Source organism: Saprospiraceae bacterium, from assembly GCA_016713025.1.
In the GTDB taxonomy this organism is placed as follows: domain Bacteria; phylum Bacteroidota; class Bacteroidia; order Chitinophagales; family Saprospiraceae; genus OLB9.
Map to the genome: position 1 here is coordinate 749,731 of JADJPZ010000003.1, position 115,343 is coordinate 865,073.

The 115,343-nt window shown below is 37.5% G+C and carries 90 protein-coding genes and 2 pseudogenes (2 of these 92 only partly in view); 38 read left to right on the forward strand and 54 right to left on the reverse strand.

Translation table 11 applies throughout. The annotated features are described in order from the left end of the window. From IPK35_05985 to IPK35_06005, 5 genes are all read left to right on the forward strand, one after another. A protein-coding gene (locus tag IPK35_05985) for a DUF3421 domain-containing protein (protein MBK8052823.1) crosses the window boundary here: on the forward strand, positions 1-122 show its final stretch. It extends 1,207 nt beyond the left edge of the window; only the last 122 of its 1,329 coding nucleotides appear in the window; the start codon falls outside the window, past its left edge; it ends in the stop codon at positions 120-122. A gap of 40 nt (positions 123-162) precedes the next feature. Continuing rightward, positions 163-1,146 carry an RICIN domain-containing protein gene (locus IPK35_05990; protein MBK8052824.1) on the forward strand — a complete coding sequence of 328 codons (984 nt, stop codon included), beginning with the start codon at positions 163-165 and terminating at the stop codon, positions 1,144-1,146. Between the two features lie 209 nt (positions 1,147-1,355). Continuing rightward, positions 1,356-3,011, forward strand: a complete 1,656-nt coding sequence (locus IPK35_05995) for a M48 family metallopeptidase (protein MBK8052825.1) — start codon at positions 1,356-1,358, stop codon at positions 3,009-3,011. 476 nt (positions 3,012-3,487) lie between these two features. Continuing rightward, positions 3,488-3,733: a hypothetical protein gene (locus IPK35_06000; GenBank protein ID MBK8052826.1), complete on the forward strand. Its 246-nt coding sequence runs from the start codon at positions 3,488-3,490 to the stop codon at positions 3,731-3,733. Between the two features lie 14 nt (positions 3,734-3,747). After that, a complete protein-coding gene (locus IPK35_06005; protein ID MBK8052827.1) occupies positions 3,748-4,266 on the forward strand; it encodes a hypothetical protein in 519 nt (172 codons plus the stop codon). A gap of 1,143 nt (positions 4,267-5,409) precedes the next feature. Here IPK35_06005 and IPK35_06010 read toward each other — a convergent pair. Continuing rightward, a complete protein-coding gene (locus tag IPK35_06010) occupies positions 5,410-7,776 on the reverse strand; it encodes a hypothetical protein (GenBank protein MBK8052828.1) in 2,367 nt (788 codons plus the stop codon). Positions 7,777-7,974: 198 nt separating this feature from the next. Continuing rightward, on the reverse strand, positions 7,975-10,779 hold the full coding sequence (locus tag IPK35_06015) for a hypothetical protein (GenBank protein MBK8052829.1): 2,805 nt from the start codon (positions 10,777-10,779) through the stop codon (positions 7,975-7,977). 175 nt (positions 10,780-10,954) lie between these two features. Here IPK35_06015 and IPK35_06020 point away from each other — a divergent pair, with 175 nt between their 5' ends. Further along, entirely contained in the window at positions 10,955-11,293 is a 339-nt protein-coding gene (locus tag IPK35_06020; GenBank protein MBK8052830.1) for a LytTR family transcriptional regulator, read from the forward strand. Here IPK35_06020 and IPK35_06025 read toward each other — a convergent pair. Both IPK35_06025 and IPK35_06030 read right to left on the reverse strand, forming a co-directional pair. Beyond that, positions 11,273-11,953: a tetratricopeptide repeat protein gene (locus IPK35_06025; protein MBK8052831.1), complete on the reverse strand. Its 681-nt coding sequence runs from the start codon at positions 11,951-11,953 to the stop codon at positions 11,273-11,275. The genes IPK35_06020 and IPK35_06025 overlap by 21 nt on opposite strands. Positions 11,954-12,274: 321 nt before the next feature. Then, the gene (locus IPK35_06030) at positions 12,275-13,240 is read right to left on the reverse strand and encodes a hypothetical protein (GenBank protein ID MBK8052832.1); all 966 of its coding nucleotides are present in this window, start codon (positions 13,238-13,240) and stop codon (positions 12,275-12,277) included. A 475-nt stretch (positions 13,241-13,715) separates the two neighbouring features. Between IPK35_06030 and IPK35_06035 the strand changes: the two genes are divergently transcribed. From IPK35_06035 to IPK35_06050, 4 genes are all read left to right on the forward strand, one after another. Next, complete coding sequence (locus IPK35_06035) at positions 13,716-15,956, forward strand: bifunctional (p)ppGpp synthetase/guanosine-3',5'-bis(diphosphate) 3'-pyrophosphohydrolase (protein ID MBK8052833.1); 2,241 nt, start codon at positions 13,716-13,718, stop codon at positions 15,954-15,956. A 20-nt stretch (positions 15,957-15,976) separates the two neighbouring features. Next, the gene (locus IPK35_06040; protein ID MBK8052834.1) at positions 15,977-16,453 is read left to right on the forward strand and encodes a transcriptional repressor; all 477 of its coding nucleotides are present in this window, start codon (positions 15,977-15,979) and stop codon (positions 16,451-16,453) included. Between the two features lie 414 nt (positions 16,454-16,867). After that, on the forward strand, positions 16,868-18,310 hold the full coding sequence (locus IPK35_06045; protein MBK8052835.1) for a hypothetical protein: 1,443 nt from the start codon (positions 16,868-16,870) through the stop codon (positions 18,308-18,310). 102 nt (positions 18,311-18,412) lie between these two features. After that, complete coding sequence (locus IPK35_06050) at positions 18,413-18,769, forward strand: DUF1232 domain-containing protein (GenBank protein MBK8052836.1); 357 nt, start codon at positions 18,413-18,415, stop codon at positions 18,767-18,769. Between the two features lie 32 nt (positions 18,770-18,801). On the opposite strand, the gene IPK35_06055 is transcribed toward IPK35_06050, so the two are convergent. Then, positions 18,802-19,221: a thioredoxin family protein gene (locus tag IPK35_06055; GenBank protein MBK8052837.1), complete on the reverse strand. Its 420-nt coding sequence runs from the start codon at positions 19,219-19,221 to the stop codon at positions 18,802-18,804. A 135-nt stretch (positions 19,222-19,356) separates the two neighbouring features. On the opposite strand from IPK35_06055, the gene IPK35_06060 reads away from it, so the two are divergent. Beyond that, complete coding sequence (locus IPK35_06060) at positions 19,357-19,968, forward strand: outer membrane beta-barrel protein (GenBank protein ID MBK8052838.1); 612 nt, start codon at positions 19,357-19,359, stop codon at positions 19,966-19,968. Between the two features lie 39 nt (positions 19,969-20,007). Here the strand turns inward: IPK35_06060 and panC are convergent, their stop codons facing one another. The 3 genes from panC to IPK35_06075 all read right to left on the reverse strand — a co-directional run bounded on the left by panC (position 20,008) and on the right by IPK35_06075 (position 24,509). Further along, the gene (gene panC / locus IPK35_06065) at positions 20,008-20,838 is read right to left on the reverse strand and encodes a pantoate--beta-alanine ligase (protein ID MBK8052839.1); all 831 of its coding nucleotides are present in this window, start codon (positions 20,836-20,838) and stop codon (positions 20,008-20,010) included. A 4-nt stretch (positions 20,839-20,842) separates the two neighbouring features. Beyond that, positions 20,843-21,943: a hypothetical protein gene (locus IPK35_06070; protein ID MBK8052840.1), complete on the reverse strand. Its 1,101-nt coding sequence runs from the start codon at positions 21,941-21,943 to the stop codon at positions 20,843-20,845. 370 nt (positions 21,944-22,313) lie between these two features. Next, a complete protein-coding gene (locus IPK35_06075; protein ID MBK8052841.1) occupies positions 22,314-24,509 on the reverse strand; it encodes a S46 family peptidase in 2,196 nt (731 codons plus the stop codon). Positions 24,510-24,795: 286 nt separating this feature from the next. On the opposite strand from IPK35_06075, the gene IPK35_06080 reads away from it, so the two are divergent. Continuing rightward, entirely contained in the window at positions 24,796-26,397 is a 1,602-nt protein-coding gene (locus tag IPK35_06080) for a CTP synthase (GenBank protein ID MBK8052842.1), read from the forward strand. Positions 26,398-26,417: 20 nt separating this feature from the next. Continuing rightward, positions 26,418-26,966, forward strand: a complete 549-nt coding sequence (locus IPK35_06085; protein MBK8052843.1) for an RNA methyltransferase — start codon at positions 26,418-26,420, stop codon at positions 26,964-26,966. 580 nt (positions 26,967-27,546) lie between these two features. Here the strand turns inward: IPK35_06085 and IPK35_06090 are convergent. From IPK35_06090 to IPK35_06100, 3 genes are all read right to left on the reverse strand, one after another. Further along, positions 27,547-28,617: a Fic family protein gene (locus tag IPK35_06090; GenBank protein ID MBK8052844.1), complete on the reverse strand. Its 1,071-nt coding sequence runs from the start codon at positions 28,615-28,617 to the stop codon at positions 27,547-27,549. Between the two features lie 209 nt (positions 28,618-28,826). Continuing rightward, the gene (locus tag IPK35_06095) at positions 28,827-29,276 is read right to left on the reverse strand and encodes a transposase (protein ID MBK8052845.1); all 450 of its coding nucleotides are present in this window, start codon (positions 29,274-29,276) and stop codon (positions 28,827-28,829) included. A gap of 375 nt (positions 29,277-29,651) precedes the next feature. Beyond that, entirely contained in the window at positions 29,652-29,861 is a 210-nt protein-coding gene (locus IPK35_06100) for a DUF2007 domain-containing protein (protein ID MBK8052846.1), read from the reverse strand. A gap of 524 nt (positions 29,862-30,385) precedes the next feature. On the opposite strand from IPK35_06100, the gene IPK35_06105 reads away from it, so the two are divergent. Continuing rightward, positions 30,386-31,945, forward strand: coding sequence for a DUF4153 domain-containing protein (locus IPK35_06105; GenBank protein ID MBK8052847.1), 1,560 nt, complete (start codon positions 30,386-30,388; stop codon positions 31,943-31,945). A gap of 88 nt (positions 31,946-32,033) precedes the next feature. Further along, the gene (locus IPK35_06110; GenBank protein ID MBK8052848.1) at positions 32,034-33,074 is read left to right on the forward strand and encodes a response regulator; all 1,041 of its coding nucleotides are present in this window, start codon (positions 32,034-32,036) and stop codon (positions 33,072-33,074) included. Between the two features lie 2 nt (positions 33,075-33,076). Here the strand turns inward: IPK35_06110 and IPK35_06115 are convergent, their stop codons facing one another. The 12 genes from IPK35_06115 to hemW all read right to left on the reverse strand — a co-directional run bounded on the left by IPK35_06115 (position 33,077) and on the right by hemW (position 49,421). After that, the gene (locus IPK35_06115; protein ID MBK8052849.1) at positions 33,077-33,961 is read right to left on the reverse strand and encodes a YitT family protein; all 885 of its coding nucleotides are present in this window, start codon (positions 33,959-33,961) and stop codon (positions 33,077-33,079) included. 58 nt (positions 33,962-34,019) lie between these two features. After that, positions 34,020-34,622, reverse strand: coding sequence for an HD domain-containing protein (locus IPK35_06120; protein ID MBK8052850.1), 603 nt, complete (start codon positions 34,620-34,622; stop codon positions 34,020-34,022). A 25-nt stretch (positions 34,623-34,647) separates the two neighbouring features. Next, positions 34,648-35,025, reverse strand: coding sequence for a hypothetical protein (locus IPK35_06125; GenBank protein ID MBK8052851.1), 378 nt, complete (start codon positions 35,023-35,025; stop codon positions 34,648-34,650). Beyond that, entirely contained in the window at positions 35,026-35,766 is a 741-nt protein-coding gene (locus tag IPK35_06130) for a hypothetical protein (protein MBK8052852.1), read from the reverse strand. A gap of 74 nt (positions 35,767-35,840) precedes the next feature. After that, positions 35,841-37,106 carry a kynureninase gene (kynU, locus tag IPK35_06135; protein MBK8052853.1) on the reverse strand — a complete coding sequence of 422 codons (1,266 nt, stop codon included), beginning with the start codon at positions 37,104-37,106 and terminating at the stop codon, positions 35,841-35,843. A gap of 134 nt (positions 37,107-37,240) precedes the next feature. Further along, on the reverse strand, positions 37,241-37,846 hold the full coding sequence (locus IPK35_06140; GenBank protein MBK8052854.1) for a type IX secretion system membrane protein PorP/SprF: 606 nt from the start codon (positions 37,844-37,846) through the stop codon (positions 37,241-37,243). Next, complete coding sequence (locus IPK35_06145) at positions 37,822-38,151, reverse strand: type IX secretion system membrane protein PorP/SprF (GenBank protein ID MBK8052855.1); 330 nt, start codon at positions 38,149-38,151, stop codon at positions 37,822-37,824. The genes IPK35_06140 and IPK35_06145 overlap by 25 nt, the downstream gene beginning before the upstream one ends. Before the next feature lie 37 nt (positions 38,152-38,188). Continuing rightward, positions 38,189-41,290, reverse strand: coding sequence for a gliding motility-associated C-terminal domain-containing protein (locus IPK35_06150; GenBank protein ID MBK8052856.1), 3,102 nt, complete (start codon positions 41,288-41,290; stop codon positions 38,189-38,191). Positions 41,291-42,472: 1,182 nt separating this feature from the next. Continuing rightward, the gene (locus IPK35_06155; GenBank protein ID MBK8052857.1) at positions 42,473-43,807 is read right to left on the reverse strand and encodes a T9SS type A sorting domain-containing protein; all 1,335 of its coding nucleotides are present in this window, start codon (positions 43,805-43,807) and stop codon (positions 42,473-42,475) included. Next, entirely contained in the window at positions 43,791-46,850 is a 3,060-nt protein-coding gene (locus IPK35_06160; GenBank protein ID MBK8052858.1) for a hypothetical protein, read from the reverse strand. Before IPK35_06160 ends, IPK35_06155 begins: the two co-directional genes overlap by 17 nt. Positions 46,851-46,983: 133 nt before the next feature. Then, entirely contained in the window at positions 46,984-47,652 is a 669-nt protein-coding gene (locus tag IPK35_06165) for a response regulator transcription factor (protein MBK8052859.1), read from the reverse strand. Between the two features lie 641 nt (positions 47,653-48,293). Next, entirely contained in the window at positions 48,294-49,421 is a 1,128-nt protein-coding gene (gene hemW, locus IPK35_06170) for a radical SAM family heme chaperone HemW (protein ID MBK8052860.1), read from the reverse strand. On the opposite strand from hemW, the gene IPK35_06175 reads away from it, so the two are divergent. From IPK35_06175 to IPK35_06185, 3 genes are all read left to right on the forward strand, one after another. Then, the gene (locus IPK35_06175) at positions 49,401-51,254 is read left to right on the forward strand and encodes a hypothetical protein (GenBank protein ID MBK8052861.1); all 1,854 of its coding nucleotides are present in this window, start codon (positions 49,401-49,403) and stop codon (positions 51,252-51,254) included. The two genes, hemW and IPK35_06175, sit on opposite strands and share 21 nt — an antisense overlap. Before the next feature lie 132 nt (positions 51,255-51,386). After that, entirely contained in the window at positions 51,387-51,863 is a 477-nt protein-coding gene (locus IPK35_06180; GenBank protein MBK8052862.1) for an Rpn family recombination-promoting nuclease/putative transposase, read from the forward strand. 29 nt (positions 51,864-51,892) lie between these two features. Further along, positions 51,893-52,336 (forward strand): hypothetical protein, encoded by a 444-nt coding sequence (locus IPK35_06185; protein MBK8052863.1) that lies wholly within the window; start codon positions 51,893-51,895, stop codon positions 52,334-52,336. A gap of 112 nt (positions 52,337-52,448) precedes the next feature. On the opposite strand, the gene IPK35_06190 is transcribed toward IPK35_06185, so the two are convergent. Next, complete coding sequence (locus tag IPK35_06190) at positions 52,449-53,021, reverse strand: biopolymer transporter ExbD (GenBank protein ID MBK8052864.1); 573 nt, start codon at positions 53,019-53,021, stop codon at positions 52,449-52,451. 360 nt (positions 53,022-53,381) lie between these two features. On the opposite strand from IPK35_06190, the gene IPK35_06195 reads away from it, so the two are divergent. Genes IPK35_06195 through IPK35_06210 form a run of 4 tightly spaced genes read left to right on the forward strand, consistent with a single transcriptional unit; the run spans position 53,382 to position 57,393 of the window. Further along, positions 53,382-54,260 carry a prephenate dehydratase gene (locus IPK35_06195; protein ID MBK8052865.1) on the forward strand — a complete coding sequence of 293 codons (879 nt, stop codon included), beginning with the start codon at positions 53,382-53,384 and terminating at the stop codon, positions 54,258-54,260. Then, entirely contained in the window at positions 54,257-55,453 is a 1,197-nt protein-coding gene (locus IPK35_06200) for an aminotransferase class I/II-fold pyridoxal phosphate-dependent enzyme (GenBank protein MBK8052866.1), read from the forward strand. The genes IPK35_06195 and IPK35_06200 overlap by 4 nt, the downstream gene beginning before the upstream one ends. Beyond that, positions 55,453-56,292 carry a prephenate dehydrogenase gene (locus tag IPK35_06205; protein ID MBK8052867.1) on the forward strand — a complete coding sequence of 280 codons (840 nt, stop codon included), beginning with the start codon at positions 55,453-55,455 and terminating at the stop codon, positions 56,290-56,292. Before IPK35_06200 ends, IPK35_06205 begins: the two co-directional genes overlap by 1 nt. Before the next feature lie 39 nt (positions 56,293-56,331). Continuing rightward, positions 56,332-57,393 (forward strand): bifunctional 3-deoxy-7-phosphoheptulonate synthase/chorismate mutase type II, encoded by a 1,062-nt coding sequence (locus IPK35_06210; GenBank protein ID MBK8052868.1) that lies wholly within the window; start codon positions 56,332-56,334, stop codon positions 57,391-57,393. A 111-nt stretch (positions 57,394-57,504) separates the two neighbouring features. Here the strand turns inward: IPK35_06210 and IPK35_06215 are convergent, their stop codons facing one another. Continuing rightward, positions 57,505-58,422, reverse strand: coding sequence for a bifunctional hydroxymethylpyrimidine kinase/phosphomethylpyrimidine kinase (locus IPK35_06215; GenBank protein ID MBK8052869.1), 918 nt, complete (start codon positions 58,420-58,422; stop codon positions 57,505-57,507). Between the two features lie 133 nt (positions 58,423-58,555). Between IPK35_06215 and IPK35_06220 the strand changes: the two genes are divergently transcribed. Further along, on the forward strand, positions 58,556-59,131 hold the full coding sequence (locus IPK35_06220; GenBank protein MBK8052870.1) for a peptidylprolyl isomerase: 576 nt from the start codon (positions 58,556-58,558) through the stop codon (positions 59,129-59,131). A gap of 25 nt (positions 59,132-59,156) precedes the next feature. Here the strand turns inward: IPK35_06220 and ccsA are convergent, their stop codons facing one another. The 3 genes from ccsA to IPK35_06235 all read right to left on the reverse strand — a co-directional run bounded on the left by ccsA (position 59,157) and on the right by IPK35_06235 (position 63,253). Next, positions 59,157-59,816, reverse strand: a complete 660-nt coding sequence (ccsA, locus tag IPK35_06225; protein ID MBK8052871.1) for a cytochrome c biogenesis protein CcsA — start codon at positions 59,814-59,816, stop codon at positions 59,157-59,159. A gap of 457 nt (positions 59,817-60,273) precedes the next feature. Next, positions 60,274-60,930, reverse strand: coding sequence for a heme exporter protein CcmB (locus IPK35_06230; protein ID MBK8052872.1), 657 nt, complete (start codon positions 60,928-60,930; stop codon positions 60,274-60,276). Between the two features lie 520 nt (positions 60,931-61,450). Then, a complete protein-coding gene (locus IPK35_06235; GenBank protein MBK8052873.1) occupies positions 61,451-63,253 on the reverse strand; it encodes an acyl-CoA dehydrogenase family protein in 1,803 nt (600 codons plus the stop codon). A gap of 217 nt (positions 63,254-63,470) precedes the next feature. Between IPK35_06235 and IPK35_06240 the strand changes: the two genes are divergently transcribed. Both IPK35_06240 and IPK35_06245 read left to right on the forward strand, forming a co-directional pair. Continuing rightward, on the forward strand, positions 63,471-64,622 hold the full coding sequence (locus tag IPK35_06240) for a CotH kinase family protein (GenBank protein ID MBK8052874.1): 1,152 nt from the start codon (positions 63,471-63,473) through the stop codon (positions 64,620-64,622). After that, the gene (locus tag IPK35_06245; protein ID MBK8052875.1) at positions 64,610-65,083 is read left to right on the forward strand and encodes a T9SS type A sorting domain-containing protein; all 474 of its coding nucleotides are present in this window, start codon (positions 64,610-64,612) and stop codon (positions 65,081-65,083) included. Before IPK35_06240 ends, IPK35_06245 begins: the two co-directional genes overlap by 13 nt. On the opposite strand, the gene IPK35_06250 is transcribed toward IPK35_06245, so the two are convergent. From IPK35_06250 to IPK35_06275, 6 genes are read right to left on the reverse strand one after another with little or no spacing between them, the layout of a single operon-like run. Next, the gene (locus IPK35_06250) at positions 65,084-66,853 is read right to left on the reverse strand and encodes an ATPase (protein MBK8052876.1); all 1,770 of its coding nucleotides are present in this window, start codon (positions 66,851-66,853) and stop codon (positions 65,084-65,086) included. Positions 66,854-66,861: 8 nt separating this feature from the next. Beyond that, a complete protein-coding gene (locus IPK35_06255) occupies positions 66,862-67,461 on the reverse strand; it encodes a V-type ATP synthase subunit D (GenBank protein ID MBK8052877.1) in 600 nt (199 codons plus the stop codon). A gap of 53 nt (positions 67,462-67,514) precedes the next feature. Then, entirely contained in the window at positions 67,515-68,837 is a 1,323-nt protein-coding gene (locus IPK35_06260; protein ID MBK8052878.1) for a V-type ATP synthase subunit B, read from the reverse strand. Positions 68,838-68,849: 12 nt separating this feature from the next. Further along, on the reverse strand, positions 68,850-70,628 hold the full coding sequence (locus tag IPK35_06265; protein MBK8052879.1) for a V-type ATP synthase subunit A: 1,779 nt from the start codon (positions 70,626-70,628) through the stop codon (positions 68,850-68,852). Beyond that, positions 70,625-71,461, reverse strand: coding sequence for a DUF2764 family protein (locus tag IPK35_06270; protein MBK8052880.1), 837 nt, complete (start codon positions 71,459-71,461; stop codon positions 70,625-70,627). The genes IPK35_06265 and IPK35_06270 overlap by 4 nt, the downstream gene beginning before the upstream one ends. After that, entirely contained in the window at positions 71,451-72,068 is a 618-nt protein-coding gene (locus IPK35_06275) for a hypothetical protein (protein ID MBK8052881.1), read from the reverse strand. The genes IPK35_06270 and IPK35_06275 overlap by 11 nt, the downstream gene beginning before the upstream one ends. A gap of 305 nt (positions 72,069-72,373) precedes the next feature. On the opposite strand from IPK35_06275, the gene IPK35_06280 reads away from it, so the two are divergent. Next, entirely contained in the window at positions 72,374-72,829 is a 456-nt protein-coding gene (locus IPK35_06280) for a V-type ATP synthase subunit K (GenBank protein ID MBK8052882.1), read from the forward strand. Between the two features lie 488 nt (positions 72,830-73,317). Next, entirely contained in the window at positions 73,318-73,812 is a 495-nt protein-coding gene (locus IPK35_06285) for a DUF1905 domain-containing protein (protein ID MBK8052883.1), read from the forward strand. Positions 73,813-73,997: 185 nt separating this feature from the next. On the opposite strand, the gene katG is transcribed toward IPK35_06285, so the two are convergent. Further along, positions 73,998-76,211, reverse strand: coding sequence for a catalase/peroxidase HPI (gene katG / locus IPK35_06290; protein MBK8052884.1), 2,214 nt, complete (start codon positions 76,209-76,211; stop codon positions 73,998-74,000). 317 nt (positions 76,212-76,528) lie between these two features. Here katG and IPK35_06295 point away from each other — a divergent pair, with 317 nt between their 5' ends. Beyond that, entirely contained in the window at positions 76,529-77,956 is a 1,428-nt protein-coding gene (locus IPK35_06295) for a sialate O-acetylesterase (protein ID MBK8052885.1), read from the forward strand. A gap of 687 nt (positions 77,957-78,643) precedes the next feature. Further along, positions 78,644-79,933: a threonine synthase gene (gene thrC, locus IPK35_06300; protein MBK8052886.1), complete on the forward strand. Its 1,290-nt coding sequence runs from the start codon at positions 78,644-78,646 to the stop codon at positions 79,931-79,933. 208 nt (positions 79,934-80,141) lie between these two features. Here the strand turns inward: thrC and IPK35_06305 are convergent, their stop codons facing one another. The 15 genes from IPK35_06305 to IPK35_06375 form a co-directional block, all read right to left on the reverse strand. Continuing rightward, entirely contained in the window at positions 80,142-80,444 is a 303-nt protein-coding gene (locus tag IPK35_06305; GenBank protein MBK8052887.1) for a hypothetical protein, read from the reverse strand. Between the two features lie 64 nt (positions 80,445-80,508). Then, positions 80,509-81,006, reverse strand: coding sequence for a HAMP domain-containing histidine kinase (locus IPK35_06310; protein ID MBK8052888.1), 498 nt, complete (start codon positions 81,004-81,006; stop codon positions 80,509-80,511). Beyond that, the gene (locus IPK35_06315; protein MBK8052889.1) at positions 81,000-83,225 is read right to left on the reverse strand and encodes a hypothetical protein; all 2,226 of its coding nucleotides are present in this window, start codon (positions 83,223-83,225) and stop codon (positions 81,000-81,002) included. The genes IPK35_06310 and IPK35_06315 overlap by 7 nt, the downstream gene beginning before the upstream one ends. A 133-nt stretch (positions 83,226-83,358) precedes the next feature. After that, the gene (locus IPK35_06320) at positions 83,359-84,648 is read right to left on the reverse strand and encodes a nuclear transport factor 2 family protein (GenBank protein ID MBK8052890.1); all 1,290 of its coding nucleotides are present in this window, start codon (positions 84,646-84,648) and stop codon (positions 83,359-83,361) included. A 102-nt stretch (positions 84,649-84,750) separates the two neighbouring features. Further along, entirely contained in the window at positions 84,751-85,128 is a 378-nt protein-coding gene (locus IPK35_06325; protein ID MBK8052891.1) for a response regulator, read from the reverse strand. Between the two features lie 20 nt (positions 85,129-85,148). Then, positions 85,149-86,906 carry a hypothetical protein gene (locus IPK35_06330; protein MBK8052892.1) on the reverse strand — a complete coding sequence of 586 codons (1,758 nt, stop codon included), beginning with the start codon at positions 86,904-86,906 and terminating at the stop codon, positions 85,149-85,151. 489 nt (positions 86,907-87,395) lie between these two features. Continuing rightward, on the reverse strand, positions 87,396-88,958 hold the full coding sequence (locus IPK35_06335; protein ID MBK8052893.1) for a hypothetical protein: 1,563 nt from the start codon (positions 88,956-88,958) through the stop codon (positions 87,396-87,398). Between the two features lie 633 nt (positions 88,959-89,591). Continuing rightward, a complete protein-coding gene (locus IPK35_06340) occupies positions 89,592-91,415 on the reverse strand; it encodes a patatin-like phospholipase family protein (GenBank protein ID MBK8052894.1) in 1,824 nt (607 codons plus the stop codon). 61 nt (positions 91,416-91,476) lie between these two features. Further along, positions 91,477-91,854, reverse strand: coding sequence for a response regulator (locus IPK35_06345; protein ID MBK8052895.1), 378 nt, complete (start codon positions 91,852-91,854; stop codon positions 91,477-91,479). A gap of 24 nt (positions 91,855-91,878) precedes the next feature. Beyond that, a complete protein-coding gene (locus IPK35_06350; protein MBK8052896.1) occupies positions 91,879-93,729 on the reverse strand; it encodes a GHKL domain-containing protein in 1,851 nt (616 codons plus the stop codon). 170 nt (positions 93,730-93,899) lie between these two features. After that, a complete protein-coding gene (locus IPK35_06355; protein ID MBK8052897.1) occupies positions 93,900-94,922 on the reverse strand; it encodes a DUF1016 family protein in 1,023 nt (340 codons plus the stop codon). A gap of 7 nt (positions 94,923-94,929) precedes the next feature. Continuing rightward, entirely contained in the window at positions 94,930-96,312 is a 1,383-nt protein-coding gene (locus tag IPK35_06360) for a histidine kinase (protein ID MBK8052898.1), read from the reverse strand. An 873-nt stretch (positions 96,313-97,185) separates the two neighbouring features. Next, complete coding sequence (locus IPK35_06365) at positions 97,186-98,220, reverse strand: two-component sensor histidine kinase (protein MBK8052899.1); 1,035 nt, start codon at positions 98,218-98,220, stop codon at positions 97,186-97,188. A 1,338-nt stretch (positions 98,221-99,558) separates the two neighbouring features. Then, on the reverse strand, positions 99,559-100,899 hold the full coding sequence (locus IPK35_06370) for a hypothetical protein (protein MBK8052900.1): 1,341 nt from the start codon (positions 100,897-100,899) through the stop codon (positions 99,559-99,561). A 752-nt stretch (positions 100,900-101,651) separates the two neighbouring features. Further along, a complete protein-coding gene (locus IPK35_06375; GenBank protein ID MBK8052901.1) occupies positions 101,652-101,864 on the reverse strand; it encodes a hypothetical protein in 213 nt (70 codons plus the stop codon). A gap of 371 nt (positions 101,865-102,235) precedes the next feature. On the opposite strand from IPK35_06375, the gene IPK35_06380 reads away from it, so the two are divergent. Then, positions 102,236-102,430 (forward strand): hypothetical protein, encoded by a 195-nt coding sequence (locus IPK35_06380; GenBank protein ID MBK8052902.1) that lies wholly within the window; start codon positions 102,236-102,238, stop codon positions 102,428-102,430. Then, the gene (locus IPK35_06385; protein ID MBK8052903.1) at positions 102,414-103,502 is read left to right on the forward strand and encodes a transposase; all 1,089 of its coding nucleotides are present in this window, start codon (positions 102,414-102,416) and stop codon (positions 103,500-103,502) included. The genes IPK35_06380 and IPK35_06385 overlap by 17 nt, the downstream gene beginning before the upstream one ends. On the opposite strand, the gene IPK35_06390 is transcribed toward IPK35_06385, so the two are convergent. The 3 genes and pseudogenes from IPK35_06390 to IPK35_06400 all read right to left on the reverse strand — a co-directional run bounded on the left by IPK35_06390 (position 103,482) and on the right by IPK35_06400 (position 105,930). Beyond that, positions 103,482-105,314: a two-component sensor histidine kinase gene (locus IPK35_06390; GenBank protein MBK8052904.1), complete on the reverse strand. Its 1,833-nt coding sequence runs from the start codon at positions 105,312-105,314 to the stop codon at positions 103,482-103,484. The genes IPK35_06385 and IPK35_06390 overlap by 21 nt on opposite strands. A gap of 53 nt (positions 105,315-105,367) precedes the next feature. Then, complete coding sequence (locus IPK35_06395; protein MBK8052905.1) at positions 105,368-105,748, reverse strand: response regulator; 381 nt, start codon at positions 105,746-105,748, stop codon at positions 105,368-105,370. A 20-nt stretch (positions 105,749-105,768) separates the two neighbouring features. After that, positions 105,769-105,930: pseudogene (locus tag IPK35_06400) on the reverse strand (histidine kinase). Positions 105,931-106,310: 380 nt separating this feature from the next. Between IPK35_06400 and IPK35_06405 the strand changes: the two are divergent. The 6 genes and pseudogenes from IPK35_06405 to IPK35_06430 all read left to right on the forward strand — a co-directional run bounded on the left by IPK35_06405 (position 106,311) and on the right by IPK35_06430 (position 112,106). Continuing rightward, a complete protein-coding gene (locus IPK35_06405) occupies positions 106,311-107,279 on the forward strand; it encodes a hypothetical protein (GenBank protein ID MBK8052906.1) in 969 nt (322 codons plus the stop codon). A 39-nt stretch (positions 107,280-107,318) separates the two neighbouring features. Beyond that, complete coding sequence (locus IPK35_06410) at positions 107,319-108,143, forward strand: GMP synthase (GenBank protein ID MBK8052907.1); 825 nt, start codon at positions 107,319-107,321, stop codon at positions 108,141-108,143. Next, a pseudogene (locus IPK35_06415) lies at positions 108,140-109,337 on the forward strand (hypothetical protein). The gene IPK35_06410 and the pseudogene IPK35_06415 overlap by 4 nt, the downstream one beginning before the upstream one ends. Positions 109,338-110,346: 1,009 nt before the next feature. Beyond that, positions 110,347-111,522 carry a lytic transglycosylase domain-containing protein gene (locus IPK35_06420; GenBank protein MBK8052908.1) on the forward strand — a complete coding sequence of 392 codons (1,176 nt, stop codon included), beginning with the start codon at positions 110,347-110,349 and terminating at the stop codon, positions 111,520-111,522. After that, positions 111,477-111,590 (forward strand): hypothetical protein, encoded by a 114-nt coding sequence (locus IPK35_06425; protein MBK8052909.1) that lies wholly within the window; start codon positions 111,477-111,479, stop codon positions 111,588-111,590. The genes IPK35_06420 and IPK35_06425 overlap by 46 nt, the downstream gene beginning before the upstream one ends. A gap of 150 nt (positions 111,591-111,740) precedes the next feature. Then, the gene (locus tag IPK35_06430) at positions 111,741-112,106 is read left to right on the forward strand and encodes a hypothetical protein (protein MBK8052910.1); all 366 of its coding nucleotides are present in this window, start codon (positions 111,741-111,743) and stop codon (positions 112,104-112,106) included. Between the two features lie 586 nt (positions 112,107-112,692). Here IPK35_06430 and IPK35_06435 read toward each other — a convergent pair. Next, on the reverse strand, positions 112,693-113,397 hold the full coding sequence (locus IPK35_06435) for a hypothetical protein (protein ID MBK8052911.1): 705 nt from the start codon (positions 113,395-113,397) through the stop codon (positions 112,693-112,695). A 259-nt stretch (positions 113,398-113,656) separates the two neighbouring features. Between IPK35_06435 and IPK35_06440 the strand changes: the two genes are divergently transcribed. Beyond that, positions 113,657-115,343 carry the 5' portion of a hypothetical protein gene (locus IPK35_06440; GenBank protein MBK8052912.1) on the forward strand. Its footprint extends 233 nt past the window's final position, so 1,687 of the gene's 1,920 nt are visible here — the first part of the coding sequence; it begins with the start codon at positions 113,657-113,659; the stop codon falls past the right edge of the window.

Sequence of the window (115,343 nt, forward strand, 5' to 3'; positions counted from 1 at the left end):
ACTCAAAATCTGGGCAAGCCAAAGTGTTGTATGAATCCAGTGAAAAAACTCGATTTACCGGTGACAAAAGATCACGGGGTTTAGGTATACCTTTCTTGTGTACTACGGTCATTCCTGGCTAACAAAAATACTTTATCACAAAAAATTTTAAATTTATTAGAAATGAAAAATCAAAAATTAATTCTCAGTATTCTTCTTTTAGGTATGTTTTGGAAAGGTTATACTCAGATCACTCCAGGTACATACACCATCACTACTAAACTTATCGATAGAAGATTAGATATAAAATGGGCTGATAAAAACAATGGCGCTGGCCTACATATTTGGGATCCTAATGGCGGGGAGGCTCAAAAATTTAAAGTAGAAAACAGCAATGAAGCTGACTATTATTATATAAAAAGTGAATGGGGTAAATGTCTCACTGTTAATGGGAGTGATCCAAACATATTAGACATGTGGGATTGCGTAAATGGGAATAATCAAAAATGGAAGTTTATAAATACAAGAGATGATCACCACAATATCCAATCCAAATTAGGAACTTACATAGATGTACGATATGGTAAAAAAGACAATGGCTCGGAAGTAGGTATGTCTGCCTATAGTAATTGGGAAGGTAATATTGCTCAGAGGTGGAAATTGAATAATTTTCCCTTTATTCAGTTTGAACTTCCACCTAGGTTTCAAACCTTTATTATACCAGATAGTGTGTTGTCATTCAATTATTTTGATGAATTAATCAATTGGTTAAATGCGAATGATTTCAATAATTACACTGACAATACAAAATCTCTGTTTATTTCCTCATGTACTTTGAATGATAATAATTCATTTAAATATTCAGGTTACTCTAAAGAAAAGTCATGGAGACTTGGGGGAAACTCTAATACAATTTTCAAAGATATTTACATCCAAAATTTCAGAAAACAACAAATAAGTCAAGCAGGGCTGGGTGTTGCTGGAGAGATAAATAGTTTTTCAATATTAAAAGAAAACAATAATACTTGGGTCAAACTAAATAACGACAAGAAAGTAAGAATAAAATTGTATAAAAATATGAATAAAATTTGTTTTGTATTTAAGGACGAATCAGGCTTCTATCATATAGGATTAATAGAAAAGAAAATTTACAATACAAACAGATAAAACTAAATCAGATGAATTTTACAAATTTAATCCAAAGTAAATACGTGTACTTAATATGTTTTGTCCATATAATAATTTTTACTATGAACGCACAAGAATCCCAAAACTCCTCCGAAGTCCTAAGTCTCCTCAGCTCTTAATATGCTATTGAAGGAGCTGTCAAATGACTTCCAACTTTTATTTTTATAATTTATAATGAAATACTCATCATGTGTAATAAAAAATTTCTATTTTCTTTATCCGCAATTTTCTTATTAACCAGCTCTCCTATTTTTGGTCAACTACAAACCGAACTTGAATCCGAAATTAGGTACTCACAAGTATATGACCAAGACCACAAACTTTTTGATAAAGCACATTTCGAATCAGTGGAGGTGACCAAGTACAATGAAGCTTTGGGTGAAATAACTATTGAAGACATAGATGGAAGAGAAAAGACGCTTTACTTTAATGATAAAACTGTTTTTAAGAATTTACAAAGCAAAACAAGCGAATCTCCCAAGTCTTTAATCACAGAGGGAACAGTGATGTCTATAGCCTATGAAATTGCAGACAATAAAAGAATAGCTTTAGACATCACGTTGCCCAAAATCTTAAGATCAAAAAATAGATCAGATAAGGATATTACTCTAACCGGGGTTTTGGAGGGGAGAGATGGTGGGCTTGCAATTGTAGGTGGCAGACGAGTACAATTGCAAGAAGGTGTAGTCATTACTTGCAACTCCAAATCAAATTGTGATTGTAAATGTCCAGGAATGAAAAAAGAGGCAAAAGGGAAGATGGACTACCTTCTGGATGAAGAATTGATATCGATAGCTCCTCTTGTAGAAATTAAAGGTCTGCTTCAATCCGATGGAGTCGTTATTGCTGAAAAATTTGAAATACGGGAAAATATAGAAACCAAATCAGAGATCAGCTACTTAGCGAAGCTTGGAGAAACAGTGGACATAGAGAACATGGTTATCACACCAAAAAACAACTTTTCAAGACTTTCTTTTAAAGGCAAAATGCGAATAGCAGAAAGTACTTACAATTTGTTTGAAAATAGTGAGGCTCAAATCTATATAAATACGGTTGGGGAAAAGTTAATCCCTGATTGGTATAAATCTATGAGCGCTAAACGCGATAATGCAATTGGTTTTTATGTTATTAACAGTACAGAACCAGATGCCTTTAGTCAAGGCGATGGTAAAATATTTGTTACAACAGCACTTTTAAGGATGATTAAAAATGAGCATCAACTGGCATTCATATTAGCTCATGAAATCGCTCATGTAACTCATAAACATTCTGTTCAATTGTTTGAAAAATCAGAAATGATGCGTATCACGATGAATGTAATTAATACTACCGCTAAAATAGCAAGTGCTCTAACAAATAATCAAAAGACAAAAGATATTATCCAATCGACCTTAGAAGTTATTGAAGCTTTAAAACCAATATATTTTAGTTCTATTTTTCCGTATAAAAAGGAGTTGCAAGCAGATAGAGTGGGATTATACTATTTAAAAAATGCCGGATATAATATAAACGAAGTACCCAAGCTTTGGGAAGGAATAAAAACTAAATTGTCAGAAAAATCATTTGTAGAATCTTTTGCAAATGCAGCATTGCACACAGTTTCAAATTGTGAAAGCTTTATTAGAATGAAAGAACAAAAAAAGTTGAATAGCCAGGATTTAATTAATTCCGTCAAGTCTTTTGCTGTCAATTTGTATATGGATTCCCAATATCTATCGGTATCTAAAGTAAATAAAAGGGCATCCGTGACCAATGCAATAATTAATCTGGAATATGCAAGTTATAAGCCTAAAAGTTCATTTGAGCCAAAGAATTTTAATCAATTTATACGAGTGATTAAATGAGGTAATACAGAATTTATTATTCAATTTATTCATATAAAATCTTGCTCAGTCTATTAAATTAATTATATTAGCTATATATTATTCAAATGGAAGACAAGGAATTTAGATCCACAATATCTAAAATTTTCCCACCTTTCCTTTTAAAGATCCTGATGACTGCCGTTGGTGCTATACAGTCATTAATACGAGAAAATTCTGCGCTAAACCAAAAATTAAAAACTGTGGAGGCTTCTGTAGAATCTGTATAGCAAAGATTAAGTAATGTAGAAGACAAAATTAATGATGTCAAGGTAGAAAGACAACTTGGCAGAGGTATTGTAGATCATAAATAATTTCTTTTTCACATTCTTTAAAAGTTTAATGGTATGAGACTTGGATGGCCAATGGTATGTCTTATAGTACATAGACTGGTTTTGATCATAGGGATTTGATTAAACACTAATTATAGTTTTGGGCAGCAGAGAATAGAAATACAGTTGCAAAAGCCGGCTATTATAACTTTAAAAACGGCAAGCCTCTGGAATTGTATTATTTCAAATAATTCAAATGCTGTGCAAACTGTATATCTCCAAGGTCAAATAATTGAACGTAAAAATGGTAAAATGTATGAAGTTAGGTCTGGTGTTTTTAATTTAAAAACCGGAATAACTATTTATAATACAAATAATTACAATGACTTGAAAGGAGAAAAAGTTTTGGTATCCTCCAAAGGTTTTGAATGAAAAAAAATTTTAAAATGAAAAACAAGATTCAAATAAATACAATTTTTACTCTTTTGTCTATTATTGTATTGGCACAATCATGCTCAAAGTCAGAAAATACAGAACCTGTCAATAAAATAGAAGGCTCTTACACCTTAAGTGAGTATCAATTAGTTTCAGGGCCGAATAAAATTTTTGGACCTGATGGTAATGGGAGTTTCAAAGTTATCGGTTTTAATTATGATACAACCACATTAAAAAATGAAAACATTACGATTTCTAAACATTCTGTAAAAGACTCTTTTCGCATTTATGGTTTGAAGTATCCTGAATGGATTTGGCCCGAGATAAAAGTAAAAAGTATGAATGACAGCTTAAATTTTGATAAAAAATATTTATCAGGGCCACTTTCTTACAGTCTAATTGGATTTATTGCAATAAAAGGAGATAGCCTAAATTTAAAATATACGTTTTCAACTTCTAATTTAGACTATAATCTTCAATTTGATTCCAGACAGGTCAAAATTTACTCAGGTAAGGGAATAAGAAAATAATAAATAAAACTTTAAAATGGGAACAAATGTAAGGGTGTAGAAAAAATCCTTTTTAATGGATTTGTCTGATTTCCACATGCAATAGCTCGTATAGATGGTGACAATGAAGTGGCAAATATTCCTTTTCAAAATCCTGATGACTGCCGTTGGTGCTATACAAGCTTTATCAGAAAAATACACAAGACTTGAGAAAATAGAAAATAGTCAACGATATTTCTACTGATATTCAAATGTTGAAAGCCCATGTTGTGGAAAATAAGAACAATATTGTTGATAAATGATTTTTTTGTTCTCAGATAATAGAATTTATGGATTTAGGCGGATATTTAAACCCGGATTATGCATTGGAACTTCGTTATGAGAAGTTAAAATGCAATAAATCAGATATTTATATTCGAAAAGCGTAGCACAGCTACGGTTACAGAAGATAAATAGGGTCTGCTTGATTTAAACTAAACAATTGACTATTAGTTATATGTATTAAAATTTATTGGTTTCGATGCATGGCATTGTACTCATTTTGACTAAAACATTTGCACTTCACTCAGTCTTTTGCCCTGTGCGGGCGGCAGTTACTTTTTTGCATCTTTTGCTCTCACATATTCCTTTGGAATGCTTACCCAGAAAAAAAGTAACCAAAAAACGCTAGTTCAAAAAAAGGTAACTGAATGGTGCAGCTTTGCTGCATTTGAGTGATACGAAATCACTCAAAAATGAAGGCACTGATTTAAACTTAAATCAGCTAGGTGTATTGTTGTTCATTCCCGACCTACCCATCCCTTTCGGGTTCCTTCACTTCTCGCACTGTCATGCTCGACCTTACAGGATCGTTCAGTCCTGCATTTTTCTATCGCCTTGATTATGAATCGTTTAATTTGTATCATTGTAGACCGGCGATAGACGCACTTTTGACTCATCATTCTCTATCACTTGTTTTTGAACGATTTACCAGACCAATAGCTGTCTTTAAATTGAATATTTTGACTTTTTCAGCATGCCCTAAATAGTCCGCCGCGGCGGATTCTGATTTGCAGCAGTTTAGCTTCGGAATAGATTTTCTAATGTATAATCCGGGTTAAAATAATACTGATTCATGTTAAAAATTATGGGCATTGTCCACATGACAATGCCCATAATTTTTCTTCACCCTATCACCACTACCAATTCGGTAACATTCATCCCACCCCTACGCGCTGAATGCACAAATTGTGCATCCAATGATGTTACTCGTTGACTTACATTGATCAGTCCGTTTCCGTCGCTGTTATTGTTACCATGCGGGTCGAAGGCACGGCCATCGTCTTTAAGTATAAATTGCAGGTTGTTTTGGTCTGATTCGCAACGGAAAGATACTTCTTTAGCATCGCTGTGTTTAGCGACGTTATTGAGTAGTTCCTTCAAAACGAGAAAGATATTTTTACGCTGATCCATACTAAGTGATAGGTCACTATGACTGCAATTGTTCTCAATTTTAAGAAGTACATTTTTTGCTTTGAAAGTTTCTGAAGCGTATTTAGTGATACGGGTGAGGAGACTTTCTAATTTTTCATTAGATGGATTTACGACCCAGACTATGTCCTGGATACTTTCCATGGCTTCCTGTGCTCTGTCACCTATCTGTTGCACCCTTTCTTTTTCATAATGGTTTTCCAGATTTTTTAAGGCAGAATGACTCATAATGCTGATACTGGACAATGCACTACCGACCTCATCGTGCAGATCCTGGCTGATGCGTTTTTTCTCCAGTAAAAGTTTGAGTTCAGAAGCAGCAAATTTCTGGATTTCCTGATCGAGCATTAGCTTGCTTTTTGATTTTGCCTTTTTTTGGAAATAATAAAAAAACCATGCACTCAATAGAAGTAAACCAGACAATAAGATTACCCAAAGCAATTTGTCCTTTTTTTCTTCCGCCACTGTATTTTTGGACACTAATAATTCTTGTTTGGTTTGATTAAGTTCGGTACCAGTTGTTGTTGCTATTTCTTCTTTAGCAATTTCCTGGTAGTCCTGAGATCTGATGATTGAGTCATGGAGAGCCGTTTTTAATTTAAGGTGATAGTTGGCCATTTTATGATTGGCCATTTTCTCATATATGGTTGACAGGCTTTGATGCACAGCTTCTTGTTCCTGGAGTGAACCAGATGAAAGACTTAGTTGCAACGCTTTTTTGGCAGTGGATAAAGCTTCAAGATGATCTTTTTCACTTTTGATAAGGGCGATTTGATTGAGCAAGTAGCTTTTACTGATGGTTGACCCTGCTTTATCTAAAGCTGATACACATTCATTCAGCAGTTTTTGAGCCAACACATCATTTCCTTCTTTACTATAAGCGACGCCCATTTGTCCTACACTTAGTATAGATGTTATTTTATCCGCTTCATTGCGCATTTCATAGGCTTTCTTTGCAAATTCAAATAGTTTTTTTGAATTCCCGATTTTTGCATAGTATTTGGCATTGTTTAGATATAAATTAGCAAGATTTCTGTTATTCGGATTAGAAAGTAAGTATTTTTGGTACCATTCTTCCGCTTCTTTTCTACCCAATGCTGCATTGGTAATAAATTGATTAAAGTAGCATTGATTTAGTAATTCAATATTTACCGGAGTCTTATTACTTTCTAAATATTTTATAGCTGACAGATTGTAGTCAGATGCTTCCTTGTATTTGCCGTAATAGTAGGCATTGGCCCCTTTATTAAAGTTTACTACAGCCATAAGATTTCCATCTTTCAGTTCTTCAGCGTTTATTTTTGCAGATGCAAGATGAGTCTCTGCTTCTTTGTATTTGCCAAGTTCCATTTTTGTTGTTGACAAAGAATTGAGTGTGTTTACAAAGTTTCGTTTGTCATCTTCAGGTTTGATCAAAGTGAGCAATTCTTCGAAAGAGCTCTCAGCCTTAATAAAATCGCCTTGTTTGATATGAAAATTTCCCATTCTGTTGAGTGACAAAGCCAACTCTCTGGGATCTCCTAATTTTTTTCTTATGTGATAAGATGCTCCAAGATAAAAGCCGGCCAAGTCAATATTTCCCATCGCTTCCATTAATACGACCATATTATTATATATCGAAGCCAATCCTTTTTCATCATTTATACTCTTACGGTAATCGATTACTTTCTGATAATGATACAAGGCTTTGGTATAATCTTTTCCACGGTTAAAATGATTGCCTAATTTTTGATTTGCATTTGTGAAACCGACGCCATCTTTCAGAGCCTCAAAAAGAGTAAGACCTTCTTTGTAGCAAAAAAATGAAGAGTCGATTTTGTTTTCTTTGTAATAACAGTCTCCCAGGGTAAGAAAAGCCTTTGCAATTTCCTTACTTTTTTGATTTGATTCTCCCCTTTCCAAAATTTCGAGACATAAATGCTTGGATCTGCCTAAATCACTTCTATATAGTTGCTCAGCCTGATCATTCAGTTTTTTTAGATAGACTTCTAGGGTGTCTGTTTGACCATAAACTAATGAAAAGGTACATAGGATAAGACCAGAAAGTAATTTTTTGAGCATTTTTTATCATTATTTTGCAGTTATTAAAAAGTGTACAAAGAAATATGAATTATTATTTCATGATTTCAAGAATTATTGGTACAAATATAACTTTAATATTAATTTATTCACTCTTTTATTCTGAAAAATGCTTAAAAACACTAATCGTTCTCATAGCGTATTATTCCGTAAAAGAAATTAATCATTACCGCATGCTAATTATTCAGGATTAATTACAGGACGTATTGTGAGAATATTCGGTTGGTTAATGATCAGATTGCCATTTTGCTGAACGGTAAGTTTGCTTACAATAGAATTTGATAAATCAAAAGTCACCTCATGATTGGGACAAATGATAACTTCATAATCATCATCAGGGAGTGTGCTGTTATACCAGGTATTAAGATTACTCCATAATCCTGTACTTTTTGAAACTTTCTGATTTTGTGGTAATATATTGATATATAATGCAGTACCGGTTTTTTCAAGCCAAACATAGTCTGGATTAAATATTTGATCATCATCATTATTGATAAAGATGAATTGCAGCGAATTATCATAAGTGAGGTTAGGAAGGGTAGTAGAAAGATTGATTAGTACATATCTGCCTGGAACTAAATTTTGTGGAGACCCTAAATTTATCTTTATTTTACCATTAAGATGAGCACCATTCGTAAGAGTCATAGAATCTCTATTATCAAAATCGTATAATTCAAAATAAATCAAGGATGAGGTATCAAATACATTATTGCCTGAAGGGAAAAATAAATTGCCATAATCATAGCCAGGGCCAATTGTTTTACAATAAATTTGAGGACTATTCCAAACTTGGACCAGGCCTTCACCTTTAACACTTTTTACATTAATAGGCAAATTCGATTTAAACCTTACTATGTTAGGAGCACTTCCATACAAAAATACTTCTGTCGAATCTAAATCTGCAAGATCCCTTAATTCTAAATAAGTTCCATATAGGATAACTTTACCATTAAATTTCCATCCTGTTCCTTTAATAGTATCTGAGAAGTAAGCATAGGTCTCACTTTCTTGACCTGTGATAAATGATTTACCTGTTGTAAGCTGAACGCTTGTCAAATCTAAAACAATTTGGGCATAATCTTCTGTGTTAATATTTATGCCTATAGTGCAATCATTTTTAAAACTTGCTTCAAGGCTAATGTGTGCAGTTCTATTCAAGTCGGAAGTGATACTTCCTGATGTCATGATAAGAGATCGAATAAAATTACTGAAACCATTAAGTTTTGCGCTACCATGAGTGATATCATGCCTTAACACATTAAAATTATTATTTGCAATAATTTGGCCATAAAAGTTCTGTAATCTACTTACCTTAAATGTATCAGTTAACGTCAATGTAGCAAAGTCTACTGACACAATAGGGTAAGAACCATTAGTGCTAAAGTAAGAATCTGTGATATTATTAATTGTTCCATTGGCGAGGATGTTGAGGTTTTCTCCAACAGCCATAACGACAGCTCCATTACTAATAAAATTTACTTGACTCACTTTCACTGGACGGGCAACGTATATTATTGAATTTGCAGTGGTAGAAAACTTTTTAAGGTCAAATTGCCCATTGATAGTAAAATAAGTATTTGTAGGGAAAGGGTAATCAAATTTTATATTGGCTGTATTCGCTGTAGATCTAGATAAGTAAATATTATTACTAAGAAATATTACTGAACCTCCATTATCTATTAGATTTGCAGTAGATGCTTTAACATTAATATTGATTGGATTTAAGATTAAGGTACCACCTATTTTGACACTGACACTGTCGTTCGATCCTTCCCAAGTTAAATTGCCATTTATCTTTACTTCTTCAGTTATCTCCAGATTTCCTTTGCCATGAGAGAAAGGAGGAAGGTGAGATTTAAAAGTAGTATTACATGTCGTAGAAGTATTTATTTTTGCTGATATAATTGAATTGCCTAGATTTGCACTTTGTCTTATAAATAACTTACCACTTCCCGAAATTAAAGCTTTACTGCTATTTGATTCATCATAGTTTGTCACAAGACCTTTAATAATAATGCTATCAGCGGATGTAATATTTAATGTTCCACCCTGTACATAATAAGTATGATTGTGGGTCACATTTGTAAGCTTATTTGCGATGTTGATTTGACCTCCAGAAATGGCTTCAAAATTGCCACTATAATTTTCATAATTTCCAACTAATAGATTTAGACTTGCTCCATTCTTTACTCTTACATAATTGGAGACACTTGTGCCATATAGACCTTTAAAAGAATTAGCACCACTTTTAAATTCTAATGTTGAAGGGCTGGTGGTATTAGATAAAAAAATTGGTCCATTAATATTGATTGGGGCATTAAAATATATCCAACCTAAAGCAGTTAAATTAGTCATTAAGGTTGGACTCAAAATATTAGCATATCCTGTAGCACAATTTTTTAATACATTTCCAAGATTAATTGGTAGGTTGTTTAGATGTTGTAGTATGAAAGTTGGATTACCTAAGCCATAAAAGTTGAAATTTATGGTGGTATTTGTGATGCTAACACCTGCAGAATTTCCAACAATAAGATCCCCTTGATACCATGTAAGGGTTTGAGCTCTGGTGTGGGTTTTGAATACTGCTTGGGTATGTGCGAGTGGATCTCCCGTCATATATGATCTTATTATAATAGTTTGTGGAAGAAGTGAGTCTATGCCGCTAACAGTTCCTGCCTGAAAATATAAAACAGAAGGTGAAAATGTTTTCTCACAAAATATTTTAGAATTATTGGTTAGCGTACATTGGTTAATACTTACATTGGTATCTATTATTAGGGAGTCATTTGCAAGATCAACTGTTATATTGTCTACACTCTGTGGCACTCCTACAGGGCTCCAATTATTTGCGTTTGACCATAGCCTGTTTCCTCCTGAATTGGTAAAAACATAATTTGCTGCAAAGCCCTGATAAGTAATAATACAATAGAATAATGATAAAGAGACTTTAATGGATATGTGGTTTAATTTAATTTTTAAATTCATCTTAACTTGGTTTTAAACATAAATTTACAGAGCAAAAATATCTATTATGCGAGTAACAGTCTGTCATCCTTTTAGGTGACAAACTTAATAAGATTTAGAAAAATTTGTCACCCTTTCTTATGACAAACATAGATATAAAATCCCATTATTTTTGCGTCAAATAAAGATGATTGCCATGAAACATGATGTAAATTATTCTCAACCAAAACCAATAATAGTTAAAGATAAAAAACTTAAACGGATTATTACTCCTTCTGACATAGTGTATATTACTGCGAAGAGTAATTACTCATTATTAAAATTGGTTGATGGCGGCCAAATTTTTACTTCAAAAACGCTAAAATACTGGGTCAATACGATTGGTCCGAACCCCGGTTTTTTAAGGGTTCACCGAGGTACTTTAGTCAATAACGATCATGTCAGGGAATTTTTACCTAAAAAAAGAGTATTTATCGTCACCGGAAATCATGAATTATCAATTTCCAGAAGGTCACTAAAGTGTATAAGTTCTTAACCTAAGGATATTACTTTCTAAATATTTTATAGCTGACAGATTGTAGTCAGATGCTTCCTTGTATTTGCCGTAATAGTAGGCATTGGCCCCTTTATTAAAGTTTACTACAGCCATAAGATTTCCATCTTTCAGTTCTTCAGCGTTTATTTTTGCAGATGCAAGATGAGTCTCTGCTTCTTTGTATTTGCCAAGTTCCATTTTTGTTGTTGACAAAGAATTGAGTGTGTTTACAAAGTTTCGTTTGTCATCTTCAGGCTTGATCAAAGTGAGCAATTCTTCGAAAGAGCTCTCAGCCTTAATGAAATCGCCTTGTTTTATATGAAAATTTCCCATTCTGTTGAGTGACAAAGCCAACTCTCTGGGATCTCCTAATTTTTTTCTTATGTGATAAGATGCTCCAAGATAAAAGCCGGCCAAGTCAATATTTCCCATCGCTTCCATTAATACGACCATATTATTATATATCGAAGCCAATCCTTTTTCATCATTTATACTCTTACGGTAATCGATTACTTTCTGATAATGATACAAGGCTTTGGTATAATCTTTTCCACGGTTAAAATGATTGCCTAATTTTTGATTTGCATTTGTGAAACCGACGCCATCTTTCAGAGCCTCAAAAAGAGTAAGACCTTCTTTATAGCGTATCCGTCCGAGCAAGCACATTAAGGATTTTGTTTAAGTGGGAGCAGCACTTTCAGATCCTTTAACTAATCTATCCGGCTACATCTTTGTAATTAAAGCGCAATCTATCGTTGTAAAATTCTTTTTGTCCCACTTCAGGCCTGCCTGCATTTATATTTGACAAAGTACAAATAAATACAGAAAATTTTTATTAAAGTGCAATTTTGGGATTCCGCCGATAATATTGAGGCCCTGTAATCCATTATAGACTATGAAGCCACCCCCTTATAAGTGAATGACTTCATAGTACAATCTTAGCTAAGCTACATTCGACATTCTCCTATTCATTCCTAAGGGCTATAACTTATTACGTTTAAAAAAGCTGAAAAGATGGTCATTTATCAACTCTTTGTATCCGGGTATCATGGAAATTGAGTCGTATATAGTATGGGGAATACCATTGAGTTTATAATGCAGTACTTCTTTTTTACACTTTTTGCATGCAGGACCATCTACGGGAGTGATTTTTTTTGAACACCATGATGATCTCTGAATATCATAGCTACCTATCTCATATAGCGTTGATTCTGGTGAGGATAGACAATTATTATGTAGTGCCCAATCACCACAAGCTGCATATGCATTGTCAAAGTTAAGACAAAATAGAGTGCCTCCGGTATAAGGTATCGTACCGTCTTCTGTACCGTGTAATTGCATCAGAGGTATTTTCGGAACTGAATCAAAAGAATAGCCTTCCCACTTGTAAGCTGCAAAGGTGGCAATGGCCGCAAAATCGTCCATTTCTCTTACTAGAGAGTAGCAGAGACCAGCACCATTGCTTGTACCCATGGCATAAATTTTTTCTTCAATGATATTGTGAGATGCCTTCATTTCGTTTAGAATAGTCTCAACATAACAAATTTCATCTACTTCAGAAAGGCATGCATCATCAACATACCAATGGTAATCATTGTAAGATCGACCATAGACAGCAATAAATTTATGTGTGTCTACCCAATCACCAATTCTCTCTTTCCAAACACAAGCTTTGTTTTTAAGGCCACTACCCCTACCATGAAAAACCAATAGTAAAGGATATGAAACAGCAGGATTGTATGGTTCAGGGAGCTGTACGTAGTAATATCTGGGAGCGTCACATGATGTAATTTTTTTTTGAATTAAACCGGCATAACCACAACTATCATCGGCCATGGTGCGTATTTCAGTCATTTTGTCAGATGATCCTTCTGTAAATAGAGCTTCATTGGTGCATGAATAGCATAAGAATAAAAGGCCCGCAAAGGGCAGAATAAAGTGTTTCATTGTATTAGATTTTTAAAAGGTGGTGAAAAAATTAATAGGAAAAAGAAAAAGATTTACCAAAATAGCAATCGACATTGTTTAAACATGCTTCATGTCTAACAGAAAATTTCTTGCGAAAATTTGTGATCATAATTATTTAAATTACAATACATTATGATTTAAATTTTTCTAAGAAGATTTTCTATTCACTATAAATACCTTGTGATAAATATTTTTAAAATAAATCTCTGTTCTTTAAATATTATACCCTAGTCAGACCGGCCGGTAAACTACCATATCAATTATTAAAGACAGTAAATAAAAACATGTACTCAAAAAAAAATCAAAAAGTTTGTTGAAGCGGATTTTTGAGAGTTTATTTTTGACCAGTAGGGCAGATTATTGGGCCAAAATAGATTTTTTTAACCTTGATTAAATTAAAATCAAAATTTTATTGTATATTTGTAAGTTTAGGAAATGAGAAAAAGAATATATCATGCCAGTCGGTACAGCGATCAATGAAAATGAGTTAAAGCAGGTAAGGGCAAAATTTGATACTTTACTTGAGGTCATGGAACCAAGTCTTCAGGATGGTGATAAGTCATATCTTGAAAAGGCCTACAACCTCGCTGTGGATGCACATAAGTATCAACGTCGCAAATCAGGGGAACCTTACATATTTCATCCCATTGAAGTTGCCAGAATTTGCTTTGAAGAAATAGGGCTTGGACCTACGGCCATTGTTTGTGCATTGTTGCATGATGTAGTGGAAGACACACCAGTCACTCTGGAAGATATCAAAGAACAGTTCGGGCCTAAAGTGACAGTCATCGTGGACGGTCTCACAAAACTCGATGGAACTTACGATATCGATGTATCGGAGTCTCCTCAGGCTGAAAATTTCAAAAAAGTATTGAGCACACTTATCGTTGATGTCAGAGTTGTCCTGATCAAAATGGCTGACCGATTGCATAATCTGCGCACGATAGACGCACAGGCGAAACACAAGCAACTCAAGATAGCAGCAGAGACCGAGTATATTTATACCCCGTTGGCTCACAGGTTGGGATTGTACAACATCAAAACAGAATTTCAGGATATTTGTCTCCGTATTACCGACCCCCAAACCTACGAAGAGATCAGCCACAAACTCAGCGATACTGACCAGGCAAGAAATAAATACATTGAGGAGTTTATCAAACCACTGGAGGATGAACTCCAGCATCTCGGAGTGCCATTCAGGGTTTTGGGCAGGTGTAAAGCGATATCTTCTATATACAATAAGATCAAGGAGAATAAGGTCACGTTTGAGGAGATCTTTGATATTTTTGCTGTGAGGATCATTATAGATGTACCGACGGACAAAGAAAAAAGTTTTTGCTGGCAAATATATTCTATCATTACAGATGTGTATAAGCCCATACCCGAACGACTCAAGGATTGGGTGACAACACCCAAAGGCAATGGTTATGAATCGCTACACACGACCGTCATAGGTCCCAAGGGAAGATATGTAGAGGTACAAATCCGTAGCGATCGTATGGATGAAATTGCTGAAAGAGGTTTTGCTGCTCACTGGAAATATAAGGGCATCAAAAAACAGGAAAACGTATATGATCACTGGCTTGATAACATCAGAGAAATTCTGGATGCCAAACACTCCAATGCTATGGAGTTTATCAATGACTTTAAGACCAACTTATTCAGCGAAGAAGTCTATGTATTTACTCCGAAAGGTGAAATGCGTATCGTGCCAAAAGGAGCTACAGCATTGGATTTTGCATTTGAAATACACACTGATGTGGGATATCATGCTTCGGCAATCAAGGTAAACAATAAACTGGTACCCATGGGCTACAAGCTCAATAATGGGGATCAGGTACACATAGTCACCAATAAAAATCAGAAACCCAATGAAGATTGGCTCAAAATGGTGATCACAGGCAAGGCGAGATCAAAAATCCGCTCTGCTATGAAAGAAGAGCGACGTAAGATAGGAGAGTTTGGTAAAGAAGCACTCGAACGAAAACTCAAGAACCTTAAGATTGACTTTGAAGACAACGTGGACACAATAACCAAAAATCTTGGATTTAAGACGCGCATTGATTTATACTATGCATTGTCTCAGGATGAAGCACGGATCACAGATATCAAAAATTACACTATTGAAAATGGTAAGATAGTGTTTAAAAAAGAGGAAGAGGATGAGACCAAATCAGCACCTGTCGCCGAAGAACTAAAAAAACTGCAAAGACCGTCCAAAACCAACAAGTCCAATATTCTGGTCAACGGCGAGCCCGCAGATATGTATCAGTATTCGCTGGCTAGTTGCTGCAATCCCGTACAAGGTGATGAAATATTTGCCTATCTTACAGCTAATCAAGGACTTAAAATCCATAGAACTTCATGTTCTAATGCAACACATATTTTAGCAAATTTTGGATACAGAGTCCTCAAAGCAGATTGGGAAGACTCTGTCAACTCCAATTTTATAGTAGAATTGGTAGTCACAGGTGTGGATTCAGGGCCAGGCGTGATCCAAATGCTGACCAATGAACTTTCCAACAAACTAGGCATCAACATCAAGACCTTCAGTATGGAGGGCAAAGAAGGTTTTTATGAAGGGAAAATCGGCATTGTTGTATTGAACAAAGACCAGCTCAATATCGTTGTACAAGCATTAGAAAAATTGCCTGGAGTATCATCAGTGGTCAGAACAGACCGTGCTTACAAATAATATTATTACATGATTATTACATGATAATTACATCAGATAAATTAGAACAAATAGTTTCAGAGGTTAAAACAATTTTTACTTCTCACCTTGAAAAATTTTCACTGCGTAAGACCCCTGAAAGGTATGCTATTCTGGAAGAAATCTACAGAAGAACTGATCATTTTGATGCAGAGGCACTGTATATCCATATGAAAAACCAAAACTACAGAGTAAGCCGTGCCACTGTATACAATACCCTGGAATTGCTTGTCAGTTGTGATCTGATCACCAAACATCAGTTTGGAAAAAACCTGGCCCAATACGAAAAATCATATGGATTTAAACAACACGACCACCTGATATGTATGGATTGCGGGGAAGTGCTGGAATTTTGCGACCCGAGAATCCAGCAGATCAAATCCATGATGGGAGAAATCCTGGAGTCTGATATCAAGCACCATTCACTAAATCTGTATGGAAGATGTAAGAAGGTGGTTTGTGACAATAGGAAGGATTGATTTCAGTGTTATGCCAACCTTAATTTAAAAATATCGGCATCATAAGTAATCCTTTTTTACCGTATCTTGACATCTGAAACTAAAAGGTTTGTATTAGTCAATTTTCAAAAACCGGTAAACTCAAGGTGAAAGTAGTCCCCTCTCCCTTTTTTATTGCGTGTGGTGCCGGTGTGGCAACCAGGGTCTCCACCTTTGTTGCCTCCCTTTCTAAGCTCACCCCCGGCCCCTATTGGGCCTTTAGGGCAGAGGGTAAATTGATGAAATATTCCATATAGACACATTCTCAAATGTGCCGTTTGCTCGTTTTCATTCTTACCCTAAAAGAAGTGCAATATGTTATTCACACATATAGCCCTGCTTTAATCATATAATGCAAAAATATCATATCTTTGCACTTTAAAATAATTAAAGATAATGTCTAAAAATATATTGGTCGCTTCATTATTCTTAACCATTATTGCTGGTTCTCTTCACGCACAACAACAGGAAAAGCTGATCGCTCTCAACAATTATGTCAATTTTTCAAATGAAGGTACTCATGGTTTACTGATTGTACATAGGTTGCTTGAAAATTTTAATAAAAATATCAACAAGTATGTAGATCTACCGGATCAGCAGATCAATTTTTACTCCAATAAAGACCTTCCGCAGGATATTTTTCAGGATGATGAAAACTGGTTTTACGACACATCGCCTAATGAATACTTTTCCCTAATCAGTAAATCATCAGGTGTATTGTCCGAGCCAGCAGAAAAAAAGCTGAAAGCCATCTCAGGGGATATGAAGACCATCATGCAAAATATCAACAAAATAAGATTTGATCTGGAAAAAATGATCACAACACTAGATCTAACCAAACGCGAAAACCTTAGTATCGTCTATGACAAACTGGAAGAAGGTGTAAAGTTGTTTAAATCGTATTATGATAAACAGATGATTCTGGAAAGAGAGGTTTCTGCTGTCTATTTGTCACTGAATATCAAACCAGAAAATCAGGTTTATGTTTCTCTGCAGACCGCTCTGAAAGATGTTTATACAACAACTTATACGGCACTCAAAGCAATGTACAATAAAGAAGATGAACAATATCCTGAATTGATCCTGGCACAGGAAGCGGCTTTGTCAAGACTGAACAACATCAATTTGTCCAACCTTAAGGATACTAAATTACTGAGTCCAAAAATACAACTATACTGGGCAAATGTCAAAAAACAGTCTGGAGAATCGATCAAAGGCCAGAAATCATTCGCTGAATCAGAAAATCTTCCTGAAGAATATAAACTATATGGCAAACATTATTACTACTACAATATATCGGTGATCAATAAATTCAACCGATATGGCAATGGAGTAGTTTTTGAAATCAACAGATTCAATGAATTCCTAAACCTTCCCGTCTTAAAACATTTTGAATTGCCTCACTATTTCAAAGTAATATATCCTAAGTTACTAGTTAAAACAGACTATCTTGCTTCTGCCGATCCGGTCATCAAATCAATACCTAAGGTAGTCAAAGGCAGGAATGTTGTTACGGCAAACAGGACAATTTTTGCCGATAAAGATGTGGTGGAATTTCAATTGTACGATCATAAAATCATTGACAAGGATATAGTGTCTCTCAGTTTTAATGGTGAGTGGATCATCGAGAAGTTTGAAATCAGCGAAAAACCAAAACCCTTTACCCTAAAATTGAATGTAGAAGGCAAAAACTTTTTATTGCTTCATGCTGACGATATGGGTAGGCAACCTCCTGCGACTATCGCACTTTCATATACCTATAAAGGTAAAAAAGAACTCATTGTCCTAAATTCTGACACTGTAAAAAGTGAAGTCATTGAAATAGTTTTGCAGAAATAATATCACTTTTGTCTTGGTGGAAAACCTGTTGGTCTGAAAATTTGAAATTCTGAAATTTTTATTGCCGAAAATTTGTTGAGATAAAAACATCAGGAATTCATAATGATAAAGATTTTCAAAACTGTTCAATTTCTCCAGCAGAAATTTAAAATATTGGGTACAAGATTAGTGTATTCAGTATTGCTTATGATATACGCATATCAGTCAAAAAATACACCGTCCTGGGCAAAAAAAATCATCATAGGCGCCATTGCGTATCTTTTATCACCATTTGATGGAATGCCGGACCTGACTCCTGTCATTGGCTTTACCGATGATCTGGGAGTTATCAGTTTTGGCTTAGTAGCTATAGCCTGCTACATCGATGAAGACGTAAGAACAAAAGCCAGAGAAAAGATTCATAAGCTCTTCAAGCAAATAGATGAAAATGATCTTGCAGCTGTTGATGCAAAACTTTAAAGAAATACTGCTATAAAATGCAATTCAATTCATCAAAGCAAGGCCTTGATCATATCAGCCAACTTGGACTTGCTGTGTCCTTTTCCTGAAAGCCTGTGTTTTTCAACATTATCCTTGTAGATGATGATGACCGGCTGACCAGCAACACTGTATTTGGCAGTGATATCTTTATTTTTGTCAACATCCACTTGTCCGAGTTTTGCTGCTTTGATAGATGTGTCAGAGATAAGACCTTCTACATCAGGTTTTTGTGCAGCGCATATAGAACACCAGGTAGCATGAAAAAACATAAGGCTTACACCTGTCTTAATGGTAGCATCATAATTGGATAAAGTGGTGATGTCTGTCAGTTTGGCAGAGGTTGTATTACCCGGATCAGGAGTTGTCACTTCTTCTTTACTGCAAGAGTTCAGCACAGTCGCAATAGTCAAAATAAATAATAATCTTAGCATGATTGTTACAATTTAATTACAAAAATATAATATTTATAGTTATGCAAAAGAATTTGTATCAATTATTTTTTGAGTGTTGCATTGTTTTGGTTGTTACAATAAATAAAACAGAAGCCCGTTATTAAAAATAAAAACATGGCACGACTACTTGTATTGATCATTGTTCTGACTTTTTCTTTTTGTGGAAATGCTCAGCTTAGAATTCACGCCGGTGGTGGAGTAAATTTCTCAAATATTGATTTTAAAAATTTACAAACCCCAAAAGTAAACTCAGCTACTAATTATTTCATTTCAGTAAGACCGGAATTAGGTATCACTGAAAGTATATCTGTGGGTATGGATATTCAGTATTCGAGAAAAGGATACAACTTTGTCGATGCAAATGCTGACCCTATTTCAGGGTATCGATTTCAATATTTAGATATGATACCTCAGGCTCAGTTTAAAATTTTAAAACCATTATCTTTATTTGGCGGAATAGGCTTAGGGATCAGGACCAGTGAAAGTTTCAAAATAGAAGAAATCTGGGATGAAGCAAAGACAAAGCTTTCAAAACCAGCTGAGTTTACTTATGTAGCAGGTCTCAGGTTTTATCCGGTCAAAAAAATCTCCATTCACACTCAGTTTGCGGGCACTCTTGGACAGTTTTTCGATGTGGAATGGACCGATGCACAAGGCCACGTCATACCCAACGTCTCTACAAAACTCAATAATATCCAGATAGGCATTGGATATCAACTATACTGATTAGTGTTATGATGTTTTTTTGGAAGACTTAATACGGTCTTATTCTTCTTTTAAGATAATATTGTCTATCAACCTTACACCATCGGCCCACACAGCCACACAAGCGACAACGTAAGGAGATTTGGCAATATCATTTACCGGTTTTAATGTATATCCGTTGCATATGGTTAGATATTCCGGTTTAAAAGGATCAACTTTCAATCGTTTCATTCCGTAATTTTCAAGCTCTGAAACAGACTTTGTACTTTGGTATTTTTTTACAGATTGCAGTGTTTTGTATATGATTCCTGCTTTTTCTCTTGTTTCTTTACTGAGTCTTTCATTTCTGGAACTCATAGCCAGTCCATTTGGTTCTCTAAGAATTTTACAAACTACAAGGTCGGTTTTTATCTTTTGCGTCCTGATCATATGGGCTATGATGGTAAACTGCTGAAAGTCCTTTTGACCCATATACAGCCTGTCCGAGACAACCTGTGCCACGCCTATAAAATGTCCTGGCCTGAAAGCACCCTCCATGTAGGAATCAAGTCCACCCAAATCTATATCCTTCCCTTTTTGATCACCATCAGGATATATTTCTGACGCTGCCGGAGTGAAAACGACATCTGCCCTGGCAGTCAACAGTAGTGAAATATCTGATTCCAGCGTTCTGGGATATTTTTCAAGGTCTTTTTTGTCATTAAATTGGGTGGGATTGACAAAAATGGACACTATGACAAGATCATTTTCCCTTTTTGCTTTCCTCACAAGGGAAAGATGCCCTTTGTGGAGTGCACCCATAGTTGGCACAAAACCTATGGAAACTCCATTTTTTTTATTTCTTTGAACCAGATCAACAAGATTTGGAACATTTTCTACTACAAGGATCATTAAACTACACCTTTTTTATTTGAGCAAACCATTTTTTTATAATATTTTCCGCAGGTTTATCCTGAGGTGTGTAGTCTTTTTCAGGGTATCCTTCGTGCCCCAAATTATCTGGAAACCATTTCCACAAGAACCCTCCTGCCCAGAAGTTTTCAGCTGAAAGGGCCGTCCACAAAGCATCATATGCGTTACTTTGTGCATTATGATTGATATTCAACTGATGTTTTGATTTCTCGACTTCCCAGGCTTTGCCCGCACAACCATCCACTGACATGTACCCGTACTCAGTAAAAAGTATTTTTTTCTTATTTTTGTCTGAAAATGCTTTCAATTTTCTTACCACTGGCTTCCATTCCTTTACTAAAAGACCTACCGGAGGGTTTTTGGCATCGCTAAGCGGAAAGTAACTACTAATTCCTATAAAATCCAGTTGGTCCCAGATTTTAGTTGTTTCATAACTATCCCAATTGGCAGAATATGTAATTTGTCCTTTGTAGGTTTTTCTGATTTCTTTAATAAGTTCCCTCCAGAATTTTTCTCTCTTTACTACTGCAATATTATATTCTGTACCCACACAAAACAACTCAACGTTGTGTTTAGCTGCAACTCCTGCAAAATCCATAATATAAGCTTTGTAATTTTTTTCCCAGTCTTTCCATTTTTCTTCTGTATCAAAATCCATGTCACCTATCCATCCACCGCCTGTGTATACCTGTGGTTTGAGCATGATTTTCAATCCTTGTTTTCTTGCTTCCTCAATACACGATTCTATTCCGGTGATTTTTTCTCCCCACCACTGTCTTTCCACATTATAGGTAACATTGGTCTGTCCTTTTCTGGTAAATCCATATGGCACAAAACAAACCCACTCCGTGTGTATATCTCTAAGCCTTTTGAAGGCAGGAGACCCTATGGGTTTTTGGGGAGCAACTACTGTGATACCTTTTATTATAATGCCTTCTTTAAGACTAATGGGATTTACATCAATCGGGAGTATTTTTTTGTCTGAATTCTCGATATAACCGCGTCCCTCCAACGATGCAAATATCAGATTGAGCAAAATCAGAATTGCGATAAGTATAAATATCTTTGATTTTAATATCTTCATTATCCTATATAGACGATAAAAAGGCGCAAAGTTACTTTTTGTATTTGCACTTCAAGCAAAATGTCATTTTTTTATTTTTGCTTTTAACAATTATTACTTTTTTCAATGGAAGTTTGTTTAAAATCTCATTTGAATATAGTTGGATAAAATATTGAATTCGATTTCGTTTAGATAAGGAATTTTTCTTAGTTTTTACCCTATCTAAATCTTTCACTTAAAATGGAAAGACTTCATAAAGATGTCTTAACTAAACGACATTGATATTGAATTGGGAAATTTTGAGGTAATTTGAAAAACCCTTTGACATTACACATTAAGTTAAAAAGTCTCCGAATTTTTTTTAATCCCTCTTACTACCGTGAATATCTATTTAATTCCTTTTACCTTTTTGTATAGTCATCTTTTTTTTCGGATGCACCAACTTCATTTCTTTTATGAGGTGGCCTGCATTACTGTATTTGTCTACTACCCAGAGAATATAGCGTGCATCTACCATGATATTGCGGCAGATAGAAGGGTCATAGTTGAGATCACTCATAGTGCCTTCCCAGACTCTGTCAAAATTCAATCCGATGAGATTTCCATGTGCATCTATAGCCGGACTTCCTGAGTTGCCTCCTGTGGTATGGTTTGAAGCTATAAAACAGACAGGCAACTTTCCGTTTTTATCTGCATAGATGCCATAGTCTTTGTTTTTGTATAGTTCGAGCATACGTGGCGCGAGATCAAACTCATAGTCCCCAGGTACATATTTTGCTATAACTCCATCGAGGTAGGTTACCGGAGTGTAATATACTGCATCTTTTGGTTCATAACCATGTACATTGCCGTAAGTGACGCGCATGGTACTATTGGCGTCAGGGTAAAATCTCTTTTCTTTAAATACTTCTGTTTGCGCTTTGGTGTATTTTTCCTGGTTGAGGTCAAGACTTCTTTTGATTGTGTTGTATGGCGTTGAAATTTCACTTTCATAAAAATCAGCCCAAGCTGTTGCCAAGGCATAAATAGGATCACTTTTTATAGCAGCCACGCCTTTTTCAGGACTCAAGGCCATTATTTCCATGACTTCCTTTTCGGTCGTCAGGCTACTGAGTGTAAATTGATCTGCAACCATCATATCATAACTTTCGTCTGATGACATTCCAAGATTTTCTCTTTTCAGAAATTCAGGTACAAATTTTTCATCGAGGTTGTCCACATACAATGTAAGCAAAGCACCGAATTTTTCCTGATCAATTTTATTGTCAAAATCCTTAAAGAAGGCAGTTAGACTCGGTTTGAGTTTATTGACCTGAGCGATATATGCATTGTTTCCACCAGACTCGTACTGTGTGACCAGTTTCCTGAAATCACTCATCCTGGCCAGGATCTCCACATTGCGCAGTGCAATTTCCTGATGATAATCTCTGGCCAGAGCTAGTTTTTCGATGTCATTGTATTGTTTTTCGAGATCAGAAAGGAGATTTTTATAAGGACTGTCAGGCGAGAGTCTTTTTTGAAACGCTGCTTCATATTCCTTTTTCTTTTGTACGGCATTACTTTGTCTGAGCCCCTGAGATTCTCCTATCCATTTTTTCCATGCATTGGCTATAGAAGCGTATTTGGAAGCATATTTGATTTTAGTTGCTTCATCCTCTCTCATGTATTTATCCATGATCTTCAGTGACGTCTCTCTGATCGATATTCTTGCCGGATTGAGAGTATTGAGTGTCTGTGATATAGCAGATGAAGGAAGATATTGTGTTGTTCTGCCCGGAAATCCAAAAACCATAGTAAAATCGCCTTCACTGATACCATCGAGTGAAATGGGAAGAAAATGTTTAGGTTTATATGGTACATTTTCAGGGGAGTATTCAGCAGGTTTATTGTCTTTTCCGGCATAAATTCTGAAGAGTGAAAAGTCACCGGTATGTCGAGGCCAAACCCAATTGTCTGTATCTGCTCCAAATTTTCCTATAGATTCAGGTGGTGTACCAACCAATCTTACATCCCGATATATAGTCGTAACAAATGCAAAATACTGATTTCCATCGAAAAATGGCTTGATGACCACGTCCTGATACGACTCTATAGCATAGGATTTTCGGACATCGGCGATGTTTTTATCTATGGCACTTTGTCTTTCTGTCGGCGACATACTTTCTGTGACACCATGTAGGACTTTTGCACTCACATCGTCTATCCTGTCTATGAAGGTAGCTGTAAGTCCTTTGTTGGGTAGTTCTTCCTGATGGTTTTTTGCCCAAAAGCCATTTTTGATAAGATTGTTGGTCACTGTAGAGTGAGACTGAATCTGCCCATAACCACAATGATGATTGGTGAGCAGTAAGCCATTGGGTGATATCAGTTCAGAAGTACAAAAACCGCCAAAATGCACAATCGCATCCTTAAGAGAACCTTTATTGACACTATAAATGTCTTCAGCTGAAATTTTCATGCCCATGCTCTTCATCTCTTTTTCATTGAGCAGTTTGAGCAATTGTGGCAACCACATGCCCTCGCCGGCAAAGCTGGAAAAAGGAAGAATGAAAAATATCCAAAAAGTAATTTTAAAAATGAACTTCATTGTATTGCGTTTGAGTTATCAAAAAATGAAAAGGTAAAGTTACAAATCATTTGGTTCAGGCAGTGCTATGGCAAGGCAAAGTTTTAAATTAACTTGTTATATTTTTATGGTAACTATTTATGAATAGATCAGGAAGTAGAGTTTTATGAAATCGTCATAAAGGATTTTACTTCTCTATATTTTAATCAGGGTTAAAAATATTACCTCTATCCTGAAAATTCCGAATAAATCGCCTTACCTTTGCATCCCGTAGCAAGGAAAACAAACTTTCTTTCTTCATAAGCGCATGGCTAAATATATTTTTGTTACGGGAGGAGTAACTTCATCACTTGGAAAGGGTATCATAGCAGCATCACTGGCTAAATTGCTTCAGTCCAGAGGTATCAGAGTAACTATACAGAAGTTTGATCCTTATATCAATGTTGATCCGGGCACACTAAATCCTTACGAACACGGCGAATGCTACGTAACTGAAGATGGTGCAGAAACGGACCTTGATTTGGGTCATTATGAGCGGTTTCTGAACATACCGACATCACAGGCCAACAACGTCACTACTGGCAGAATCTACCAGACAGTCATAGAAAAAGAAAGAGCAGGTGCCTTTCTGGGCAAAACTGTGCAAGTGATTCCCCATATTACTGATGAGATAAAGAGGCGCATCACCTTAGTAGCACAAGATGATATGTACGATATTGTTATCACTGAGATCGGTGGTACAGTAGGTGATATCGAATCACTACCCTATCTCGAAGCCCTGCGACAACTGCGGCGAGAAGTAGGTAAAGATAATTGTGTGGTAATACATCTTACACTTATCCCTTACCTCAAGGCTGCAAAAGAACTCAAAACCAAACCAACGCAACACTCTGTAAAAGAGCTCCTTCAAGCTGGTATTCAGCCTGATATACTGGTGTGCAGGACAGAACATCATCTCCCAAAAGAACTTAGAGAAAAACTGGCCTTATTTTGTAACGTCGATGAAAAGTCTGTGATAGAAGCTATAGATGCAGAAACTATTTATGATGTGCCACTGCTCATGCTGAAAGAAAAACTCGACAAAACTGTCCTGAAAAAATTATACATCAAAAATAATAACGAACCTGATTTACACCATTGGAAGGAATTTTTAGGCAAACTGAAAAATCCCACCAGGGAAATAAATATCGGATTGGTAGGAAAATACAATGAACTTCAGGATGCGTATAAATCTATCTACGAAGCATTCATTCATGCCGGAGCTGTCAATGAGTGCAAGGTCAACGTCATTCCGATCCATTCCGAAATTCTTGAAAATGGTGATGTGGGCTCTAAGTTGAAAGATCTTCAAGGTGTTCTGGTTGCACCGGGATTTGGAGAACGAGGTATCAATGGAAAACTTGAGGCCATCAGATATATCAGAGAGCATAAAGTTCCATTTTTTGGTATTTGCCTGGGTATGCAATGCGCTGTAGTTGAATTTTGTAAAAATGTGCTGGGTATAAAAAACGCAAATTCAACAGAAGTAGATCCAAAAACCAAAGAACCCGTTATAGACCTCATGCCCGAACAAAAGAAGATCACCCTGAAAGGTGGTACCATGAGACTTGGATCTTATTCTTGTAAGATTTCTAAAAATTCATTGAGTCAAAAAGCGTACGGCAAATCAGACATAACCGAAAGACACAGGCATCGCTATGAGTTTAATAATGCCTATCTGGAAAGGATAGAAAGTGCCGGCCTTCTGGCCACCGGCAAAAATCCTGATTCTGGTCTCGTAGAGATAGTAGAGCTCAAAGATCATCCGTTTTTTGTAGGTGTACAGTATCATCCCGAATTAAAGAGCACTGTAGAAAATCCGCATCCGCTTTTTGTTGCTTTTATCAAAGCAGCTCTCGTCAATTCTTAATGGATATTTTTTATAGAAAAATGAGAAAACTCAAACTGGACGAACTGCGAAGGCCTGATATCGATACGTACAAGAATTCTGAAAAAATTCCAGTGGTAGTCGTTGCTGACAATATTCGATCCGCGATGAACATCGGCTCAATATTCAGAACTGCAGATGCATTTGCTGTAGAAAGGGTCATCCTGTGTGGCATCAGTGCCGTACCACCCAACAGAGAAATCACAAAAACAGCTATCGGTGCTACAGAATCTGTACAATGGCATTATGAAAGTGATATCGTCACTGCAGTCATGAATCTGGAAAATGAAGGATATTATATTGCAGGCGTTGAACAGACAGATGGCTCAGTTTCATTGGAAGATACCGTTTTTCCCATTGGAAAAATAGCTGTAGTTTTCGGAAATGAAGTAGAAGGAATCAGCGATGCTATCCTGCCTTTAATGAATGTGTGTATCGAAATCCCACAATTCGGCACCAAACACTCACTCAATGTCTCTGTCTGTGCAGGCATAGTCATGTGGGAATTGATGAAAAAATATAAACCAGCGCTACAAGAACAAAATAAATAGCCTGAATTCTGGTTATGGAATTTTATATTACTTCTTTAAACAATAGGGGCGTAGCCTTATAATCTTTGTAATCAGAGTCCCAAAACATATAATCAGGGGCGTAGCCCTGTAACCCTAAAACAATTTCAGCATCATTGAAGATGTCAGGGCTACGCCCCTTATTATCAATTAATTAAGTCATTTTACAAAGATATCAGAGCTAACGCTCCATCTTTTATGTGAATATTTATGTATGTAAATAAATCCTTTTTCTTTCGCTTTTCCTTTAAACTGATGGCTTGATAAAAGGGAAGTTTACTACAACATTATTTTTATAAGGCTTTACAAACCCATTTTCGAGCATAATTTCATTTATAGTCTTGCCATCAGTTAAAATAATGTAAGCCAGGCTTCGCCCCTATTTAACTGTCGTATCGCCATTGTGCACGCGGTCTTAATGTTTTAAACCGTTGCGCAGATAAGCAGTAAGAGCCTTTTTGAGTTTGTTTAATGATTTTTGATTTTTGTTATAAAAAATTATTTAATTGTAGCGTAGCAACTGCTGCCACCCTACAAGTCGATCTAGCGATTTCAATTTAAATCAAATAGGGTAGATAAGTAATTCTATTAATGCCTTATTTATAAAGAAATTATCTCTGCCAATTTTCTTTTTTTGGACTAGGTCTAAATCTTCAAGTTGGTCTAAATATCTTATTGCCGTATTTCTACTGACATTCAAGTCATGCATAATATATTCAATCTTAGTATATGGATACCTGAAAAGGTTATTAAGTAAGTCCTGAGAGTAAATTTTAGGTGCTTCATTTCTTATGACTAATTTGTATTGTTGCATTGCTGAACTCATTCGTTTGATAACCTTTATTGTATTTTGAGAAGTCTCTGTAATAGAGTCCAGCATATATATAATCCATGGTTCCCAATCATTTGAATCTCTAGTGTATTGAAGCAATCTGTAATATTCTGATTTATGCTTGATGATGTATCTACTTAAATAAAGAATAGGGAGCGTTAATAGATCATTTTTGATCAGATAGAGTATATTAATGATACGTCCTGTTCTTCCATTTCCGTCATAAAATGGATGGATGTTCTCGAATTGATGATGAATAATAGCCATTTTGACCAAAGGATCAACATCTGAGATTTCATCATCATTAATATATTTCTGTAAATTATCCATTAATAAAAGTATGGTGTCATAATCCTGCGGAGGCATATAGACCATTTGTCCGGTTGCTTCGTTTAATAACTTTGTTCCTGGCAACTTTCTAAAGCCAGCTGAATTACTTTGTATCTGTGCTTGAATTTCAAGAATCACCTTATTGGTCAAGAGTCCGGAATTTTTCACCAATTCAAAACCTTTCTTCAAGGCATTTGAATAAGCATGCACTTCCTTTAAAGTTGATGAAATATAAGATTGTGCTTGATAATTCGATTGGTATAAATCATCAAATGTTGAAATTATATTTTCAATAGCAGAGCTCTCTCTTGCCTCCTGTAAGGCAAGAGTATCTATCAGAATATTTTGATTTGGAATGGATGCTGCTATACCTTTAAGTTCTGCCAAATACCTATGTGCTTCTGCAGTTTTCTTAAGAATCTTTTTAGACTCAACATCTAATAACAGAGGAAGTAATGCTACATCACCCATATTGTCGAAATTATTGGTTATAAAATACAAATATAACCCATATTATTGTATATTTGGGTTGTTTTGGTGAAATATAACCCAAATAATTTAGATTTTGATTTACTTTTTTTATGTAAAAAGGTACGCTCTAACTATTTTGTCTTAGGGCGGGGGAACGAGATTAGGATATGTTTAATTTATTTTCTTTCCACCTGTTTGTCTTTTGATTATTATAACAGTATTTTGTCATCGAATAAAGTATATTGAATGTGCTCTCCGTACCTCGGTACGCTTCGGAGTGATAGCTTCCACTCTTTTCGGTCATCTGTCCACTCCTTTGGAAGATATAAACGTGCGTTAACCAAACACACTTTCTCACCACTTCCTAACGACGCAAATACGCCTGTTTGTGAATTTTCGATCTTTCCTTCAATGCCATTATATTGTCTGGAGACTCCAACGGAGTGCTTACCTGATTTTTTGTTACTATTTTCATCAATATTGAGCGCTTGTAGCTTTCGATCCCCTAAATCTTTATTGACTTTTTTAGCCACTTCCATCATGAGATCCGAAGTACTCCAGGGTGAATCTGAAATGAAGTGCTGTTGAGATTGATAATCGGCTTTTGACTTTTCTACCATTCGTTCTATATTGCGCTTGGAGCGTTCGGCGCAGAACAAACCTTCGATATATTTAATAGCATTTTCGCAAAGGTCTGATGTCTTTAATTTTAAAACTGATTGATAATCAATGACATGTGAGCAAAGGTCACCATCCTTGACGACCTGAACAATTTCATAAAGGCTTTGTTTTGTGTTCTTAAAAAGTCGTTTTTGTTACTGCTGTTCCTAAAGGTAAGAAGTTTTTGCACTCAAAAAAACGACAGTACAAATACCCGAAATTTTTACAATATGTTGGTTATCTGTACATTAAATTTAACAAAGTAGAATTAGACCTGTGTACCCTTAAAACAAAAAAGTCTGACTACCAGAAATGTAAGTCAATCACTATTTCAACAGGTAAATAATTGAAACTTTCAAAAATGACAAATAGTATTAATTCAGCTCCTTATTCTCAATAATGGCTAATGCGTCATCCACATCATCTTCATGTACTTTGATTTCAAAGATGTCATTTGGAAGAATGGTCCTATGCCCTTCAAACTGAAAAGTCTGAATACCTGCTTCATGCAATGCTGTTACCATGAGTTCGCCAACGATACGATCATGGTATGTTCTTATTGTGATATAATTTTCAGTACGCATAATTGGAACTATTTAAAACTCATTAAAGTGAAATGAAAATATGATACAAAAAATTTAATATCATAATGTATTGTAAATTAAATAATTATGATACTAAATTTTTGCATTCGATTTTCTGTTGTTATAACAAATCAAAGTATTAAAAAGGTTCCTGAAACATGTTTTATTTTGCTTTTTTAATGATTTTCACATTATTTACAACCTGATCTGTCTCATCACATTTATCCTATTACTGGGCAAATCTGGAACCAATTTTGAGTCTAATCCGAAAACAAAGATTTTATGATAGTCAACCATTTTTACCCAATCCCATGCCAAATCACCAGGGATTCCCAAAGGGTAAACGCTTGATTATCTATGTAATAGAAATAGAAATTGTCCCATTTTTTTCATCAAAGGCTTTTCAGAGATGACTTAATATTCTATTCAACCAATATTTGCAGGTTTAGTGTGTATTACAAAATAGATTTCAAGGACCCAATCATGTTAAATAATTTCTTAGATTTACATGTAAAATAAAATATATGAACAATCTGCTCCAGAAAATAAATATTCAAGGGAGATTTGCTGAAATCAGCAAACGTTTTCCACTGGTGATGATCTTTGCGTTGATCACTACCATCACCCTCATCCTGACAGTGGAAGACGATAGTGGCAAAATTTTCAGATGGCCTGTTGCCGGATTCATCGGATTCCTTGCTGCATTATTATGGACATTGTATTGTGAAGCTCAGAGTTTTTCCAGAAAAATCTTTATCACAGGTACTTTAATCTTAATAATTTTACTTGGCATATTCTACATGATGATTCCTACTGATTTTAGTACAGGACATCCGTGTTTTTGGTTATCTACCATAGGTTTGAGTATCGTTTTGCATCTGCTGATATCTCTCATACCTTATACAAAAAACTACAATACATCTCATTTTATCTCGTACAATGTTACTTTATTTAACAGCTGGATGCAATCTGCACTTTTTGCACTTCTGGCATATTTAGCACTTGTTCTGGCTATATTGGCACTGGACGAACTTTTCAATCTTGATGTAAATTCGATTTTTTATTTCAGATTGTTCATTTTTATAACGGGATTGGTTCAGACCACTTTATTCCTTTCTGAAATTCCGGATAAGTTTGACGAAAGTCCTGCTGTTGTACCAAAATCGGTATTCAAAGTGATCGTAGCATACCTCTTTATTCCTGTCACTATCCTGTATGCTGTCATACTCTATGCGTACTTTTTCAGACTGATACTTACTGATCACAGTATGGTGCAATGGACCTATATTATGGTATTATGGTATTTAAGTATTGGTGTTTTAACCTGGTTGCTCTCCGGGTATTTGGATCATGGGGATAAATCGTATATATCTGTATTCAGGAAATGGTTCTTCATTTTGTCTATCGTTCCACTCGTGATGTTATTTTTTTCAGTGAATAATAATATTGAGATGAGTGGTATCAGGGAAGAGTTTTATTTCAGTGCATTGGCAGCTGTGATAATATCTCTTATTTTTATGTACTTTTTCATTTCTAAAAACAAGGATTACAGGATATGGCCTATAGCCGGTATTTTATTTTGTGTCATAGCTTTCTGGTCAGGTCCTTTTTCAGCCTGCAAAGTACCTGTGATAAACCAACAGAAAAAATTGGTACAAGAAATGGAGACAAAAGGTATGATCAAAGATAGAATTATGGTAGTCGATAAATCTAAGAAGTATCAGGACAGTGCCGGGATCATCACCAATAAGCTTTATTATCTTGAATCCCGCAACGCACTCGGCTACATCAAAGACTATGATAAAAATAATCTCATAACATCACCAAAGGATAGTATCACGTCATCTGACATTATAAAATCATATGGGTTAAATACTTTTTTTCCAACTTCTAATATTTACAAAGAATATACACATCCAGCATTCAACACCTACGATATCAAAGGTTATGATCTGATAATTCCGATGTCATCATTTGGCGAAGCACTAAGTAAGGAATTCTTAAAGGTGGACGGTCAAAAATGTATATTGTATATAGATGGTAACAAAAAAGGCGAATTTGATGTATCAGATTTTGTGAGTTGAAATTTCACATACTCTTTATAAAATTTAGTAGTTATTCAGGAATTGATTACATTTACACCCCAATCAAAATCAAAACAATGTTTATAATATGATTAAAATTTTGGTAGTAGACGATGAGCCCGATCTCGAAGTTTTGATAAAACAAAAGTTCAGAAAAGAAATCAGAGACCACAGATATGATTTTAGTTTTGCAACCAATGGAGTGGAAGCCTTATCATACTTAGATTTGAATGCGGATACAGACATCCTGCTCAGCGACATCAACATGCCCCTTATGGATGGTCTTACTTTGCTTTCTAAAATTAACGAACAAAACATTCGTATAAAATCAGTCATTGTTTCAGCCTACGGAGATTTGCAAAACATAAGGATTGCGATGAATCGTGGCGCATTTGATTTTATAACTAAACCCATTAATTTTGAAGATCTTGAGATAACCATTGAAAAAACTATAAAACAGGTAACACAAATGAAGATGACCATGGAGGCCATCAAACAGAATAACTTACTAAAAATGTATGTGGATGAAACAGTTCTGAAATATATGACAAGTCAGGAGTTTGAAACTACGCTTCATGCTAATGAGCAAGTGGAAGCCACTGTTGCATTTATTGACATTTGTTCATTTACAAGCATCTCCGAAAATACATCACCAGATACAGTGGTCAAGTTACTGAATACTTACTTTGATGTCATGGTCAAGGAGATCATAGCGCAGGAGGGTTATGTAGATAAGTTTATCGGAGACGCTATTATGGCTATTTTTAAAGGTGATTACCATCTTGACAGAGCTATTGATGCCTGCCTTGCCGTCCGAAAACATATCAATGAATTACCTGCTGAAAATATTGAAAACAATTTTAGGCCAAAAGTATCTACAGGTATCAATTTTGGTGATATGATTTCCGGAAATATTGGATCGGTAAGCTTGAAAAGATTGGATTATACCGTCATAGGTGATGCTGTCAATGTCGCTCAAAGACTGCAATCCATGGCCGCACCTGATCAAATATTAATTTCAGAATCGGCATATCAAAAAGTCAAAGAGTCATTTCATTGCAAAGAAGCAGGATCATATCAGCTCAAAAACAAACAGCATCCTGTAAATGTCTATGAAGTGCTGGAATAAGGTCAGTTCTTTTTCTTCTTTTTTATCACTCCTCCTGCAACTTCTTTAATACTTTGAACATAAAAAAACGCAGTCGGATCGGCCGTTTCTATTGCCTTTTTGAGACGGTGTATTTCCAGCCTCGTGACAATCGTCGAGATGATATCACAATCATTTTTAATCTCAAAAGAGCCGGGCAGATACCCTCTTTCGCCTTTATATACCGTGATTGCTTTATTAAAATCATTGACCAAAATAGATTTAATCAATTCATGTTCTCTTGAAATGACGGTAAGAGAAGTGTATTCTTCAAAACCATCAACGACATAGTCTGAAGTCCGTACAGCCGTGAAGTAAGTCAGAATAGAATACATGGCAGTTTCCAATCCAAAATATAAGGCCGCAATCAACATGATAGAGACATTGATGAAAAGTATAATTTCACTGGTAGAAAATCCTGACTTTTTGTTGGTATAATCTGCCAGTATCTCAAGGCCATCAATGACCGCGCCGGCTCTGATGACCAATCCTACTCCCAATCCTATAAGAAAGCCTCCAAAAAAAGCGATCAGTATTTTATCTTCGGTAAAAACAGGAAGCGTCACAACATTGGATAGGATGCCAAGCATCAAAATGGCGATGAAACTATGGACAGCAAATGTTTTGCCGATTCTCAGATATCCGAAATAAATAAAAATCAGATTGATGCCAATAAAAAAGTAACTAAAATCTATATCCAGCCACTCATAAAATATGATGGACATGCTCGTTACACCACCATCCATAAATCTGTTGGGTATAAGGAAGCCTTTCAATGCAACCAAAGCTATCAATACACCAGCTACTGTATATACGACAGATGAAAATGAAAAGATGGAGACCCAGTCAATTCTATTTTTTGAAGACATTTGGTAATCATGATTTTGATACCACAAATTAAATCAATTCTGAATTAAAATGCCTATGTTATAATAAAGAATTTGATACTTTATAATGTCTTTTTGCGATCAGACTGTTTAAATGAGACTTTTTGATAGGCTCCCTGTACTTTTTAGCAAATTCAGTATGATATTGGTGTGAAAGCAGAAATTTGATTTGGACCAGATCAAACTCATACTCATTTTTTACCAAACCAATATTTAAAAACTCCTTAAATAATGTCTGTCCGATAGGATAAAAATCTGAAGTGCCCAGATAATCCAGATCAGCATCACAGAGTATCTGGCTCAACAAATCTGTAGGATGCTGAGGTATCTTTGTGGAGGCTACCATTTTGCATATTTGAGTGATAGGGTCATCCTTAAATCCCCAATGAGGCAGGATCTCTCTGGCATAAAGAATACTGGCTTCTTCATGGTCATCATAACTCCATATCAACCCGATATCATGAAGTAAAGCTGCCACGCGAAGTATAATGCTATCTTCATCATTTAGATTCAACATATCAATATATCGTTCACAGGCATCGAGAACGTATTGAGTATGATGTAATCCATGGTAGGCGTAAGCAACCGGCATTTCATTAGCAAACTTAATAAAAATAGCCTCTTTAAATTGATTGTAATCCATTAAATATGAGCCTAAGATATATTTTTTAATGTACTGTGATGATCTCAAATCTCTTCAGGAATGCAGGGTCGAAATCTGCGCCGTGACCAGGTGTACCATCGACCGTCAACTCCCAATCTTTGTGGTACGTAAGCCCTCCTATGACAGGATCCTCAGAATGCATCAAAGGACTGTCCATATCGTGAAACAATATATTGTCCCACGCCATACTAAAGTGGAGGAGGGCACTCATCCCAACTTTGGACTCACTGAACGAGCCAACCTGACAATACACATCAGCTGCCTCTGCCAAGCCTGCTAATTTCATTCCATTGCATATACCTCCCGTTTTACCAAGTTTGATATTGATCATATGTGCAGCCTGCTGACTTAGTACTTTGTAGGCATCTTTGTGATTAAACACTTACTCATCTGCCATGATAGGCATAGGGCTCAATGCTGTGAGCCTTGCCTGATCGACTATGTTTCCGGCTTGTACAGGTTCTTCACAATGTTCGATATTGAGGTCTTTCATACCTTGAAGTGCCCTCAAGGCATCAATGTAATTCCAGCCCTGATTGGCATCAATTCGCAATGGAAGATCGTATCCGACAGCATCTCTGATCGCTTCCATTCTTTCCACATCCTTTTTGTATCCTCTTTCTCCGAGCTTCACTTTCAATACAGGGAAACCCATTTCTTTAAATTTAACGGCTTTTTCGACCATTTTTTCCTTGGTTAGCAGGCTCACGGTATTGTCTGTATATATTTTTTTGCTTCTGTCTCCATTGAGCATCACATATAGAGGCTTTTCATCCATCTTGGCTACAAGGTCATATAGTGCCATATCAAAAGCACATTTGACAGATGCGTTACCTACGATCATTTTGTCCATCAGGGCCACATGCTGATGTATTTGTCTGGGATCTAAACCTATCATAGCAGCAGCGAGATCTTTTGCAAAAGCTACTGTTCCGGTCTGAGTTTCGCCATGAATGGATCTAAATGGACAACACTCTCCTACTCCATAAGTACCATCAGTGTTGTAAATCTTGATTATTGTAATCCTTGCATGAGTCAAAGCACCTTTGGAAATGACAAAGGGCTCTGTCAGTTGTATCTGGGCTGGTATGATTTCAATTTTGTGTATGGATGACTTACGCATAATTTTGTATTTTGAAATGATATGTGCAAATGTATAAAAACTACCAGAATAAATAAAACCCATTGGCCGGATATTTACAGTAAATCCAATCCATCTTTTAATATTCTGTGAAAATGCCACACATCTTCAAAAGTATTATAAAACGGTGCGGGAGCCACTCTCATGACATCAGGTTTTCTCCAATCTAAAATCACACCATGATCCATGAGATACGTAAAAAGGGATTTGTCAGGCTGAACCATTTGCAATGAAAGCTGACAACCTCTCCATTGCCCTTCCGATGGAGTTATGATCCGCAATTGATGGCCTGCAATATTTAAAATCAAATACTCAAGATAGGAAGTCAACATCTCGGATTTCCTGCGTAGAGCAGGTATACCAACTTCATCAAATAAGTCCAATGAAGCTCTTATGGCCGCCATACCGAAGACCGGTTGATTGCTCACTTGCCAGCCGTCAGCTGAAAGCGCAGGATCAAACTTTGGGCCCATCATAAATCTGGTTTTGAGATCATTGCCGTACCAACCGGCAAATCTGGGCAAATCTTTATTGGTATGGTGTCTTTCGTGGATAAATACTCCAGATAGATTGCCTGGTCCGCAATTCAGATATTTATATGTACACCAAGCCGCAAAATCCGGGCCATCGTCATGCAGACTCAAAGTGACATTGCCCGCGGCATGGGCCAGATCAAAACCTACAATACACCCTTTTTTATGCCCGGCTTTGGTTATTCTTTTTAAATCATAAAGCTGTCCGGAGTAGTAGTTAATACCACCAATCAGTATCAGAGCAATCTGGTCTCCGTACATTTCTATTGTCTCATCAATAGTATCCTGAGAGACTAAGTTAGCTCCCGGCTCAGGCATCAATTCTATCATGGCCTCGGCAGGATCTAAGCCATGAAATTTTATTTGACTCTCGATAGCATATCTGTCTGAGGGAAATGGATTGTAATCAAATAAAATTTTGTTTCTCTTATGGTCTGGTTTGTAAAAACTTACCATGAGCAAATGGATATTGACAGTCAGTGTATTCATGATGACTATCTCATTGGGTCTTGCACCTACGATATGAGACATGGACACAGCAAGGCTCTCATGATATGTTATCCATGGATTTGCTCCTGCAAAGTGCCCCTCGACAGCAAGGTTTTGCCAGGCGTCAAGTACCTGAGATATATGAGTGGATGAATTCTTTGGCATGAGCCCAAGGCTGTTACCACACATATATATGACATCTCGTCCCTTACTATCTTTTGGGATGTGGAACCTACCTCTGTACACCGATAAAGTGTCATTATAGTCTCGTTCTTGTGCAAAAGCCAAAGTATTGTTCATATAATAATGCTCCTATTAAGATCCTTAAAAGTATGTTTACATTTTTGTGTTTGAGCGAAAGTTTAAACATACTCTAAACAAAAACGGCCGATATATTCTATCAGCCGTTTTTGTATTTTTATTTTTAATAATATTTATTTACCTGCAAAATTAATAGCAAGGGTCAATTCATGAGAGCCATTGTTATAATCCTGTAAAGGATTGGAAGAAGTGTTGTAAGAATAATAAAAATTCAGTTTTTCCACTTTTGTTCCGATCAAAAATCCAAGTCTTTTATCTGCTCCCAGCGTATAATTGACACCTGCAAGCAGTTTGTCTTGCAAAAAACCAAAATTTAAATTGAGATCTATATGTGTTGGAACATTGGCCAGTTTTTTCACAATAAGATTTGGAGTCATAGTGATATCTTGCTGAATATTCAGTTTGTACCCAAACTGGAGGATAAAACCCAGTTCTCTGTCAGAACTTGTACTATCAATATCACTGATACGTGCACTTACAGCTGATGGTAAGGTAATGCCATATGTCATTCTATCCATGTAGATACCATATACACCAAATGATGCATCAAAATATGTTGCTCCTTCCAAAGCGCGTATTAGTAATGGATCGGAAGGATCTGCATTTCCAAGTCCACTCAGACCATGTTTGATATATTCTCCGGAGATACCAAAACCTACTTGGTTGGTTTCTGACTTTATCATATAGCTCAATCCTACGGCGCCTTTTGTTGTTTCCAAAGCACCAAATCTATGGACAATATATTGACGCCAAGTCCCAAGCCATTGCCTACAGGTCCATTGTATGACAAAGTAAATGTCTGAGGAGCACCATCTATGCCTGACCACTTATTTCTATAATTCCCAAGTATCTGATGTTGATTTGTATGACCAAAAGCTCCGGGGTTGATCAGTTGGGGCATCAGATTTGCCTGGGTATAGATGTACCTTTCATCAAAATATCTTGTCTGCCCGGATGCGTATGCAATTATAAAAAATAATGCAGCTATGGTGTATATTGATTTTAGCATATTTTTTGTTTTCATTATCTTTTCTATTAAATTCGATAATTTATATATTTTTTTAGTTTTTCAGAATGGTAACAGTGCCTTTATGTACTTCTCTCAATCCTTGTCCGAGAGTAACATTCAAAACCCAAATATATGAACCTTCCGGCAATGGTGAATTTGAAGCATTCGTACCTTGCCAGGTGTTTTTGTAATTTGTCTCAAAATACACTTGTTTGCCCCATCGGTCAAAGATGGTAAGATCTCCATTATATCGGTCCATACAATTTATTTCAAACAAATCATTTTTCCTATCACCATTTGGTGTCATGATTGTTGAAGCTATAAAACAATTACCAGGATTGCCACAATCTACTACCTGAATATTTGTAAGGCGCAATTGACACTTATTGGCATCTGTGATCCTGACATTATAAAATCCCTGAGCCAGGTTTTCAGCGACATTGTCAGTGTCATTAAATCCATCCCAAACAAATGCATAATTTCCGGCACCGGTATTGTTCATCACAATTTCTATTTTTCCGGTACTCTTTACTTTGTCCGTACAATCTATTTTTTCTACTGCTGCAAGTTTAGTCGGTTGAGTAATTACTATTGGGCTGGATGTAATTGTTCCTTTACTATTAGATAATTCAATAGTATAAGTACCAGATGCCAAACCTGTAAATTTGAAATCAACACCTGTAACCTGAATATTTCTTTCAATACTAGACCCCAATTTTAATAATGCAGTGATCGGGAATGTGCCTTCAGAAAGCTTTGCTGTAATCTCACCGTTGGCATCGCCAAAACATGCTACTCCAAATCCTGAAAACGATGATGAAACAGATGCAGACCCAATTTTGGGAGCAATAACTTCCGCAGATTTTATTGCTATATTGATTCCGGTACGTGCGGCTGTACAGCCATTGGCATCTGTTACTGTCACATTGTAGGCTCCTACCTTAAGGCTGGAAGCTTCCAGTGTTCCTGTAGAATTTCCATCAGGAATAGTAATTGGCCCTGACCATATTGCTTTATAAGGTGATGTACCACCGCTTATTGCGAGTGTTATTTTTCCATCTGCAGCAGTGGCTGTAGATGCATCTACCGTGCCTGTGAGGGCTACTGCTACTTCACTTGGCTCAGTCACTGTTACTGTATGTGTTTTGCTTTGGGCACCATCTCCCACCGTTACTGTATATGTTCCGGCTTTCAGGTTTTTAGGATTAGCTCCTGTAAGTCCGCCTGTCCAGCTATATGTGATAGTAGGGCAACCTCCTGCAATGTTGATTTGAATTTCACCATCTGACCCACCTTTACATTTTATATTTTTTACTGTTGAAGTCACATTGAGTTCACTGACATTTTTTGATACGGTAAATGTAGCAGTGGCGGTACAGTTTTTAGCGTCAGATACTGTAACACTATAAGTTCCTTCATTGAGATTTGTAGGATTACCGGTATTGGTAAGTACAGGATTCCAGGTATATTTTAAGGTTCCGCTTCCACCTGAAGTAGCTGTAATGTTGATAGATCCTTTAAGGCCACACCCTTCATTGGTGACAACACCTGCATTGGGTATCACTATCTGTGATGGTACATTTACTATATTGAAAGTATTTGAAGCTTTACATCCTTTTGAATCAGTCACCGTCACTAAATAAGTTCCGGGATTAAGATTTACTGGATTTGCAATATTTCCCTGATCAGGGCTCCATGCATATATAAAACCGCCATTGCCTCCTGTAACTCCTTTCAGGTCTATCGCCCCTTTATCGTCGCACTGTGCATTTTTGATCACATTTGCTGTGGGTATGGTGATGACAGCTGGTTGATTTACAGTAGCAGTTCCGGTACAGCACATAGTATTATTGAAAGTTACTTCATACGTATATACTCCTGCGCCTACAGCAGAAAGATTGGTACCTGAAGCAACCGGTGCTGAAGCTTTCACCACTGTGCCTGATGCATTTTTCCAAACTATATTATGACCTGTAGTAGACCCTGTCACAGATAAGGCGACTGCCCCGTCTGTTGCCCCATTACAGCTTACATTGGTGATGGTGCCCAGAGTACATGTAGCGTTACAACCTGCCTGAGTAGTACAAGTTACCGAACCACCTACACCCTGACTGACGAGTTGCACATTTCCCTCCCCGACAACATCTGGTGTGGCAGTAATATTTACTGATGCAGAAGCAACGCACTGCTTTATTTTGAAGCAAATCCTGAATATCTTGTGTCCATCAGCTTTTGTAAAAGCGTTTCCTGACCCCAGCCATTGCATGGTGAGGCTATTGGTTGTATTATTAAAATTTCCTGAAGTCAGCATCTCAAGATCATAATTATCTGTCCTTACAAACTCCAACTGATCAGCATTCCATCCAAATTTTACTGTAGCACCGGTTACTTTTGTAAATTTCTCCACTGCTACATCTACACAAACTGTTTCATTGGTCTGACCATTGACAGTGCCTACCCGGAAGACAGTTGCTCCAGCAGGCGGTACTGATGTAATGTTTACTTTACCAAATGTGTAACACAATGGCACTTTTTCTCCTTTATCATTTGTCCATTCAGGAAAATCAGGGTTGCCCCTCACATCGATACAAGCAGTCTGACCTGAAGAGCCTACTATTTTGTAACACAATTCAAAAATTACTGTATTTTCATTCAGTGTCACAGGAACACCGCTTGACCAGACGACAGTTACCCTCCCCGGTACTGCAGTATTGAAATTTTCAACTGTAAAATTAGGTAATCCACCAGTAGTTGGGACTTTAATTTCTGTAAACTGAAGAAGTGCTGTATTCCATGTGATTCTTCCTTGCCCACCTTCGATTTTTGTGAAGTTCTTAACAGTGATAGGCACACATACGGTCTTATCTTTTTCACCAGAGACCGTACCTCCTATGAAAGTCAAGTTGCTGGCATTGGTACAGGTAGGACTGACACAATTATCCACAGGGCCGCCCCCATCAGATTTTATAGTGACTTTACCTTTCACATTACTTATAGAATTGAATTCGGTAAGATTTTTTAATACATAATTTTCTTTTCTTGGTGTAGAAGACACAAAAACTTCTGATGAAGTACCTTTGGCACCTATTGCTTTAAATTTAATGGAAAATAATCTGGTATTCCCTGGCCAAAGTCTTACCTGCCAAAGTACCATCGTCCCATTGAAATGTAATTTGACCTTTTTTCACAGCAGCTCCATTAGAGTACAAATGTTGGAAATACTAAAACCTGTTAACGAGCTTGTAACATTGGAAAAATTGACAAACTCAAGTTTTGTGGTGTCATAATTGATGGAATATGCCAAGGCAACCAAGTCAGTAAAATTATTGATTGTGACATCAACACGACTGCTTGGCATTTTGATCCTACTCCACTGATGAAATATTGATAGAAAGCTGAGAGTAAACTGAGCTTTTATTCCCAATAAAACTAAAGTAACTGAAACTAACAAAATTTTTCCTCATATTGGAATGATTTGATTTTTAAAAACTTTATGCATATTTTATGCAAACTTGATGCAAAATTAAGCAATAATTTATATTTTTTGATATGGTATTTATTAAACGCCCAAATCTTGCTGATAATCTGGCAAAAAGTAAAATAGATTACAAATAATTGGACACATTTTCAATGTAATAATATCACAAATTTTTGGAAATCTTACTCTCATCGAGAATGTAAATATCACATAGATGTATTACAAAAAGCAAGCCAAAAAATTGAATATCGGCTCAAAAGGTGGGAAACTGTCGGATTTTTAACAAAAAGATGTTTGAAAAGTTTTAAAAAGAAAAAAAATGTGTTTTTTTTGGGCCCATTTTATGGTTTTCCCCCCTTTGGGGGGGGGGGAGGTGGGTGGGAAAGAAAGTGGGGGGGGGTTTTTTCTCTAAAGGGGGGGGGACCCAAAACGGGGGGGGGGGGGGATGTGGGGGGGGGGAAAAAAAAAAAAAAAAATTTATTTAATTGAAATTGATTATAATAAAAAAAATAAAAAAAATTTTTTTTTTTTGTTTTAAATTTTTTTTTTTTTTGGTGGGAAAAATGTTTGGTTGGGTGGGGGGGGGGGGGGGGGGGGTTTTTTTTTTTTTTTTTTGTTTTTTTTTTGTTTTGGTTTTGGTTTGGTTGGGTTTTTTTTGGGGGGTGTGGGTGGTTGGGGGGGGTGTTGTGGGGGGGCGGCGGGGTTGGGTTTGTTTTTGATTTTTTTTTTTGGGGGGGGGGGGGTTTTTTTTTTTTTTTTTTGGTTTTTTTTTTTTTTATTTAGGTATAAATAAAAAAGCCTGACTACCTGGATCGGCAGTCAGACTCTTTTGAATATTTTTGTTCAACAATTTTAAATCTACTTACTCAGATAAATCATTTTTTTGGTTGCTTTCACACCTTTACTTTCCAGCTCGTAGAACATCACTCCCTGGGCATTTATTTCTTCGGAATTGATGATGACTTCATTTCTGCCTTTTGCATACTCTTTGGAGTAGGACTTCAACACTTTACCTGTGATATCGTAGATAGTAAGTGTTGCTGGACCTGCTTCAGGTAGATTGAAGCTGATAGTTGTATTGGTTGTGAATGGATTCGGATTATTTTGTCCCAATGTGAAAACCTTATCTCCGACCTTAGCTGTTCGGATATTCAGATTCATCTTTGCTTCACCAAGTTCAGTTGTGTAAGCTTCGGCTTTAGTGATATCAGATGACATTGAAACAGTTTTATTAATTGTGTTATTCGTAGTTGCTCTGAACTCTATGCTAAAGAGAACCTTATCATCTGATACTGTCATGCCATTGAAATCATTCCAACTGAAAGCAATCTTTCCATCATGTGCTGCAAGTGTATTGATATTGTCATTGCCCATGACCATGGCACCTGAAATCAAATCTGCATACTCAAGTGCTGATGCATCAAAGTTAAGCGTCCACTGGGCTCCGGTGATATTGGTAAAGTTGTCAGAGGTGAAATCAACTCGTACCTTTTGACCTGGCATAAACTCTTTATTATCCACCTGAAGTGTCAGTGCTTTGTTTCTGTTTTCAGTTTTTGTACTATTGGCATTGACAACTACAGAACCATTGATATCACCAGTTTTGATACCCATGAAGTGATTGTCCAATGAGGATGAACTCATACTCGGTAGCGTGATATACTCATTGATATTCCACGGATTGTTAGGATCAGTGATCGGAGATGACTTGTCTATAAATCTCCATGATGTGTTATTCGGCAATGAAGCATATATACCCAGGATCAGTTTTCTCAATTCTACCAAGTCACCTGCAGTGATTTTGTTATCTCTGTTTACATCAGCAGCTATATACTTGTAAGGAGAATTCAACTTTTCGATATCAAGTATATGTCTCTGCATCATGACCAGGTCAAGTGTGGATACTCCATTGAGATGATCGTCATTTTTTGCAGGTATGATGTTATATCCTTTTCCTGTTTTCATATCTCCAAACTCAAACCTGCCTGACTGATCGGTCACTATGGAAGTAGTTTCCTGACTCTCCATGTGGCGCAATGTCACATTGACATCTCTGATCATTTCATTCCTGTCTGTACTGATGTCACCAGCTATTCTGTTACCAGGTGAAGATCCAGCACATGCTGAGTTTTTCTGAATGATCAAGGTCACATCACAGAAATCAAAGTTGTTTGCCTCATCCCACACATACATTTTCAGGGTACGATGGATGGTATCTTTTCCTGCTGGAAAATCGGAACATCTGAATCGTATAGCAGATGAACAGCTTGAATGCCAACCAGGTTTGATTTGATGTAGGTGCCGAACCGGGCACAAACCCATTGAATGTAAACCTGAGACCACAACCTGTCACAGGACAATTGTCAAATGAACCCCTGTCAAAGTCCTTAGCCCAGATTTCTATGTCACCGGATGAAGGCATAACGACAGTAGTCAACTGTGACAAGCAGTATGGTGTTGGTTTCTTGTTGTCAGGAACCAGAAAGGTGTATGTGCTCGTAGTATCGTTACCACATTGATCTTCCACAGTCCATGATATATGGTAATTACCCACAGGGAATAAACCTGATGCATCGTTATTTGTTCCTGTTTTATATACTGTTCCTGTGGAATTTTCTCTTCTGACTGTATATGACCACTTTAAATCTTTACTACAGTCAGTAGCAGAATTGACTATGGTATCATATCGTGTACAGTCATTTCTGGTATAAGGCTCCAGTTTTGGCAATGGATTGGCCATCTTTGGCTTTGCTGTATCCGATACCTTGATGACTTGAGTATAAGTCCATGAATTTACTTGAGGAGTAGGAATTCTTGGATATTCACTTCCATCTGGTTTTTGATTTGATGCAAACTTACACCAGTCGATCACAGTCCATTTTCTCAGTATTTTGTAGCAAACACCATCTACAAACGGAAATACCTGATCTTCGTAAGTATATGCCACCTGACTGCACTGTCTGTTGCCTAAGTCTGGAGTACCTGTTTTTGATGGGTCAGTTTCAGAATTTTTGCAATCTTTAAGTGAAAGAGATCTGTCTTCCAGATTTTTCCACACAGGTCCACCACCGATCAATACAGGTCCATTATAAGGCGTCATATTTCTTACTGTGATAGTCTGAGTGCATGAATGAGTCCTTCCTCCTCCATCTCTTACTGTAAATGTCTTTGTAAGTACACCCTGACCGCAGTTATCCAGTTTGCCGGAGGTGCTGTAAGACCAGGTAGGATTTGGACAATTATCAGTATAATATGGTGTCGATAGTGGTGTAGCTGAAAACACCGGTCTTTCAGAAACTAGCAATGAAGTATCTGCTCCGCAGTCGATGGTTTTATCAGCAGGACACTTGATAAATGGTGGTACTTTGTCTTGAGTGGTTACATTGACCATACAAGTATTGACATTGCCAAACCGGTCTGTGACTCTCAGCTGTACCATGACTTGCCTGCCTACATCGGCACAACAGAATCTTACAAAGTCACCAAAACCATCACTGCCTGGGTCAGTAAAACCTGTAGGTACAGTGTATGGTGGCGTAGTACCAGCGCAAGAGCCATCTCTTTTGACATGATAGATGACATCCGTACAGTTGTCATGTGAGCCGTCATCAAATGTTTCAGCAAAAATGATCGCTTCTCCATTGTTGGTCAATGTAACCACTGTAAATTCATCACATACAGGTACAGGTGGAGTAGTATCAAATACATCAACTTCTGTTCTTGCTTCAGTGCTTGTATTATCACATGCATCAGTTACTATATATTGTATCCATGTTCTTCCTAGAGGCAATCCTACAATGGTGAAATTAGGATAGGTACCTGTCACTTGTATGTTTCCATCTTGTGATACAAAAGGTACATCATCGCCTGGATCATTACCTAAATGGTCTGCCTTTTTAATTTTTACAGTCCAAGTTGTTGCATTACAATCACTGATTGTTTTTGGTGGTCTTACTGTCCATGTACCAGTACAAGAATATGGATCAGCAGATATAATACCCGCTACTAAAATACCAGGAGCTAGTGAAGATGTTAAATCTTCTGGAGCAGTTACTTCTGGAGCCTTATCATCTACAACTTTTATGACTTGATGACCTGTTTTTATCAAACCAGAACACCAGTCTAAAATAGTCCATGCTCTTAAGACTTTGAAACTTTTAGGACAGATGTCTAATTTAGTATCACTATATGCAGTATTTATTTTACATAAATTATTAGAACCTATAAAAGGGTTGTAGAATGTGTCGATTCTGAAATTCTGAACTTCTCCAGTGGTTGCTCCACATGATGTTTGCCAAGAAACAGTCGCAATGTTATTGCCAACTAAATTTCCACTTGTACATTGCGGTAATGCAGCATTAAAGGATGGACCAGTACCAACTCTATAACCTAGAATATAACCAGATATATTATCATTATTTCTTACAAACGGAGCGCCTGTTTCTGCAGGATCTGGATACCCGTTACCGTTTGTGTCCCAACTTGCTTGAGGAGCAACATCTGCACCAGTAGGACTTACTCTATAGTTATTCCAAGCCCAAGCGCCATTACATTCAAGTACTGGTCTATGACCAGGCAAGCCGTCATAATTTTTAGGTATATGGACACTATCAAGAGTTATCCTCCTATAGTACACCGTTCTTCTGCATATTTCAGAAAGGTTGCCTACAGAGTCTCTGGCCTGATATCTGATATGCCTGATAGCACGATAATATGATGCACAGCTCTGGTCAATGGTGCTGTCAGAAAGCACAGAAACCCAATCACCGGGTAATGAACCGCGACAATTGTCAGTAGCAACAGGTTTTGAAATGACCCTCTCATCATAACACCCTAAAGTATCTACAGGAGGACAAGTAATCACAGGTGCTAGTTTATCCTCAATTTTGATTTTGCCCCAGCACGAGTTCGCTCCGTAGCGGATCCTTACTGTAAGTGTCTGGCCAATGTTGGCCCTTGTCACTCTGGGCGAGGTAGACAAAATCTGACCATTGACACCTAGTACTTCTACTACTGCTGTGGAGCAAGTAATAATCTCGCCTTCCAGCATCATTTCATACGTGATCGTAACATCACAGTCTTCATCCATAGATACCTGGACCAGGTTGTTACATGCCAGAGGGCATTGAGCCTGAAGCCCAGAGTACCAGATCGTCAGCAAGGCTGACAGCATACTCATTTTGATAAACCTACCAAAACCGATGCGTTTTGTAAATGTAAATTTCTCCGATTTCATGAGATAATTTGATTTTTAATTATAAACAAAAAATGATTCCAAAATTATCTCAGACTTACTGTCGGGATGACTAATGCAAAAGTGTGGCAAGGGGATGCCTTATGTTACTGTTTCTTTTTATACCTACCAAAAACTATACCAATTGATGATCGATTGAGAATTTTATCAGATTCACCGTATTATTGACACCAAGTTTTTTCATGATGCTCTTTCTGTGCGCTGATACTGTCTGATCACTTATATAAAGCTCTTGTGCTATGACTTTATTATTTTTAAACTGAACTATGTGTGCTAAGATTTCTTTTTCTCTGGACGTCAATTTTTGCTTGAGCAAAAATCTGTCTTCTATCATTCTCCTTTTTTCAGGAAGGACTTGTTTTTTATTTTTATCCAACTGAGGCGCCAACCTGATGCCTTCTGCCATATAAGTCTTGCCGTCCAGTACCTGATCTATGCACTGAGCCAACTCAAGCGAATGATTGGTCTTTAATACATATCCATCTACTCCGTTTATAAATGCCTCCCTGACTAAATGCGGTTCGCCATAATTACTCAGAATGATGATACGTACATTGGGTTGATTCTTTTTAAGTTCTGATATAAAAGAAGATCCATTGTTTTCTATCATTGCCAACTCGAGGATCAAAAGGTCGATAGGCATTTCTATCATCTTATTCAATTCCTCATAACTGTATGCTATTCCTACTATCTTTAAAAAATTTATTTTCAGCTCGTTTAAGATTGCTTTAATGCCTTCTGTAAACATCTTTTGATGGTCTGCAAGTACAGTTCTCGTTGCCATGTGTGTAAAATGATAAACGGTTATAAAAAAATAAAAATTCGTTTAGACTCTTGTCCGTGTATGTAAATACCAATTTGTATGCCATATTTTTAGGATGAACAAAAAACAGAAACAAAGCAAACAAACTTCCAAAAATTGATTTATTTAAATTTTTAGTTACAACACTGATTATAACTATTTTTACAAATTACTGATAATTTTAATATGTTTTTATGATTTTTATTTTTTTTTTCAGTTTATTTTTTACTCAAATAAGTTTGTATCACAAATAGAATAAAGAAGTGTAATTTTGCAAACATATTTCCACAAAACATCTCCAAAATTTTGCAAACATTTATCTGCATGATGAATCAATCATGTTAATCAAGGAGCCTAATAAAATTGAAACTAATCACTGCTTGTTACCTATCAGTTTTACCACTAAATCCCAAAATTTGCATTGATTAACAAATTTTGAAAAGATTCAGGAGAAATAATTTAGGCCTTCCTGGCCGGCTTGCCGAATTCCTAGAACCCACCAGTTTTGGGGTCCTTAAATCGCTCACCAGTCCTCCTACGTCGGCTTAGTGGTCGAATGGCTTCGGAATCGCTCACCAGTCCTCCTACGTCGGCTTAGTGGTCGAATGTTTTATTTTTAACAGTTATTCCATAAAAAACAAATCCATGGCAACCTGATCTGCAAAATGTTTTCCTTTATGGGTAAGTATATAGCTTTTAGCCTCAGGGGAGATCATCTCTTTCTCAGTAAGATTTCTGACTTCAGATAAAAAGTAGCTTTGTATCTCTTCTCCAAAAGTCCGAACAACATCAGAGTCAATGCCCCACATAGTTCTTACAGAAGTCATGATGTATTCATTGTACTTCATGGCGATGCTGAGATCCTCTGTCTCGGACTTATAGGCAGGATCTTGAAGTGCATCAATATACTTCTTATTGTGTGATATATTCCAGCATCGTGATGCGCCATCATATGAATGAGCCGATGGTCCAATACCGATATAATGACTACCTAACCAATAGTTGCTATTGTGCACTGCAAGATAACCTGGCTTTGCAAAGTTTGAAATCTCATAATGGAGAAATCCTTTTTCATCCAGTGTTTTCATCAATATGTCAAACTGATTTACAGCTTTTTGTTGATGCGGAGGTGCTGTTTTATTTTTGGCGATAAAATGATGTAAAGCCGTATTTTCTTCTACAGTAAGGCAATACGCTGAAATATGAGGAACATCCAGCCGTAGAGCCCGATCTATATTGTCACACCACATCTCATCTGTGGTAGTCGGAGCTCCATAGATCAGATCAATGGTGATATTGTCATAGCCGGCATCCTGAGCGATTTTTACCGAGCTTTGAGCTTCAGAAGCCGAGTGAGCCCTGTTCATCCATTGCAAATCTGTATCAAAAAACGACTGAATGCCTATAGAAAGCCTGTTGACACCCGTTTTTCTAAAATCATCAAGGCTCTGCTGGTTTATGTCATCCGGATTGGCTTCAAGAGTGATTTCTGCACCTGCACGGACAGCATAGACTGAATGGATGGCTTCAAAAATTCTTTCAAGATCCATCACTTTTAAGAGACTGGGTGTACCACCGCCAAAGTAAATGGAATCCAATGTCTTATTGGAAAGATAATTTTTACGTAATTCTATCTCTTTACAGATAGCCTCTATCATATCATCTTTTAATCTGAGAGAAGTCGAAAAATGAAAATTGCAATAATGACAAGCCTTTTTACAAAAAGGAATATGAATATATATACCAGACATGTTGTATTTTCGTTATTTCATATTGACTTTGGTAGTGTCATGAAGGAAAGTGAAAGACATATTATAATATTTTCAAATGCAAAGATAGTCATTATCTTTTGTCTGATGATATTATTTACCAATGCGTACGGGCAAAAACAGATATACCTTACTTTCTATGAAACAGATGATCATGGAAACAAAACTACCATGGATCATACAAAAACGGACTCTGTCAAAAACACTTCTATAATAAGAGATTACATCCTTAAACTCCAATCTGCAGGATTTTTCCAAGCTCATATGGATACCTTACTTTGCAAAAATGACAGTTGCATTGCTGATATTTACAAAGGTCGACAGTACGCCATTGGATCTGTGAAGCTGACCGAAGAGCAAAAGTCTATCATTGAAGCCAGCGGCTTAAAGAGAATCAAGCTGGCAGAAAAAAAAGTGGACACTACAATACTTTATCAATACCTGAAATCACTGATCTCCCACGAAGTCAATAATGGACATCCGTTTGCCATTGCAAGATTTGATTCTATCAGGTTTTCTGAAGATAAACTGCATACTACTCTGAAGCTGGACAGAGGCAGGAAAATATATTTTGATTCTATAGTTCTGGAAGGAAGGTTGCGTATCAATAGTAAGTATATGAGAAGGCTTCTGGACATAAATGAAGGAGCACTCTATTCTCAGGATAAAGTAACAAAGGTAAATAAAAGGATTGCCGATCTTCCATTTGTTCAGCAGCGGTCATCACCATTTGTCAGATTTATAAATGATAAGGCTTCCGTGATCATCTCGCCGGACCCAAAACCAGCAAGCAGATTCGATTTTCTGATAGGCGTATTGCCGCAAATAGTCAACGGAGTCCGAAAATGGAACATCACAGGCGACTTTACTGCGGAACTCAATAATATCCTGGATCAGGGTGAGTATACATTTTTCCAGTTCAAGCGACTCAAAACTGAAAACCTCGAGCTATTAGCAAAATCCAATATACCTTATCTGGCAGGCCTACCAGTAGGAAGCCATCTGGATTTCAGGCTATTCAAAAATGGAAATAATAATCTCGATATCTATTTTGATGGCGGCACACAATATCTTTTCGGAGGATTTAACCATCTGAAACTATACGGAAGTTACAGATCTTCTGTTCTGCTTGAAGTAAACACTCAACAAATAGAAAATTCCGGTCGGCTACCTCAAAGCTTAGATGTGACTTATACAGGTGTCGGATCTGGACTCAATTTGCGTGATCTGGACTACCGGTTCAATCCATCTTCGGGATATGATGCGCAGATCAATTTTGTCGCAGGGACAAAAAAGATCTTAAAAAACAGGCAAATCGTAGATTTGGAAGGTTTTGAAAATAGTTATGACACTTTACAATTGAAAACACTGCAACTTGAGTTGGATATTGCAGCTGCATATTATGTACCGATAAAAAAATGGGCAGCTGTTAAGACTGGACTCACCGGAGCATTGAGGTACAATCAACAGTCACTAAGACCCAATGAACTACTCCGAATCGGCGGTAACAAAACCCTTCGTGGATTTGATGAAGAAAGTATATTTGCCGATAAGTATTTTTTTGGCACTATCGAATTCAGAATCTTATTTGATCAGAACTCTTACCTGACGATTCCATTTTTTGACATCGGAATGGTCAATACCATCAATGATGGAAATTCAGTAAGTGATTTTGTTTTTGGAACGGGTATGGGTCTTAATTTTGGAACTACTGCCGGCATATTTAATCTTTCATTTGCAGCTGGAAAAAACTCCGGTAATCCTTTGGACTTCAGTAAGATGAAAATCCACTTCGGTTATGTCAATTTGTTTTGAAAGCTTTTTTAAAGTCTATGTTTGGCTAAAAGTGTTGAAAATTTAATCATAAGCTAAATACGAAAAAAAGTGCAAATAATTGCATTATATTTGCACCGAATCTATCATCTCAACAAATCAATTATTCTTCTGATGTTTGATGACATACAAAATTTTCATGATAAAATCATCAAAGAGACATTCTCCAAACCTGCCTTGGCCAAAGAGTATTTTCGTCAATTACTGCCTGAAAAATTGAAAGAGTTGATCGATATAGAATCCATGACTATAGAAAATGGATCATATCTTACCGATGACATGAGAGAATATTTTGCCGATCTGCTTTTTAAGTTCAAACTAAAGGAGAAAGGAGAAAAATTGGTCATTTCACTTTTGTTTGAACATAAGGCAAACCCTGATAAACATGTATTAATTCAAATCGGACACTATATTTTCTCTCAATGGGTGAAAGAATTGAGAAATAAACAAAAAATAATTCCTATAGTCCCAATGATTTATTATCAAGGGAAAAAAGAATGGGAAGTGCCAAAAATAACAAACCTCTTTAATGCGTACCCTGAAGAAATTCTGAAATATTTACCTACATTTGACTATATCTTTTTGCTATAAACACACTAACAAAACAACAGCTGGATGAAGTGACAGATGTGATGCTAATGATTGCCCTCGCAGGTCATAATCCAAACATGGACCTTGTTTCTCTAATAAATAAACTAAATGATATCAAGTCTCTTAAGCGCATTGATGAATCAGACAGGAACTTTATAAAACATATATTTGTTTACAAACTGTGGACTTCTAAAACAAACAAAAAAGAAGTATTATCATTAGTAAAATCACTTCCAACACCTATAAACCATGATATTATGAGTACATACGATGCTATAAAAAAAGAAGGAAAACTTGAAGGAAAACTTGAAGGAAAGCTTGAAGGAAAACTTGAAGGGAAGCTTGAAGGGAAACTTGAAGCAAAATTGGAAATGATATTTGCTATGTCAAATGATGGTTTTGATACAGTTCGTATTGCTAAAATAGTAAAAATGTCACCAGAGGAAGTAAGTGATATTATAAATAAAAGGTAAGGCAAATAAAAAAATTCACATTTAACAAAGTCCAACCATTCTTTAACTTTGTCTCAGAGATTTATACTTCTGTTAGAATTAAATTCTACTTTCAATAGGAATGATGTGCAAGTCAATACTCCTGTCCAAATGCTCTCTGTTCAGCTTCAGAAATCACCAGGGGGAAATCCTTTTTTATAGCTTCCGATTGGTAAGGCAAAAGATCAGCTAAGGTTTTTCCAAATCTGGCTATTGCAATTTCTTCCCACAGTTCATTGTAGGCGGCTTTAATTTCATTGTACACTTGTATGTACATTTCATACTTTGTTCCCCTGTCATTTTGAAGGGATACTATGGCCATATCAGGCTGCTCCGCAAGACTGGATTTATTACCAGGATTGACTATAAATGTTATTATTTCATCTTTAAGGAATTTTAACTCCAAATTTTTCCCTTCTGCAAGCAGTTGATTTTCTGCATTAATTTTTACAGTAAATACATTTCTTTCTTTAATAGCTAAAGATTTCTGCTGATCCGGCATATAAGGTGGAAGTTTGACGAGAAGACCCTTATCATTCAAAATAGTCGTAGCCACTAAAAAAAATATCAATAAAAGAAAAGCAATATCAGCAGTTGAACCCGCATTGATGTCCTTTGTAAAACTTCTTTCTGATGCTTTTTTTGAAAATCTGAATGTTTTGCTCATTTTAAAATCATTTTAAGAAACGTATAAAATTTTTGTTTGCTATAATCTAAGATGACCTCCATCTCAGATTTGGTGTTTCATTTTATAAATTTTTGCTTATAAGGTGATCAATGTTGGCCATAATTTGATTTTTTCTTAAAAAACATTGCAAAAATTTTGTTGAAACAAATAATACAGATAAGTTTGCGGCATGAATCGTATGCATTCCACATTTGCCGGCTTTTATTTTTGCTACTTTTATTTCTGTGAGATGAAGTAACAGAGCCTTTATTGTAAATGTGTCATTATAAAATCAAGGAGTTCTGTTACAAAAACAGGCTCCTTTTTTAATTTTATCAAAATGGAAAATTTAAAATATAGATGGAATCGGATAAAATACTAAAAGTAGCAATCCAGGGTTATGAAGGATCTTTCCATGATGTGGCGGCAAGAAGATATTGGCCTTATCAAAAATTAGAATTGATACCGGCGGACTCTTTTGATATTCTGGGGCAAATGGTAAAAAACGGTGAGGCAGACATTGCTGTCATGGCCATAGAAAATTCCATTGCCGGATCGATTCTTCAAAATTACCGCATCCTCAGGGAAAATGACTTTTGGGTTTCAGGTGATATTTATTTGAGGATCAAACACAATTTACTTGCTGTAAAAGGTGCATCTTTACATGACATCAGACAAGTAGCCTCTCACCCTATGGCTATCAACCAATGCAGACAATTTTTAGGGCAATACCATGACTGGAAATTGATCGAATCCGAAGATACCGCGCTCAGTGCCAAGCATATAGCAGATAAAAATAAAAAATCCAAAGCTTGTATCGCCAGTACACAAGCTGCAGAAATCTATAATCTGGACATTCTGGCACCCGGTATAGAAACTAATAAGACCAACTATACAAGATTTTTTATCGTCAACAAACTCAAAACTGAAATAGCCCCGGACGCAGACAAAGTCTCAGTTTATATCAGAATTCCGGACAAAAAAGGACAACTGCTGAAAGTGTTGCAAGTCATCGAAGATCACAATCTCAATATGAGCAAACTTCAGTCTTTTCCTGTGATAGGCAGCTTCAGAGAGTATTTTTTTCATATAGATATCGAGTTTGATCATATATCCCAATATCTCGGACTGAAAGATGACCTCATCAACCTCACATTTGAGTATGAAGAAACCGGCATTTACAAAAGAGCTGACATAACTTCCATTCTTGAAAAACAACAAAATCAACTCACTCCATGATAGCACCTGCTCAAAGACTGAATGATGTAACCACTTACTATTTTGCCCGCAAACTGGCTGAAATAGATCAAATGAACAAAGATGGTGGCCCTCTGGTGCTCAATCTTGGCATAGGGAGTCCCGATTTGATGCCTCCTCAGGTTGTTATTGACACACTTAATCAAGCTCTTCTGACACCTGATGCACACAAATACCAGTCGTACAAAGGCATTCCTGCCCTGCGCAAAGCTTTTGCTCAATGGTATAAGATGCACTTTGATATTGATATCAATAGCGAAACACAGATATTGCCTTTGTTGGGATCGAAAGAAGGAGTGATGCATGCCAGTATGGCTTTTATCAATCCCGGAGATCAGGTGTTAGTACCGGATCCCGGATATCCATCATACGCAATGTGTACCAGGCTTGCAGGTGGGACACCTGTTTCGATGCCACTGGAAGAGCATCTCGGATGGAAACCAGATCTCGATAAGCTCGAAAGTCAGGACTTGAGCAAGGTGAAAATGATGTGGGTCAACTACCCGAATATGCCTACCGGAGCAACAGCTGATATCCGGTTTTTTAATCAGCTGGTAGCTTTTGCGAAAAGAAATAACATCTTGATATGTCATGACAATCCATATACTTTTATCCTGAATGATCATCCACTTAGTATTTTTAATGCTGAAGGTGCCGAGGATTGCGCTATCGAATTGGTTTCTCTTAGCAAATGTTACAATATGGCAGGCTGGAGGGTGGGTGCTTTTGTAGGTCCAAAATCAAGTATAGATACTATCATGACATTCAAGAGCAATATGGATTCAGGAATGTTTAAGCCTGTACAGGAAGCAGCAGCTGTGGCATTGTCACTGGGCAAAGATTGGATTGACGATCTCAATTCAAGATATCAGGAAAGAAAAGATGCTGCCTGCAATATCATGACGGAGCTGGATCTTGAATACAGCCGGGATGGAGCAGGACTGTTTGTATGGGGAAAAATTAAGGATCCGGATCTTGATTCTGAATCTTTGGCCAATAAGATCCTGTATGATACCCGGGTTTTTATCACGCCGGGACACATTTTCGGACCTCATGGCGACAAGTATCTCCGTATATCATTGTGCAGTTCTAAAGAAGATATGCTTGCCGCTTTGTACAGGATTCAGACTGGATTCCAGATAGAAACTATCTCATCAGCAGAAAAAAACCATTAATGAAGATTACAGTAATAGGGCTGGGCTTGATAGGCGGGTCGATAGCAAAAGATCTCAAATCACAACTCAATGTTGATGTTTGGGGTGTGGATGCTTCTGAAGATCACATGAAGCAAGCATTGGAATTGGGATTGGTCCATTCCTTGGCGGATCTAGAATCCGGAATAAAAGATGCTGATATGATTATCATTTCTATTCCCGTAAACAAAATAGAAGGACTCCTGCCCCGGGTGTTGGATCAAATAAGTGATAAAACCACCGTCATAGATGTAGGGTCTACCAAGGATGATATTTGCAAAACCGTATCCAAACACTCCAACAGGAAAAGATTTGTGGCAGCTCATCCATTGGCTGGTACGGAGTTTTCAGGCCCCACAGCAGCCATGAAAGGTCTTTTTCAAAATAAAAAAAATATCATTTGTGAAAAAGAAAAATCTGCACCCGACGCATTGGATTCTGCCTTAAGACTGTTTGAAAGTCTCGGTATGACTACCACATTTATGTCTCCTAAGGAGCATGACAAACACCTGGCATATGTCTCTCATCTTTCACATGTAAGCTCTTTTATGCTTGGCCTGACGGTTTTGGACATAGAAAAAGATGAAAAACAGATTTTTGATCTTGCTGGTACGGGATTTGCAAGTACAGTAAGGTTGGCAAAAAGTAATCCTTACACATGGTCGGCCATATTTAATAAAAACCGAAAATTTCTTCTGGAAGCATTGGACAGTTATATCTTACATCTTCAAAACTTCAGAAATCATATTGACACCAAAAATGTAGAAGCCATCGAGCAGTTGATGGCAGAAAGCAATAAAATAAAACGTATATTACAATAATCAATTAATTTTAAAATCACTAATAAGAATCAAAATAACATGAATTGGATGAACAATGGAAAAAGGCCTGTTTTGATAGCAGGACCTTGTAGTGCCGAGACTGAAGAACAAGTCATACAGACGGCAACAAGACTTTTCAGAACTGGAAAAGTTGACATCCTGAGAGCAGGAATATGGAAACCGCGTACACGTCCAGGCGCATTTGAAGGTATCGGAACAAAAGGACTTCCGTGGTTGCAAAAAGCCAAAGAACTTACCGGCCTTCCGGTAGCAGTAGAAGTGGCCAAAGCATCGCACGTAGAGCGCTGCTTGGAGTTCGGTATAGACATTTTATGGATTGGTGCACGAACCACTGTCAACCCTTTTGCTGTACAGGAAGTAGCTGATGCACTCAAAGGAGTAGATATACCGGTACTCCTTAAAAATCCTATCAATCCAGATCTGTCTTTGTGGCTCGGAGGTATGGAGAGACTTCAGAACTCAGGACTTACCAGATTAGGAGCTATCCATCGCGGTTTCTCATTTTCCGGTGAGAAGATCTATAGAAACAGACCTCAGTGGCAAATTGCGATCGATTTCAAGACGGCTATGCCTGACATACCTATGATCAATGATCCCAGTCATATCTGTGGAAATAGAGAATTATTGTTTAAGGTAGCTCAAAAAGCGATGGATCTTGATTTTGATGGATTGATCATGGAGTCGCATATCACACCGGATACTGCCTGGAGCGATGCTGCACAACAGCTTACTCCCGAAGATTATGGCAAACTGATAGAGAGTTTGGTCATCCGTGATGATAAAAACACCGGCAAGGAAAAAACAAAACTCGACAGACTCCGTAAAGAGATAGATATGATCGATGAAGAAATCATGAATATCCTTGCTTCCAGAATGAAAATATCAAGAGAGATAGGTCAATACAAAAAAGAAAACAATATGACTATCCTCCAGAGCGAAAGATGGAAAGAAGTATTGCAGAAATACATAGATCGCGGAGCTCAAGGTGGGCTTGGTGCTGATTTTATCTCCAGAGTGATCAAATCCATCCATGACGAAAGTATCGAGCAGCAGGAGAAAGTGATGATTGGTGAAGCATAAATAATATGGAAGACTGGTGCACTTTGAGCATGATCGAGTCATGTGCATCAGTCTTTTTTGGAATAGATTCTGGTCCGTTGATATCTGACTGAGAGAAAAACCACACAGCTATCAACCCAAGTCAAAATGCATCAGTTTTTTAAATCTCTCTAACCTTCCGTTTATTTCAGGCAAAGACAGGTTTTGTAGTCTGTTGAGACTGAAATCCTCTACACAAAATGATGCCATGGCAGACCCTGCAATGATCGCCCTCTTCATATTCTCCATTGATGTATCGTCGGTTTTTGCAAGGTAACCCATCAGACCACCTGCAAAAGTATCGCCTGCACCTGTCGGATCAAAAACCTGCGCCAATGGCAATGCCGGAGCATAAAAAATATCTTCATCACAAAATAATAATGCACCGTGTTCTCCTTTTTTGATCACCAGATACTCCGGTCCCATTTGGTGTATCACTTTTGCCGCATTGACCAATGAGTGTTCTCCTGACAATTGTCGTGCTTCCTCATCATTGATCGTCAGCAGATCTATGCGCGAAATGACTTCTTTGAGTTCATCCATAGCGATGTCCATCCAGAAATTCATAGTGTCCAAGGCTATCAGTTTCTGCGTACCATCGAGCTGATCAAGGACACTTCTTTGAATAGCCGGTGTCAGATTGCCCAACATAACATACTTACTGGATTTGGCCTTTTCAGGAAGAATGGGGTCAAAATCAGCCAATACATTGAGGTCTGTCACCAGGGTATCTCTGCTGTTCATATTATTATGATATCGCCCTTCCCAAAAGAAAGATTTACCACCATCTACGATTTTCAAACCTTCTAAGTTCACACCTCGTTCTACAAGTCTTTTCAGCTCAGAATCCGGAAAATCATCTCCTACTATGGATACAAGATGAATATCATTGGTGAAGTAAGAAGCCGACCAACTGATATAAGTGCACGCACCTCCTATGACTCTTTCAGCTCTGCCAAAAGGGGTTTCTATCGTATCAAAAGCTACTGTTCCAACTGTAAGAAGACTCATTTTAATTTTAATTTTTGAGCCGCAAAGGTAAGTAAGTAAACAGTAACTTTTGTGATATTTTGGAAATTTACTTCCCGATTCTAAATCTTATATGGTATATCGTTGTATTTTCACACTTTTAAAGTCCAATATTATGAAATATTTATTTTTGTTTTGTACAATAGCTTTTCTTAGTTCCTGTTCTCAAGGTAAAAAGAGTCAAATCACATATGACGTAGGTCAGATCCAAACTCCTATGGGTGATATGCTGTTTAAATTGTCGGACCTGACACCCAATCATAAAGCCAGTTTCATAAAACTTGCCAATGAACATTATTGGGATACCCTGACATTCAACCGGGTCATCAAAGATTTTGTAATCCAGGGAGGATGTCCCGATACTCCAGAAGGCTTCAGTAAGTCACCATACCTTATCAAACCGGAATTTCATGACAGTCTCAGGCATGTCTATGGTGCAGTCGGTATAGGCCGTGATGACAACCCTGAAAAACTTTCTGCCGGATGTCAGTTTTATATAGTCCACAACAAAGAAGGAATACCAAGGTTGGATGGCAATTTCGTGATCATTGGTCAGGTATTTAAAGGATTGGAAGTACTGGATGCTATCGGCAATGTGGCTACCGACACACTTGATACACCATTAGTACCCGTTACTTTGAAGGTAAATGTGGTCAAAATGAATCAAGTGCTAATAGAACAAAATAAATAGATAATAACGCAGGGAAGCAATAACATTACTCTTGCTGCAATATCTTTTCCTTGATTCTTTCGTATCTGGTCAGTAATGCAGCCATCCATGTACCAAGCAAGATAAGGGCAATGATCGAAGGGTAAAAAAACAGTCTCAAAGTGTTATCGAGGTCCTCGCCTCCCAACGCGGGGTTGCCACCATTTCCGGGATGTAAACTATCTGTCAGCCTCGGGATGACAAACACCAGCGGGATCAGTGCCAGAAATGCAAAAATGCTGTAAGCAGCCGAAATCCGGGCTCTTTTATCATGGTCTGATGATGATCCTCTTAGCACCAGGTATGCCAAATAAATCAGCATGGCTACGGCTGTCATATTGAGTTTGACATCTGTGGTCCAGAAAGTGTTCCAAGTAAATTTTGCCCAGATAGATCCGGTGATCAATCCCAACACTCCAAACATGATAGCAATCCTATTGAAGGAGGATGATTGGATATCATGATCATATATGCCTGTTCTGAGGTATTGCACAGCATGATATAATCCCACCATCAACAACACAAACATTGCAAACCAAAGTGCGACATGGAAAAAAGTATTTCTGATAGTCTCATTGAGGATATTTCTATATGGAAACCTTACACCTGAAATAGTATTAAAATCATGCAATCCGGCACTCTGCCAATCTACTTTCTCTACAAGCATACTATCTCCGACCCGCACAAATAGTGCGTTAGGCTGTACAAAGACACCATCTTTTTCGTTGTCCATGATCAAAGTCAATGGTTGTACTCTTTCCACTCCCGGAAAAAGATCAGGAATCTTAAATGATAATTGTATATTGTTTTCTGATTCCGCTTTGATGGCTGTGGCACTTACCGCATTGATTGAATCCAACTTCAGCCATGCACGGTGATGTGTCGCAGACAAAAAATGGGTATTATATCCTGATACTGCAATGGTTATGCTATCTCCGCTATCTGCATTTCCGGGCTGTGCGCTGGTGATTCCGGGCTTTAAAGCGATGGTCATTCCACCCGCAAGGACATATAAAAAGATGATTACACCGCTCAATTTCCACCATAATCCTTTCATTCTATTGCTCATTTTTATAATTTGATAATATAAGGAAGTTCCGACTCCATTTGTAAATTTAAATGTGTTAAGACTTCCACAATGATGGGAACAACATGATCATTGCTCCAAATAAAATACTATCCACTCCCAAAAGCAAATAAACATCCTGCATCACTGCAGTATCCGTCAGCAATCTGACACTTACTGCTGAGATTTTCAATAAAAGCAGTACGATAGGAAGTACCAATGGTAAAGCTAAAATGGACATCAATGTCGAATTGCTGTTGTCGGTAGCTGATATGATCGAAACAAAAGTAAAAACCACCGAAATACCAAATATTCCAGCTAACGAACCTATAGTAAAAAGTGAGATATCCTTGACAGGGAAACCCGAAAATATTCCAAAAAATAAAAGAATGACCACAAAAATCATGGATAAAAATACAAAATTGTACAACAGCTTGGATAAAAGGAGATCTATCGGATCAAAAAGTGTATAGTAATAAAGATATGTTTCCTTTTTTTCCTGCAAAAAGCTCTTCACCACAGCATTCAAGCCAGCAAATAGCATAATAATCCATATGAGAATGGTCCATTCCCTCGGATTGATCTGATTGAAAGATTTAAATATCATAAATACTGTAGTCGCCGCAAAGAGGAATATACCACCGACAGCAAATCTCTGCCTGAACTCTACAGTGACTTCTTTAATGAAAATTTCCTTAATTTTTACAATGTTCATATCAGCCCTCAGATCCGACTCCTTGTTATGAGTTAAAGACCTGAGTCACAAAGGTAGTAGTTTTGAACAAATTTTCCTGAATAAATGGCAGACAGTGTGTATTACAAAATGCACAAATTGTAAAATCCCTTCTTTACCCTTGCTACCGAGACAAGGTAGGGATGCACACTCCTTCATTAGCCTGTAAAGCTACTCTTGAGACCGCCTATCAATGTTTCTTTTCATATCACTGTGCTCCCTTTCAGACCCTCCATGATTACAAAATATACCGACGAGAATTTATTTTTCTAAAGACGATGGGACTCATGTCTTTATTATAAAAATAATTCTGTCGCAATTATAAAGACGATAAATGTCTTTAAAGACAAGCTTCGCTTCGTCCTTACTCAAAATGAATACAATATCGCAAACCAATTTATTTTGAGTATAAAAAAAACAGCTATAAAAAACAAAGTGATCCCCAATTTTTTAACAATGGGAATCACTTTATACAATCAAAAACCACTCGCTTTCCTCTGAATCAGAAGCAATATCCTCCTGATTGGACCAGAGTATCTGCGATTTTTCTTCTGGATTCTTTAATGTTGACTAATGGGTATTTAGTAAATTTTCTTAAGCCAGATACGAATCCAGGTTGCATTTCCGGAGCAATAAATGAGGCTATGGCATCGGTAGCTTGTTTTGTGATACGACCTGTGGCATCATATATCAATGTCTCCAATATTGCATTATATACGTCAAGATTTTTTTCAGGATGATTTTCAGCAATTTTTTGTACACGCATCAATGTGCTTTCAGTATTGAATATCTCGATAATGATGTCTGCAAGGTTCATCAGGATTTCCTGCTCACCTTTCAGGTCAAGTTTTCCGGACATTGCCTGTTGTGCTGCCGAACCTAGTAGCATGATCAGTATTTTCTTAAAATTATTTACAGCAGTCCATTCCTGCGCATACGCTCCCTCAAAGCTAAACTCAGGAGCTGTGCCATTGATGAGTTCATCCTGAACTTTCATGCCTGGTGTCATCAGGTCAAGCTCGCCTTTCATTGCACTTTTGAGGATTGTACTAAGGATAACCATACGATTGATCTCATTTGTACCTTCAAATATTCTGTTGATCCTCGAGTCTCTGTATGCTCTTGCTACAGAACCTTCTTCAGAGTATCCCATGCCACCGAAGATTTGCACTGCTTCATCTACTACATAGTCGAGGGTTTCAGACCCGATTACTTTTATGATTGAGCATTCAAGGGCATACTCTTCAGCAGCATCGCGTTTTGCCTGTGGAAAGTCCTTTCCGGTTTCCAGAAATTCATGTTCTGCTTCCTGAATGAGTTGGGCTGTGCGGTATATTGCTGACTCCGTGTAGAAAATTTTTATAGCTTGCTCTGCCAGTTTATACTGTATAGCACCAAAAGATGCAATGGGTTTTTTAAATTGTTCTCTTTCCAATGCATATTTGAGTGATTCGTCAGCTACTTTTTTGCAACCACCAAGGCATGAAGCACCTAACTTAAATCTACCTGTGTTCAGCACATTAAATGCTATCAAATGGCCCTTTCCAATTTCTCCAAGAAGATTTTCAACAGGTACTTTTACATTTTCCATAAATACCTGTCTCGTAGAAGATCCTTTGATACCCAGCTTTTTTTCCTCAGCACCAAGAGTAAAACCTTCCATTCCTTTTTCCAGAAGAAATCCAGTAAACTTATTGCCATCCACCTGTGCAAATACTGTAAACAAATCAGCAAATCCGGCATTGGTGATCCACATCTTCTGACCGTTGAGGATATAATGTGTGCCCTCTGCATTCAGTACGGCTGTAGATTTTGCGGCAAGTGCATCTGATCCGCTTGATGGTTCTGTGAGACAGTAACTCGCCTTCAGCTCTCCGGTGATAAGTTTGGGAAGGTATTTTGTCTTCTGCTCATCTGTACCATAATACAGAATCGGTAGCATGCCTATACCTGTATGAGCATTGTAACTTACAGAAAACGAACCTGAAGGGCCTACTTCTTCGCCGATGAGTGTATTAGTGATATAATCCAAGTGGCTTCCGCCATACTCCTCAGGCATATGAGTACCCAATAGTCCCAAAGATGCAAATATATCCAGACGTGAAGGTATCAATCCCTCTTCCAGCTTTTCAATACGTTCTGTATGCGGCCAAATATCTTGTTCAACAAAAGTTTTTACAGTTTCTTTGATCATGAGCTGCTCCTCATTAAATTCTTCAGGTATGAACATCTCCATGTGTGAAGAATTTTTTACAAGGAATTCACCGCCTTTCAATACTTTTTTTTCTGTTAATGTTGCTGACATTTTATGTGAGTTTTAAAAATTTAACTCAAAGTTAAATTATTTTTTTAAATCTGTCAAGTATTTTAAGATAATATTAATAAAAAAACACGTTATCAGCTTCTTATGTTACTGAAATAATTATACTTAGTGTTAAATAAATGATTTATAGACATAAATATTTCAACTAAAAGTACTGATATGAGTAAAGACAGTGTACCTTTACATAAAAACAAAAGAAGTGAGATATTTTCACAGTGCAATGATACTATTGGCAAGCCTCTACAGTATGGCACAGGTCAATTTCACATCGTCCAATCTGCCCATCATCACCATCAACACCAATGGGCAGTCCATTTCTGATGAACCCAAAATAACTGCTGATATGGGCATCATCTACAATGGGGCTGGAGAAATCAACAGGATGATGGACCCAAAAAATAATTACAACGGAAAAGTGGGTATCGAATTAAGAGGTTCTACTTCACAGTCTTTCCCCAAAAAGCCCTACGGTTTTGAAACGAGAGATAATACCGGAGAAGACCTGGATGTATCCTTACTCGGAATGCCCAAAGAAAGCGACTGGACACTCAATGCTACCTATAACGATAAATCACTGATGAGAGACGGATTGGCTTATATTCTCGCCGGATCTGTCATGGAGTATGCACCAAGAGTCAGATACTGTGAGTTGGTACTCAACAATAGTTACATGGGTATATATCTCCTGATTGAAAAAATCAAAAGAGATAAAAGCAGAGTAGATATCTCAAAGATGGAAGTGACTGACAATTCAGGTGATGCGCTCACGGGTGGGTATATCATCAAACTGGACAAAACTACGGGTTCCAATAGCCGGTCAGGATGGTTTTCCAGGTACAAACCTTTCACGGGTGCACTGAAAAACACATACTTTCAATATGAATATCCTTCTGTAGACAATATTACCGATGCTCAAAAAAACTATATACAAAATCATATACATAATGTAGAGGATGTGATAGCAAGCAATGACTACAAGAATATCATCAGTGGATACCGAAAATACATTGATGTCAATAGTCTTATGGATTTTATCATCATCAATGAATTGACCAAAAATCCTGATGGCTACAGATTGAGTACATTTTTTTACAAAGAAAGAGACAGCGATGGAGGAAAGCTTAAATTAGGACCGGTATGGGACTTTAATCTTGGATTTGGCAATGTAGATTATTGCACTCAAGGGAATCCTGAAGGTCTGGTGATACAAGACTTCAACAAAGTATGTCCTAATGACGGATGGGTCATTCACTTCTGGTGGAAAAAATTTCTTGACGATCCGGACTTTTATGATAGCTTGAAAAGACGATGGCAACACTTGAGAAAAATCAGTTTTCGTTGGAAAAAATAAATCAAAAAGTAGACTCTATCTCATCCCTGCTTGCAGGACCGCAAGTTAGAAATTTTACTAAATGGCCTGTAATGGGCAAATACGTATGGCCCAACTACTATATCGGAAAATCTTACAACGAAGAAGTGAATTGGCTGAAATGGTGGATAGCCAACAGAATCAACTATCTTGATAATGTATGGTACATCAATGTCAATAACACGGATGAGCAAAGTACAGGCGAATTGACGATATTTCCTAATCCTGCTTCAGAAACTATTTCTATCACTATGGAGGAAGAAACTTCTGAAGCTCCAAAAGCACATTTGACAGACTGTCTAGGCAGGATTTATACTTTCAGTTTTATTGCAGGCAATCAAAATAATTTTGAAGCCGATGTGAGTCATCTATCGCCCGGTTTGTATATAGTCAACATTCAAACCGATAAAAAAACCTACGTAAAAAAGGTTTTAAAATTGTAGCTAAACTTTACCACCAAATGGTTTATACTCCTTGCCACCACCTGTAAACCCCGCATTTTTATAAAACTCCACAAAGGTAAGTCTGAGAGGATGAACAAATGCACCAAGCGTAGATATCATCAGATTGAGTCCATGCCCAAATATGAGAAATACAATAAATAGCACTGGCCCTATCCAGTCTATGCTCAACATTCTCAACGCAATGTCATTGACCACCAATCCCAGGATTGCTCCCGATATTCCCAGTGCAAATAATCTGATATAACTGAGCAAATCACCTACAAAACCTGTAATGCCATAGAGTTCCCATATTCCTTTACCGATATTGGGCAAAATCCCTGAATCAGGATCATTAAAAAGTAAAATAGAACCTATCGCGCCGTATATCACATACATCGATGCGGGTCCTGTCAACTTCAGAATAGACATATCTGCAATAGCAAAAAGCATGAATATCCAGGCCAAAGGGGTGACTGCATACTTCCAGCCGTATTGCTTGACTTTGTTGGCTATCTGTATACCAAGTCCAAAAATAATCTGTATAAAACCCAGAACCAATGCGAAATTAAATATCTGATTGCTATCCAGCATGATGTTGCGGAGGGAACCTAAAAAGGCAAATTTATCACCCAAAAGGTTCAGACCAAAAAAAGTGCCTGTGACGATGCCAAAAATCACAGTAGCTAAACCCAACCACTGACCAAGTGAAAGTAAAGAGTGCAATGCCCTATTGGCCCTTCTTTTGTACAATGTAGCCCCTATCAGGATCAGCAAGCCATAACCTGCATCTCCAAGACAGAGTCCAAAAAACATCATAAAGAACGGTGCAAAAAATGGAGTAAGATCCAGTTCAGAGTATGATGGGAAGCTGTATAGTTTGCCTATAAATTCATAAAGCTCTGAAAACCTGTTGTTTTTAAGAAATATTGGTGGATTATCTGTGGGTTTGACCGGTGTATGGATTGTTAGGATTTTTTCGTCTTCACAGTACTGTTGCAGGCTTTCTTCAGCTGAATCCGGCACAAAACCACTCAGCAACATGACCTTTTCATCATTGAGCCGCATGGATTGGTCATGGACTTCATGGATTTGCATCAGCGTATAGACTTCCTGTTCGTAATGCCTGAGACAATCAATTTCATAGTCATTCATTTCAGCCAGCTCATTGTTGATCTTCTGAAGTCTCTCAAGTATCTTGTCTTTATCAGCCATGAGTGTGACGACTGGCTGCTCCGGCCACGATTGCAGATCAGCTTTTATATCGGCAGTCTCTTCATTGTGCAAAAAGATGATAAAATAGATATGAGGACGTCTGACATTGATGATTTCAAGTCGATATTCTTTTGCCCATGATGGATCAAAGTCCTTTTCTGCACACGAAAACATGCAGGTATTGACCCCTGCAGCCCGCAGATTTTTTAGGGTTTCAGGACTGAAAAGTCCCCATGGTTCAGCATAAGTGATTGCTTTACTTACATTCTGGAGCTTCAGGTCAGATTGTTGTTTCTCGAGTTGAAGGTCGCTTATTTTGGTTAAGATATCTTCTGGCTTTTGGATGATATTGTCACTGTTGTACTGAAAATTTTCAATTTTATAGCTATGCAGATATTGGATAGATTCTCTTATTTTTTTGAGTTTATCCTTGAGTTCAACTACGGTTTGTGATACCATCACTTCATTCTGGATGATATGCAGGACGCCCAATTTTTTTAAGCCTTCAATAAAACCGGTATGATCTTTATGAAAAACAAAAAAATGATATTTTTTCATCGGGACAATCATGATTCCGTTGTATTTTGAAGTTTGTTTTTTAATATCTTTTGAGATGATTTAGCCAGATTTTCTTCATCTTCCATGAATCGTTTGATCTTCTTTATGGCCTGATCATACTCTGGAATTTGATTTTTTTCATATAGATTGACTTTTTGAGTCGTTTTTTTTCTTGCTTTGTCCAGCAGTAACATCTTACGAGTCAGAAATTCTTTGTCTATCACGATGGAAGATAAATTCTTCAATATTTCTATACCGTCACCATACCAGTGCGGCTTACTGAAAAGACCGAAATTTTTAATCTTAAAATGTATGTCCGCAGGTTTTGGGATTTTCACTCCGGCCAGCATGGTGGACTCGACGATTACATTTTCAACCTGTATAAGAGACATGTCAAAATCCTGCCAAAGTCCTGCCATCTCCCGCAGTTTGCTTTTTTCTGATTCTAAGACAAGATCTATGTCATGGATTTCATTTTTTGCCTTTTTTACTTCCAGTCTGAGAGCAGATTCTTTGTTTTTGAGTACAGGCAATGCTTTCAATCTGGTATCCATTTGTTTTTGGAGATACTGAAGCGATGTTTTATTATATTGAAAAATAATTGCCATTTGACACAAAATTTATTTTTAAACCAGAGCCTGCGATTCCATTATGATCATCATTATTTGGTTGGCCAGTAAAGATCTGTAAAATCCTTTTTGATGGCTACTTCTTCTTTGGAAAAATATACACTGAACAGTTCCCATGCTGTCGTCAGCATTTGTTCCGGATCGATATTCACATCTATAGCAAGCAACTTGTCGGCATACTCCCGTGCGAAGTCAAGGCATCTTTTGTCGTACGACGTTAGGTCAAACCCGTTTTCCTGTTTGGTCCGGGCATTGACCGCATCTGCATACAATCGGACAGCCGCATTCATGACCTGAGGGTGATCGGTTCTGGTTTTTTTACCGATGACGAGATTTTTAAGCCTGGAAAGACTTCTGAACGGATCTACTATCACTTTGCCTATATCTGTATTTCGTCTCAAAAACAATTGTCCCTCAGTGATATAACCCGTATTGTCAGGTATAGCATGGGTGATGTCTCCGCCTGAAAGTGTGGTCACTGCGATGATGGTGATGGAGCCTCCTGACTCAAACTGTACCGCTTTTTCGTACAATCTAGCCAGGTCGGAATACAATGAACCAGGCATAGAATCTTTGGAAGGAATCTGGTCCATCCTGTTGGATACTATACTCAAGGCGTCAGCATACAATGTCATATCGGTCAGCAAAACGAGTACTTTTTCATGTTTTTCCACTGCAAAATACTCTGCAGCGGTCAGTACCATATCCGGTATGAGCAATCGCTCTACAGGCGGGTCCTCAGTAGTATTGACAAAACTGATGATACGATGCAGTGCTCCTGCATTTTCAAATACATTTTTAAAATACAAAAAATCATCATTGAGCAATCCCATGCCCCCAAGTATGATTTTATCCGCTTTGGCTCTCAATGCCACCATGGCCATCACCTGATTGTAAGGCTGATCAGGATCGGCAAAAAACGGAATTTTCTGCCCTGTGACCAAGGTGTTGTTGAGGTCTATACCCGCAATCCCGGTAGCTATCAGTTCTGATGGTTGCTTTCTTTTTACGGGATTCACTGATGGGCCACCGATTTCTCTTTCTTCTCCATCTACTTCAGGACCACCGTCTATGGGTTTGCCGTATGCATTAAAAAATCTGCCTGCAAGATCTTCGCTGACTTTGAGTGTAGGTGGCTTTCCTGTAAATATCACTTCTGCATCTGTAGGGATACCTTCTGTACCTTCAAATACCTGCAGGGTGACTTCACTATCCAAAATCTTAACTACCTGTGCTGCTCTGCCATCCACAGTTGCCAACTCTTCGTAACCTACATTTTCTGCCCTCACTACGCAGGTAGCCTTGGTTATTTTTTCAAGTCTTGTATATATTTTCTTAAAAATTTGTGTGCTCATATTCAGAATCTTTTAAGATACTTTATTACAATCATCTACCAATGCCGCTATTTCTTTTTCAAAAGCTCCAAATGCTTCATTCTCAAATTCACAATAATTCATCTGTTTATATTTATCTATGATTTTTTTGAAAAAAGGCTGCACCTTGTCAAAGGAATCAAACAAAAATGGTGTCTCTGTAAGGTCAAGGACAGACTGAGTCATATATTGCTGCCTTTTCATAGGAGTACGTCCATCCACATGATCGAAAGCATCTTGCTGGAGCAGGACTGCATCTATCACTTCACTCTGCCAAAAAGTAGTATGAAAGTCAACGGAAACGCCATCATCTCCCAAAATATTGATTTGTTCTTTAGCTTCTCTGCCTCTGATCAGTTTATTTTTCAGTTTATTGACCATGTCGGACCATTGGGCAGATACTGTATCGGAAAGTGTCTTTTGAAATTCGGGATATTCTAAATATTTTGAATAACTATCTATGGGATCTATGGCAGGATAGCGTTTTGAGTCTGCTCTCTGTTGCGAAAGCGCATAAAAACATCTGGCTGCCTTCTTGGTGGACTCTGTGACAGGTTCTTTGAGATTACCACCTGCCGGAGATACAGTACCCATAAATGTGATAGAACCTATTTTCCCATTTTTCAGATATACATAGCCTGCCCGGCTGTAGAAATTGGAGATGGACGACGGCAAATCCATAGGGAAAGCATCGGGACCCGGTAGTTCCTCCAATCTGTTGGACATCTCTCTGAGTGCTTGCGCCCACCGCGATGTAGAATCCGCAAGTAACAGAATCTTAAGTCCCATAGACCTGTAATACTCTGCGAGTGTCATAGCACTAAACATCGACGCTTCACGTGCTGCTACCGGCATATTGGAAGTATTGGCTATGATGATGGTCCGCTCCATCAGCTTTCTGCCTGTCCATGGATCATCGAGTTCAGGAAACTCGGTAAATAAGTCCACAACCTCATTGGCACGTTCGCCGCATGCTGCTATGATGACGATATCTGCTTCTGCCTGTCGTGAGATGCTCTGCTGCAATACGGTCTTACCGCTGCCAAAAGGGCCAGGGATAAATCCTGTACCACCTTGCAGCATCGGATTGAGAATATCTATCGTCCTTACGCCGGTTTCCATCATTGTAAATGGTCTCGGCTTTTCTTTATACAAGGTTAGTGCTTTTTTTACGGGCCATTTTTGTACCATGGTGACAGAAAAATCTCTTCCGTCTTCATCAGTGATGACAGCGATGCTGTCCATTATGGTATAGTCTCCTGCGGGTGATATTTTTTTTATGATATAGTCACCTTCCAGCATGAATGGTACCATAATCTTATGCAGGATGCTGTTTTCCCGGACCTCTCCGATCCAGTCGCCGGCACTTACATTGTCACCCTCATGCAGGATGGGATTGTATGACCAGAGCCTTGACTCATCCAGGGTAGGCGTATAGTCTCCCCTTTTGATGAATATTCCTTCCATGGTATTGAGGTTATTCATCAGACCGTCATAATTGCCTGAGAGTAATCCGGGACCGAGTGTTGCCTCCAGCATATGGCCGGTAAATTCAGCGTCAGCGCCTATACTGAGTCCCCTGGTACTTTCAAATACCTGAGTAAAAGCTCGCTTACCTTCTGCTTTGATAACCTCAGCCATCAGGAGCGTACCGCCGGCATTAATATAACATATCTCATTCTGTGCGAATGGACCATCAGCTTCTATTATGACCAGATTGGAAATGATGCCTTTTACCTTGCCTCTTGTTTTGTCAGACTTTTTATATGTCATACTTCAAACTCTTTTGAAAATTTAATACTTTGTCCCATTTCAGTAATTTTTGAGGAGAACAATTGACTTCCTTTTTCATTGTTGTATTTCACCCATCTGTCAGTAATTGAAAATTTGATCACAAAACCTGCGATTTTATCAAAATCAAAATAAGAATATTCTGTCAACTCCTCAATTTTGTTCCACCTGATGAAATCAATCTGCTTTTCCAATTCGTAGTAATCCCTTTGTTCATGCAGTTTTATAAGCATATCTATATAAGGAAAATCATACCCCAGATTAAAATCGTAAGTCTTACCTGAACGAAGTTTGTCTGTCACTTCATTGTTGCCTACCAGCTGATGTTCAAGCGGATACCCATGGTAGCGTGCACTCAATGCTGCCAGAATATTTCGCAAATCTATCACAAACTGATACCACTCTCGCAAAAAACCGTTGGTATGAGCGAAGATATACTCAAAAAATCCTTCTGACAACCGATGTTCCCAGATATAGTCTTCCAGAAATAAATCCCCTTTCAGGTACCTGTCATAAAACTCATACAAATACACCGGAAAACCATTTTGCAAATCTTCAATCCCGTTTTTCAGCTCTTCAGGGCTATAGTTGGCTAAAGAATGCCAGGGCTTATTATTTCTGAAACAGAGATTCAGCAGATTCAGATTGTCAAAAGGCAGAAAAATGTATTCAAGTTGTTTTATATCATCAGGATGGAGTTCTTCTTTGATTTGCATCAGCATTTCATCAAAACCTATGAGGCCTGAGGTTTGCCCAAGGTAGATGTCAGGAAGACCCGTGACAAGATAATAATATTTCCTTTGATTAGCCAGCATCTCCAAATAATATACCGATGGTTTTGGGCCTTAAAAACTGGGAAAAAAAACTTGAAAAATCTTTTTCAGTAAATGAAATCAGATAATTACTCCCTTCAGGTGATATACGAAATCCACTATTCAGCTTATGTGAAAGTTCAATAATGATTTTATTACCAAATAGTTCGTGTATTTTTTTGGTGATGACATCAGTGGCATCCTTGTCCAGAGAATCAGGCAGGATCAGTTTGATACTTTCTCTATCTCCAGATGCGCCCCGCTGATCCATCATCAATTTTACCGTATCCAATATGAATTGTTGATCATTGACCAACTCTTTGAGAGGTCGGTCAGTGATACTCAAAGTGATCAGTTCGCCGATCTTTTGTTTAATGATATTGATGGCCTGATTACTTGCGTGTTTGATTTCTTCTCTGATATTGGATGAAACTTCTTCGGCATCCGAGGTCGCTTTGGAGATGATCATTTCGGCTTGCTTCTGAGCATCTGCCAGTAAGCCATCTGCTTTGTGTCTGGCCTCATGCATGATCTTTTCAGCTTCGTCTCTAGCTTTGACGACACCTTCATGATAGATTTTGTCTGTAAGATCTTTTATTTTGTCTTCCATAAAAAATTTATGTTACAATTAAAATCAAAGTACAATATTAAGGTTCGTTTTGAAAACTTCAGATGATAAAAAACATCTCTTAATGTAATATAAGTCATACTTTAAAAATGATAGTAAATAAAAATAATGTTGATTTTTGTATTTTATTTCAATGTCGTTTAGATAAGGAATTTTTCTTTGTTTTTACCTTATCTAAATCTTTCCCTTGCAAGGGAAAGACTTCATAAAGATGCCTCAACTAAACGACATTGATTTTATTTCGAATTTTATTTATAACTGTATTTAAAAATAAAAATGATCAAATCATGGGAGCAGCAATAATTCTGGCATATATGGGCCTGGCACTGATGATAGCCCTATCGGGTATAGGGAGTGCTGTGGGTGTATCGATAGCAGGCAGTGCATCTATAGGTGCCCTCAAAAAAAACAGCAACGCTTTTGGTAGTTACATGCTATTGAGTGCTCTGGCAGGTACTCATGGTCTGTACGGCTTTGGAGGTTTTTTTATCATCAATACCAGTGGTATACTCAATGATAATATCACTATGCTTCAGGGTATTTCTATACTCGCATGCGGTATAGCACTTGGCGTAGTATGTCTTGTATCTGCCATCAAGCAAGGCCAAATATGTGCTCACGGTATTTCGGGTATAGGTTCAGGATTTGACTTATTTGGCAAAACCATGGTACTGGCAGTATTTCCGGAACTATATGCCATTATCAGTTTTGCAGCGACTTTCCTGATTGTCTCAGGGTTGTAGTTCTCAGGTTTTTGACATGGGTGGAATAGGGAGGCGCAGATAATGAACTGTTTTCTTTTACACTGTGCTGTAAACTCTAAGAATTCAGGTACTATTACATCAAATTAGACTGCAAAAATTGTGAAATTTTCATTCAAACATTACCAATGATGAAGCGTGCATTTAGTTTTTATTGCCTTAATATACAATATTATGAAAATGACTTCTAAATAATCGGTTCATTTTGTTCAGCTACTCGACTATTAAAAAAGTTGTCAGGGAAGCTAAATGTGTTAATCATTTTATCGTCAAAACCCAAATCTCTTGATTTACACCTAAGTTAAACCATCTTGATTGTGGTGCTTCTTGGTACATAATGTTTGCGATTTTTGATGTGTCGGTCTTCAGGTTTCATACAGTTTTAGTTTATAAATCTTCATCAAAATAGAGTTTTTGGATTGGCTGGTAAAGAAATAAAATGATATCTTTGAACTATATTAATTATTAAAATGTCCAAATCATATCCGATCATCCAAGGCCAATTTGTCATTCAAAAGATGGACATGAAAGGTGGCTGGTCCTATGTACTACTCCCACCTGTACATTCCAAAACCGGGCTACCATTTGGATGGTTTGTGGTAAAAGGTTTTATTGACAGCTTTGAGATCAACCAATATAAACTATGGCCTACTGCAGATCATAAACTGTTCTTACCGATAAAAGCAGAAATTCGCAAAAAGATCAAAAAACAAGTTGGAGATACGGTACAAATCACCCTCTATGAAGATCACAGCGAAGTCGTCATTCCCAATGATTTTTGGTTGTGTCTCCTTGAAAGCCCGGAAGCACATTTCTATTTTGAAAAGATGTCAGCTACTAGTCAAAAGCAATACGTTGACTATGTTTATGGTGCAAAAAGCCTGGAAGCTCAAGCAAGACGAATGACTAAATCTATTGAAAAATTAGAGAAAGGACTGAAATATCATGAAAAGAATGAAGAATAAAAATCGACTTTATACCAAAAAAAATTTTATTGGATAAAAATTGCAATAACCTAGTGTTATGTTAAGGTTAAATCTTTTCCATTTGCTCTTCGTTGATCACCAAGTTGTTACCCTTGCTGAGAACACTAAAAGAGCAGCACATTTGAAAAATGAGCTGCTCTTTGTATAAAAATGATCATTAAAATCTAACTGATATCAAATCTGTCCAGATTCATAACCTTGTGCCATGCTGCTGCAAAATCGTGAACAAATTTTTCTTTGGCATCATCACATGCATAAACCTCTGCCAGTGCACGCAACTCCGTATTGGATCCGAAAATCAGATCTGCTCTTGTTGCAGTCCACTTAGCTTTTCCGGTTTTTCTGTCTTTACCTTCAAATATCTCTTTCTCATCAGACACAGCTGACCAACCGGTATTGTAATCAAGGAGATTGACGAAATAGTCATTTGATAGGGTTCCTTTTTTATGGGTCAGGACACCATGATTTGAATGGTCAAAATTGGTATCTAAAACGCGCATACCTCCTACCAATACAGTCATCTCAGGTGCTGTAAGTGTGAGAAGCTGTGCTTTGTCTATCAGCATATCTTCAGTGGAAGTCCTGACGCTATTCTTCCTGTAGTTTCTGAATCCATCTGCTACCGGCTCCAATACTGCAAAAGACTCTACATCAGTCATTTCCTGAGTAGCATCTGTTCTGCCGGGTGTAAATGGCACTGATACCTTCACTCCTGCAGCCGTAGCAGCTTTTTCGATAGCAGTACATCCTGCCAAAACTATAAGGTCAGCCATTGAGATTTGTTTGCCGTCCTTATGGGCATCATTAAACGATGTCTTGATGCTTTCAAGGGTATCGAGTACTTTTGTCAATTGTGTTGGGTTGTTGGCCTTCCAGTATTTTTGCGGAGAAAGACAGATACGTGCACCATTTGCGCCACCCCGTTTATCCGATCCCCTGAAAGTGGATGCTGAAGCCCAGGCTGTCGAAACCAAATGTGACACAGTAAGTCCACTTTCCATTATTTTATGCTTCAGAGCATCGATATCTTTTTGATCTACTAACTGGTATGTAACAGCTGGAACAGGATCTTGCCAAATCAGATCTACCGCAGGTACTTCAGGACCGAGATATCTTGATTTAGGTCCCATATCTCTGTGGGTAAGTTTATACCATGCTTTTGCAAATGCATCAGCGAATTCGTCCGGATTTTCAAAAAATCTTCTGGATATTTTTTCATAAGCGGGATCAAATCTCAATGCAAGATCTGTGGTCAACATAATGGGAGTATGTTTTTTTGCCGGATCATGGGCATCAGGAACCGTCCCTGCACCCATGCTGTGTTTAGGTATCCACTGCTGAGCACCTGCAGGACTTTTTGTAAGTTCCCACTCATATCCGAAGAGGTTCCAGAAAAAGTTATTGCTCCATTTGGTAGGTGTGGTTGTCCACGCACCTTCAAGACCACTTGTGATGGTATCTTCTGCATTTCCTTTGCCAAAGGTATTGTGCCAGCCTGTTCCTTGCTCCTCGATAGATGCGGCAGCCGGTTCTCTGCTCACATATTTGGATGGATCTGCGGCACCGTGGGTCTTTCCGAATGTATGACCACCTGCTATAAGGGCTACTGTCTCTTCATCATTCATCGCCATACGACCGAATGTCTCACGTATGTCTCTGGCTGCTGCGATAGGATCAGGATTACCATTTGGCCCTTCAGGATTGACGTAGATGAGACCCATCTGTACTGCTCCAAGCGGATTTTCAAGGTCGCGATCTCCTGAATATCTTTTGTCTCCGAGCCACTCTGTTTCAGATCCCCAATAGATATCTTCTTCAGGTTCCCATACATCTTCACGACCGCCTGCAAAACCAAAAGTTTTGAATCCCATTGACTCGAGTGCACAGTTGCCAGTCAATATCATGAGGTCGGCCCAGGAGATCTTATTTCCATATTTCTTTTTGATCGGCCAGAGTAACAATCGGGCTTTATCGAGATTGGTATTGTCCGGCCAGCTATTGAGTGGTGCAAATCTGAGTGTACCTGCTCCGGCTCCTCCGCGTCCATCATGAATACGGTAGGTACCGGCACTATGCCAGGCCATACGAATAAAAAACGGTCCATAATGACCATAATCTGCCGGCCACCAATCCTGAGATGTAGTCATAAGGTCGTAGATGTCTTTTTTGACAGCAGCGAGATCCAATGATTTAAATGCATCAGCATAGTTGAATTTTTCATCCATAGGGTTGGACAACGCTGAATTTTGCCTTAAGATGTTTAATTTTATTTGATTTGGCCACCAGTCCCTGTTGGTAGTGCCACCTCCTGCACTGCGCTTGAGCATGCCATTTGAAAACGGGCATTTGCTCTCGCCATTCACTTTATTGTTTTCCATTATCAGTTATTTTAATATTTTAAAGGATTTGCAAAAGTAAATAATTAAAAGTATCATTAAGTTTTATAAAAGTTATTTACCTATATAAATCTCTTATACTTGTGTATGCTTCAATAAAAAAAATGTTGAAGCAGGATAAAAATAATTGTGATCTCTGAGTTTTGACTGATGCAGATAGGCATTTAAAAAACAACACCAATGATGATAGAATTGTTTGAAGATGATTTGAAAAAAAGAGCGGAATAATATTTAACTTTGAGTTTATTGTGAAATTTCAAAAATATTCAATCTTTAACTTTAAAAATAAATATAAACACATGTCAAAATTAACTCAACCGAAAAGTCTCTTAGCAATTTTATTTCTGATACATTCATATGTCATCAACGGTCAACTCAGATTGCCGGCATTGATGTCATCTGGTATGGTCCTGCAGCAGAATGATACAGTCAGTCTGTGGGGTTGGGCTAATCCAAGTGAATGGGTTTATGTCAAACCAGGTTGGAGCAATCATAAAGATTCAGTAAAAACGGACAATGGTGCCAAATGGCAAATCAAGATTAAAACTCCCAATGCAGGCGGACCTTTCGCTTTACAAATCTATACATCAAAAGTAAATATTAGCTTGTCAGATATTATGATAGGTGAAGTATGGGTATGCTCAGGCCAGTCCAATATGGAATGGAGTTATCAACAGGGTCTCCAATCTGTAAAAGAAGAATTACCTACGTGCTACAATAATCGGATAAGATTTTTTAATGTGCCCAAGATGACTTCTGATCATATACAGAACGACATTCATGGCAAATGGGAGGTCTGTGATTCCAATTCGCTAAAGTGGTTTAGTGCTGTAGGTTATTATTTTGGCAAAAAACTCAACAAAGATTTGAATGTTCCTATTGGGTTGATCAATGCCAGTTGGGGTGGCACACCAGCTGAGCCATGGGTGCCCGCAACAGCCATAGAAAGTGATCCCGTACTTTCGTCTGCTTCAAAAAAATTAAGTGCTTTTGAATGGTGGCCTCACAAGCCCGGCAAATCATACAATGCTATGATAGCGCCACTCACCAAATTTAACATAGCAGGAGTCATCTGGTATCAGGGCGAAAGCAATACCAAAACGTATGATACCTATCATCAGCTCATGACTACATTGATTGATCAGTGGAGAGCGGCATGGAAAAAAGACATTTATTTTAATGTGGTGCAGATAGCACCATTCAAATATGGCAATAAAAATATAGGTGCTCTGCTACAAGAAGCCCAACTAAAATTATTGACTCATCCCAAAACCGGCGTAGTGGTCATCACCGATTTGGTGGACAATATCAGGGATATACACCCATCCAACAAATATGATGTAGGTGCTCGTCTTGCGCAGTGGGCACTGGCAGAAACTTATCACAGAAAAGGAATAGCTTACAGAAATCCACTCTTCCTTTCAGCAAAACCATCAGGTACAAAAATGGAACTTACTTTTGAGCATTGTCCTGATGCGTTCATCTCCAAAGGAGAAAAGATCGCAGGATTTTATATCTCGGGTGAACAAGAACATTGGTATGCGGCTGAAGCTAAAATAACGGGAAATAAAATTTTCGTATGGAGCGATAAAGTTTTCTCACCGAAACATATCAGATATGGATTTGGCAATACGATCATAGGCAATGTATTTTCAAAAGATGGTCTGCCTCTGGCTCCATTCCGTACTGATAAGTGGTCAGTGGATCAGAGTGAGGAGAAGGAATAGATTTGGTCTTTTTTAGTCTCACCCTATGGGCCCGTGACTCCGATCATATTATTTATGAATCCAGCTTCATCCCGTTGGACAGTCATCCTACAGGATAAATCTGGACAAGTTTTATAATTCATTAGTTCTACTTTGTCACCTTCAAAAATCTAAGTCAATTACATTTTCATCATAATGTAATCAACCGGAAATCCAATGTCGTTTAGTTAAGGCATCTTTATGAAATCTTTCCCTTGCAAGGGAAAGATTTATATAGGGTAAAAACAAAGAAAAACTCCTTAACTAAACGACATCAACCGGAAACCTGATATTTTTTCATTGTTAAAGATTCCTAATAATGGCGACAGAATTATTTTAATAATAAAGACATGTGTATCATCGTCTTTAGAAAAATAAATTCTCGTCGGTATAAATGATTGGGTGAATTAGAGTCACAACTGTTGGGTTAATCCAACAGTTTCCAATAAATCTGAAAGTCAGTATAAATCTGATAACTGTTAGAAAATGCGATGATCACACCCGATGGTCGCAGTTTGCAACTGCGATCCTGTTAATGATGAATCAGTCTAATGCCTGACAGGCTTAAGTTCATTAGCAGCATGATCATTATATCCAATCCTAAACATATCACTGAAAATAAGCTTCAATTTTGCAGGTTCCGGCCTTATAGATTATCTTTGCGTCATGATGCAGCTATATAGTACCAACAATAAAAATTTAAAAGTCTCTCTAAAGGAGGCAGTCATGCAGTCATTGGCACCTGATAAAGGTTTGTACATGCCGGAAGAGTTTCCCAAATTGGCCAATTCAGTGATCAGCGGACTAGAAAGTCTTTCCTTTCAGGAGATTGCTTACGAAGTGTCACATGCCATCATTGGCAAGTACATACCATCAAACGACCTGCAAGATATGGTTTACAAGGCAATAAATTTTCCAGCACCTGTACGAGTACTCTCTGAGACTGTAGGCGCACTGGAACTCTGGCATGGGCCAAGTCTTGCATTTAAAGATTTTGGAGCTAGGTTTATGGCCGCCTTGATGTCGTATTTTATAAGAAATGAAGACAAAAAACTGACCATATTAGTAGCTACCTCTGGTGATACTGGCGGGGCTGTAGCTGCTGGATTTTACGATACTCCGGGTATTGAAGTCATCATCCTGTATCCATCAGGAAAAGTGAGTGATCTTCAGGAAAAACAACTGACCACTCTCGGTAAAAACATCACTGCGCTGGAAATCAATGGTACTTTTGATGATTGTCAGGCATTGGTCAAACAAGCATTTCTGGATGGTGAACTTAATAAAAAATATAATCTAAGTTCCGCCAACAGTATCAACATTGCCAGACTGATTCCTCAGAGTTTTTATTATTTTGAAGGCTACAAACAAGTCAAATCATTTGGAAAGGATGTAGTATTCAGCGTTCCAAGCGGAAATTTTGGCAATCTGACAGCCGGGCTTATTGCCAAAAAAATGGGCCTTCCAGTAAAAAGATTTATTGCAGCTACCAACATAAATAACATTGTGCCAGACTATCTTCAAAACGGGATATATCAAACCAGACCATCTCAAGCCACCATCAGTAACGCCATGGATGTGGGTGACCCAAGCAACTTTGTGAGAATACTGGACTTATACAATCAGGATTATAGCACCTTGAGCAGTCAGGTTTCAGGTTTCTGGACAGATGATCGTGGTACCAGAGAAGCTATGATCGATGCATATACCCGCTACAACTATATTTGTGATCCGCATGGTGCCATCGGATACAAGTCGATGACAATGCTGAAGGATCATGAATTTGGTGTGTTTCTGGAGACAGCCCATCCGGCAAAATTTCTGGATACTGTCAATGATACCTTAGGCATCCAAACCGAAATTCCGGAAACTTTGGAAATATTGAAGGCAAGGGTAAAAAACGCAACTTTTTTGGAAAATGATTTTGATAGCTTCAGAGGACTGCTTTTGAGTACTTAACTTTATAAATGTTGCATCGCATTCGCCTATTACTATTGATATCGCCCTGTGTATAACAAATTGCACAAATTCATATTTTCTTCCCCACTACCCTCATTCCCTAAAGAGTCTGTCAAGCTACGCTTGAGACGCCCTACCCTTTACCACTCATCAGACATCTGATCTCCCCTTCAGGGCTACCGTTTACACACAATTAGGGGGGAGAGTCTTATAGTCTGTATCCCACCATAAGAGTTTGAAATTTTTCATACCCCCATTTGTATGTTATTGTACCTGGTTTGCGTTGTGAAGCATATCCCTTCCATCCTCCGATTCTTGCTGTGATCCATAATGCCCATGCTAATGAATGTTCGGGATGAGGATTTTTTTGTTTTTCTGTGGCTCCTTGATACACTTTATTTAGCTGTTCTAAACACTTCACCTCCTCTTCTTCAAAAACTTCTTTTAATTCTATTGAGGTGTCTCCATCTCGTGCCTCTTTTAATAGTTGTATTTTTAATGATGCTTCCATACCCAAAATTAATACATACAAACAAAAGCAGCGATAGTATTTTGATTGACTTCATATTGATTGTTTAAAGGGTTGGTATCTGAATGATAAAAGATGTTCCTGCCTGCGCTGTCGCTACGGCAGGCAGGCCTTCTCCCACCTGACTTTCAATCGGCAACTCTCCGCCATGTGCCTTGATGATATCATTAGTAATACTAAGTCCGAGCCCTGTGCCTTCAGTTCCTTTTTTGGTGGTAAAAAATGGCTGCAGGATTTTTTCTTTGATTTCATCCGGTATGCCCGGTCCGTTGTCCATGACTGAAATCGAGATGGTTTTACCTTCTTTTTTTGATGTGACGGTCAATTTTGGCAGATAATTGCGGGACTGATCGGTTAATGTCTTTGATCGCATGGCATCAAATGCATTATTGCACAGATTGATGATCACTCTGGTAAAATCTTCCTTGATAAGCTGTACCCATCCTATTTTTTCATCCAGATTCAGGGCAATATCGACATTGATCGGATTTTTTCCTGCCCGCATGCCATGAAAACTAAGATTGACATACTCTTTTATCAACACATTGAGGTCGGTTTCTTCTTTTTGCCTGTACCGCCCCTCGAGTGTTGCAGCATAGAGTTGACGATGCCATTGGCTCGTGTGCCATGTTCGTGCACTTTTTTGAGATTGGACCTGATATCAGAAAGGATTTCATCTATCAGACCTTCATCTCTCGATTCCGGGTTTTTAGCCCTTTCTTCATCTATTTCTTCCAGCATTTCCAGAGAGACTTCTGAGAAGTTGTTTACAAAATTCAGTGGGTTTTTGATCTCATGTGCGATACCGGCGGTGAGCTGACCAAGAGAAGCGAGTTTTTCCTGTTGCACCAGTTGGTTTTGTGTTTTTTTGATTTCATTCATTGCAGCCTCGACGATGGCTTTTGCCTCCTCCAGTTTTGAGAAATCCTCATATCTGGCATATGCCGTAGAAAAAGCGTCAGCAAGATGCTGGACCAGCTCAAGGGCATCATGACTTAATGGAGCAACATTTCCTACATATAGCATACCTTGCAGGAAAGGAAGAAAATGCAGATAAAGATCTTTGGGAAGGTTTTCATTCACATATTTTTCACCGCTGCCCACAGCTCCAAGTCTAACAAGATCTTTTGTATACGCTATAAAAGCGGCTTCATCCATATGATCATTGAATATCGTCTTATCATGCCAATGACTTACGATCTGCCTTGATTGCGCGGTGGCATCGTAACCCAGTCTGAACGTGCTCAATGATTTGCCACCCGGTGTAGACAGGTAAGTCTGAATTTCTTCTGTCTTTTCATTCATGATAAAAACCCCGCATCTTATAAAGTCAATTCCCAGGATGGTAAGTTCCCTACAAATCAAAGGAGTGATGCTTTCCAGGTCTTTCTTGGTGCGCATACTGGCTATTTCTGCCCTGACTCTGTCCACCGAAGAGCGTTTGACAGTGTCCAAAGCCAGTGCTTCTGCATACCGCAAATCGAGATATCTGCGATAGGTTTGTGCAAACACCCCCGCAAAGCGTATGAATACGGCAATTGATTGGTCAGAAAATGCCTCTTTTGAAAATACATAAAGGCAGCCTTCGTTAAAATAAAAGTCTGTATGGACTATTTTTGTCTGTTCTGAATAGTAGTCTCTTTTGATTTTGTAATCGGACTGGCTTTTTATTGTGTCATAATATTTCAATTTATCGTCCCCTTCCAGGATGTAATGATTGGTTGCCGATTTATTTACCCATCCCTTGTATGCACTCTCCAGCAGACCATGTCCTTTCATATTGATGTGACCTATGGTCAGTTCAGCCTTGCCTTCAGGTGATTTAGCCGCTGTCCAGGCTTCCATCATTTCATCAGGCTGCATGATGCCTATACCATAACGGTCTTGTGCTGTAAGTACTCCGAGTGCTGTAAGTTCATCAAACAATGTTGCTACACTTTCACCCACATCATTGCTATTGTGCATGGCCAAATATCGGCTTCGTACTCTTTCCAATGCCGCTTCTATATGTGCCTCTCTTGCTTGTGCTTCTGCATTTTTTAAATCATTGAAACGTGTATAACTTGAATCAAATACTTTTCCAAAGCGGTGAAGTATATCGAGTTGCTCAACCGTTTGCTGAGAGGGGCCAGATGCTTCAATTAATCCAAAAGTATTGAACGACCCGGAAATAACAGTATGTTCTGAAGTTTTGATTCCAACTTTAACTTCATCAGAAAGGAGTGAAAGCTCAGTTTCATTAAGTAATAATTCATCAATATTTTTCTTTTCGCTTCCCTTTAGTTCGTAGACCCAGGTTGATACTTTTTCTTTCCAGCCTTTTATTATCGCATCATAGTAAGGATGTTGGAGCCTATTAATAAAATAACTCGTTGTATTTTTTTTATCTTCTGAATTGGCCATCCATATTCTTGCATCAAAAGTTTCGTGATTAAAAATCCAAATAATGCATCGTGCCAGTACTAAGTCCAGTTTTTTTAATTCTTCAAATAAGGTAGCTACCAATGCCGATAGCTCAACAGAATTATGCATAGCCATCGCTCTGGCTCTCACTCTTTCCAATGCCGCTTCTATCTGTGCCTCTCTTGCTTGCGCTTCTGCTTTTTGCAGATCAAGGAAGCGGATATAAGCCTGGTTAAATGCCGTAGTAAAACGGCTGATGATGTCCTGTTGTTCTTTCGGTAATGGCTTCAGGCTACCCGTCACCAGCAATCCAAACTGATCAGATGAGCCGGAAAGATAAATGCTTTTTACTGCAGCCATATCTTCTTTTATAAAATCGGGTAACCTAGAGAGCTCTGTTTCGATGAAACCAAATCTGTCCCAATCCTTTTTCTCTTTTCCTTCAAAAAGGTACTGCCATTTTTCTTTCTATTTTGCCAGCAGTCGAGATACATCAGGTGTGAAGGATGCTGATTTTTCTGTATAAAAACCCATTTTCTGCCAGCAGGCCTTCCTTACCGGCCAGCCACCAGGTGATTCCCTGATTTTCAGGATTGACGATCATGATAAATGCCCTGTCGAGTTTGGCATCCAGTTTTGTAAGTTCTGCATATAGTTTATAGATAATTCCACTTAAAGCTGATGAATCCATCATAGCCATAGATGCTGCTCTCACTCTTTCAAGGGCAGCTTCTATCTGCGCTTCACGTGCCTGAGCTTCGGCTATTTGTATATCCCTAAATCGCTGGTAAGCAAGATTAAAAACCTGATGAAAACGTTTGAATAATATCAAAACTTTTTCTTCCATATCCCGGTACAGTGACAATCCCAGTCCTCCTTCGCCTATAGAAAGAAAACTGTAGCTAACTACTGACGCGTGATCTAATAACGGGTCCGAAAACTGTTTCACTTCCTTTCGGTGAGTGCGCCAAGTGTCAAGTTCTTTGCCTGTAAGGCTTCCTATAAAATGTCCGTTACGGGATACAATCATCTGCCTCACCATTTCATTTTCTACCGGACTTTGTTGATATTGTGTATCTTCAATGGTAGGCTGTTCATAAGCCGGAAAATACTGATAACAAAGGTATTGTCCGATATTTTCATTAATGATGGCTGTCTGCACATTTCGGATATGATCGACACCAAACTGCTGCAACTGTGCAGCAATAACCCTGCATACATCCAGCATGTCATCCGGCTTTTTCATACCCATAGCTGCAGATCTCACTCGTTCCAATGAAGCTTCTATTTCCAGTTCATTGGTCCTTACTTTTACTGCCTCAAGCAGCCTGGCATTTTCAGCCTTCAGTGCATTTGTAGAAAAAGCCTCGCCTTCCATGGCTTTCATGTCGGGATAAGAACCATGTTGATGCAAGGCCATCCAACCTTTTTCAGTCTTTTCCAACAGGGATGACATCCTGAATGGTCCATACAAGATCCATTCTCCTTCTATCATTATATATACATCTGTAAACTCATGCAACATGACTTGCGAACCATAAGGGATGATATCGATCTCCCTGTTTCGGAACTCAACATGTCCTTTCATCTGATCCATCATCCAAGTGGTATATTCCAGAATCTCCTGTTTACTGTTCCATATTTCTTCTTTTGTACCGCCTATATTGCGATAATCATCCCGAAGAAATGTGGCCCAGGTCTCCAGATCACCTTTAAGGTAGGTCGCCCAGTAGGTTTCTATCCATTGGGTCAATTCTTGTTTTAGTACTTCAGTTATAAACATTCCTTTATGGTATTTATGGGTGTTGGAATAATGAAGGTTGTGTCATCACCTTTTTTAAACTTGATTTGCTGCTTTTGTGACTTTTAGTAAAAATCTTGCAGTTTATTTATTTAACAGGCCTTGAATTTCATCTTTCAACGTATCGAAATCTATGGGTTTAGTATAAAACCCTTTTGCTCCTGAGCTCATTGCCCTGTCATAATTTTCGCTGTCGCCGTAAGCTGATATCATACTTACTTTGATTTCGGGAAATTCGGCTTTGACTTTGTCCAGCAGGTCAAGTCCGGTCATGCCGGGCATATTGATATCCGAAAAAATGTACATCACTTCAGGAGGTTTGCGACTTCGGAGGATCTCAAGTGCTTCGTTTGCCGAAAATACAAACTCTATTTCAATCTCTCCGCTCCTGATTTCTTTTCTGAGTTTTTGCCGAAACAAGATTTCAACATCTTTTTCATCATCTACTACTAAGAATTTCATGATTTGATTTTTTTAAGTGATTAAATGTTTAAATTAATTGTGAATGTAGTACCAGTATTTGTATTGGATTCGACTGAGATCTCCCCGCCATGCGCCTTCACAATATCATAAGCGAGAGAAAGGCCCAATCCTGTTCCCTGCCCGGTTGGCTTGGTGGTAAAAAAGGGTTGAAAGATTTTGTCTTTGATGGCGTCGGGGATGCCGGAGCCGTTGTCGGAGATGGAAATTTGGATGCTTTCATTTTTGCTCTGCTCACCCCCGGCCCCTAAAGGGGTGACCATCCCTTTTGTTCTCACAGATACTTTTGGCTCGTATGTAAAATCTGTCAAATTCGCATCGCCCTTTTGCCTAGATAAATTTAAAAGATTGGCTTTTTCGTTGACTGCATAAAAGGCGTTGGTGATGAGATTGAGCAGGACTCTGCCGATGTCTTGTGGGATGATGTCTATCTTTGGCAGGTTGGGATCGAAATGGGTTTCCATCGTGGCATTAAAATCTTTGTCTTTCGCTTTAAGCCCGTGGTATGATAAACGAAGACATTCGTCAGCAAGTGCATTGATGTCCGTGGCTTCTTTGGTGCCCGAGCTCTTGCGGGAGTGCTCGAGCATACCCTTGACGATGCTGCTGGCTCTTTTTCCATGGTGGTTGATTTTAGTTAAGTTTTCTTTGATATCAGTCAAAATTTCATTTTCCAGCTCCTCGTTCCTCGCTCTCTTCTCCTTGCTCCGTTCTTCCAAAACTTCTTCTATCAGCTCATTACTTACTTCACTAAAGTTATTGACAAAATTTAAAGGGTTTTGTATTTCATGAGCAATGCCAGCAGTGAGTTCTCCGAGGGAGGCGAGTTTTTCTTTTTGAACGAGTTGGTCTTGGGTAGATTTTAAGTTTTGCAAGGATGTTTCCAAGGCAAAAGTTCTTTCCTGCACTTTTTCTTCTAAAAGTTTATTTTGTTCTTTTACCAAACGTTCATTTTCTTCAAGCCGATGAAAGGCTAAGGCTTGAGATTCGGCGGATTCTGCCCTATATATTTTGATACTATTGGCCAATGCAAACGATAAAAGGATACATTCGAAACAATTGCCTATGAGTGCAGCATTTAGAGTGAGATAATGATAAGTTACAACGCCTAATACTGTCAATAGACTTATGATTGCGCCTGTTAGAGAAAAGGACCAGGCAATCACATAATATTTCGCACTTTTATTTCCGCCAATGTAGGCGTAAATACCAGCAAAGAATAAGGAAAAACAAACTAAGGTAACTAATATTTGTACTAAATTATTAGTAAAAGGTTGAATTTTTAAATATTCCAACGGAATCAAAATAGCCAATAAAATAACAGCACCCATCATAATTTGATAGTAGCGAGGGGTTGATGCTCTTGATTTCAAAAAGCTTAAAGAGAATAAAGCTGCGGTGATACCGGTTATTTGAATCCCTACGAAACTTGTAAGAAATTGAGAATCAATCCCAACATAATACCACAAGCCAACAGAATGGGAATATGAATAAGCCGATGTCAAAACATTTAGACAATAAAGTAGGTATACTCGCTCTTTTACTAAAAAGAAAATAAAGAGATTAAATAAAAACATGGCCATTATGATGCCTACTAGCAAGCTAACAAAAATATCTTGTCTGTTTTTGGTGTCAACCAAGGTTTTTAGGGTGGATATGGTTACCGGAAAATAAAAACTGGAATGAGATTTAGCTTTTATATAAATCAGGGTTGGTTTTGTACCTATATTAAACGTGGAATTACTCCTTTTAAAAAACATGTCCGAATTTTTAGCAAAATTTCCACCTATCTGAGTCAATTGCGCTCCTGTCTCACTAATAGTCAACACCTCGATATGCTGTAATTCAGCGTTGTCAAAAGAAATAAACAAAGGCTCATTCGTCAGATTTTTAATATACAGTTTTACACCAATACTTGCAGTTGTGTTCCCAAAATTCATGATCGGTGTTTCACTTTTTTGGAAAACCGCATCAGGGAGGGTTTGTACTTGCGCCAAGGTAAGGCTATCGTTTCCATCAATATGAAAACGAGCAAACTGCCCAATATCAATTACAGATTGATTTTTGTTATAAATGAGGGTGTCTTCTGCTTTTATACTTAGAGAGGATAAAACCAGAAAATTTAGAAAGAAAAAAAACAAAATATACTTGTTCATTTTTTAAGATTTGTGCCATTCGGCCGATTTGATTGTCAGATTGGTTTTTTTTAACACATATTATTTTTTATCCAAATCCCCATACACTTTTCATTATGTGCATGGTAATGTTACGATAAATGTTGTACCTTCCCCCTCGGTACTTTCTACATCTAAGGTACCTCCATGTCCTTTCGTTACAATATCATATGAAAGAGAAAGCCCCAACCCTGTACCTTGACCAGTCGGTTTAGTGGTAAAAAAGGGTTGGAATATTTTATCTTTAATATGATTTGGTATACCGTTGCCGTTATCTTTTACAATTATTAAAACTTTGTTGCCTTCTTTCTTTGTAATTACTTCAACCGTTGGTGCATATCCCAGAATTCCTTGCTTAGATTTTTCATTCACGATGTAAAAGGCATTGTTGATAAGGTTTATAATCACTCTGCCGATATCTTGTGGGATGATTCCTATCTTAGGCAAATTGGGATCAAAGTGGGTTTCCATCCTTGCATTAAATGATTTATCTTTTGCTCTCAGACCATGATACGTCAGCCTAAGATATTCATCACATAATACATTGACGTCAGTGGATTCCTTTTGTCCGGTGGATTTTCTGGAGTGCTCCAGCATACTTTTGACGATGTCGGAGGCTCGTTTTCCGTGGTGGTTTATTTTATCCAGGTTTTGCTGAACATCCTTAGCAATGGCTATCACTTCATCATAATTACACTTATTAACCTCATCAACCATATCAACAATCAACTCATTACTTACTTCACTAAAGTTGTTTACAAAGTTGAGAGGATTTTGAATCTCATGTGCGATGCCTGCGGTGAGTTCACCAAGACTGGCCATTTTTTCGGATTGGATGAGTTGGGCTTGGGTGGATTTTAGGGTTTCCAGAGACTGATGTAGCTCTGAGGTACGCTCTGTCACTTGAGCTTCGAGTAGCTCATTTTGATTTTCAAGAATGTGTTGCTTTTCTATCTCTTGTTTGATGGCTTGGTCTTTCAATTGTTCATTTAAAGCCAACTGATTGCTTAATTCTTTATTTGTTTCCCTATTTTCTATACCTATTACAATGGATAAACCTATAGGTACTGAAATAGATCCAAACGTAAAAATAATATCTACCCAGTAAGGCGAAAAACCAATAGTCAGGTCATTATGTCCAGTAGGAGAGATACCATAATTGAAGGAAAGTATGACAATGGTAATTAAAATTAACCCAATAATATTAAAACCTATAAATACACCCAAGACGGTAAATCCTTTGATGTCTTTATTCAAACCTTTTATGACCAATCTTAATAAAATAAAGAAACTATACAGTGAGCCTACCAATAACATAAAGGTCTGATATGGTTTCCCGTATGTAGATACAGACACAAGAATGTAGGCGACTTCATATGCTATCAAAATATAATAATATTTATCATATCGTACTTTTGCCATTCGATATACTACTATGGCCAACAATACGACCACCACGCCTATAAGTGCATTAGCCATATTAAGGGTGAAAAACCTATTTTCAACCAGATGTTCGGATTGGCCTATAATTTTCAAAACCCTAATCATAGAAGCGCCTAAAAAGTATATCGCCAACAATAACAAGGTTTTATTATCTCTCTGATAAATAAACAATGCAAGATGAAATATAAATAACATAAGTATCGCCCCAATGGTAAATACATCCAATCCTTTGTAATAGGCATTAAAAGATCGTTGTTGTTGCAATGTATGGACCAGGTGTACTAATGTGGCTTTGAATAAATTGTTTTTTGTTAAACCAAAAATAGTCGTGTATTTTATGTCAGGTTGCAGTCTGTATCTTATAGCTAATGTATAAATACCGATGGTATCTATAGGTAAAAGTATAGGTATCTCAAGTGGGTCATATGCAATCACTTTGTTAGAATCCGAGTCAAAATTACCAAATTGATGTATTAGTTTACCATTCAGGTATATTTCTGATGCTCCGGCTTGGTTGACAGCGATTCCAACAAGGCTTTTGAGTTGATTTTTTACATTAAGTTGTATTCTAAGCCATTTAATATCTTTGTCAAATATTTCGGGTAGCTTTGCTATTTCCTGAGTTGGATCTATTATAGACCAATCGGAATCGTTATAATTCTTATTTGCCCAATCAGGGTTGTCTCCTTTTTTATATTTCCAGCCTTGGTCAAGCAACAATCCTTTTGCAGGTATGCTATCGATAGTAATCATATTGTTTTGCTGAGCAAAGCACTGTAAGGAAATAAGCAAAAAGATACCAGATAATAGTTTCATATTTCTGTTATATTATTTTGTGTATTGTTCAATAGTGTTTTCAATTCCGGATGTATCAGATGTCCAAAATTTTTCTTTAGGATTTAAATTTTGGAGAAAATGGTTCATTTGATCATATCCTTTTTTTAAAATGTCACGCCATTTGGTGTCATCCAAAAAACTAACACCTTTTAAGTCTAACTCTATGTATAAAGTAGCTTCTGACTTATTTTGTTTTTGTCGGAGCGTGCTATTGAGCGTCAGTGAGTTAATGATAATGGAAGTCATCCCAGGAAGCCTGTATTTTTTTCGCTTTAGGAGTTTATCCCAAAACAAAGTACTTGCCGAAGGAATTTCTTTAATATCCGTAAGTCTGACAGATGGACCTGATAATGCTATGGCGATGACATGTCCTACTGGATAGCTATACATGGGCTCAATAGGCAGATTGTCCACCACTCCGCCATCAACATGGAGCTCTTTGTCTATGATCACCGGAGGAAATACACCAGGAATGGCAATACTGGCCAAAACTCTTTGCTGCGCCAAACCACTTTTATGAATACTGACAGAAGATGTTGAAAAATTAGAAGATACACAATATGAAGAAATCCAAAAATCTTCAATCTGGGTATCACCAAATAAATATTTAAGGTGATGGACCAGTTTTTTTCCTGACAAAAGAGAAATTATTGGAATGGTAAGGTCATTTGAAATTAATCTCTTTTTTGCAGCTTGTTCGGTATGAAATTCAATTTTTTGATAATCAAAATCACAAAAGGAGATAGCTAATCCATAAAGGGCTCCTGCGCTTGTGCCCCCAAGAATATCCACAGGTATTCCAGTATCTAAAACAGCTTTTACCGCTCCGATATGTGCAAAGCCCTTAGCACCGCCTCCACCCAAGACCAAACCTACTGCCTGATTTCTTACTATTCTGCAAAATCTGCCTACATCAACAATGTTATTTTTTCTGAAGTGGATATGTAAATCCAATTTCCTATCCTTGAGCCATTTGCTGGTTCCTTCGGGTTGGCTTGCATTTTCAGGATGTAATAGCAGTAAGTATATTTTTTTATTCAGTATATTGTTTTGATAGAGCAGATGGTCCCTTTCGATTTTATATAATTGGTTGGACGCATAAAAGTCAGTTGCTATAATGATCAAGTCTGCATACATTAGACATTTATTGGTCCATTCGGGCTCATTTTCGCTACAAACCATAAAATTTAGTCCTTCGTTATTTTCAATGGACACAAACGCCTCATCGTAATTTTCTTTTGATATATTATCATGGTGGTAAACTTTAAAACGTACACGAGTTGTTTCAAATTCTTTTTGTATAGCTTGTATCCAGGTACTGATGTCGTTTTGATGTTGTAAATTGATGAGCGCGATATTTTTTGGAGGCGCTTGTAAATGGTTTTGTAAGTGATTGCTTTTGACCCGCTTTAGTAAAACAGAAGTCAATTTTGATGCAAATTCAGGGAAAAGAGAAGTTAAATGAAAATAATCTTTTTCATCAAGTTCTAATACTACAGAAGGACGCATGGCATAAGCGGTTGCCATTCTGGGATCATTACTAAAAAATGCAAACTCTCCTATGGGTTCTGCTTCTGCGATATCTCCAAGTTTTTGAACAACATTATCAATTTCTGAAATAATACGAAACCTGCCTGACAGAACTATGTACATGGTTTTGTTATAGTCCCCTTGTCTGAAAAGTGTATCACCGGTTTCAAAATGTAAAACCTTACCCTCTTGAAGCATTTGTTGGAGTAAGGCGTCACCAATATCATCAAAAACTTTTGAAAGTACTTTTAAATAATGAATATCAGGAGTTGAAGAGTACGCCATAAAGTGATTTTAAGTAATAATGTGGTCAAATGCAGAATAGTTACTAGTAAAGATAAAAAATCTAGATGTTTACAATATCATAAATTTCCTTTTTTAAGGAGTCAAAATCTATGGGTTTTGTAAAAAATCCTTTAGCGCCTGAACTCATGGCTCGTTCATAGTTTTCACTATCACCATAAGCCGATATCATACTCACCTTGATATTGGGAAACTCCGCTTTGACTTTGTCCAACAATTCAAGTCCTGTCATACCTGGCATATTGATGTCCGAAAAAATGTACATTACCTCAGGCGGCTTATGACCTCTTAATATTTCTAATGCTTCCTGACCTGAAAAGGCAAATACTAATTCGAGATCACCATTTCGGATTTCTTTTCTGAGTTTTTGTCTGAAGAGAATTTCGATGTCGTTTTCATCATCTACTATAAGGAATTTCATCTTTTTAATTTTTTAGGTTCGTAATTATATGTATAAAGTAATCGTAAATGTAGTGCCAGTATCTTTTTTTGATTCAACTGAAATGTTGCCACCATGTGCTTTCACAATATCATAACTCAAACTCAATCCCAATCCTGTTCCCTGCCCTGTAGGTTTGGTAGTAAAGAAAGGCTGAAATATTTTATCCTTGATAGAGTCGGGAATGCCGTCGCCGTTATCTTTAACAGCGATTAGCAGATGGTTGTTAGCTATTAGCTGCGTGGTGACGGATACCATAGGTTGATATCCTTCTTCTCCTTTTTTACTTCTTTCATGCACTGCGTAAAAGGCGTTGGTGATAAGGTTAAGGAACACCCGGCCCATATCTTGTGGGATAACGTCGATATTTGGGAGCATGGTATCAAAATCTGTAATCAATTCCGCATTAAAATCCTTGTTTTTAGCACGTAAACCATGATAAGCTAGCCGCAAATATTCATCAGCTAGAGTGTTGATGTCGGTAGACTCTTTTGTACCTGAGCTTTTGCGGGAGTGCTCGAGCATGCCCTTGACTATACTGCTTGCCCGTTTGCCATGGTGGTTGATTTTTTCCTGGTTTTGGCTTAAATCGCCAATAATTTCACTTACATATTCTTTATCTTTTTCAGGTATTTCGAGCTTTTCAACTTCTTCCTTCAGCTCTTTGGCAAGATCTACACTGAGCTCTGAAAAATTATTCACAAAGTTGAGAGGGTTTTGTATCTCGTGGGCAATGCCTGCGGTGAGTTCTCCCAATGATGCCATTTTTTCAGACTGGATGAGTTGGGCTTGGGTAGATTTTAAATTGGTCAATGTTGAAGCTAAAACTGCATTTGCCTTTTGCTTTTGCCGATTGTTGCGGTAAAGAATAAAACCAATGATAGAAAGAACCGCAAGTGCTGCAAGAAAAGCATAGGTTCTATTTTTTGATTGAGTTTCTATTTGCTGCTTTTCCAATTCCCGCAAACGGGCGGCTTCGCTGAGTAACACACTCTGAAAGTTGGCAAGGTTCTTGTATTTTTCTTTATTCCACGCATCTCTTGTAGTGAGGGTAAGCCCTTGGTATTTTAAAACACTATCTGGCTGATTGTTGAGCAAATACGCTTTGTATAATACCTCGTAAACTCCTCCGTCTCTAAACCATTTCGTATTTATCAATCCTGGCTCAGAACCTACTTCGTATGCTTTTTTGGCATAGTAAAGGGAAGAATCTTTAACCCCACTATTCTGATGTACCGAGGACAGAGTTCTATATACGAGTAACAACATACGCCTGTTAGTTTCCTTATATTCGGTAGCAACTTGCAGTGCCTGATAGAGATACTTTTTCCCCATTTTATCATTCTTCGCCTTAAAGTTCATACGTGCCAGAGTTAAGATAGGGGAGCTCTTCCATCCACTATTGATCTGTTCGAAAAACTTCATTGACTTCTGTGCATATACTTCCACAGAATCAAGTTGGTCTTCATCAAAGTACTGACTTGCAATTGTAGTCGAAGCAGCAGCTATTCTAAAATCATTTTTGGTTAATGACGATACTCTTATAGCTTCTTTATATTGAAAAATGGCCTGTTCTGTATTTACTGTTTCTTCCATTAATTGCCCATACTGTTGATGGGCAAAACCCGATCTAATTAATCTATATTCGGCAGGTGTTCTATTGCCCAAACCATACGCATTTTTTTCGGAAGCGGGGTTTTGAAAAATTTCAAATGCTTGTAATAAAACTTTCAGTGTTGCTGCATATTCTCCTTTTTGATTTAATGCGTATGCCTGAATAGTCAAAAAATATCCTTCGTGTAATGACTGCTTATTTTTTCTGGCAATAGACAAACCTTTTGTCGTATAAAATAGCATAGAGTCATAATTTGATGCCTGATAGTAATTTGCAATCTCTGCAAATGAGCTTAACCTAATGGAGTCGTGGGTAGCGGTATGGAGTGCATTCCTTAGGCTGTCAATATTGGATTGTTGGGCAAATCCAATTCTGCTTATAAGGGCGAGGAGGAGGACAAGGGTGAGGTTTTTCATGGTTGATTGGTTTTAGAAATTTGCAAATCTGCCATAAGGCGTTCACGCTCCAACTCGGCTTTTAGTTCAGCTTCTGAAGGCAAATACAGAAGGTATTTTGTGGCGAAAAGTTGCTGACTTTCGCTCAATACTGAATATTTTACAACCGCTTCTGTTTTTTCAGAACATAAAATAATACCAATCGTTGGGTTGTCTCCTTCTGTTTTATGGATGTCTTCATACATCCGCACATACATATCCATTTGCCCAATATCTTGGTGCTTCAATCTACCCACTTTGAGGTCAACCAACACAAAACATTTGAGTATATAATTGTAGAAAACCAGATCAATAAAGAAATCCTCCTCATCTGCCCGAATGTATTTTTGGCGAGCCACGAAAGAGAATCCATTACCCAATACCAATAAAAACGTTTGTAGGTTGTCAATCAACAATTGTTCTAACTCACTTTCGTAGAGTTTATGGTCGGGTTTAACATTCAAAAACTCCAATACGTAAGGGTTTTTGATGAAATCTAAGGGGGAATTTTCAATCGAAGCCACTTTTTCAATGGCTTCTTTATCTTGTGTCGCCAACAAACGGTCATAATAAAAAGCATTGATTTGTCGGTCTAAGGCACGGGTATTCCAACCGCTTTTGATGGTTTCTTGCTCATAAAAAACTCTTGCAGACTGATTTTGGACTCGCATCAATAATTTGTAATGTGTCCAAGTCAATTCTCTCCGCAATGCGGAGAGAATTGGAAACTCTTTGTAAAACTGCCTATAATTCCAAAGGCTGGGTTTAGAAAAACCTGTTCCATATTCTCTTTGAAGCCTTTGAGCCAATTCTGCAATTAGATATTTACCATACTCAGCACGTTCTTTGCCTTGTTGTTCTTCTTCCACAATTAATTGCCCAAGTTCCCAATAGGTTTTTACCATACTGACATTCACTGCATTAAATGCGGTCGCACGTCCACTTTCTATGATATGCCGTGCTTCTGAATGTAGATTTTCTATGTTTTTTATTAATTCCATTTTTAGTTTAGTTTATAAAAGGTAATCTCACAATAAACTCACTTCCTTCGCCTTCTCTTGTTTCTACTTCCAAAGTCCCGCCATGCCCTTTGGTAATAATATCATAAGCCAGACTCAAACCTAAACCTGTGCCTTGACCCGTGGGTTTGGTGGTAAAGAAGGGTTGGAATATTTTATCGAGGATTTTTTGAGGAATACCGTTGCCGTTGTCTTTTACCGCTATCTCCAGATGTTTATCAGCTGTTAGTTGGGTAGTGATGGATACGGTGGGTTTGTAATCTAAATCTGTCAAATTCGCATCGCCAGATTGCTTTGCCAAATTTAACAGATTGGCTCTCTCATTTACAGCATAAAAGGCGTTGTTGATAAGATTGAGCAGGACTCTGCCGATGTCTTGTGGGATGATGTCTATCTTCGGTAGATTGGGGTCAAAATGGGTTTCCATGGTGGCATTGAAGGATTTGTCTTTAGCTCTTAAACCATGGTAGGCCAGGCGTAGATATTCGTCACAAAGGGCATTGATGTCGGTGGCTTCTTTTGTACCGGTGCTAGTGCGGGAGTGTTCGAGCATACCATTGACGATATTGCTTGCTCGTTTGCCGTGGTGGTTGATTTTGGTTAAATTTTCTTTGATATCAGTCAAAATTTCATTTTCCAGCTCCTCGTTCCTAGCTCCCTTTTCCTTGCTCCGTTCTTCAAATACTTCTTCTATCAATTCATTACTTACTTCACTGAAATTATTGACAAAGTTCAATGGGTTTTGGATCTCATGTGCGATACCTGCGGTGAGTTCTCCGAGCGATGCCATTTTTTCGGATTGGATTAGTTGGGCTTGGGTGGATTTTAAATCTGTCAGCGATTTTTCTAATTCTTGTGTCCTTTCAGTTACCTGTTCTTCTAGTAGCACATTCTGACGTTCAAGCAATTCCTTTTTTTCTTCTGACATCTGTACCACCTGCTTTGCATTTTCCTGCACATCATGATTGATTTCTCTGAAACGCATGACCACATAGATCATCAACGAAAAAGGAAAGGAAAGGCATGAAACAAGTATTAAATAATAAGTATAAATATACTTCTCAAGAAAACTCTGGGAAATAAACCCAATCAATAAAATTGTGACCAACAAGAATAGTGGAATCATTAATCCAATTACAATGGCCCATTGGGCTCCCTTGAGCGCTTTCCATGAAGTAACTACATAATAGACACTGGAAATGATTAATAGTAAAAGGAATAAACCGCCTATAATTTCGTTTATTTTTTGACCAGGTACAATCAAGTCTGAAATCGTGATTATTACATAAAAAATAACAAGAATAAAGCTGATAATGACATATCGGGAAAACCTACGTTTAAAAATACGGGCCAAAATGAACGGTATTGACATGAAGTACAATAGCGAAAATGTACTTTGCACTAGATTACAAACCCACAGCCAGACATAGGAAATGCCGCCATAAGCAATACCATTGTTTAATGCAAAGGATTGTGTAATCAAAAAAATAGTGAGAAAGCTTGATGCAAGTGAAAAAAACAACAGATTTTTTTCATTTCGGTTCTGAAAGAATAACAACCAGAACAGAAAGCTTAATACGGCACTGAAAGCACCAACTATTGTCCAAACGAAGACCTCATCATTAATAGCTTGCGGGACTAATCTGTTATAATACTTTGGGACCACAACTCTTATCATGTCTCTAAGTCCAACCGTTTTAGCCTTTAATTCATGAGGTGGAAATGGTGATAGATAATCCACCACATGCAGCGAAACGGTGTATTCTTTACCGGGCTTTAAGTTAACCTGTACCGGTAGAATGTTGCCTGCAAACTTGTTTTCCATGTAGGGGGCGCCATTGAGTCCTGTGTTACCAAAGGAAGCAATCTTTTTACCATCAATATACAAATCTGAAGCGGCCCAGGTACTTATTTTAAAACCGAAAAATGTTTCTCCAAAGGTACTATCAGGAATAATTTTTATTCTGAACCAACCTTCCAGCCTACCTTCTTTATCTGCCATCTTTTCGGTGAGTTCGGTAGGCATCAGTCTTTTCCAGCCTGACAACTCAATATCCTTTTTAGCCCAGGCAGTATCATTACCCTGTTTAAAATACCATCCTTTCATTTCGCTGATGAAAATTTGCATACTATCCTTATCAAGCATGTTTTGTTTAAGCAGCAATGTTGTATCCTGAGCCGTGCAAAAATGAATACATACAAACAAAAGAAACGTTAGAATTTTGATTGACTTCATATTGATGATTTAATGGGTTGGTATCTGAGTGATAAATGTCGTCCCCTCTCCCTCTTTTGTTTCTACTTCCAAAGTCCCGCCATGCCCTTTGGTAATAATATCATAAGCCAGACTCAAACCTAAACCTGTGCCTTGACCCGTGGGTTTGGTGGTAAAGAAGGGTTGGAATATTTTATCGAGGATTTTTTGAGGAATACCGTTGCCGTTGTCTTTTACCGCTATCTCCAGATGTTTATCAGCTGTTAGTTGGGTAGTGATGGATACGGTGGGTTTGTAATCTAAATCTGTCAAATTCGCATCGCCAGATTGCTTTGCCAAATTTAACAGATTGGCTCTCTCGTTGACAGCATAGAATGCGTTGGTGATGAGGTTTAGCATGACTCTGCCGATATCTTGTGGGATGACATCAATCTTCGGAAGGTTGGGGTCAAAATGGGTTTCCATGGTGGCATTGAAGGATTTGTCTTTTGCTCTTAAACCATGGTAGGCAAGGCGTAGATATTCGTCACAAAGGGCATTGATGTCGGTGGCTTCTTTTGTACCGGTGCTGGTGCGTGAGTGCTCGAGCATGCCTTTTACAATGTCGGAGGCACGTTTGCCATGGTGGTTGATTTTAGTTAAATTTTCTTTGATATCAGTCAAAATTTCATTTTCCAGCTCCTCGTTCCTCGCTCCCTTCTCCTTGCTCCTTTCTTCCAAAATTTCTTCTATCAATTCATTACTGACTTCTGAAAAATTATTGACAAAGTTCAACGGATTCTGTATCTCATGTGCAATGCCGGCTGTGAGCTCTCCCAGACTTGCCATTTTTTCGGATTGGATTAGTTGGGCTTGGGTGGATTGTAATTTTTGAATAGTGTAAACAAGTCTTTCATTTTTTAAGGCCAATTGTCTATTAGTCTTTCTTTTGTTTGAATAAAAAACTACCAGCCCAATTACAAATAGTGCCAGCAAAGCCACAATACCATATAGATAATACTTTATTTTTTGATTTGTTTTGTTCTTTGCATCCAATAATACAATGGCATTTTCCGATTCCTGCATTTTCTGTTCTGTTTCAAAATTGAGTGAACGGTTATCATTTTGTTCGGCGACCAATTGTTCTTTTAGTAAAAATGCTTCTTTCATTGTTTTGTATGCTTCCTGTGTATTGCCATTTGCTGTGTATGCCTCAGCCAATAAAGAAAGTTCTTCAATCAATAGGTTGACATTGTTTAATACTCTAATTTCTTTGTTCTCACTTTGCAATATTGTTATAGCATCATTTGCTTTACCTTTCTTAATCAGAATGGTAGCTTTATAAAAACCAGTTAGCAGTTCACCATAAGAACTTATGATGCCAAGATTGAATGAATCTTTAAGTTGAATAGATTTGTTGATATTGATCAAAGCTGAATCCAAAACATTTTTACTGATATAGTCTGCTGCTTTTTCCTGATAATAGTGAGCATATATTGCTGGCTGTTCATTATATTCTTTCATATACTTTAGCGCAGTATCATAATAGCTGCTGCTATTGTTACTTTTTTCAAGAGTTTTGCACCTTGCCAATTGTAAAAATATGTAGGGTACATCTGTCATCAGCATAGGCTCATCGAGTTGGTTGTAAAATTTTATTGCTTCATTAAGATACCCTATGGCAATGTTTGGCTTTTTTTGTTCAATATAATAACTCCCTAAAACTGCAAACCTGTTAACTTTGCCGGAAATGCCAAAAGATGTTGCGCCAAGATGGATGTTGTAATCTTTCTGGCTATTATTTAAGAAGGCAATTGATTTGAGTTGATAGTACTTTGCTTTTTCAATCAGGCCCAACTTATTATAAGAAGAAGCAAGCACAGTGTATACTATAGAAACAGCTTCAGAGTCTTGTACACTCAAATATTTTTTTTCAGACGCAGTAAAGTATTCAATGCATTCATTTAGTTTACCTGAATTTCTAAAAGGGTGGCGGATATTCCGGAGTATACTTAAATAATTATAGTGCCCATATTTTGATTTACTATTTTCATTCTGTGTCAACCATTGTTGCATAACTGCAATAGCTTTTTCATTTGAAGCAGGTGTATTTTTGTTTATAAGAGCGTAGAAATAGATCGTCGCTATATCATGATAATCATCTTCGTCAACTTTATTTTTCAATTGCCTAATTTTGGTCATCACATCATCTGTCAACAATATATCTTCTTCGCATTTATAGAGCCACTCAAAAACCTTATATATAATATTGGTGTCAGCAGGGGACTTGATGTTATTAAGATAGATAGTTAAAGAATCAACTGGCTTAGTTTTTTGTCCTGTTACTGAAGATGTAAAAAATAGCAGCAGGACTACTGATTGTATAATAGGTTTCAAATGTTTAATCATTTGGAGAGTTGTTTTTTAATTTGTTAATCTTACTAATGGCAATTCTATTATAAAAATTGATCCTTCATCGTTATTATTATCCACTTTCAACTCCCCACCATGTGCCTTCACAATATCATACGCCAAAGACAATCCCAAACCCGTGCCTTGGCCTGTTGGCTTGGTAGTGAAGAAAGGTTGAAATATTTTGTCTTTAATCGTGTCGGGAATGCCGGAGCCATTGTCTGAGATAGAGATTTGAATGCTTTCATTTTTGCTCTGCTCACCCCCGGGCCCTAAAGGGGTGATCATCCCTTTTGTTCTCACAGATACTTTTGGCTCGTATGTAAAATCTGTCAAATTCGCATCGCCAGATTGCTTTGCCAAATTTAACAGATTGGCTCTCTCGTTGACAGCATAGAATGCGTTGGTGATGAGGTTTAGCAGGACTCTGCCGATATCTTGAGGGATGACATCTATCTTCGGTAGATTGGGGTCAAAATGGGTTTCCATGGTGGCATTGAAGGATTTGTCTTTCGCTCTTAAACCATGGTAGGCCAGGCGTAAATATTCGTCACAAAGGGCATTGATATCGGTGGCTTCTTTTGTACCGGTGCTAGTGCGGGAGTGTTCGAGCATACCTTTGACGATATTGCTTGCTCGTTTGCCGTGGTGGTTGATTTTGGTTAAATTTTCTTTGATATCAGTCAAAATTTCATTTTCCAGCTCCTCGTTCCTAGCTCCCTTCTCCTTGCTCCGTTCTTCAAATACTTCTTCTATCAATTCATTACTTACTTCACTGAAATTATTGACAAAGTTCAATGGGTTTTGTATCTCATGGGCGATGCCGGCTGTGAGCTCTCCTAGACTTGCCATCTTTTCTGATTGGATGAGTTGGGCTTGGGTGGAGCGCAATAATTCTAAATTATGTTCGGCCATTTCTCTTTGCATTTTTTCAAGATGGTTTAATTTCCTGATTTTTTTATTGTTCCACCATTGGATTCCAAAAGCGGCCAATACAAAGGTCAACAAACCTATAAAAATATACTTTGCCCTAAGGGAGGCAGATTCAATTTCTCTTTTTTGGAGTAAAAAGACTTGTTCTTTTTGGTCAATAAGTAATTTTTGAAGATTCATAAATTTTTCAACACCTTGTACATTATCTTTAAACTGACTTTCCTTATTTCTAAAATAAAGTGCTCTTTCAAAATTTACTTTAGAAGTATAATGATTTGCCAATAAATGACTTAATTCCATAGCATTTTTATAATATTTATATGCAATGGCTATGTTATATGCTTTTTCAGTATGTATAATAGCAGAATCCAGTAGATTAACTTTATTATAATATTCCCCTTTTAATTGATGTCCGTGCATAATGGTTCTGGTATTTTGTATATTTATAGCTGCATTAATGGTACGATTGATGTAAAGAATAGAGCTATCTAATTGATTGTTGACTAAGTATGCACGAGCTACCTTTGACAATGCGATAGGTGTTCCTCCTATGTTTTTACGTTCCTGAACCAAGTGAAGTAATTTGACTGAAGCCTGTAGTTCTGATTTTTTCATACCCTGTAAGTTATAAAGGTCAGCTAAAAACAAACGAGCCAAATGCTCTTGAGAGTAATCATTAATATTTTTTGCCTCCATTAATGCTTTTGAGAGAATACTTTCAGCCTGTTTAAAATTTTTTAAATCAATATTTAATAACCCTTTTACTATATTACTGCCTATGATGCCAGATTGCAGATTATTTTTTGTCGCTATCGAATCAATAATTTTTACTGTGCTGAAAGCATTGACATAATCTGTTGAAAATCTGTAAACCCAGGCAGTATTAATAAGACTTAGCACCAGTCCTTTAGGGTAATTAATTTTTTTGGACAGCTCATATGCTTTATTATTATATACAATGGAAGAATCCATATCCATATTTCTATATAAATAACCCAAATGAGCCAAGGTTAAAATTTTTGTTGTGTCATCTATCGGATGCTGTAGCTTTTGATAGTATTTCTCTAAAAACGGACTTATTTGGGAACAAATATTTAATGAAATGATATTAAATAAGGCAAGAAGAATTATTAATTTTTTCATTTTAAGTAATTTTTGGTTTTCAACTATGGTCAATCAGGTAATGAAATAATAAACTCACTTCCTTCCCCTTCATTCGTTTCTACCTTTAACTCCCCGCCATGCGCCTTCACAATATCATAAGCGAGAGAAAGGCCCAATCCAGTTCCCTGCCCGGTGGGTTTAGTAGTAAAGAAGGGTTGAAAGATTTTATCTTTGACATGTGTTGGAATGCCGGAGCCATTGTCTGAGATAGAGATTTGAATGCTTTCATTTTTGCTCTGCTCACCCCCGGGCCCTTATATGTTTGCATTTTAAAAATTAATGGTTTCAAGATAAACAAATAATTTATAACTTGGCGGTTGAAGGGGAACACCCCTTGATACTTAGATATCGTCCTTTAGTGTCCCTTTCGCCAAGCTTAATCATGAGGTATAACTTGATACATTGATATCGTATAATATAAGGGAATGTAAGGCTTGACACTTTTTTTAACACATTTTAAAGTAATTTATGTATGAAAGTTGGATTTGAGGACTGGACGCAAGTAAAGGTTATTGTGATTTCAGTTTAATTTCGAAGGGTAATGAATTTACCAATCGCAGGATGAATTTTATTGATAATCAATCCGGTCTTGATGAACTCAAAAAAAGTCTTATCACAGGCACTTTTGTCTATTGATAAAATTTATTTGGCTATTGAAAGTACCGGTGGGTATGAAAACAATTGGTATAATCAATTGGTAAGTTTTGATAAGCGAATCATCATGTTCAGGATTAATCCGTTGCGGACACATCATGAGTCAAAAAAAGAATATGCATCGCAATATTAATGACGCCATCAGTAGTGAAATTATAGCTAGGCATGTATCTGAAAATTATGAGGAACTAGAGAAAGCCAAGCCTAGATCCTTACATTTTTATACTGCGAAACAGATGCACAAAACTATACAAGGATTTATTAAACAAAAGACGAGAAATATCAACCAACTTGAGAAAGTAGTGTATAGTTGTATTCCTGGTCTTTTAACTTTTAGTAAAAATGGCATGCCAAAATACATGTATAAAGTACTTCAAAAGTATCCATCAAAGGCAAAGATATTAAATGCGAAAACAGCTTCATTGGCTAAAATCAAAGGGTTAACCATGGAGAAGGCTGAGGCCATCCAAAAAGCGGTGAAGCTAGATTCAGGGTCGGGTAATACGATACTTACTGAGCTAAATATTAAAACATTGGCCCAAACTATTAACTTATTCTCCACCCAGATCAAAGAACTTCAATCAGAGCTTGCTAAACACGGAGCCAACGACTTAGCGGATTTATTAGTCACAATTCCTGGTTGCGGCATCGAGTCAGCAGTGTCATTAAGCATAGAAATAGAAGATATAAATCGATTTAACAGTGCCGCATCACTTTGTTGCTATTTTGGAGTACACCCAGAAAACCATACAAGTGGTGATATATCAAAGAAACCTAAAATGAGCAAAAAAGGAAGTAGTTCATATAGGGGTACAATATACATGGTAGCTAAAAATGCGATTATGTATGACCCTTATTTTAAAGAGGTATATTCAAATCAAAGAGCGAAAGGTAAGACCTATAACGATGCTTTAGGTGTAATAATGAACAAGTTAACAAGAGTGATCTATGGTATGCTTACAAACAAAGAGGCATACGATTCATCAAAACCTAAAACACAAAAAAACAAACCAGTAGACGCAGATCAGCAAATAGAGAAGTTGGAAAAAGAAACCGCAGATTATAAGGCAGAGCTAGAAAAGATGCAAAACGCACCAGTTTCTCGAAGAGCAGAAAATAAAATAAAAAAGGCAATGGAAGAGTCTCAAAACTCAATTGAAGAGTTGCGCACGAGATCAAAACCATTACCAAGTGCAAACATATAAATTTGTTTGAACTTGGTAATAAAAAACACCGCCAAATATTATAAAATCAACGGTATAACTAAAGGGGTGATCATCCCTTTTGTTCTCACAGATACTTTTGGCTCGTATGTAAAATCTGTCAAATTCGCATCGCCAGATTGCTTTGCCAAATTTAACAGATTGGCTCTCGTTGACAGCATAGAATGCGTTGGTGATGAGGTTTAGCAGGACTCTGCCGATATCTTGTGGGATGACATCAATCTTCGGAAGGTTGGGGTCAAAATGGGTTTCCATGGTGGCATTGAAGGATTTGTCTTTTGCTCTTAAACCATGGTAGGCAAGGCGTAGATATTCGTCACATAGGGCGTTGATGTCGGTGGCTTCTTTAATGCCTGTGCTCGTGCGGGAGTGCTCGAGCATACCTTTGACGATGTCGGAGGCTCGTTTGCCATGGTGGTTGATTTTGGTTAAATTTTCTTTGATATCAGTCAAAATTTCATTTTCCAGCTCCTCGTTCCTAGCTCCCTTCTCCTTGCTCCGTTCTTCAAATACTTCTTCTATCAATTCATTACTTACTTCACTGAAATTATTGACAAAGTTCAATGGGTTTTGTATTTCATGGGCAATGCCGGCGGTGAGTTCTCCTAGGCTTGCCATTTTTTCGGATTGGATGAGTTGGGCCTGTGTGGATTTGAGTTCAGACAAAGCCTGTTCCAATTCACCATTTTTTATTTCTATTTTATGAAATTGATCTTCCAGTACTTTATTGAATTTTGACTTTTGCCGGCTACGAGAGTATATAAATAACAAGCCAAGAGATATAAATATTAACATTAAAGTGAGCAATACAATCCTGTTTCTTGATTTTTCTTTTTCAAGCTTAATAGTGGAATCTTTTTCTTTAAGCTTAATTTTATTGTTCAGCATCAATAAATGAGCTACCTTATCCTTGCCGTATAATAAATCATAAGCCTTTGTCTGGAGTTTCAAATATTTCAGTGTGCTATCCCTTTGCCCCAACATTTCATAACAAGACACCAATACCTGACCCGCGGTATATATGTGCCGGTGAGATTGATTTTGTATAGCCATGTCTATCGACTTTTTGGCATAGATGACTGCAGAGTCGATGTTGTTGTTTTGCAAAAATATTTGACCTATCTGTTGGTTGGCTGACGTAAGGAAAAACTGATTATTAAATTGAGTGCAAAATGCGACAGTTTGTTTATGGATGCGAAGGGCATCTCTAAAATTACCCAATTCCATCGCTACTCTGCCTAAGGCATTATTTCTTGCTGCAAGCATATTCGTATTTCTGATAGTAGGAATAGTATCCCTTACTAATCCGCAGTACATTTTTACTGTATCATATTTTTGAAAGTCGAGATAGACATTGGCAAGGTGGGCATTCAATAATAAAACATCATAACCGGATAAGTGATATTTATCAACCATGCTTAACCCTTCGTTAAACAATTCCAATGATATTTCAGGCTGTCCAATCAATCTGTAACAGATGGCCCGTTGGTTATTGAGTTTGAACAGAATTTTTTTATCCAAGCCATGCATGGATTCATATAGCTCTAAACCCTTCGTCGCATATTCGGCAGCAGCGGCATAATCTCCCACTCTATCCTGATAGCGTGACAAACAAAAATATCCTAACGCGATACCTTCTGCATCATTAATTTGTGTGGAATAATTGATGAGCAGATTTCCTATGACTATGCAACTATCAATTTTATTAGTCCCGTAATACTCGGATTTTTTAAACAGACTGTCTATATACCGATCTCTATGCTCCTGACATTGCGCAAAAAAATAAAATGTCATCAAGGAACTAAAAACAAATATTTTCAAATTTTTTTATCATATTTTCAGAGATGTTAGTATGATTTTATCAACTCATCAATTTCAGATTTAAGCCTGTCAAAATCAATAGGTTTTGTAAAAAATCCAGAAGCTCCCGAGTTCATCGCTCTGTCATAGTTTTCGCTGTCTCCGTAAGCCGATATCATACTTACCTTGATAAAAGGAAATTCTGCTTTGACTTTTTCAAGCATATCCAATCCTGACATACCAGGCATATTGATATCTGAAAATATATATACTACGTCAGGCGGATCCTGACTGTGCAATATATCCATGGCCTCCTGGGCCGAAAATGCAAACTCTATTTCAATCTCTCCGCTTCTGATTTCCTTTCTGAGTTTTTGCCGAAACAGGATTTCAACATCTTTTTCATCATCTACTACTAAGAATTTCATTATTTGATTTTTTAAAGTGATTAAATGTTTAAATTAATTGTGAATGTAGTACCAGTAATTGTATTGGATTCGACTGCGATCTCACCTCCATGCGCCTTCACATTATCATAAGCCAAAGATAATCCTAAGCCTGTCCCCTGCCCGGTGGGTTTGGTAATAAAAAAGGGCTGAAAGATTTTATCTTTGATGGCGTCGGTTATAAAGGAGTTGTTTTCCAGGATGAAAACTCGACTTAAAAGCTTTCTCACAATGTGAGTCTGGCTGTTTCTAGTGATGGATATAGTAGAAAAAGTCTTTGTAACAAAACACTCAGCAATCTCCATTTTTTATTTGTTAATGAGGTTATGATTTCTATTTATACTAATGGATGAGATAAAATTTCAGACCATATAATTATGTAAATATAGTATTTCTTAATGTTGCCAGAATTTTTAACAACGATTATTTTTTTTCAGATAGAAATAATTCTGAATTATTATCATAATTGGAGAAATGCAATTGAAAGATTTTTTTAACTTTGCCAAACGAACACAATATATCATAAATTAAAAAACAAGTCACCATGAAGAAAATAGGAATATTATTTGGCAAGGAAAATACCTTCCCACAAGCTTTTATTGATAGAGTAAACTCAAAAAAGGTCAAAGGTATCACGGCTGAAGCGGTACAAGTTGACGTCGTCGAGCAAGCAGATCCAACAGAATATGCTGTCATCATTGACAGAATTTCTCAGGATGTGCCTTTTTACAGAGCATATCTCAAGAATGCTGCTTTGATGGGTACTGCTGTGGTCAACAACCCATTCTGGTGGAGCGCTGACGAAAAGTTTTTCAATAATTGCCTTTCCAAGACCGTAGGTGTTCCGGTACCCAATACAGTACTCCTGCCATCATTCAACAGACCGGATGATACTTCTGAGCAATCTTTCCGTAATCTCAAATTTCCAACTGACTGGGAGAGAATATTTGACTATATCAAATTTCCCGCTTACATGAAACCACATTCAGGTGGTGGATGGAAGAGTGTATATAAAGTGACAAGCCCGGAAGATCTTTGGGCCAAGCATGCAGAAACAGATCAGTTGGTCATGCTGCTTCAGGAGGAAATTGTATTTGACCATTATTTCAGATGTTACTATTTGGCAGGTGACAGAGTTCATGTCATGCCATATGAACCACGCAATCCTCATCATCTGCGATATGTAGTGGATAATCCTACCAAAGATGAAAAACTATTAGCCACAGTCAGAGATTATACCATCAAGCTGTGTCATGCTTTGGGATATGATTTTAATACTGTGGAGTTTGCCATCCGTGATGGTATTCCGATAGCCATTGACTTTTGTAATCCTGCTCCGGATGCTGATATCAACTCTGTTGGTCAGGCCAATTTTGACTGGATAGTAGAGAATGCAGCAGAGATGGCGATAGAAAAAGCAAAAAATCATAAAGCAAATCAGAATAATCTTACTTGGGGTACATTTATAAGTGATATATTTGCACCTGCTAAAAAAGCATCACCTAAAAAATAGGTTGCTTTTCAGCATTTATTACAATAGTCAGATATCGCAATGGAGCAAAAACTTAGATTGGCAATACTTGATATGAATGATGGCAGACCCAATCAGGGTATGCGATGTATCAGAGATATTACTGCCATGTATAGCAGCGCATTTGAAATTGATGAATTTGATGTTCGTAGTAAAGACGAAGTTCCGGACCTGAGTTATGATGTGTATATATCCAGTGGCGGACCTGGCAATCCTCTAGTGGGTGACGGTATCTGGGACAAAGCATGGTACAAACTAGTCGGAGATCTTTGGGACTACAATCTGGAAAACCATCATCATAAAAAATATGTTTTTTTTATCTGCCACTCCTTTCAGATGGCATGTCACTTTTTTGAATTGGGAACAATAGTGCCCAGGAAGTCCACATCTTTTGGTATCATGCCCGTACATCAAACAAGATATGGTGAAAACGATGCTATTTTCAAGAATCTGCCCGATCCAATGTGGGCAGTTGATAGTAGAGATTATCAGCTGATACAACCTGATCTGGATGTCTTCAGGATGCATGGGGCCAAGATCCTGGCACTTGAGAAAATAAGAACACATGTCGAATACGAAAGAGCCATCATGGCCGTAAGATTTTCTGATGAATTTATAGGCACTCAATTTCATCCGGAGGCCGACCCTATAGGTATGAAAATACATTTTGAAAAACCTGAGGTTAAAGAGCAGGTCATCAAAAATTTTGGTCAGGCCAAGTATGATCTGATGATGGACCACATAGATGATCCTGATAAGATCGAACTCACACACGATACCATTTTACCATTGTTTATTGAGAATGCTCTTGACTCTATTTATGCCAGAAATGCAGTATTGGTATGATACCTGAAATCAGAAAGAAATTTAATGCGGATTTTACAGCAGAGAGATTTGAAGTATTCAAACAAGGGCTGCAGGATATGTATAACCACAAACCCAACTTCAGGGAAGCAGAAACGCCGTTTTTTATTCCAAAAATATTGAAAGAAAGGTTGCTGGAGGCATGTGAGGAAATCACGGATTTGATCCTGCGACCAGACCTGAAAAAAAATATCACAGGGAGCACTCTACGATGAAAATATCATTGTGCCAGGTGAAGATGATCATACGACTTTTCTTCAGATGGATTTTGGCATTTGTCTGGATCAAAATGGAGACCCGTTTCCTATGCTCATTGAAATTCAGGGATTTCCATCGGTCTACTTTTTCCAGTACATGGCTACGATAGCTTACAAAAAATACTATGATCTGCCTGCCAATCTAACTCCCTACTTCAATGGATATGATGAATCATCTTATAAAAAACTAATGTATGATATCATCGTAGGCGACTCGGATCCCAAAAACGTAGTTTTGCTTGAAATTGAACCCGAATTACAAAATACTTATATCGACCTATTGGCTACATCTATAGAATTGGGCATTCCTGTGGTCTGTGTCACCAAAGTGATGAAGGAGGGTCGAAGCCTGTACTACATAGACAAAAATGGGGATAAACAGAAGATCGAAAAAATCTACAACAGAGTCATATTTGATGAACTTCACCAAAGGACAGATCTGCAGATGCAGTTTAAATTTACCGATGACCTGGATGTGAAGTGGGTAGGCCATCCCAACTGGTTTTTCAGGATCAGCAAGTATATCATGCCCTATCTCAAGAGCAGGTTTGTTCCTGAAACACTTTTTTTAAACGAACTGAAAGAAATTCCTTCAGACCTTGAAAATTATGTGCTTAAACCATTGTTTTCATTTGCAGGTGCGGGTGTGATCATAGATGTCACCAAAGAAGATATCGAAGCCATATCAGACAAATCCAATTATATCCTTCAGAAAAAAGTCAATTACGAACCGGTACTGCAATCACCCAACGATCCGGTCAAAGTAGAGTTAAGAATGCTTATGGTATGGCCTGAAAAAGACGAGAGACCCCATGTCGCAGTCAATCTGGTGAGCCTGTCAAAAGGAAAGATGATAGGAGTAAAATACAACAAAGACAAGGATTGGGTAGGGGGCAGTGTGGGCTTGTATGAAGGGTAAAATCCGGTACTTGGTCTGAATTTTGTTTGTATTTTTAGAATACGTATTGTTAAGTCTTAATAGCATACAACACTGATTTTTTTAGTGTGTATAACATATTGCACTTTTGTGAAAAAAATTAACTTGCTACATTTGCCTATACTTACCCCCAACCCCTAAAGTGGAGACCAGCACTAATATTGAAAGCATTGGCGTGGATCGTCTCAAGCGTAGCTTGACAGGCTCTTTAGGGAATGAGGGTAGCGAGGGAATTTAAGTATTTGTGCAATTTGTTATACACACATTTTTTTAGGCATCCAACGTGATAAAGGAAGATTTAACCAAGCTATACAAAAATTGTTAGTCGTCCTTAATGAGTCTATTGCGATATTTCAGGGTACTAATTTAGTCATGGTCTTCAAATCTACCGCCTCTTAATCTGCAAGAAGTCTGGAGTTTTGAAGTTAGAAAACGATTGTGGAAACGATTGTAGAAAGATTTTTTGAATTTTTCTGATTTTAATAATAATCCGAATTTTTAAATGTATTTGTCCATAATCTTCCCTACGAACTTATTATTGTGAACAGAAAATATTCTGCAAATTTTTAAATTATATTGTATTGTAAATTAAATAATTTTGATAATAAATTTTTGCTTTCAATTTTTTGTTTAGTATAGGGGCAAAACATCACACTTTTATGTATCCTTTACAAACTCATTAATATCCATTACCACTTTATTTGGCAATAAACATAAGAAGGCTTCGTTTACTTATCAGGTTTTACACTTATCAATTTTACAGGGTATACACCCAAAAATATTTCAGAATAAAGTTTGGCACAATAGTTGAAAAACAGTTAATTACAGATAATAATTTGTTAACAATTATATTAGGCTGATTTAAAAGTGCTTTTAGTCATACCTTTGCGTCCCGAATTATTTACAATCATCATTCAGCAGTTAAACCAACAGAATGACGATGATCTGAAATAATTTTTTTAAACCCAAAAACGACCCTTTAATTTTTACCATGAACACATTAATGAATATCACAAAAAATTTTGTGATAGTGTGTTTTCTTAACTTTGTATCGATAACGGCATTTACAAAATCCCCCAATAATGCTGAAATCATCACAAGATTAGAAAGTCTTAACACTATCATAGACATGCGCATCACTGAAGAAGTGTTGACTCAAGTAAACTATTCTGTTGAAAAATGGAGATATGACAGCCAGGTTATACTTGGAAGAGCATCCATGTATTTCCCAGTGATAGAAAACGTACTGAGAGAGAAAAATCTACCCGAAGATCTCAAATACATTGCTGTCATTGAATCAGCCTTATTGCCCAGAGCCAAATCAAGACAAGGGGCATCCGGAATGTGGCAATTTATGGAAGGAACTGCCGAGATGTATGGACTTAATATTACCAGACATATCGATGAAAGGAGAGATATTATAATGTCCACTGAAAAAGCCACTGATTATCTTCAGTTACTATATGAAACGTATGGCAACTGGACATTAGCATTAGCTGCATACAACTGTGGAACCGGACGTCTCAATAAAGCCATAAAAAAATCTGGAGGAAGTAAAAATTATTGGACAGTTGCAGAACATCTCCCAAATGAAACTAAAAAGTACATTCCAAGATTTATTGCGGCTATGTATCTGATAAACTATTACTACCATCATGATCTTAATCCCATTCAGGTTTCCGATGAACTCAGGTATACTTCTACAGTTAAAATTTTTCAAAAGACCGATTTACAGAAATTGAGTAAAGAATTTGAAATCGATTATAACCTATTGCAAATACTTAACCCAGTGTATGTAAAAGATTATATTCCGGAGCCAAAAGAAGATCAATACTTCACCTTGACCTTGCCTGACCATAAAATGATGGCATATATTGAAAAGTATAAATCAGTAGGTCAGCTGGTATACAACCCCCTTTCACAAAAAAGACCAGAATTGGTTGATACACGTATTGCAATTGCTGTTCCAAGGTCACCTAAAGACTATATAACTTTTTTGACAAAAGAGATCGTCATGACCAGGGATAACCTGAAAGATAGTAGTATTTATAAAAATTTACCACAAGGCATACTTCAGGGTAGAGAGCGATTCAAACTATATCAATTAGGTAAAAAGAATCATTGGCAGATGTGGCAGAAGCAAAAAACATTCCGCTTGCTTCATTGATCAGCCTAAACAACATTGATGAAACTAAGGGTATACCTCCAGGTAGCATCATTATACTATCTAAATAGTTAACCAATCACCATTGTCTAAATAAGAATAGGACTGCTTTTCATTAGGCAGGCCTATTTTTTTTAATTTATTTTGAGGACAAAATCTTTTTCTGTTCCTTACAATACATATGATCTTTTCCCGTTTATCAATTAAAATCTAATCCTATTATGCAATTCATTCTTAAAACGTTCTCGATTGTGGTCATTCTTACTACATTTATCACATGTACAAAAGACAGTACAACTGAAAGTAACGCATCATGCTCTACAGTGGTCTCCACATATACTAACAATGTTGCCACTATTATGAATGCCTCCTGCGCATCAGCTGGTTGCCACAGTGCTTCGACAAAGGCTGCAGGGTATGACCTGAGCAGCTACAATGGCACAAAATCAGGTGCTGCTAATAGTAAGTTTTTAAAGTCTATCAAGCATGAGAGTGGTGCCGACAAAATGCCTCAAGGCGGAAGTAAACTTCCTGATGCTTCCATTAAATTGATAGAATGCTGGATAGCTAACGGAACTCCACAATAAAATCAATTCGCAATCAAATTGAAATTATTTTTTTCGAAAGGTTAAACTAGTGCTGCCTGGGGTAGCGACGTATTGCCTATTACAACGATTTGAAAAATATTTTTCAAAATGATATATCTTTCAGGTAAATCAACTATTAAGAGTATGCTTTAAATTTTTCTTAGTTGTAAATCTATAAAACCTAAATATCTAAAATGAGTTCCGTAATGAAGATCAAAAGTACAATAAAATAAGCATTTTTGACTACAAATCATACCGTGTGCAGCTATGCTGTAGCATCGCTATGGTGCGAAGTCAAAAATGAACGTAGTGCCTTATTTTGCAGTAATTTTGGTCTGGAATAGGAAATTCATTTAAGATTTTTAGGTAAAAGTTTAGACACTCTTAAGGAATAATTTGATAGATATAGTTTTCTATTTTAAAGATTGTGATTTTGAGAAGGAAATTAAAAATGCATTAAACAATTAAGAGTGTGTTTAAATTTTCATGTTTGAGTGAATGCAAGTAAATTTAACTTTAGACATGATGACTGAATGGCCTCGTTTGTGACGAGAATTTAGTAAAATACTTTACTCGAGAAAAATAATTACTGTCTTCCGTTATACAGAACGATTGAAATTCCGTACAAAAAAAACCTTTCATCAAGAGGTTTGGCAGCTACATAGTTTTTGTCCAGCTGGACATTAAGCTCCTGATCAAAACTGCTCATATCCAGATTGCTGAGTGGTACCTGCACATAGGGTTTGAAGGCTATACCTACTTTCTCTCCGGGAAACTGGAACAGGAGATAAAACTTACTGGCATATCCTGATTCCGAAGTCACAGATTTCTTTTTTCTTGGTGCTCCAAATATATCTGTTTTTGCCCTTGCTGTTCTATGGCCTATAGAAGCACCATAGCCGACCTTTCCAAAATAGTTTTCCACTCCTAGTGAGTATTCTGTGAGGCTCACAAACCATTTGTCCTGGAAGCTCGTCTTATCATTCAATTGACCAAATACATCACTTTTATCGCTCATATTGTGCCATGAAAGCTCAAAACCCACTCTGTTGATCCTGTATCTCAATCCTATCTCCAAGCCGTGCATTGATCTTATTTCATTTAAAGCGTCATCAAGTCTGCCGCCATATTTTCCTATAAAATCTTCATTAAATTTCCTAACGATATTATTTAGATCGTGAGCAGAAGTAAACCCTCCGGTATATCCAACTTTTATATTTAACTGACTCACCAGGACATTCAAATAAATCAGCGTGAAAAAAAATAAGAAGATAATTCTGCGTTGGAGCATGGAAGTTGTTTAGAAAAATTAAAAAGATACGCAAAAATAAATGAAATTTGCGAATCTTTGCAGTTTCTGTAACAAAGTGTGTTTATCAAATTGTAAGTTTTCGGTATTATTCTTAGTAGACGGTAAAAATGTGGTTGGATTGTGTGGGTCGTCACTTTAGGGAATGAGCCTGCCTGCCTACATAGCCAGGCAGGGATAGCGGGGAAGAAAATATGAATTTGTGAAATTTGTTATACACACGTAACAAACATCTCTTTCTATGGCAAAAAGTAAAATAAAACCCACTGAAAATAAGGGGAAGATAGTTGGAGTTCAGGCTGTCATTGCAGATCCTATTGCCCATACCAAGGGAAGTTTTTTTAATAGTGATGTACTGAAAAGCTGGATTCCTGTTTCGGTAGTGATCATGGTGCTGAGTTATGTGTTATATTTCCAGTGCATTTCTTATGGGTATGTGCTGGATGATCTGATTGTTATTCAGGAAAACAAGTTTACAAAACAAGGTTTCGGTGGTGTCTGGGATATCTTTACCACGGAGAGTTTTACGGGATATTTCGGAGAGAAAAAAGAATTGGTCCAAGGTAACCGGTATCGTCCTTTATCAATTGCCACTTTTGCAGTTGAATATGGTATTTTCGGAAAGGAAAACCCGGTATTCAGTCACTTTATCAATATTTTATTGTATGGTTTGACAGGCATTCTCTTATGGATGGTGCTGGCGCCCATGTTTAGAAATTTCACCGGTAACAAATGGTGGTTTTCTGTCCCATTTGTTGGTGCATTGATTTTTATCGCTCACCCCATACATACTGAAGCTGTAGCAAATATCAAAGGCAGAGATGAAATCATGGCCATGTTGTTTTCATTGGGGGCTCTTTATGGAGCAATGAGGTTTATAGACAATAGTAGCCTAAAATGGCTGTCGATAAGCATGGTAAGCTATTTTTTAGGTTTACTATCAAAAGAGAATGCCATCACCTTTTTGGCTATCATTCCTTTGAGCATATACTTTTTTAGCAAACCTGACTGGAGCAAGCTCGGGAAACTAGTAATGTGGCTATTGATCACTACAGTCTTGTATCTTGTGCTTCGATTCAATATGGCAGGTGTCCCAAAATTCAGTCAGGAGATCAAAGACATCATGAATAACCCATTTCTGAGCATGAAACCTGACCAAAAACTGGGGAGTATCATGTACACGTTACTCAAGTACATTCAACTCATGGTTTGGCCACATCCACTGTCTCATGATTATTATCCATATGCCATTCCGAAGATCAGCGTATTTAAACCTATTCCCTTACTTTCATTATTTACTTATATTAGTTTGGCCATCCTGGCATTCAAGGGATGGAGACAAAAGACGGTTTACTCATATTCCATTTGGTTTTACTTGTTTGCTCTCACGATCGTGTCCAACTTTGTGATCAACCTTGGCACATTTATGAATGAACGATTCATATTTATGGCCTCAGCAGGGTTTTGTATTGCTGTTGCCTATTTTTTAATGGAACATCTCCCGGCTTTGTCTCCTAAGTATGGTTACAAAGCAGGACTGGCTATAGCTTTAATTGCAATTATGGGGTATGGTGCCAAGACATTTGTTAGGGTGCCAGTGTGGAAAGATGCACTTTCACTCAATGAGGCCGCCGTAGCAATATCCTCTAATAGTGCTCGCGCTAATTCATTTTTAGCAACTGCGCTTTTTGAAAAATTCAAGGTGACAGAAAATATTGAAGAAAAAAGAAAACTTATAGACAGGACAGAAAAATATGCTCAAAAGGCGGTGGATATACTTCCGGATTACCTCAATGGCAATCTGATGGTACTGGGTGTAGTATCTGAGCGGTACAAGTTTGACAAAGATATCAAAAAGTACATTGAAGGCATTCGACCTGTTATCCTGCGTCGGCCTGATATTGGTTTTATTAAAGAATTTAGTGATT

Bases quoted from the DNA above. Each gene is read 5' to 3' on its own strand.
- IPK35_05990 (MBK8052824.1), top strand. From the start codon at position 163: ATGAAAAATCAAAAATTAATTCTCAGTATTCTTCTTTTAGGTATGTTT.
- IPK35_05995 (MBK8052825.1), top strand. From the start codon at position 1,356: ATGTGTAATAAAAAATTTCTATTTTCTTTATCCGCAATTTTCTTATTA.
- IPK35_06005 (MBK8052827.1), top strand. From the start codon at position 3,748: ATGAAAAACAAGATTCAAATAAATACAATTTTTACTCTTTTGTCTATT.
- IPK35_06010 (MBK8052828.1), bottom strand. From the start codon at position 7,776: ATGCTCAAAAAATTACTTTCTGGTCTTATCCTATGTACCTTTTCATTA.
- IPK35_06015 (MBK8052829.1), bottom strand. From the start codon at position 10,779: ATGAATTTAAAAATTAAATTAAACCACATATCCATTAAAGTCTCTTTA.
- IPK35_06020 (MBK8052830.1), top strand. From the start codon at position 10,955: ATGAAACATGATGTAAATTATTCTCAACCAAAACCAATAATAGTTAAA.
- IPK35_06030 (MBK8052832.1), bottom strand. From the start codon at position 13,240: ATGAAACACTTTATTCTGCCCTTTGCGGGCCTTTTATTCTTATGCTAT.
- IPK35_06035 (MBK8052833.1), top strand. From the start codon at position 13,716: ATGCCAGTCGGTACAGCGATCAATGAAAATGAGTTAAAGCAGGTAAGG.
- IPK35_06040 (MBK8052834.1), top strand. From the start codon at position 15,977: ATGATAATTACATCAGATAAATTAGAACAAATAGTTTCAGAGGTTAAA.
- IPK35_06045 (MBK8052835.1), top strand. From the start codon at position 16,868: ATGTCTAAAAATATATTGGTCGCTTCATTATTCTTAACCATTATTGCT.
- IPK35_06050 (MBK8052836.1), top strand. From the start codon at position 18,413: ATGATAAAGATTTTCAAAACTGTTCAATTTCTCCAGCAGAAATTTAAA.
- IPK35_06055 (MBK8052837.1), bottom strand. From the start codon at position 19,221: ATGCTAAGATTATTATTTATTTTGACTATTGCGACTGTGCTGAACTCT.
- IPK35_06060 (MBK8052838.1), top strand. From the start codon at position 19,357: ATGGCACGACTACTTGTATTGATCATTGTTCTGACTTTTTCTTTTTGT.
- panC (MBK8052839.1), bottom strand. From the start codon at position 20,838: ATGATCCTTGTAGTAGAAAATGTTCCAAATCTTGTTGATCTGGTTCAA.
- IPK35_06070 (MBK8052840.1), bottom strand. From the start codon at position 21,943: ATGAAGATATTAAAATCAAAGATATTTATACTTATCGCAATTCTGATT.
- IPK35_06075 (MBK8052841.1), bottom strand. From the start codon at position 24,509: ATGAAGTTCATTTTTAAAATTACTTTTTGGATATTTTTCATTCTTCCT.
- IPK35_06080 (MBK8052842.1), top strand. From the start codon at position 24,796: ATGGCTAAATATATTTTTGTTACGGGAGGAGTAACTTCATCACTTGGA.
- IPK35_06085 (MBK8052843.1), top strand. From the start codon at position 26,418: ATGAGAAAACTCAAACTGGACGAACTGCGAAGGCCTGATATCGATACG.
- IPK35_06090 (MBK8052844.1), bottom strand. From the start codon at position 28,617: ATGGGTGATGTAGCATTACTTCCTCTGTTATTAGATGTTGAGTCTAAA.
- IPK35_06100 (MBK8052846.1), bottom strand. From the start codon at position 29,861: ATGCGTACTGAAAATTATATCACAATAAGAACATACCATGATCGTATC.
- IPK35_06105 (MBK8052847.1), top strand. From the start codon at position 30,386: ATGAACAATCTGCTCCAGAAAATAAATATTCAAGGGAGATTTGCTGAA.
- IPK35_06110 (MBK8052848.1), top strand. From the start codon at position 32,034: ATGATTAAAATTTTGGTAGTAGACGATGAGCCCGATCTCGAAGTTTTG.
- IPK35_06115 (MBK8052849.1), bottom strand. From the start codon at position 33,961: ATGTCTTCAAAAAATAGAATTGACTGGGTCTCCATCTTTTCATTTTCA.
- IPK35_06120 (MBK8052850.1), bottom strand. From the start codon at position 34,622: ATGGATTACAATCAATTTAAAGAGGCTATTTTTATTAAGTTTGCTAAT.
- IPK35_06130 (MBK8052852.1), bottom strand. From the start codon at position 35,766: ATGCGTAAGTCATCCATACACAAAATTGAAATCATACCAGCCCAGATA.
- kynU (MBK8052853.1), bottom strand. From the start codon at position 37,106: ATGAACAATACTTTGGCTTTTGCACAAGAACGAGACTATAATGACACT.
- IPK35_06145 (MBK8052855.1), bottom strand. From the start codon at position 38,151: ATGAAAACAAAAAATATGCTAAAATCAATATACACCATAGCTGCATTA.
- IPK35_06150 (MBK8052856.1), bottom strand. From the start codon at position 41,290: ATGGTACTTTGGCAGGTAAGACTTTGGCCAGGGAATACCAGATTATTT.
- IPK35_06155 (MBK8052857.1), bottom strand. From the start codon at position 43,807: ATGTATGTGTGGGATGAGGCAAACAACTTTGATTTCTGTGATGTGACC.
- IPK35_06160 (MBK8052858.1), bottom strand. From the start codon at position 46,850: ATGAAATCGGAGAAATTTACATTTACAAAACGCATCGGTTTTGGTAGG.
- IPK35_06165 (MBK8052859.1), bottom strand. From the start codon at position 47,652: ATGGCAACGAGAACTGTACTTGCAGACCATCAAAAGATGTTTACAGAA.
- IPK35_06175 (MBK8052861.1), top strand. From the start codon at position 49,401: ATGAATATATATACCAGACATGTTGTATTTTCGTTATTTCATATTGAC.
- hemW (MBK8052860.1), bottom strand. From the start codon at position 49,421: ATGTCTGGTATATATATTCATATTCCTTTTTGTAAAAAGGCTTGTCAT.
- IPK35_06180 (MBK8052862.1), top strand. From the start codon at position 51,387: ATGTTTGATGACATACAAAATTTTCATGATAAAATCATCAAAGAGACA.
- IPK35_06190 (MBK8052864.1), bottom strand. From the start codon at position 53,021: ATGAGCAAAACATTCAGATTTTCAAAAAAAGCATCAGAAAGAAGTTTT.
- IPK35_06195 (MBK8052865.1), top strand. From the start codon at position 53,382: ATGGAATCGGATAAAATACTAAAAGTAGCAATCCAGGGTTATGAAGGA.
- IPK35_06200 (MBK8052866.1), top strand. From the start codon at position 54,257: ATGATAGCACCTGCTCAAAGACTGAATGATGTAACCACTTACTATTTT.
- IPK35_06205 (MBK8052867.1), top strand. From the start codon at position 55,453: ATGAAGATTACAGTAATAGGGCTGGGCTTGATAGGCGGGTCGATAGCA.
- IPK35_06210 (MBK8052868.1), top strand. From the start codon at position 56,332: ATGAATTGGATGAACAATGGAAAAAGGCCTGTTTTGATAGCAGGACCT.
- IPK35_06215 (MBK8052869.1), bottom strand. From the start codon at position 58,422: ATGAGTCTTCTTACAGTTGGAACAGTAGCTTTTGATACGATAGAAACC.
- IPK35_06220 (MBK8052870.1), top strand. From the start codon at position 58,556: ATGAAATATTTATTTTTGTTTTGTACAATAGCTTTTCTTAGTTCCTGT.
- ccsA (MBK8052871.1), bottom strand. From the start codon at position 59,816: ATGCTTGTAGAGAAAGTAGATTGGCAGAGTGCCGGATTGCATGATTTT.
- IPK35_06230 (MBK8052872.1), bottom strand. From the start codon at position 60,930: ATGAACATTGTAAAAATTAAGGAAATTTTCATTAAAGAAGTCACTGTA.
- IPK35_06235 (MBK8052873.1), bottom strand. From the start codon at position 63,253: ATGTCAGCAACATTAACAGAAAAAAAAGTATTGAAAGGCGGTGAATTC.
- IPK35_06250 (MBK8052876.1), bottom strand. From the start codon at position 66,853: ATGAAAAAATATCATTTTTTTGTTTTTCATAAAGATCATACCGGTTTT.
- IPK35_06255 (MBK8052877.1), bottom strand. From the start codon at position 67,461: ATGGCAATTATTTTTCAATATAATAAAACATCGCTTCAGTATCTCCAA.
- IPK35_06260 (MBK8052878.1), bottom strand. From the start codon at position 68,837: ATGAGCACACAAATTTTTAAGAAAATATATACAAGACTTGAAAAAATA.
- IPK35_06265 (MBK8052879.1), bottom strand. From the start codon at position 70,628: ATGACATATAAAAAGTCTGACAAAACAAGAGGCAAGGTAAAAGGCATC.
- IPK35_06270 (MBK8052880.1), bottom strand. From the start codon at position 71,461: ATGCTGGCTAATCAAAGGAAATATTATTATCTTGTCACGGGTCTTCCT.
- IPK35_06275 (MBK8052881.1), bottom strand. From the start codon at position 72,068: ATGGAAGACAAAATAAAAGATCTTACAGACAAAATCTATCATGAAGGT.
- IPK35_06280 (MBK8052882.1), top strand. From the start codon at position 72,374: ATGGGAGCAGCAATAATTCTGGCATATATGGGCCTGGCACTGATGATA.
- IPK35_06285 (MBK8052883.1), top strand. From the start codon at position 73,318: ATGTCCAAATCATATCCGATCATCCAAGGCCAATTTGTCATTCAAAAG.
- katG (MBK8052884.1), bottom strand. From the start codon at position 76,211: ATGGAAAACAATAAAGTGAATGGCGAGAGCAAATGCCCGTTTTCAAAT.
- IPK35_06295 (MBK8052885.1), top strand. From the start codon at position 76,529: ATGTCAAAATTAACTCAACCGAAAAGTCTCTTAGCAATTTTATTTCTG.
- thrC (MBK8052886.1), top strand. From the start codon at position 78,644: ATGCAGCTATATAGTACCAACAATAAAAATTTAAAAGTCTCTCTAAAG.
- IPK35_06305 (MBK8052887.1), bottom strand. From the start codon at position 80,444: ATGGAAGCATCATTAAAAATACAACTATTAAAAGAGGCACGAGATGGA.
- IPK35_06315 (MBK8052889.1), bottom strand. From the start codon at position 83,225: ATGGCTGCAGTAAAAAGCATTTATCTTTCCGGCTCATCTGATCAGTTT.
- IPK35_06320 (MBK8052890.1), bottom strand. From the start codon at position 84,648: ATGTTTATAACTGAAGTACTAAAACAAGAATTGACCCAATGGATAGAA.
- IPK35_06325 (MBK8052891.1), bottom strand. From the start codon at position 85,128: ATGAAATTCTTAGTAGTAGATGATGAAAAAGATGTTGAAATCTTGTTT.
- IPK35_06330 (MBK8052892.1), bottom strand. From the start codon at position 86,906: ATGTTTTTTAAAAGGAGTAATTCCACGTTTAATATAGGTACAAAACCA.
- IPK35_06335 (MBK8052893.1), bottom strand. From the start codon at position 88,958: ATGTTATTTATATTTCATCTTGCATTGTTTATTTATCAGAGAGATAAT.
- IPK35_06340 (MBK8052894.1), bottom strand. From the start codon at position 91,415: ATGGCGTACTCTTCAACTCCTGATATTCATTATTTAAAAGTACTTTCA.
- IPK35_06345 (MBK8052895.1), bottom strand. From the start codon at position 91,854: ATGAAATTCCTTATAGTAGATGATGAAAACGACATCGAAATTCTCTTC.
- IPK35_06350 (MBK8052896.1), bottom strand. From the start codon at position 93,729: ATGCTATTTTATACGACAAAAGGTTTGTCTATTGCCAGAAAAAATAAG.
- IPK35_06355 (MBK8052897.1), bottom strand. From the start codon at position 94,922: ATGGAATTAATAAAAAACATAGAAAATCTACATTCAGAAGCACGGCAT.
- IPK35_06360 (MBK8052898.1), bottom strand. From the start codon at position 96,312: ATGTCAATACCGTTCATTTTGGCCCGTATTTTTAAACGTAGGTTTTCC.
- IPK35_06365 (MBK8052899.1), bottom strand. From the start codon at position 98,220: ATGCAGGAATCGGAAAATGCCATTGTATTATTGGATGCAAAGAACAAA.
- IPK35_06370 (MBK8052900.1), bottom strand. From the start codon at position 100,899: ATGCACGGACATCAATTAAAAGGGGAATATTATAATAAAGTTAATCTA.
- IPK35_06380 (MBK8052902.1), top strand. From the start codon at position 102,236: ATGAACTCAAAAAAAGTCTTATCACAGGCACTTTTGTCTATTGATAAA.
- IPK35_06385 (MBK8052903.1), top strand. From the start codon at position 102,414: ATGCATCGCAATATTAATGACGCCATCAGTAGTGAAATTATAGCTAGG.
- IPK35_06390 (MBK8052904.1), bottom strand. From the start codon at position 105,314: ATGACATTTTATTTTTTTGCGCAATGTCAGGAGCATAGAGATCGGTAT.
- IPK35_06395 (MBK8052905.1), bottom strand. From the start codon at position 105,748: ATGAAATTCTTAGTAGTAGATGATGAAAAAGATGTTGAAATCCTGTTT.
- IPK35_06405 (MBK8052906.1), top strand. From the start codon at position 106,311: ATGAAGAAAATAGGAATATTATTTGGCAAGGAAAATACCTTCCCACAA.
- IPK35_06410 (MBK8052907.1), top strand. From the start codon at position 107,319: ATGGAGCAAAAACTTAGATTGGCAATACTTGATATGAATGATGGCAGA.
- IPK35_06420 (MBK8052908.1), top strand. From the start codon at position 110,347: ATGAACACATTAATGAATATCACAAAAAATTTTGTGATAGTGTGTTTT.
- IPK35_06430 (MBK8052910.1), top strand. From the start codon at position 111,741: ATGCAATTCATTCTTAAAACGTTCTCGATTGTGGTCATTCTTACTACA.
- IPK35_06435 (MBK8052911.1), bottom strand. From the start codon at position 113,397: ATGCTCCAACGCAGAATTATCTTCTTATTTTTTTTCACGCTGATTTAT.